The organism is Erwinia sp. TECH1 (genome assembly GCF_054057575.1).
This window is the reverse complement of the sequence record NZ_JBSRZK010000001.1, coordinates 2,846,139-2,961,481: the sequence shown is the minus strand read 5'-3', so window position 1 is coordinate 2,961,481 and position 115,343 is coordinate 2,846,139. Positions and strand designations below refer to the sequence as shown.

Annotated in this window: 100 protein-coding genes, 2 tRNA genes and 1 pseudogene (2 of these 103 cut by a window edge); 65 read left to right on the top strand and 38 right to left on the bottom strand. The window is 55.4% G+C overall.

The features are described from left to right. The 15 genes from ACVWZ0_RS13965 to fliF all read right to left on the bottom strand — a co-directional run. Positions 1-406: the start of a methyl-accepting chemotaxis protein gene (locus ACVWZ0_RS13965; protein WP_253460452.1), read on the bottom strand. It extends 1,280 nt beyond the left edge of the window; 406 of the gene's 1,686 nt are visible here — the first part of the coding sequence; the start codon lies at positions 404-406; the stop codon falls past the left edge of the window. A gap of 152 nt (positions 407-558) precedes the next feature. Next, positions 559-1,194, bottom strand: coding sequence for a transcriptional regulator RcsA (gene rcsA, locus ACVWZ0_RS13960; RefSeq protein ID WP_253460455.1), 636 nt, complete (start codon positions 1,192-1,194; stop codon positions 559-561). Positions 1,195-1,837: 643 nt separating this feature from the next. Next, complete coding sequence (gene fliR, locus ACVWZ0_RS13955; RefSeq protein ID WP_253460458.1) at positions 1,838-2,623, bottom strand: flagellar biosynthetic protein FliR; 786 nt, start codon at positions 2,621-2,623, stop codon at positions 1,838-1,840. Next, on the bottom strand, positions 2,624-2,893 hold the full coding sequence (fliQ, locus tag ACVWZ0_RS13950) for a flagellar biosynthesis protein FliQ (RefSeq protein ID WP_125288017.1): 270 nt from the start codon (positions 2,891-2,893) through the stop codon (positions 2,624-2,626). It abuts the gene before it with no gap. A gap of 83 nt (positions 2,894-2,976) precedes the next feature. After that, entirely contained in the window at positions 2,977-3,711 is a 735-nt protein-coding gene (gene fliP, locus ACVWZ0_RS13945; RefSeq protein ID WP_125288016.1) for a flagellar type III secretion system pore protein FliP, read from the bottom strand. After that, on the bottom strand, positions 3,708-4,139 hold the full coding sequence (gene fliO / locus ACVWZ0_RS13940; RefSeq protein WP_125288318.1) for a flagellar biosynthetic protein FliO: 432 nt from the start codon (positions 4,137-4,139) through the stop codon (positions 3,708-3,710). The genes fliP and fliO overlap by 4 nt, the downstream gene beginning before the upstream one ends. A gap of 38 nt (positions 4,140-4,177) precedes the next feature. Continuing rightward, positions 4,178-4,585 carry a flagellar motor switch protein FliN gene (fliN, locus tag ACVWZ0_RS13935; protein ID WP_125288015.1) on the bottom strand — a complete coding sequence of 136 codons (408 nt, stop codon included), beginning with the start codon at positions 4,583-4,585 and terminating at the stop codon, positions 4,178-4,180. Next, positions 4,578-5,585 carry a flagellar motor switch protein FliM gene (gene fliM, locus ACVWZ0_RS13930; RefSeq protein WP_253460461.1) on the bottom strand — a complete coding sequence of 336 codons (1,008 nt, stop codon included), beginning with the start codon at positions 5,583-5,585 and terminating at the stop codon, positions 4,578-4,580. Before fliM ends, fliN begins: the two co-directional genes overlap by 8 nt. Positions 5,586-5,591: 6 nt before the next feature. Beyond that, the gene (fliL, locus tag ACVWZ0_RS13925; RefSeq protein ID WP_125288013.1) at positions 5,592-6,071 is read right to left on the bottom strand and encodes a flagellar basal body-associated protein FliL; all 480 of its coding nucleotides are present in this window, start codon (positions 6,069-6,071) and stop codon (positions 5,592-5,594) included. A 144-nt stretch (positions 6,072-6,215) separates the two neighbouring features. Further along, entirely contained in the window at positions 6,216-7,526 is a 1,311-nt protein-coding gene (locus ACVWZ0_RS13920) for a flagellar hook-length control protein FliK (RefSeq protein ID WP_253460464.1), read from the bottom strand. After that, the gene (fliJ, locus tag ACVWZ0_RS13915) at positions 7,523-7,969 is read right to left on the bottom strand and encodes a flagellar export protein FliJ (RefSeq protein WP_125288011.1); all 447 of its coding nucleotides are present in this window, start codon (positions 7,967-7,969) and stop codon (positions 7,523-7,525) included. Before fliJ ends, ACVWZ0_RS13920 begins: the two co-directional genes overlap by 4 nt. Positions 7,970-7,979: 10 nt before the next feature. After that, on the bottom strand, positions 7,980-9,344 hold the full coding sequence (gene fliI, locus ACVWZ0_RS13910; RefSeq protein WP_125288010.1) for a flagellar protein export ATPase FliI: 1,365 nt from the start codon (positions 9,342-9,344) through the stop codon (positions 7,980-7,982). Continuing rightward, on the bottom strand, positions 9,344-10,048 hold the full coding sequence (gene fliH, locus ACVWZ0_RS13905) for a flagellar assembly protein FliH (RefSeq protein WP_253460466.1): 705 nt from the start codon (positions 10,046-10,048) through the stop codon (positions 9,344-9,346). Before fliH ends, fliI begins: the two co-directional genes overlap by 1 nt. Further along, positions 10,041-11,033, bottom strand: coding sequence for a flagellar motor switch protein FliG (gene fliG / locus ACVWZ0_RS13900; RefSeq protein WP_253460469.1), 993 nt, complete (start codon positions 11,031-11,033; stop codon positions 10,041-10,043). Before fliG ends, fliH begins: the two co-directional genes overlap by 8 nt. Then, complete coding sequence (fliF, locus tag ACVWZ0_RS13895; RefSeq protein ID WP_253460472.1) at positions 11,030-12,748, bottom strand: flagellar basal-body MS-ring/collar protein FliF; 1,719 nt, start codon at positions 12,746-12,748, stop codon at positions 11,030-11,032. Before fliF ends, fliG begins: the two co-directional genes overlap by 4 nt. 244 nt (positions 12,749-12,992) lie before the next feature. On the opposite strand from fliF, the gene fliE reads away from it, so the two are divergent. Continuing rightward, on the top strand, positions 12,993-13,304 hold the full coding sequence (gene fliE, locus ACVWZ0_RS13890) for a flagellar hook-basal body complex protein FliE (RefSeq protein WP_253460474.1): 312 nt from the start codon (positions 12,993-12,995) through the stop codon (positions 13,302-13,304). Positions 13,305-13,475: 171 nt separating this feature from the next. On the opposite strand, the gene ACVWZ0_RS13885 is transcribed toward fliE, so the two are convergent. Continuing rightward, positions 13,476-13,664 (bottom strand): hypothetical protein, encoded by a 189-nt coding sequence (locus tag ACVWZ0_RS13885; RefSeq protein WP_253460476.1) that lies wholly within the window; start codon positions 13,662-13,664, stop codon positions 13,476-13,478. Positions 13,665-14,622: 958 nt separating this feature from the next. Here ACVWZ0_RS13885 and ymcF point away from each other — a divergent pair. Then, positions 14,623-14,814, top strand: coding sequence for a cold shock small protein YmcF (gene ymcF, locus ACVWZ0_RS13880; RefSeq protein WP_367317858.1), 192 nt, complete (start codon positions 14,623-14,625; stop codon positions 14,812-14,814). Between the two features lie 254 nt (positions 14,815-15,068). Here the strand turns inward: ymcF and ACVWZ0_RS13875 are convergent, their stop codons facing one another. Both ACVWZ0_RS13875 and ACVWZ0_RS13870 read right to left on the bottom strand, forming a co-directional pair. Next, positions 15,069-15,242 (bottom strand): hypothetical protein, encoded by a 174-nt coding sequence (locus ACVWZ0_RS13875; RefSeq protein WP_253460480.1) that lies wholly within the window; start codon positions 15,240-15,242, stop codon positions 15,069-15,071. A 399-nt stretch (positions 15,243-15,641) separates the two neighbouring features. Next, a complete protein-coding gene (locus ACVWZ0_RS13870) occupies positions 15,642-16,280 on the bottom strand; it encodes a LexA family transcriptional regulator (RefSeq protein ID WP_253460483.1) in 639 nt (212 codons plus the stop codon). Positions 16,281-16,567: 287 nt separating this feature from the next. On the opposite strand from ACVWZ0_RS13870, the gene ACVWZ0_RS13865 reads away from it, so the two are divergent. The 5 genes from ACVWZ0_RS13865 to ACVWZ0_RS13845 all read left to right on the top strand — a co-directional run bounded on the left by ACVWZ0_RS13865 (position 16,568) and on the right by ACVWZ0_RS13845 (position 21,499). Next, positions 16,568-16,933 carry an antiterminator Q family protein gene (locus tag ACVWZ0_RS13865; protein WP_253460486.1) on the top strand — a complete coding sequence of 122 codons (366 nt, stop codon included), beginning with the start codon at positions 16,568-16,570 and terminating at the stop codon, positions 16,931-16,933. 237 nt (positions 16,934-17,170) lie between these two features. Then, positions 17,171-17,638 (top strand): glycoside hydrolase family protein, encoded by a 468-nt coding sequence (locus tag ACVWZ0_RS13860; protein ID WP_125288002.1) that lies wholly within the window; start codon positions 17,171-17,173, stop codon positions 17,636-17,638. Continuing rightward, positions 17,635-19,197, top strand: a complete 1,563-nt coding sequence (locus ACVWZ0_RS13855) for a DUF7940 domain-containing protein (protein ID WP_367399477.1) — start codon at positions 17,635-17,637, stop codon at positions 19,195-19,197. Before ACVWZ0_RS13860 ends, ACVWZ0_RS13855 begins: the two co-directional genes overlap by 4 nt. Then, positions 19,194-19,493, top strand: coding sequence for a hypothetical protein (locus ACVWZ0_RS13850; protein ID WP_253460489.1), 300 nt, complete (start codon positions 19,194-19,196; stop codon positions 19,491-19,493). The genes ACVWZ0_RS13855 and ACVWZ0_RS13850 overlap by 4 nt, the downstream gene beginning before the upstream one ends. Positions 19,494-19,750: 257 nt before the next feature. After that, positions 19,751-21,499 carry an amylovoran biosynthesis protein AmsF gene (locus ACVWZ0_RS13845; protein WP_253460491.1) on the top strand — a complete coding sequence of 583 codons (1,749 nt, stop codon included), beginning with the start codon at positions 19,751-19,753 and terminating at the stop codon, positions 21,497-21,499. A 40-nt stretch (positions 21,500-21,539) separates the two neighbouring features. Here the strand turns inward: ACVWZ0_RS13845 and ACVWZ0_RS13840 are convergent, their stop codons facing one another. Beyond that, complete coding sequence (locus tag ACVWZ0_RS13840) at positions 21,540-22,919, bottom strand: GGDEF domain-containing protein (RefSeq protein ID WP_253460495.1); 1,380 nt, start codon at positions 22,917-22,919, stop codon at positions 21,540-21,542. 425 nt (positions 22,920-23,344) lie between these two features. Further along, entirely contained in the window at positions 23,345-23,668 is a 324-nt protein-coding gene (locus tag ACVWZ0_RS13835; RefSeq protein WP_253460498.1) for a DUF6388 family protein, read from the bottom strand. A 155-nt stretch (positions 23,669-23,823) separates the two neighbouring features. Here ACVWZ0_RS13835 and yedD point away from each other — a divergent pair, with 155 nt between their 5' ends. Then, positions 23,824-24,303, top strand: a complete 480-nt coding sequence (gene yedD / locus ACVWZ0_RS13830) for a lipoprotein YedD (protein WP_253460501.1) — start codon at positions 23,824-23,826, stop codon at positions 24,301-24,303. Positions 24,304-24,344: 41 nt separating this feature from the next. On the opposite strand, the gene amyA is transcribed toward yedD, so the two are convergent. From amyA to fliD, 4 genes are all read right to left on the bottom strand, one after another. Beyond that, positions 24,345-25,826 (bottom strand): alpha-amylase, encoded by a 1,482-nt coding sequence (amyA, locus tag ACVWZ0_RS13825; RefSeq protein WP_253460503.1) that lies wholly within the window; start codon positions 25,824-25,826, stop codon positions 24,345-24,347. A 127-nt stretch (positions 25,827-25,953) separates the two neighbouring features. Further along, the gene (fliT, locus tag ACVWZ0_RS13820) at positions 25,954-26,322 is read right to left on the bottom strand and encodes a flagella biosynthesis regulatory protein FliT (RefSeq protein ID WP_125287995.1); all 369 of its coding nucleotides are present in this window, start codon (positions 26,320-26,322) and stop codon (positions 25,954-25,956) included. Continuing rightward, positions 26,322-26,729 carry a flagellar export chaperone FliS gene (gene fliS / locus ACVWZ0_RS13815; RefSeq protein ID WP_125287994.1) on the bottom strand — a complete coding sequence of 136 codons (408 nt, stop codon included), beginning with the start codon at positions 26,727-26,729 and terminating at the stop codon, positions 26,322-26,324. Before fliS ends, fliT begins: the two co-directional genes overlap by 1 nt. 16 nt (positions 26,730-26,745) lie before the next feature. Further along, a complete protein-coding gene (gene fliD / locus ACVWZ0_RS13810; RefSeq protein ID WP_253460506.1) occupies positions 26,746-28,191 on the bottom strand; it encodes a flagellar filament capping protein FliD in 1,446 nt (481 codons plus the stop codon). 361 nt (positions 28,192-28,552) lie between these two features. On the opposite strand from fliD, the gene ACVWZ0_RS13805 reads away from it, so the two are divergent. The 8 genes from ACVWZ0_RS13805 (at position 28,553) to ACVWZ0_RS13770 (ending at position 38,149) form a co-directional block, all read left to right on the top strand. Further along, on the top strand, positions 28,553-29,362 hold the full coding sequence (locus ACVWZ0_RS13805) for a flagellin N-terminal helical domain-containing protein (RefSeq protein WP_301289687.1): 810 nt from the start codon (positions 28,553-28,555) through the stop codon (positions 29,360-29,362). 81 nt (positions 29,363-29,443) lie between these two features. Next, positions 29,444-33,082 carry a glycosyltransferase gene (locus tag ACVWZ0_RS13800; protein WP_253460509.1) on the top strand — a complete coding sequence of 1,213 codons (3,639 nt, stop codon included), beginning with the start codon at positions 29,444-29,446 and terminating at the stop codon, positions 33,080-33,082. An 80-nt stretch (positions 33,083-33,162) separates the two neighbouring features. Further along, the gene (locus ACVWZ0_RS13795) at positions 33,163-33,978 is read left to right on the top strand and encodes a glycosyltransferase family 2 protein (protein ID WP_253460512.1); all 816 of its coding nucleotides are present in this window, start codon (positions 33,163-33,165) and stop codon (positions 33,976-33,978) included. Positions 33,979-34,213: 235 nt separating this feature from the next. Beyond that, the gene (locus tag ACVWZ0_RS13790; RefSeq protein WP_253460514.1) at positions 34,214-35,182 is read left to right on the top strand and encodes an HNH endonuclease signature motif containing protein; all 969 of its coding nucleotides are present in this window, start codon (positions 34,214-34,216) and stop codon (positions 35,180-35,182) included. Positions 35,183-35,325: 143 nt separating this feature from the next. Beyond that, positions 35,326-36,048 (top strand): RNA polymerase sigma factor FliA, encoded by a 723-nt coding sequence (locus ACVWZ0_RS13785; protein ID WP_253460517.1) that lies wholly within the window; start codon positions 35,326-35,328, stop codon positions 36,046-36,048. A 42-nt stretch (positions 36,049-36,090) separates the two neighbouring features. After that, positions 36,091-36,594, top strand: coding sequence for a flagella biosynthesis regulatory protein FliZ (gene fliZ / locus ACVWZ0_RS13780; protein WP_253460520.1), 504 nt, complete (start codon positions 36,091-36,093; stop codon positions 36,592-36,594). A gap of 989 nt (positions 36,595-37,583) precedes the next feature. Then, positions 37,584-37,862: a type II toxin-antitoxin system RelE/ParE family toxin gene (locus ACVWZ0_RS13775; protein ID WP_253460523.1), complete on the top strand. Its 279-nt coding sequence runs from the start codon at positions 37,584-37,586 to the stop codon at positions 37,860-37,862. Then, on the top strand, positions 37,862-38,149 hold the full coding sequence (locus ACVWZ0_RS13770) for a HigA family addiction module antitoxin (RefSeq protein ID WP_253460526.1): 288 nt from the start codon (positions 37,862-37,864) through the stop codon (positions 38,147-38,149). The genes ACVWZ0_RS13775 and ACVWZ0_RS13770 overlap by 1 nt, the downstream gene beginning before the upstream one ends. A gap of 34 nt (positions 38,150-38,183) precedes the next feature. On the opposite strand, the pseudogene ACVWZ0_RS13765 reads toward ACVWZ0_RS13770, so the two are convergent. Beyond that, positions 38,184-38,442, bottom strand: a pseudogene (locus ACVWZ0_RS13765) (ogr/Delta-like zinc finger family protein). A 532-nt stretch (positions 38,443-38,974) separates the two neighbouring features. Here ACVWZ0_RS13765 and ACVWZ0_RS13760 point away from each other — a divergent pair. From ACVWZ0_RS13760 to ACVWZ0_RS13735, 6 genes are all read left to right on the top strand, one after another. Beyond that, positions 38,975-39,196 carry a hypothetical protein gene (locus ACVWZ0_RS13760; RefSeq protein ID WP_253460529.1) on the top strand — a complete coding sequence of 74 codons (222 nt, stop codon included), beginning with the start codon at positions 38,975-38,977 and terminating at the stop codon, positions 39,194-39,196. A 207-nt stretch (positions 39,197-39,403) separates the two neighbouring features. Further along, positions 39,404-40,390, top strand: coding sequence for a D-cysteine desulfhydrase (locus ACVWZ0_RS13755; protein WP_253460532.1), 987 nt, complete (start codon positions 39,404-39,406; stop codon positions 40,388-40,390). A 65-nt stretch (positions 40,391-40,455) separates the two neighbouring features. After that, entirely contained in the window at positions 40,456-41,259 is an 804-nt protein-coding gene (gene tcyJ / locus ACVWZ0_RS13750) for a cystine ABC transporter substrate-binding protein (RefSeq protein ID WP_125290927.1), read from the top strand. Then, positions 41,259-41,927, top strand: a complete 669-nt coding sequence (tcyL, locus tag ACVWZ0_RS13745) for a cystine ABC transporter permease (protein ID WP_253460535.1) — start codon at positions 41,259-41,261, stop codon at positions 41,925-41,927. Before tcyJ ends, tcyL begins: the two co-directional genes overlap by 1 nt. Next, positions 41,924-42,676: an L-cystine ABC transporter ATP-binding protein TcyN gene (tcyN, locus tag ACVWZ0_RS13740; protein WP_253460538.1), complete on the top strand. Its 753-nt coding sequence runs from the start codon at positions 41,924-41,926 to the stop codon at positions 42,674-42,676. The genes tcyL and tcyN overlap by 4 nt, the downstream gene beginning before the upstream one ends. Positions 42,677-43,101: 425 nt before the next feature. Then, positions 43,102-44,175 carry an acyltransferase family protein gene (locus tag ACVWZ0_RS13735; RefSeq protein ID WP_253460541.1) on the top strand — a complete coding sequence of 358 codons (1,074 nt, stop codon included), beginning with the start codon at positions 43,102-43,104 and terminating at the stop codon, positions 44,173-44,175. Positions 44,176-44,353: 178 nt separating this feature from the next. On the opposite strand, the gene putA is transcribed toward ACVWZ0_RS13735, so the two are convergent. Beyond that, entirely contained in the window at positions 44,354-48,304 is a 3,951-nt protein-coding gene (putA, locus tag ACVWZ0_RS13730) for a trifunctional transcriptional regulator/proline dehydrogenase/L-glutamate gamma-semialdehyde dehydrogenase (protein WP_253460544.1), read from the bottom strand. 420 nt (positions 48,305-48,724) lie between these two features. Between putA and putP the strand changes: the two genes are divergently transcribed. The 9 genes from putP to phoH all read left to right on the top strand — a co-directional run bounded on the left by putP (position 48,725) and on the right by phoH (position 56,795). Beyond that, on the top strand, positions 48,725-50,209 hold the full coding sequence (gene putP, locus ACVWZ0_RS13725; protein WP_253460546.1) for a sodium/proline symporter PutP: 1,485 nt from the start codon (positions 48,725-48,727) through the stop codon (positions 50,207-50,209). Between the two features lie 148 nt (positions 50,210-50,357). Further along, positions 50,358-50,489: a hypothetical protein gene (locus tag ACVWZ0_RS13720; protein WP_255416553.1), complete on the top strand. Its 132-nt coding sequence runs from the start codon at positions 50,358-50,360 to the stop codon at positions 50,487-50,489. A 12-nt stretch (positions 50,490-50,501) separates the two neighbouring features. Beyond that, on the top strand, positions 50,502-50,882 hold the full coding sequence (locus ACVWZ0_RS13715) for an HVO_A0114 family putative DNA-binding protein (protein WP_253460550.1): 381 nt from the start codon (positions 50,502-50,504) through the stop codon (positions 50,880-50,882). 445 nt (positions 50,883-51,327) lie between these two features. Next, entirely contained in the window at positions 51,328-51,591 is a 264-nt protein-coding gene (locus ACVWZ0_RS13710) for a type II toxin-antitoxin system HicA family toxin (protein ID WP_125290934.1), read from the top strand. Continuing rightward, positions 51,588-51,944 carry a type II toxin-antitoxin system HicB family antitoxin gene (locus tag ACVWZ0_RS13705; RefSeq protein WP_253460553.1) on the top strand — a complete coding sequence of 119 codons (357 nt, stop codon included), beginning with the start codon at positions 51,588-51,590 and terminating at the stop codon, positions 51,942-51,944. Before ACVWZ0_RS13710 ends, ACVWZ0_RS13705 begins: the two co-directional genes overlap by 4 nt. Positions 51,945-52,199: 255 nt before the next feature. Then, positions 52,200-53,027 carry an iron uptake transporter permease EfeU gene (gene efeU / locus ACVWZ0_RS13700; RefSeq protein ID WP_253460556.1) on the top strand — a complete coding sequence of 276 codons (828 nt, stop codon included), beginning with the start codon at positions 52,200-52,202 and terminating at the stop codon, positions 53,025-53,027. A 33-nt stretch (positions 53,028-53,060) separates the two neighbouring features. Beyond that, on the top strand, positions 53,061-54,176 hold the full coding sequence (gene efeO, locus ACVWZ0_RS13695; RefSeq protein WP_370734244.1) for an iron uptake system protein EfeO: 1,116 nt from the start codon (positions 53,061-53,063) through the stop codon (positions 54,174-54,176). 3 nt (positions 54,177-54,179) lie between these two features. Then, complete coding sequence (gene efeB / locus ACVWZ0_RS13690; protein WP_253460559.1) at positions 54,180-55,457, top strand: iron uptake transporter deferrochelatase/peroxidase subunit; 1,278 nt, start codon at positions 54,180-54,182, stop codon at positions 55,455-55,457. Between the two features lie 549 nt (positions 55,458-56,006). After that, positions 56,007-56,795, top strand: coding sequence for a phosphate starvation-inducible protein PhoH (gene phoH, locus ACVWZ0_RS13685; RefSeq protein WP_125290939.1), 789 nt, complete (start codon positions 56,007-56,009; stop codon positions 56,793-56,795). Positions 56,796-56,936: 141 nt separating this feature from the next. Here the strand turns inward: phoH and ACVWZ0_RS13680 are convergent, their stop codons facing one another. Next, positions 56,937-60,506 (bottom strand): M12 family metallo-peptidase, encoded by a 3,570-nt coding sequence (locus ACVWZ0_RS13680; protein WP_253460562.1) that lies wholly within the window; start codon positions 60,504-60,506, stop codon positions 56,937-56,939. Between the two features lie 1,087 nt (positions 60,507-61,593). Between ACVWZ0_RS13680 and ACVWZ0_RS13675 the strand changes: the two genes are divergently transcribed. Continuing rightward, entirely contained in the window at positions 61,594-63,144 is a 1,551-nt protein-coding gene (locus ACVWZ0_RS13675) for a methyl-accepting chemotaxis protein (RefSeq protein WP_253460565.1), read from the top strand. Positions 63,145-63,584: 440 nt separating this feature from the next. Here the strand turns inward: ACVWZ0_RS13675 and ACVWZ0_RS13670 are convergent. Further along, a tRNA-Ser gene (locus tag ACVWZ0_RS13670) sits at positions 63,585-63,672 on the bottom strand. Between the two features lie 247 nt (positions 63,673-63,919). On the opposite strand from ACVWZ0_RS13670, the gene phoA reads away from it, so the two are divergent. Next, a complete protein-coding gene (gene phoA / locus ACVWZ0_RS13665) occupies positions 63,920-65,323 on the top strand; it encodes an alkaline phosphatase (RefSeq protein ID WP_253460568.1) in 1,404 nt (467 codons plus the stop codon). A 166-nt stretch (positions 65,324-65,489) separates the two neighbouring features. Then, on the top strand, positions 65,490-66,386 hold the full coding sequence (locus ACVWZ0_RS13660) for an ATP-grasp fold amidoligase family protein (RefSeq protein WP_253460570.1): 897 nt from the start codon (positions 65,490-65,492) through the stop codon (positions 66,384-66,386). 235 nt (positions 66,387-66,621) lie between these two features. Here ACVWZ0_RS13660 and ACVWZ0_RS13655 read toward each other — a convergent pair. Next, a tRNA-Ser gene (locus ACVWZ0_RS13655) sits at positions 66,622-66,709 on the bottom strand. 227 nt (positions 66,710-66,936) lie between these two features. Between ACVWZ0_RS13655 and ACVWZ0_RS13650 the strand changes: the two genes are divergently transcribed. From ACVWZ0_RS13650 to ACVWZ0_RS13635, 4 genes are all read left to right on the top strand, one after another. Next, complete coding sequence (locus tag ACVWZ0_RS13650) at positions 66,937-68,397, top strand: peptide MFS transporter (protein WP_301252253.1); 1,461 nt, start codon at positions 66,937-66,939, stop codon at positions 68,395-68,397. Positions 68,398-68,483: 86 nt separating this feature from the next. Further along, entirely contained in the window at positions 68,484-69,425 is a 942-nt protein-coding gene (gene ghrA / locus ACVWZ0_RS13645; protein WP_253460573.1) for a glyoxylate/hydroxypyruvate reductase GhrA, read from the top strand. Positions 69,426-69,462: 37 nt separating this feature from the next. After that, the gene (locus tag ACVWZ0_RS13640) at positions 69,463-70,200 is read left to right on the top strand and encodes a phosphatase (RefSeq protein WP_253460576.1); all 738 of its coding nucleotides are present in this window, start codon (positions 69,463-69,465) and stop codon (positions 70,198-70,200) included. Positions 70,201-70,233: 33 nt separating this feature from the next. Continuing rightward, the gene (locus tag ACVWZ0_RS13635) at positions 70,234-70,788 is read left to right on the top strand and encodes a TorD/DmsD family molecular chaperone (RefSeq protein ID WP_253460579.1); all 555 of its coding nucleotides are present in this window, start codon (positions 70,234-70,236) and stop codon (positions 70,786-70,788) included. A gap of 255 nt (positions 70,789-71,043) precedes the next feature. Here the strand turns inward: ACVWZ0_RS13635 and ACVWZ0_RS13630 are convergent, their stop codons facing one another. Together ACVWZ0_RS13630 and ACVWZ0_RS13625 are read right to left on the bottom strand one after the other, a co-directional pair. Continuing rightward, the gene (locus tag ACVWZ0_RS13630) at positions 71,044-72,411 is read right to left on the bottom strand and encodes a CoA transferase (protein WP_253460582.1); all 1,368 of its coding nucleotides are present in this window, start codon (positions 72,409-72,411) and stop codon (positions 71,044-71,046) included. A 45-nt stretch (positions 72,412-72,456) separates the two neighbouring features. Further along, entirely contained in the window at positions 72,457-73,344 is an 888-nt protein-coding gene (locus tag ACVWZ0_RS13625) for a DMT family transporter (RefSeq protein ID WP_253460585.1), read from the bottom strand. Positions 73,345-73,467: 123 nt separating this feature from the next. Here ACVWZ0_RS13625 and ACVWZ0_RS13620 point away from each other — a divergent pair, with 123 nt between their 5' ends. Both ACVWZ0_RS13620 and exaC read left to right on the top strand, forming a co-directional pair. After that, positions 73,468-74,178, top strand: a complete 711-nt coding sequence (locus tag ACVWZ0_RS13620) for a glutamine amidotransferase (protein ID WP_253460587.1) — start codon at positions 73,468-73,470, stop codon at positions 74,176-74,178. Positions 74,179-74,331: 153 nt separating this feature from the next. Further along, positions 74,332-75,852 carry an acetaldehyde dehydrogenase ExaC gene (exaC, locus tag ACVWZ0_RS13615; RefSeq protein WP_253460591.1) on the top strand — a complete coding sequence of 507 codons (1,521 nt, stop codon included), beginning with the start codon at positions 74,332-74,334 and terminating at the stop codon, positions 75,850-75,852. 68 nt (positions 75,853-75,920) lie between these two features. Here the strand turns inward: exaC and ACVWZ0_RS13610 are convergent, their stop codons facing one another. Then, positions 75,921-78,095, bottom strand: a complete 2,175-nt coding sequence (locus ACVWZ0_RS13610) for a putative bifunctional diguanylate cyclase/phosphodiesterase (RefSeq protein ID WP_253460594.1) — start codon at positions 78,093-78,095, stop codon at positions 75,921-75,923. A 1,209-nt stretch (positions 78,096-79,304) separates the two neighbouring features. On the opposite strand from ACVWZ0_RS13610, the gene ACVWZ0_RS13605 reads away from it, so the two are divergent. Both ACVWZ0_RS13605 and ACVWZ0_RS13600 read left to right on the top strand, forming a co-directional pair. After that, entirely contained in the window at positions 79,305-80,834 is a 1,530-nt protein-coding gene (locus tag ACVWZ0_RS13605) for a lipopolysaccharide biosynthesis protein (RefSeq protein ID WP_253460597.1), read from the top strand. Then, complete coding sequence (locus tag ACVWZ0_RS13600; RefSeq protein ID WP_253460600.1) at positions 80,831-81,829, top strand: glycosyltransferase; 999 nt, start codon at positions 80,831-80,833, stop codon at positions 81,827-81,829. The genes ACVWZ0_RS13605 and ACVWZ0_RS13600 overlap by 4 nt, the downstream gene beginning before the upstream one ends. 3 nt (positions 81,830-81,832) lie before the next feature. Here the strand turns inward: ACVWZ0_RS13600 and ACVWZ0_RS13595 are convergent, their stop codons facing one another. After that, entirely contained in the window at positions 81,833-83,182 is a 1,350-nt protein-coding gene (locus ACVWZ0_RS13595) for a cation:proton antiporter (protein WP_253460603.1), read from the bottom strand. A gap of 679 nt (positions 83,183-83,861) precedes the next feature. Between ACVWZ0_RS13595 and hemB the strand changes: the two genes are divergently transcribed. Continuing rightward, positions 83,862-84,839 carry a porphobilinogen synthase gene (hemB, locus tag ACVWZ0_RS13590; protein ID WP_253460606.1) on the top strand — a complete coding sequence of 326 codons (978 nt, stop codon included), beginning with the start codon at positions 83,862-83,864 and terminating at the stop codon, positions 84,837-84,839. 79 nt (positions 84,840-84,918) lie between these two features. Here hemB and ACVWZ0_RS13585 read toward each other — a convergent pair whose 3' ends face one another. Continuing rightward, positions 84,919-85,803, bottom strand: a complete 885-nt coding sequence (locus ACVWZ0_RS13585) for a LysR family transcriptional regulator (RefSeq protein WP_253461292.1) — start codon at positions 85,801-85,803, stop codon at positions 84,919-84,921. A gap of 276 nt (positions 85,804-86,079) precedes the next feature. On the opposite strand from ACVWZ0_RS13585, the gene ACVWZ0_RS13580 reads away from it, so the two are divergent. After that, positions 86,080-87,276, top strand: coding sequence for an MFS transporter (locus tag ACVWZ0_RS13580; RefSeq protein ID WP_253460609.1), 1,197 nt, complete (start codon positions 86,080-86,082; stop codon positions 87,274-87,276). Here the strand turns inward: ACVWZ0_RS13580 and umuC are convergent. Beyond that, complete coding sequence (gene umuC / locus ACVWZ0_RS13575) at positions 87,249-88,511, bottom strand: translesion error-prone DNA polymerase V subunit UmuC (RefSeq protein WP_253460613.1); 1,263 nt, start codon at positions 88,509-88,511, stop codon at positions 87,249-87,251. The two genes, ACVWZ0_RS13580 and umuC, sit on opposite strands and share 28 nt — an antisense overlap. Beyond that, positions 88,495-88,929 carry a translesion error-prone DNA polymerase V autoproteolytic subunit gene (gene umuD / locus ACVWZ0_RS13570; RefSeq protein WP_253460616.1) on the bottom strand — a complete coding sequence of 145 codons (435 nt, stop codon included), beginning with the start codon at positions 88,927-88,929 and terminating at the stop codon, positions 88,495-88,497. The genes umuC and umuD overlap by 17 nt, the downstream gene beginning before the upstream one ends. 364 nt (positions 88,930-89,293) lie before the next feature. Here umuD and ACVWZ0_RS13565 point away from each other — a divergent pair, with 364 nt between their 5' ends. Further along, entirely contained in the window at positions 89,294-89,986 is a 693-nt protein-coding gene (locus ACVWZ0_RS13565) for a DUF421 domain-containing protein (protein WP_253460619.1), read from the top strand. A gap of 241 nt (positions 89,987-90,227) precedes the next feature. Here the strand turns inward: ACVWZ0_RS13565 and ACVWZ0_RS13560 are convergent, their stop codons facing one another. Together ACVWZ0_RS13560 and ACVWZ0_RS13555 are read right to left on the bottom strand one after the other, a co-directional pair. Next, on the bottom strand, positions 90,228-91,112 hold the full coding sequence (locus ACVWZ0_RS13560) for an ROK family protein (RefSeq protein WP_253460622.1): 885 nt from the start codon (positions 91,110-91,112) through the stop codon (positions 90,228-90,230). A gap of 215 nt (positions 91,113-91,327) precedes the next feature. Beyond that, entirely contained in the window at positions 91,328-92,413 is a 1,086-nt protein-coding gene (locus ACVWZ0_RS13555) for an aldo/keto reductase (protein ID WP_253460625.1), read from the bottom strand. 504 nt (positions 92,414-92,917) lie between these two features. Between ACVWZ0_RS13555 and ACVWZ0_RS13550 the strand changes: the two genes are divergently transcribed. The 20 genes from ACVWZ0_RS13550 to flhA form a co-directional block, all read left to right on the top strand. Then, positions 92,918-93,832, top strand: coding sequence for a manganese catalase family protein (locus ACVWZ0_RS13550; protein WP_253460628.1), 915 nt, complete (start codon positions 92,918-92,920; stop codon positions 93,830-93,832). A 293-nt stretch (positions 93,833-94,125) separates the two neighbouring features. Then, positions 94,126-94,374, top strand: coding sequence for a regulatory protein YcgZ (gene ycgZ / locus ACVWZ0_RS13545; protein ID WP_253460631.1), 249 nt, complete (start codon positions 94,126-94,128; stop codon positions 94,372-94,374). Positions 94,375-94,489: 115 nt separating this feature from the next. Beyond that, complete coding sequence (locus tag ACVWZ0_RS13540; RefSeq protein WP_253460634.1) at positions 94,490-94,741, top strand: hypothetical protein; 252 nt, start codon at positions 94,490-94,492, stop codon at positions 94,739-94,741. Positions 94,742-94,954: 213 nt separating this feature from the next. Further along, complete coding sequence (locus ACVWZ0_RS13535; protein WP_253460637.1) at positions 94,955-96,127, top strand: HD-GYP domain-containing protein; 1,173 nt, start codon at positions 94,955-94,957, stop codon at positions 96,125-96,127. A gap of 427 nt (positions 96,128-96,554) precedes the next feature. Continuing rightward, on the top strand, positions 96,555-97,358 hold the full coding sequence (gene otsB / locus ACVWZ0_RS13530; RefSeq protein ID WP_253460640.1) for a trehalose-phosphatase: 804 nt from the start codon (positions 96,555-96,557) through the stop codon (positions 97,356-97,358). Continuing rightward, complete coding sequence (gene otsA / locus ACVWZ0_RS13525) at positions 97,333-98,757, top strand: alpha,alpha-trehalose-phosphate synthase (RefSeq protein WP_253460644.1); 1,425 nt, start codon at positions 97,333-97,335, stop codon at positions 98,755-98,757. The genes otsB and otsA overlap by 26 nt, the downstream gene beginning before the upstream one ends. A gap of 930 nt (positions 98,758-99,687) precedes the next feature. Then, entirely contained in the window at positions 99,688-100,041 is a 354-nt protein-coding gene (gene flhD / locus ACVWZ0_RS13520) for a flagellar transcriptional regulator FlhD (RefSeq protein WP_253460647.1), read from the top strand. Then, positions 100,041-100,619, top strand: coding sequence for a flagellar transcriptional regulator FlhC (gene flhC / locus ACVWZ0_RS13515; protein WP_125287944.1), 579 nt, complete (start codon positions 100,041-100,043; stop codon positions 100,617-100,619). Before flhD ends, flhC begins: the two co-directional genes overlap by 1 nt. A 129-nt stretch (positions 100,620-100,748) precedes the next feature. Next, on the top strand, positions 100,749-101,627 hold the full coding sequence (motA, locus tag ACVWZ0_RS13510) for a flagellar motor stator protein MotA (protein ID WP_125287943.1): 879 nt from the start codon (positions 100,749-100,751) through the stop codon (positions 101,625-101,627). Continuing rightward, positions 101,624-102,649, top strand: a complete 1,026-nt coding sequence (gene motB, locus ACVWZ0_RS13505; protein ID WP_253460650.1) for a flagellar motor protein MotB — start codon at positions 101,624-101,626, stop codon at positions 102,647-102,649. The genes motA and motB overlap by 4 nt, the downstream gene beginning before the upstream one ends. Positions 102,650-102,659: 10 nt before the next feature. Beyond that, the gene (gene cheA / locus ACVWZ0_RS13500; protein WP_253461294.1) at positions 102,660-104,645 is read left to right on the top strand and encodes a chemotaxis protein CheA; all 1,986 of its coding nucleotides are present in this window, start codon (positions 102,660-102,662) and stop codon (positions 104,643-104,645) included. Between the two features lie 24 nt (positions 104,646-104,669). Beyond that, a complete protein-coding gene (cheW, locus tag ACVWZ0_RS13495) occupies positions 104,670-105,167 on the top strand; it encodes a chemotaxis protein CheW (protein WP_125287941.1) in 498 nt (165 codons plus the stop codon). Between the two features lie 208 nt (positions 105,168-105,375). After that, positions 105,376-107,037, top strand: a complete 1,662-nt coding sequence (locus tag ACVWZ0_RS13490) for a methyl-accepting chemotaxis protein (RefSeq protein WP_253460652.1) — start codon at positions 105,376-105,378, stop codon at positions 107,035-107,037. Between the two features lie 315 nt (positions 107,038-107,352). Continuing rightward, complete coding sequence (locus ACVWZ0_RS13485) at positions 107,353-109,011, top strand: methyl-accepting chemotaxis protein (RefSeq protein WP_253460655.1); 1,659 nt, start codon at positions 107,353-107,355, stop codon at positions 109,009-109,011. A gap of 332 nt (positions 109,012-109,343) precedes the next feature. After that, entirely contained in the window at positions 109,344-110,210 is an 867-nt protein-coding gene (gene cheR, locus ACVWZ0_RS13480; RefSeq protein WP_253460659.1) for a protein-glutamate O-methyltransferase CheR, read from the top strand. Beyond that, positions 110,210-111,259 carry a protein-glutamate methylesterase/protein-glutamine glutaminase gene (locus ACVWZ0_RS13475; RefSeq protein WP_253460662.1) on the top strand — a complete coding sequence of 350 codons (1,050 nt, stop codon included), beginning with the start codon at positions 110,210-110,212 and terminating at the stop codon, positions 111,257-111,259. Before cheR ends, ACVWZ0_RS13475 begins: the two co-directional genes overlap by 1 nt. 41 nt (positions 111,260-111,300) lie before the next feature. Next, complete coding sequence (cheY, locus tag ACVWZ0_RS13470; RefSeq protein WP_034935773.1) at positions 111,301-111,690, top strand: chemotaxis response regulator CheY; 390 nt, start codon at positions 111,301-111,303, stop codon at positions 111,688-111,690. A 9-nt stretch (positions 111,691-111,699) separates the two neighbouring features. Further along, positions 111,700-112,344: a protein phosphatase CheZ gene (cheZ, locus tag ACVWZ0_RS13465; protein WP_125287937.1), complete on the top strand. Its 645-nt coding sequence runs from the start codon at positions 111,700-111,702 to the stop codon at positions 112,342-112,344. 157 nt (positions 112,345-112,501) lie between these two features. Then, on the top strand, positions 112,502-113,647 hold the full coding sequence (gene flhB, locus ACVWZ0_RS13460) for a flagellar biosynthesis protein FlhB (protein ID WP_253460665.1): 1,146 nt from the start codon (positions 112,502-112,504) through the stop codon (positions 113,645-113,647). Next, on the top strand, positions 113,647-115,343 hold the 5' portion of the coding sequence (flhA, locus tag ACVWZ0_RS13455) for a flagellar biosynthesis protein FlhA (protein ID WP_253460668.1). Its footprint extends 385 nt past the window's final position; 1,697 of the gene's 2,082 nt are visible here — the first part of the coding sequence; it begins with the start codon at positions 113,647-113,649; its stop codon lies off the right edge, out of view. The genes flhB and flhA overlap by 1 nt, the downstream gene beginning before the upstream one ends.

Genomic DNA, 115,343 nt, shown 5'->3' with positions numbered 1-115,343 from the left:
TGGTCAATTCACCATCCAGCGCTTCGTCCGCCGGGGTTTTAATGCGCCGTTGCGTGTAGGCTTTAAAATTCTCGCCAGCCAGCTGAATACGCTTTTCCGCCTGTTTAAGATTCGCGTTAAACAGATCCATATCGCCAATGCGCACCGCCGCGCCCGCGTGAATAATATTCAGCCGGGCCGTACGCAGGTGATTGGAGCTGTTAGAGATAGCCATACGTACCTGGATCTCTTCGGTAACGTCCTTGAGCGACTGATTACTCTGGATCAGATAATAGCTCGCCAGGCCGATGCACAGGGCGAACAGAAACAGGATGGCACCGAGAATAGTGGTGAACAGGGGAACGAGGCGCAGATGCTGCCAGAAACTTAAGTGAGAAGAACCTTCGGGTTGGGGGAGTGGTGTCATGTCCTTGTGCTCTCTGTCTGGGTAAACGAAGCGACAGGCTTCGCTTTGTTTACAACTCATCGGCAGAGAGAGGCGAAAGGTTAACGGAAAAGTGTGATCCTGTTAACATTAGTGGATAAAATAAAGCCGGCATAAGCCGGCTTCTTTAACGCTTAGCGTACGTTGACGTAGATACCGCTGGTGACGTTATCAGTCAGGCGCACAACATGATAGATGACCTGTTTATTATGAGTCTTAATCTTGCGTTTAATATTGCCTTTATGCGAAGAAACCGTTTTGGCTTTAATTTGCATTTTGTCCGAGATCTGAATGGTATCGTGACCGGACATCCACATTTTAAGCATGTTCGACTCGGTTTGGCTTAGCGTCAATGGATGAACATCGAAGCCAGCGGAATAGCGAGGCGACACGTTGAGTTTCTTCTGGAAATAGGACAGAAGTAAGTTATCGAGTGTAGCAGGCTTAATCGATTTTGACGTAATAATCAGGTTCTTACGAACGTAGAGGTATTCCTCAAAATGGATGTTAGAGATAGCCATAAAGATGAAAAACAGCGTGTCAGGATGCTGCGTAATAATGTCTCTTATACGCTGGCTGGCATCTGCTTCATAAATAAAACAATCTTCGTTAATAAATACAACGCCCGGTTGGAGCTGCTGGCATTTAATTTGAAGCTGATCGATGTCGGTAACGGAAGTTATGTTTTTCTTTTTAACTCCCTTGACGGACATATAATCAGTAAGACCTAAGCGTGTGTAGCTGCATGAATCCATTATAATTGTTGGCATAACTGCGACCCTCACCAAATTGTTATTCGTTTAAACTAACGATGAATTACGCGTTGTGTAAGTTACGAGAGTAATATGTTCTGTTTTCAATTTTATTATTTGTACTCAGCATTAAGTCTGTTAGCGGACGCTGAACAAACCTGTCCATGCTCGATGTAACCGTTTAGTTTAGGCAAACCACCCACTACCAACGCGGTAAAACATCCGTAGACAGATGGAGGATCTGACAGAAGTTTGCCGCACTGCTTTGTGAACTTCGCCACTATCGCGCAGAACGCAGAGAAATCTGATAGGACGAATCCTAAAAAACATTCATCACGCGAATGTGTGCCGCTGTATAGGGCACTAAACCTGCTGTGAAATACGATTTGCTACAAGAATAACGGCAAAAAATAAAATTTCCAGTAAAAACAGACGTTTTTATTCACTCCGATGCTTAACATTTAAGCAACATTGCATCCGTTTCGTTAAACAAAATACGCTAACTGGCATTTAATAAGAATAATTTTCATCGGGTGAAGCGATTAATCAGATTTTCCTTAAGAATTTTCTGGTATCGGCGGTTTGAAAAATGTGCAAAAACATTCTACACGCTTAACAATGCACCCTGGGCCTCTCTTGAGGTGGTTCTGAATACTTAAGTTTATTTGGCAGGAAGTTCGCTAAGGATCTGTGAGAGTAAATCAAATACTTCGCTGAATAAATGCTCACAAAACGGGGCCAGGAGCGGCATCATCAGGCTCAGGAAGATAAGACCGATTGATAAGGTGATAGGAAAGCCGATGGCAAAAACCGACAGCTGAGGTGAAACACGGTTTAACAAACCCAGTGCCAGGTTAATGATGAGCAGCAGCGTTATCAGGGGTAACGCTAATCGCATTCCATTAAGGAAAATCAGACTGGCTGCTTTCGTTAACGCCAGAAACGCGTTGCCGTTAATCAGCTCTCCGCCAACAGGCAGCGTATGAAAGCTGTCGGCGACCATAGAAATTAACCACAGGTGACCGTTAAAAGATAAAAACAGCAGCATGGCCAGCATATCCATAAAGCGGGCCAGCACCGGCATATTCAGTCGGCTTGAAGGATCGAAAAAGGTGGCAAAAGAGATACCCATCTGCAAACCAATGACTTCACCTGCGGTTCTGACTGCCGCAAAGGCAAATTGCATCGTAAAACCGATAGCCACGCCAATCAGAATCTGCTGAATCAGCAGCCAGAAGCCGCCAATTGAGAATAAGGTCACATTAACCGGCGGCAGCGTGGGGATCAAAACCCAGGTAATCATCAGGCCTAAGCCGAGCTTAACCTTTTTGCTAATCGATTTTTCACTGAGGATCGGGGCGGTCATGATTAACGCCAGCACGCGGGCGAGGGGCCAAAAAAGTTGCCCCATCCATAACATCAGCTGGCTGCTGTCGAAGTTAATCATTTAACCGATCATATTAGGCAGGTTGGTAAACAGGGTGCGCATATAGTCCAGCACCAGGCTCAGCATCCACGGGCCAGCCACGACGATGGTCGCAACGACGGCGAGGATTTTTGGAATAAAAGAGAGCGTTTGTTCGTTGATTTGCGTCGCCGCCTGCAGCAGGCTAATCAGCAGACCGCTGACCAGCGCCGCCAGCAGCAGAGGTGCGGCCAGGATCAGCCCAACGTGCAGCGCATCATGACCAATTGACATAACCGATTCTGGTGTCATCACGACTCCGGGAAAATTGAGGGCCTATATCGTCGCGACAGGCAGCGCCGCGATTTTTGCCGGGCGACGTCGTCGCCCGATTATTATGAATAGAAGCTTTGCGCCAGCGAGCTAATCAGCAGCTGCCAGCCGTCTACCAGCACGAACAGCATCAGCTTAAAGGGCAGCGCGATGGTCGCGGGCGGCACCATCATCATCCCCAGCGCCATCAGCACGCTGGCGACGACAAGGTCGATAATCAGAAACGGGATAAACACGGTAAAGCCAATCTGGAACGCCGTTTTCAGCTCGCTGGTCACGTAGGCCGGCAGCAGAATGCGCATCGGCACCGCTTCCGGGCCTTGCAAAGGCGGGGAGTTGGCCAGGCGAGCAAACAGGGCCAGATCCGCTTCGCGAGTCTGCCGCAGCATAAATTCACGCAGCGGCTGCGCGCCTTTATCCAGCGCGTCCTGCATACTGATCTTGTCTTCGCTGAACGGCAGATAGGCGTTCTGATAAATCTTGTCCAACACCGGACTCATAATAAAGAAGGTCAGAAACAGCGCCAGGCCGAGCAGCACCTGGTTTGGCGGCGCGGACGGCGTGCCCAGCGCGTTACGCAGCAGGCCGAAAACAATGATGATGCGCGTAAAGCTGGTCATCATCAGCAAAATAGCGGGCAGGAAAGTCAGCGAGGTGATAAACACCAGCGTCTGCACCGGCAGCGACCAGCTCTGACCGCCGTTAGCCGTCGGACGGCTGACCAGGCCCGGCAGCTGGGCGTGAACTTCAGGCGCCAGCAGCAGCAGCAGCGCTAAGAAAGGAAGAATGCGTTTCATTTTGGTTTTCCGGCGCGTTTAATAAGCTCTAACACCTGACGGAAATCGCCAGCGGGCTGCGGCTCTTCCGGATTTTCCTGCACCGGTGAGGGCGGCAGGGTATGCAGATGGGTGATCTGCTGTGCGGTCACGCCCAGCACCAGCCGGGCATCCTGCACGTCAACGATAACCACGCGCTCGCGCTGCCCAACCTGGCAGCTGGCGCTGATCGAGATATCCCGCTGGCCGCGCTTGCCCGTTTTGGGCGCGAAGCCAAATCGTTTCGCCAGCCAGGCGCAGGCCAGAATCAACAGAATAATCACGGCCAACACGCTGCTGACCTGCGTCAACACTGAACCGGTGGAAGCGGCCGGCTGGCCTGGCGGCTGTTGCGTTTGTCCGACGTTGACCGGCGAATGCGCCGCCGGTTGCTGCTGGCCCGTGCTCATTGGCGCTTGCTCCTGCTGCGTTTGGCTGGCGGTCGTCATTAACGGCTCAGTCGACGCATACGTTCAGATGGCGTAATGATGTCGGTGATGCGCACGCCGTATTTATCGGCAACCACCACGACTTCGCCCTGGGCAATCAGATAACCGTTGATCAGAATATCCAGCGGCTCGCCGGCCAGGCCTTCCAGCGCCACCACGGAACCCTGCGTCAGACGCAGCAGCTCTTTAATGGTCATCTTGGTGCGGCCCAGTTCCACGGTCAGCTTGACCGGGATATCCATAATCAGGTCGATATCTTGGAGCGAACCGGCGATATCATTACTTTCCAGAGATTTAAACACCCCTTCGGACGCGGTGCTGGTTGAGTTTGACTGCTCGTTCAGCGCGTCAGCCCAAAGGTCGTCCGCAGAGAGGTCGTCAACGGACGGCTTATTGGTGTCACTCATGGGGCTGTTCCTCATTCATCGAGTTCAAAATCGGGTTAATCAGATGTTCCACACGCAGCGCGTACTGCCCGTTCAGGGTGCCGTACTGGCTGGTTAAGACCGGCACGCCATCGACATGAGCGATAATGCGATCCGGTTTTTCTATCGGTAATACATCGCCGGGCTTCAGGGCCAGCAGGCGTGAAATCCGCATCGAGACGTCGGCAAAGTTCGCAATCAGCTCCAGTTCGGAGTGCTGAACCTGCTTCACCAGCGTCTCGCGCCAGTTGTGATCTTCCTGACGCGAGTTCTCCAGCGGCGGGTTGACCAGGGTTTCACGCAGCGGTTCAATCATGCTGAACGGAATGCAGATATTGAACTCGCCAATCAGGTTGCCAATCTCCACCTGGAACGGCGTGGTAATCACGATATCGTTAGGTGAAGTAGTAATATTAGTAAACTTTACCTGCATTTCGGAGCGAACATACTCCACGTCCAGCGGATAAATCGGTTTCCACGCTTCGCTGTAGCCTTCCAGCGCCAGTTTTAGCATCTTGCGAATGACGCGCTGTTCGGTTGCCGTAAACTCGCGCCCTTCTACTTTAGTAGGGAAGCGACCGTCTCCGCCAAACAGGTTATCCACGGCGATAAACACCAGGCTTGGCGAAAACACCACCAGCGCCGTACCGCGCAGCGGCTTCAGGTGGATCAGGTTCAGGTTCGTCGGCACCGGCAGGTTGCGAGCAAATTCATGATACGGCTGAATTTTAATCGCGCCTACCGTGATATCCGGGCTACGACGCAGCAGGTTAAACAGCGCCATCCTGTATGAACGCGCAAAGCGTTCGTTAATGATCTCCAGCGCCTGCAGACGTTCGCGAACCATGCGACGCTGGGTATTGGGATCGTAAGGACGAATATCACTGTCGCCCGCGCTGCTGACGTTTTCTTCCGCCGCGCTGTCGCTGTCGCCGTTAAGCAGCGCGTCAATTTCCGCTTGTGAGAGAATGCTGTCGGCCATTTTGCCCTACCTCAGGATAAAGGCGGTGAACAGAACGTCCGTCACCTTTTGCGGAGGTTGTCCCGGCACCAGCGGCGGCGCAAGCGTGGCTTTAATCTGTTTGACCAGCTCTTGCTTGCCCTGTTCGTTGCCCAGCGACGCGGCGTTCTGGTTAGAGAGCAGCAGCAGCAGGCGGCTGCGAACTTCCGGCAGATAATCATTTACGCGCTGCAGCGTTTCCTGATCGGGCAGACGCAGCGTGAAGCCAACGTAAAGCACGCGATCGGGATCGTTATCCGGGTTGATCAGGTTAACGGTAAACGTATCCAGCGCCAGGAATACCGGTGCAGGCGGCGGCGCAGGCTTTTCAGCTTTTGCCGTGTCGGCAGACCCGTGCATTTTATGCCAGACCAGATAGCCTCCTGCGCCACAAGCGGCCAGAACCACCAGCGCTATCAGGATAATCAAGAGTTTACGTTTGCCGCTTTTGGCTTTCTTCTCAGTCATACGGGCGATAATTCCTGTGAGTATGTTCAAGAGCCGGGAGTGCCTGCTCTCTGACGACGTTATGGGCAGATTATCCCGCATCGCTCGCTAAACAATAGGGCGAAAAGACGCGGGTTTTGCCGTTAGCTTTGGCGTTTGTGATCGTCAGGCGAAGATATCAACGGCATTACTGCCCGAAGCGCGCGCCTGGAGGGAGGCAGGAACGGCGATAGGGGTGATCTCGCTGTCGGCGTCGGCAGCAAGACTAAAGGTGTTGCCACGGCTGTTATTACGCTGCTCCTGCTGGCCGCTAAAGCTCTGGCTCTGCGCCTGGGCGTCGCTGCTGACGTTGGTCTGCCCAAGGTTGATGCCGCTCTGCGCCAGCGCTTCCTTCAGCTGCGGCATGGCGGCCTCCAGCGCGGCGCGCACCTGGCTGTGGTTCGACACCATGCTCAGCTGCGCCTGATCGCTGTCCAGCTTCAGGCTAATCTGGATGCTGCCCAGATCCAGCGGATGCAGATGCAGCTCGGCGGTCTGCTGACCGTTGCGGCTGAACATCACAATCTGCTGGCCCAGCGCCTGCTGCCATTCCGGGCTGCCCAGCTGAGAGCTCAGCTGCGGCGTAGCCGGTGCGCTAACCAGCGAGGTTGTAGCTGGCGTCACGGCGGCGGAAGCAGCGCTGATAACACCAGGTGTAATCGTTGTCTGGCTGGCAGCACTGTCTTTATCGCTGTCTTTAGTCACCTGGCCCAGCACCTGCTGGAAGGCGCTGTTCAGCGTAGCGATATCGCCTTTCTGCGTGCCGGCCGCTGCGCTCAGGGTGTTAGTGCTGCTCAGCGGCATGCTGCTGTCGCTGTCTTTTGCGGTTTCATCGCCGTCGACGGCTGTCGTCTTAGCTCCGCCCGCGCTGGCTAACAGCGAGGCAAGGGTAGCGTTAGCGTTGCTGCCTTTGATATTGCCTTCGGTCAGGCTATCGCCGCCTTTGGCAAGGGCTGCGGTCGGCTGCTGCTGCGCCTGCGGCAGCATGGCGAACAGCGCCTGAAGCGCCTGCATATCGCTGCTGCTCAGGGGCGTCGCGGCGGCGGCGGTTTCGCTGTCGTCCTGGGTTTTAGTCAGCGCGATCGCGTTGTCTTCCGACGGCGTTTTCGCGGACTGTAGCAGCGAGTTCAGCGTTTCCGGTTTATCCAGCGCGGCCAGCAGCGCGTTCAGTTTCGCCTTCGGCGAGGCGGCATTTTTATCGTCGGCAGCGGCAACGGCCGCCGTCGCCGAGGCGGGCAGGGCTGTTTGCCCCTGCTGCGCCAGCGTCAGCAGCTTATTGCCAAGCAGCGACAGAAAGCCCGCGTTGCCGGTTTGCGCGCCGTCGGCCGTAGCCGCACCGCCAATATCCGTGCCGATATCGGTAGCATCCGCCGCCGCGCCGTTAGTGGAAGCGGTCGCGGTTTTCGCCGCCGTGTTAACCAGTGGCAAAGTCATCATTCGCCTTTCCTCAATGATGCCCGTTGGGCAAATTCATCCATCCGTTTCTGATCGAGACGGTTTTCCTGTAATAGTGCGGTTGCTGCCGCGCGAGCCTGTAGGGTTTCATAAGCATGAAGCCGCTGCTGCTTGTCGCGCCACAGGCGCAATGCGTTTTCTACCCGGCCGTTCCAGTTCGCCAGCTGCTGGCGATGCTGTTCGATCGCTTTTTCCAGCGTCTCGATAAACTGGTGGTAGTTGTACCAGCGGGTGCTGTTAATCCCTTCCGCCATGGTGGTGTTCAGCGTTTTGCGATATTCGTCCTGATAGTTCAGCAGCATATGTAGCTGCTCATCAGCCTGTTTCTGACCGCGACGAACGTCGCCCAGCTGGATGGCGGCCTTTTCCAGATCTTTCTGTGCCAGGCCGCACAAGGTTTCAATTGGCGATGCGTGTTTTGCCATCAGTCAGCCCTTAACCAAAAATTGCCTGCAGATGCAGACAGGCGTCGTCAAACGTACTGCGCTCAAACATGCCCTGCTGTAAGAAGGTTTCCAGCTCCGGATAGAGCTTGATCGCTTTATCCAGCGTCGGATCGCTGCCGGCGGCATAGGCGCCCACGCTTACCAGATCGCGGTTGCGCTGATAGCTGGAAAGCAGCTGTTTGAACTGGCGAACCCGCGCATAGTGCGTATCGTCGATCAGATGCGACATCACGCGGCTGATCGACGCTTCAATATCAATGGCCGGATAGTGGCCCGACTCCGCCAGGCGACGCGACAGCACGATGTGACCGTCAAGAATGGCGCGCGCGGAGTCCGCAATGGGATCCTGCTGGTCATCGCCTTCGGTCAGCACCGTATAAAAAGCGGTGATGGAGCCGCCGCCATCAATGCCGTTACCGGCACGTTCCACCAGCGCGGGCAGCTTGGCGAAAACGGAAGGCGGATAGCCTTTGGTGGCAGGCGGCTCACCGATAGCCAGGGCGATTTCACGCTGGGCCATGGCGTAACGAGTCAGGGAATCCATAATCAACAGCACGTGCTGGCCGCGATCGCGAAAATCTTCCGCGATGCGCGTGGCGTAGGCCGCGCCCTGCATACGCAGCAGCGGAGAAACATCCGCTGGCGCCGCGATCACTACAGAGCGCGCGCGGCCCTCGGCGCCCAGAATATTTTCAATAAAGTCTTTTACTTCACGGCCACGCTCGCCAATCAGCCCAACCACAATTACGTCGGCTTTGGTGTAGCGCGCCATCATGCCCAGCAGCACGCTTTTACCCACGCCGGACCCGGCGAACAGGCCCATACGCTGGCCGCGACCCACGGTCAGCAGGGCGTTAATGGCCCGCACGCCGGTGTCCAGCACGTCGGTAATCGGCGTACGCTGCAGCGGGTTAAACGGCGGCGTAATCAAGGGCGCGCGATAGCCGGTTTCCGGCGAAGGCAGCCCGTCCAGCGGCCGACCGCTGCCGTCGAGCACGCGTCCCAGCAGCTCCGGGCCAAGCATCAGCTGTTTGCCGCTGTGCTGGCTGTCGCCGGCCACGCGGGCATACACGCGCGCGCCAGGCAAAATGCCTTCTACTTCTTCCAGCGGCATCAAAAACAGCCTCTGGCCGTTAAAACCGACGACTTCGCTCTCGACTTCGCTGACGCCGTTGCCGTCCATGCGCTCGATCACGCAGGTCGCGCCCAGCGGCAGCTGCAGGCCGGTCGCTTCCAGCACCAGGCCGGTGGCGCGGGTCAGGCGACCATAGCGGCGAACGTCCGGCACATTGGCCAGACGCTGTTCGAAAGAGTCAAGCGCGCCAAGCCAGCGCGACAGGCGAGAGGTGGTCATTACAGTTCTCCCGGCGCGGCAAGGCGGCAGAGTTCGTGCCAGCGGGTAGCGATGCTGGCGTCAAGGTCGCCATCTTCGGCGCTGACTTTACAGCCGCCGGGATGGATAGTGCTGTCCGCCATCAGGCGCCAGCCGTGCAGGCTGAGCGTGGCGCCCAGCGACTGCTCAATACGCTGTAAATCATCCGGATGCACGCGCAGCGTGGGTTTACCGCTGAACATCGGCTCCTGCTGGATCATGCCCTGGATTTGACGAAGCAGGGCGGTGCCGTCGACGTGCGGCGCCTGGCCAATCACCTGGCGAGCGGCCTCCAGCGCCAGCTGCATCAGACGGGCGGCGATCACGCTGTCCAACGCTTCCAGCGTGTGGGAAAACTCAGAGACCAGCTGCTGCATACGGGCCTGAAGCGGCGCCTGCTGCTGCTGCGCCTCGGCCAGCCCCTGCTGAAAGCCGGCTTCATAGCCTGCTTTCTGTCCTTCACTGAACCCCTGCTGATGCCCTTCGGCATAGCCCTGGCCCTGCGCTTCGCTGCGCGCCTGGTTTTGCATCTGCTCCAGCTCAGACTGCTGCTGGCTGAACGGATCGTCTGTCAGATCCGCCAGCGGCGCTTCCGGCTCGTCGAACGAGGCCATCAGCGGCTTATTCGGCTGCCCAAGATCGTTGGGCTGCCAGCGCTGCCAGGGAAGTGAAGATTTATCAGACATACTGTTCCTCGCCGCCGCCAATCACCATCTCGCCGCTTTCCGCCAGACGACGAACGATAAGCAGGATGGCTTTCTGTTCGCTTTCCACTGCCGACATACGCATCGGGCCACGGTTCGCCAGGTCGTCGCGCAGAATATCTGCCGCACGCTGCGACATGTTGCGCAGGAACTTCTCGCGCAGCGGCTGTTCGGAGCCTTTCAGCGCCACCAGCAGCGATTCCGATTCCACTTCCTGCAACAGACGCTGGATGCTGCGGTCGTCGACCTCCACCAGGTTTTCGAACAGGAACATTTCGTCGATAATTTTCTGCGCCAGTTCGCCGTCGAAGTCGCGTACCGCTTCGATAACCGCTTCTTCCTGCTGCGTCTTCATCAGGTTGATGATTTCCGCTGCGGTTCTCACGCCGCCCATCTTCGCACGCTTGAGGTTCTGACCATCGAGCAGGCCGTTCAGTACTTCGGTCAGCTCGGCCAGCGCCGCTGGCTGCACGCCGCCGAAGGTGGCGATACGCAGCATCACGTCGTGACGCAGACGCTCGTCGAACTGGGCCAGGATATCGGCCGCCTGCGAACGCTTCAGGTGTACCATAATGGTAGCAATGATCTGCGGATGCTCGTCGCGGATCAGGTCTGCCGCCGCCTGTGGCTCCATAAAGTTGAGCGTTTCCATGCCCGTAGTGGTTTCGCGGGTTTCCAGAATATCTTCCAGCAGGCTGGCTGCGCGCTCTTCACCCAGCGCTTTAGTCAGTACGGAGCGCAGGTAGTCGTTAGAGTTAACGCTCAGCGCCGCAAACTGTTCGGCATCGTTTTCAAACTCATGCAGTACTTCGGTCAGCTGCTTGTGAGAAACCTGACGCATATTTGAAATCGCGGCGCTCAGGTGCTGCACCTCGCGGGCACCAAGGTGTTTGAACACCTCGGCCGCGCGGTCTTCGCCAATCGTCATCATCAGAATGGCGCTTTTTTCGGTACCGGTGAGACTCATAGTTCGTCCTTCATCCACTGGCGAATGACCAGAGCCACCACGCGTGGGTCGTTTTCCGACATCTCACGAATACGCTGGCTCATTACCTCAGCACTCATGCGGTGCTGAGACTTACGTTCTTGATCAAGCTCGTCTTTCGACAGCTTCACGGAGACGGCATCGTCATCGCTGCCCGCTCTTGCCTGGGTCGCGGCATCCACCATCGCTTTCTCCTGAAGCGCTTTACGCTGCAGCTGTGGACGAACCAGCTTGCGGTAAAGGATCCAGGCCACAATCAGTACCAGCAACCAGCGTCCGGCTTCCATTATCTGGTCGATAAAGGACTGCTGCTGCCAGAATGGCAGGTCGCCACCGATTTCCTGCGTATCGTTGAACTGGGAGTTCACCACGTTCAGCGTATCGCCGCGCTGCTCTGAATAGCCCATCGCTTCACGCGTCAGGTTGTCAATCTGCTTCAGCTGCGCATCGGTCAGCGCTATCGGCTTGCCGGCCGCGTCGGTTTTGTAGTTCACCACTACGGCTACAGAAAGACGCTGTACTTCACCTACATTCATCTTGGTATGCAGGATGGTGCGGTCTACTTCGTAGTTCGTGGTGTCATCATTACGGCTACTTAACGGCCCGGTTTTTGTCGTGCTGCTGTTCTGGTTTGCCGTGGCGTTGTTCGCCGTGGTGCTGTTTGCACCGTTCGCACCGTTCGCACCGTTTGCGCCATTAGCTGGCGTCGTCACCGGCGCGCTGTTGGCAGGCGCAGGCTGGTTAGAGAGTGCGCCGGGCACGCCGCCGGACTGACCGCCGGACTGCTCGCTGTTGCTGCTCTGCCGTGAGCGGATCGCCTGTTTAGAAGGATCGGTGTTGGGCTGATACTTCTCGTCGGTCTGCTCACGAGCATTAAAATCAATCTGCGCCGTTACCTGAGCGTGTACGTTGCCGTTACCCAAAATCGGGTTCAGGATCGCTTCGATACGCTGCTGGTAGCGGGTTTCCACATCGCTGGCGTATTTCAGCTGCGCGTCATTCAGATCGCGGTCGGCATTATCGGACTGCGTCAGCAGATGACCGGCCTGGTCGACCACGGTCACGTTGCCCGGCGGCAGGCCGGCAACGCTGCTGGATACCATATGCACGATGGCGCTGATTTGACCCTGGTCCAGCGCACGGCCGGGCTGCAGCGTCAGGGTAACCGATGCGGTTGGCGCTTTCTGTTCACGCACAAACAGCGACGGTTTTGGCATGGCAAGATGTACGCGTACGTTCTTGACCGGGCCTAACGTTTCGATAGTACGGGACAGTTCGCCTTCCAGCGCGCGCTGGTAGTTAACCTGCTCGCTAAACTGGCTGATGCCGAACTTTTCCTGATCCAGCAGTTCGAAGCCGACCGCACCGCCTTTCGGCAGGCCCTGTTGGGCCAGGCGCAGACGCAGCTCGTGCACTTTCTCAGCGGGCACCATCAGCGCGCCGCCCTTATCATCGAACTGATAAGGAATGTTCATCTGGGTCAGCTGAGTGACGATGGCGCCGCCATCTTCATCGCTGAGGTTGTTGTAAAGCACACGGTACTCAGGCTGTTTGGCCCACAGCACCATGGCGATTACAATGGCAACGGCAGCCGCCGCAGCGATGATAATCGGGATGCGAGGATTTGCCTTTAAACGAGCAAAAAGGTCGTTCAAACCTTTCTTCTCTGGTTGATCCTGCGTGACAGTTGCATTCATGACTCTTTCCCGCCTGACAGTTGACCGGACTGTTTCGTGTAGTGTCGTAACAAATCTGACTCCCTGATGTGCTGGCTAAACAAATTAATCCACCTCTTATGGGGTGCCATTATTTTCTGAAATGAAAAATTCGATGGCTGGATAAGCTATGACTTTTGCTCTTATTTACGGGCTTTGTCTTATTGACATTGTGGTAAGTTTTCACACAGCAAAAATCTTCTCCCTTTTCTAACCGAGGTAAGTCATGGCAATTCAGGGTATTGAGAGCGTAATGCAGCAGCTGCAGACCGCAGCGATTCAGGCAAGCGGTAAGCAGACCGATGCGGTCAGCCACGCAGATTTCGCAGACGCGATGAAAGTTGCGCTGAACAAAATCAGCGATACGCAAACTGAAGCACGTACGCAGGCGCAGGATTTTGAGTTGGGTAAACCCGGCGTGAACCTGAATGACGTTATGATCGATATGCAGAAGGCATCGCTTTCTATGCAGATGGGCATTCAGGTGCGCAACAAGCTGGTCAATGCCTACTCCGAAGTGATGAATATGCAGGTATAGTCCGCCAGCCTTCTGGTTTAAAACCGCTTATTACCGCCGTATTTCGCGCCAGGGCCATACGCAGGCCTGGGCGCCAACGTTTCTGGGGTAGGGCCATCGCGCCATTGCGCATCTGGCTGGCTTACGGATGCCAGCAGCAGCTTTGCCGGGCGAATGCCGTGGCCTGCCGGCTTAAGGGCTGAAGTAGTGAATAAAAGCAGGTAAAAGCTGCACCAGAAAAATGGCACTTACCACCCATAAAATAATGCTTTGTTTCGCTTCGCTGACGTCTGCCCGTGTGGCATAGCTGGCCTTGATGACCGCCACGTCTGTCCGGACGATGTACATATCTTCTTCCAGTTTTTTGATTCGGTTAAGCATCCTTTCTTCTCCGCTGATCTGGCCGTCATGAGGCTGGTTTAACGCCGGGAACGGCAAGCTGACTGTTTTCTTTACTTGCCTTCGCATAAGTTACGCTCCCTTGCCATACTGCTTTTGGCATCCGTTGTAACGGTCTGTCCTGACTTTTCTCTGACTTCGTTTTGTATCCTAAGCCTGTTGCCGAAAGGCTGTCACCGACAACTTCTTTCAGATCTGACGTTTATTCCAAAAAATAAAATCTCTTACAGCCGACTTGCAGAAGAATGCATAACCCTTCGCAAAACGGGAGCAAAAAATCGTTATAGCGGCGTCAGATAGCGCTTACCAGAAGGGCAGAACAGGACATTTATGCAGCATGTTGGCAAAGCGTTTAGCGGCGTCGGGCAAAAATAGGGACTTCATCAAATCATTAAGGCAGGCTTTTAATGGAAACGTTGATTGGCTCAGCTCTGATTTTTTTTACCCTGCTTCTGGTTACGTACGGTAGCCGGAAACGGGTCGCAAAAAACACCACGGTAAAATCCCCCGCAAAGAATTGATAAACAAGATTTGACTGTTTCTGAGTGTGAAAGGCGTAAGGCTTGACAAGGGGGTGGTACGACTACGCTATCCGGATTATGTCTACCGGGGTAAATGCCTCTTGAGTTTAGTCTTAATGTCGGCAAAAGGCCTTAAAGGCCGTGAATATATCAAGGATCCGCAGGATCCGGGCTGCTATGACGGCAGCCCGCTTCAGAGCCGCTGTCGAGCGACTGACACCGTTACGGCACGCTACCAGGGTGACAGGACGTTAATGGATAAAAATGCTGTGACAGCGCTGTGATGGCGTTTTAGCAGGCGTATCCATATCAGAAGCGGCTTTAAGAACTTCACCAACGTCAACGAAGCAGTTTGACGGAATAAATAATCGCATTTATTGATGTGGAACGGGTGTTAGATTCGACAGAGACGGCAGGGAGTGTTAGGCTGGAGCTTCAATTTCGTAAAACTAAGGCTACTTATTCCTCCTATCAAATTCAGATGTCCGACATGCCACGGATGTCAGTACCGCTTCTCGCTCCACAGTATCACGCCTAAAAATCCTCACGGCGCTAACTGCATCTTCTGCAAAGCCACCATGACGGTTAGCTACAAAGCTTTCGCCAGCTAGTCTATCGCCCCAAAAAAGTTTTTTTCCGGCCTGTCACGCTGCTAACGCCGATCGGGCCTGATTTTCCGTCGGCCTGCGCGCATTTTACTGCGCAGACCTGCACTGTTGCGCCCTGCGACAGTACGGGGGAACGGTGGGAAGGGGAGAACGACCTTTAAAACCGTACCAGCCGCTATGAAAAAAACTTGCCTGCCCGGTAAAAGAAATAATACTGTATATAAAACCAGTATAAATTACAGGAGCAGGCCATTGTGTCACTTGTGTACCGCCTTCAGCACCCTCAAACTGCAGCCCGCCAACGTTCGCGTTATCCGCCGGGCAAGCTGTTCTTCCTGCGCCAACACCTTCTGCATCTCGGCACGTCTGGCCTTATAACGGCTCTTGCTGGTGCCGGCAGGACGGGACTTTTTCCAGATGATAATGGTCATAAACAACCCTCCGGTTACGGGCAAATTAGTCGATTTCCCAGCGACTTAAACAAGGCGATGAGGAATGTTAAGTGGGGGGAATTTGTCCACCTTAAAAAACAATAGCCATAGTTATTATTAATATCAATAGGTATTGCAAGTATAACTTTTGTTATTGGCTTAAGTTGTTGTTTTTGTTTGCTTAATTATTTTATTGACGCTTTTTTTACGTATTATTCTGGCGATGTTATTAAAAGCTTTACTAATCTATTCAGTTGAATCAATGCGCCAAAGCCTCTGCGCAGATTAACTGTTACAGAGGATGGGTTTTCGCGAGGATAAGCTGATGATATCTGTGCTGCACAGAGTGTCTGGGGGGCGTTACAAAGAAACCATTCTGCCAGGGCAGGATGTCAGTAACTATCGCCTTAAATCACGGATTAGAAAGATCGCTACGCCAATCAGTTCTGACTCATCGGAGAGTTCTACGGCGGGCAATCGGGGATCGTCCACGGTTAAAAAACCATTGGAGGGGCCTTCCAGATAGCGATAAACCGAGATGCGTGAACTCACCCTGGCCATGACCAAATCTCCAGATTCGGGTGGTACGTCGGTATCGACAATAACGATGCTGCCGGTAGTGGCTTCCGCGCAGCCACTGTTCCTGTCAAGAATGTAGGCGCGCCAGGTCTTCTTCGCCTTTACTCCATTGGGCGAAGAGACTATTTCCCCTGTTTTCCCTTCCGGTCCCCAGACCGGAATCGTCGATCCACTTTTTACTTTATCAATAGCGCTCAGCCCAGCGTTGCCGCGCATCTCTCCTTCGCCGCTGGCCAGCCATTGCACATTAACATCCAGCGCTCTGGCAATATCGACCAGTTTGCGCGACCCTTCGGCCTCTCCCTTGGTCAGACGCCAGATCGTAGGTTGTGATACGCCCGATGCTTTAGCTAAAGCACCCTGGGTGATCCCCATCATGGTCATAGCCATGTTCAGTCGGTAGGCGAGTGTATTCGGTTTCATATACCAGAATTTATAGCGACGCGTATTTTTCGTCAAACACGCTTTGCTATTGGCAGGTTTAATAACCTATGCTATTAATTAAGGTGTGTTGATACTTAAGCGGATAAAAGTTCTTCCTTCAGGCTATCAGTTTCAGCACGCCCGCTCTTTGACAATCAGGCCGTCCAGCCTAACCGCTGGCAACCCATTTGACCCAGGGAAAACAAGCGAAGCGGCAGCGCCGCACGCAAAAAAACAGTACCGTTTTGAAATTAGCAGGTGTTAAGAGAAAGTGTGGGAAACTTCATTTTTTCTTCTGCTTTACTCACTCTGAGGGGGTCAAGATGCGAGACATGAAACGCTTGCTGGAAAAATGGGGAGGCTGGGCGGCGACGGAACAGAGCGGCGTCAGCTATTCACACATCGCCGCCGGATTCCGCGGATTGATTACCGCCGCGCCTTCCGATCGTCCTACCTGTAGTGATAACGACGGCATGATCCTTGATAGCTGCATCAGCAGACTGAAAATTAATCATCCTGACGAACATGCGCTGCTGGTGGCGCACTATCACTATCGGATCTCACTGCGCTCTATTGCGCGCCGTCGTCGCTGTGCGGACGGCACCATTCGTAAACAGCTGCAAACCGCCGAGGGCTTTGTTGAAGGCGTGCTGAGCGCGCTGGAGGTAGAGCTGGAGTGCGAAAAATAATTTTCGCCTCGTTACGGGCCTAAATATTTTATTTCCTTTAAAAAATTCCTTTAACTTTAAATATCTTTTCCTATAGCTTGAAAATTTTTTTAAGAAAAATTGGTTGCGTACGCAATTTCGGTTCTAGTGTGTTAGAAAGGCAATTTAAACCGCCTGCATAAATATAAAATTCATTTTCACCGGGGAAAGGTCCTTATCCATTCCGCTACGGCGGCTTATTCGATGAAGGGGTGAAAAATGAGTAAGATAATTCAAATTTTGGCCTATGAAGAAGGCTATAAAGAGAAGCCATATATCGATACTGAAGGCTACCCAACGGTGGGGTGCGGTATTCTCATTGGCCCCAAAGAGGCGCCGCTGAAATATTATTCATTCACCGTTCCGCGTGAGGTCGGCGATGTATGGATGCAAAAAATAATTAACGACAAAATAAAGGAAATGAATAACAGACCGGTATTAGTAGCCGCGCTCAAAGAGTGCAACGAAGCTCGCGCTGATGTGCTTTACAGTATGGCTTATCAGCTTGGCATCGACGGGCTGGCCGCGTTTAAAAATACGCTGGTCATGATTTCCAATAAAAACTTTTCAGGCGCGGCGGAAGGAATGCTGAGCAGCCTCTGGGCAAAACAGACGCCTGCCCGAGCGAAGCGTCATGCAGAGGCTATGCGCAGCGGAACTTATGATGCGTGGCAGGGGGCGTTATGAAATTTATCCTCTTTATTCTTATTGTGATGGCGATCGGGTTTATTGTCTGGTGGAGCAGTAAACACGGCAACATCCAGCTGGTAGCCCACGCTAAGCTCCTGTTCAAAACCTGGTCTGTCTGGCTGGCCTCCGCCGGCTCGGCCATCGGCGCCTGGGTGCAGTCCTTCCCGGATTCCGCTTCCAGCGCGTGGAACGGCCTGCCTGAGGATGTAAAAACGGTTATTCCGCAGCATTTTCTGGGCTTCCTGGCCTCTTTTATGGTCGCGATGGCGGTAATCGCCCAGTTTATCCGACAGAAAAAATTAGCGGCGGAAAAAGGGCAGCTGGCCGCCGGGCCAACGGCGGAAATAAGGCCAATTCGGGTGCCGGTCGCTAACCCGCTAACCGCGGTTACGGCGCCGGCTATGGCTTCCGGCTCGGTGATGCCAGAGATATTAGCAATGCCAATGGCAGCAGCATCGGGGATGGGATCCTCCTCAGCCATGATGTCGGTCGTGACGTCAGAGCAAACCCCCGTGCCCGGCAGGCCGGTTACGCCGGAAACGACGACGCCGCCTGACGCAACGACGCCGTCTGACGCAGCACCTGCGGCATCTGATTCAACGCCTGCGGCACCGGTATCAACGCCCGTGGCACCTGAGGTGTCAGTCGTGACATCGGAGCAAACTCCGGTGCCCGGCAGGCCGGTTACGCCGGAAACGACGCAGCCTGACGCAATGACGCCGTCTGACGCAGCACCTGCGGAATCTGATTCAACGCCTGCGGCACCGGTATCAACGCCCGTGGCGCCTGAGGTTTCAGTCGTGACATCGGAGCAAACCCCGGTGCCCGGCAGGCCGGTTACGCCGGAAACGACGCAGCCTGACGCAACGACGCAGCCTGACGCAACGACGCCGCCTGACGCAGCGCCTGCGGACTCTGATTCAGCGCCCGCCGCGCCGATATCAACGCCCGTGGCACCTGAGGTTTCAGTCGTGACATCGGAGCAAACTCCGGTGCCCGGCAGACCGGTTACGCCGGAAACGACAACGACGCCTGACGCAGCACCTGCGGAATCTGACACAACGACGCCGCCTGACGCAGCGCCTGCGGAATCTGACTCAACGCCCGCAGCGCCGGTATCAACGCCCGTGGCGCCTGAGGTGTCGGTCGTGACGTCAGAGCAAACCGCGGTACCCGGCAGGCCGACCATGTCAGAAACGACAACGCCGCCCGATCCGACACCTGCGGAATCTGACTCAACGCCTGCGGCACCAGTATCAACGCCCGTGGCGCCTGAGGTGTCAGTCGTGACGTCGGAGCAAACCGCGGTACCCGGCAGGCCGGTCACGCCGGAAACGACGGCACCTGACGCAACGACGCCATCTGACCCGGCACCTGCGGACTCTGACGCAACGCCCGTAGCGCCGGTATCAACGCCCGTAGCGCCTGAAGTTTCGGTAGTAACGTCGGATCAAACTGCCGTAGCCGGCAGGCCAGGCGGTTCGCATACGGCGGCAGCACCTGCTTCAGCCCCTGTGGCACCGGAAACGCAGCCTAAACCGGGAGAGAAATCATGACAAGTTTCCTCGCCTTATTTAACGGGAGCTGGCATGTCCTTGCCGGGATCGGCGTAGTAATCGCGGCAGTCGTGGCCAGCTGGTTCGGCGGTAAAAAAACCGGCAAGGTGCAGGAGAAAGCGAAAGCGGACGTTCAGGCCGCAAAGGTTGAAAGCGCGCAAATTTCCGCCGTTGCTGAAAAGCAGGCAAAAAATAGCGAGGAAGCCAAAAATGTTCAGGCCGCTAATAATGCTCTTAATGACGACGACGCTCGTCGCAAGCTGCGCGAGTCGCAATACAACGACAAACAGCCCTAGGCTAATTGTGGATTCATCCTGTACGTTTTTCTCACCTATTAAAACATACGGGGAAGACTGGAAACTCATGGACATCAGGACAGTGAAGGAAATAAATGTGCACAATGATATGTGGAATAAACTCTGCACAAATAAAACGGACACTAATCGTCCTCCAGGGGAAGGAGCAGGCGGGAAATAATAAAGGCTAAATCTGTTTAACTATTCTTTTATTCACTACAGGCAATTTGCACCTGCTTATTGTCGCGGAGGTTATTATGATTGAAGTTAACTCTTTTGCTGAACTGAAAACAACTGCGCCATCCAAAACCGGCGAGCTGGCTATCCTGCGTCGTTATTATAATAACGACAACTACTATCGCGGCGGCGGTAATTTCGTGGGCTACGTTACCACCTCTTTGCCGGCAGATAATGGCGGTACCATTGCGGTCGGAAACGGCTTCTACTGGCGCCGCGTGGTGGACGATCCGGATGAGGTAAACCTGTTCCATTTCGGCGCACGCGGTGATGGCGCTAACGACGATACTACGCCGGTTAAAAACATGCTGAACTGGGCACAGACGTATAACACCAGTATGCGTGATATCGCCGTGCGCTTCCCGGCGGGTAAATTTCTGGTTAAGCCCATTGATATTTCAGCAAGTGAGACGGCGTTCTTCTATCTCTACGGGGATCATAACCCGCACGGCGCCATCCCCCGTACCACCATTATTTCCGATAAGTCATCATCGCCGGTATTCAAGGTTAAATCGCGGCGTGTCACCATTGAAGGTATCTGCTGGGATGGTCAGACGGCGGCTGATGTTAAAACCAATACGGGGGCGATTACGGCGGCGATGTGTTCCAACACGCAGCCGTTCTTTGAAAATACCATCGTGGCGGGCGAATCCGTACTGATTGACGGTTTCCGCGCGCAGTACTGCGGCGGTACGGTTATCAAGCTGCTGGATACGTTGGATACCAAGTTTAACCAGGTTTATACCACCACCACCTACGGCCGGATTTTTGACGTCAACTATTCCGGCACGGCGGCGGGTTCGTGGGATCACTCAACGGCAATTGAGCTGACGAATGCGAACTTCCAGTACGGCTATGGCGAAGCGACGCTGTGGATGCCGCGCGTGACCCAGGGGTTGATCAACAACGTCTGGATCGAACATACCCGCTTCCCCGGCAACTTAAGTGACGGGCAGTGGATTGTCGATGCGCTGAGCGTGGAGGATTGCGCCAACAAGCTGAATATGACCAACAGCCGCGTGCAGATGCGTCAGCTTAACCTGCAAAGCGGCAGCGCGCTGGACCTGACCTTTGATGATAAAAGCCGCTGGCTGTCCGCCTTTGAGTACGGCTGGCGCCGCGATGAAAACTACGGTATCTCGCTCAACGGTTCGATTCGTCCCGGCTGGTACTCCGGCTATCGGGTGACGAACAATACCAGCACCGATAAGTGGTTCAATCTGGGATTAATTAACTTCCCGAAAGATAACCTGCAATGGGTTTTTGAGATTATCGGCAAGCTAAGTACGGAAGCGTTGGATAAAACGCTGGGCAATCCGATCACCTCAACCAACTCCTGTATGACCTGGCTGAATATTTCGCGCTGCTGGAACGGTATTTATGGCGATATGCAGCACAAAGGCTTGCCGTCCGTGCTGGAGGCCAAAATTAACCGTGTTGGGATGACCGTTGCGGAAGTCTTTATCAAGGTGAAAGCCAACAGCGGCGATACCTCGTTCAGCCTGCGGGCGACGGGCCCAAGCCGCTTTGATTCCGGCGAGTGCTGTTACTACCGACCCAGCCTGGCAGAAGCCGATGCCAGCGTCGTAGGGACAACGGTGGTCAACGCCAGGATGAGCCTGCACAACGGACTGGCAGGGATTGGCGCCAATGAAAAAGGCGTGCTGACGATAGCTACCGCTACCGCTACAGCACCTTCGACCACGACAGTAGCAGGCTATGTCACGGTCAATATTAACGGTACAGACCGTAAAATTGCTTACTATTAGCCGTTAAGGCTTTGGCCGCCAGTGATGGCGGCCTTTTTTTTTACAGCACAACTTCCGGACAGACCCGATTGCGGCCGCTGCTTTTGGCCAGATAGAGCTGTTTATCCGCGCTCTTAATCGCTTCATCCAGCGTTTTAGCATCAACCCGCTCCAGCGAGCTGATACCGATGCTGATCGTCACGCTTAAATCGTCGTCGTTAAGAATGATCGTATGCTGCTCAATGCTCTGCCGCAGCCGGTTGGCGAGCAGAAAAGCGCGAGGCAGCGAAATATCCTCAATTAAAATTAAAAACTCCTCACCCCCCATCCGACTGATAATCGCCGTTTGCTGTAGCGTCTGACGAATACGCTCGACGGTTTGCGCCAGCACATAATCTCCCGCCGCATGTCCAAAAGTGTCGTTGATATTTTTAAAGCGATCGATATCCACCACAAAAGCCGCGCCGTTAAAGTTATGATCCCTGCGCGCCATCAAAGCGTCGAGCCTGGCGGCCAGACCGCTGCGGGTCAGCGCGCCGGTAAGCAGATCGTAATCGGCCCGTCGGGTAATGCGCGCCACCAGCTTTTTATTGGCGGTAGCGCTAAGGGCGACGATCAGCGGACTGACCGTCATCGCCGCTACGCCCAGCCGCGCCGAAGCAAGACTATCGATCAGAAAGAAATCGTCTCTGCCCTGAATCGTTAATACGTTGCTGGCGACCAGGATAATTTCAGTGATGCCCGTGATAAGCGTCAGCAGACAGGTGATAAAAAGCGGATAGCTGACCGCGCACCACATCAGCGCCGGGAGGGGAAAAATCAGGCTGCCGCCGCCGCCCACGCTAATGCCGGCGGCGATGGATACGCCCAGCGAAATCAGCGGCAGCGGCGAAACCTGACGGCACTCCCTCAGCAGCTCGTTGATTTCATCGCTGCGGGGCAAGGTAATCATGACCGGCAACAGCAGAATAGAAGTGGATACCTGCTCGCAAAACCAGGAAATCCAGCCCTGCACCAAATCGTCATGAAAATAGTGCTGGCTGGCGACCGAGCCGATAACCGCGCATACCGCTGCGCCCACGACAGAAGCCGGAAAAACGCGGTTCAGCGCCTGCAGGCGGCGTGACGTAGTGCTGCCGGTTAGCAGGACGCCAAGGCCGGTGACGATAAAAGAGAGGTTGGCCGCGTCCATGCCCATTGAGGCAGCGACATGCGTGCCAAAAGCGATATCCGCAGTCACCAGCCCAACGTAAATAGCCGGAAAAGTCAGGGCCGAGCTAAGCTGGGGAAAACGGACCAGCAGACCCAGCAGCATCGCGTTGCAGGGCCAGAAAAGAGAAAGCGCGGCGTTAGTGCGGCAGTAAAGCCCCAGCATTGCCATACAAAGAGTGATAAAAAATAGCAGAATAACCAGGTTAATTTTATATTTACTTAATGGCATTTCGGTGGCTCAAATTTTATTTAAGGCAATGCCGCAAACGTGGCCTGCGCTTATACTTCCAGCTATCACAGTTGGTTTTCTGACTTTAGTATTCTTAATAATTTCTTATGATTCAAACAGGTAAAGCAGATAATGCCCCTGGTCGCGACAAGGCAATAAAGTCAGGCTTATTTATCCAGGCGGAAAAGCGCGTAAAGAATATCCTTATAATTTGCTGTTTTCAATCTCCTGAAAAATTAATCATCCTGTCGCGATCTATCACGAGATACAGGCGTTAAGGCTATATATACCGTAAAAAAGTGCGCTTTACGCATTATTATTCACTGCGCTTTTCTGTTTGAGAGCATTCTCACCGGGGCCGGTCCTGAAGTTGCGTTTATCCGGCGCAACAGAGGGATTACGCCGGAAAAAAGCAGGATAAACGGCTACAGCTCGTTTTTAATGCAGAATTCTTCCCAGCTCATGCCGAGCGCTTCGGCGTGCTGGCGCAGGTAGGCTTCGATAGCCTGAGCCGCTACGGCTTTATCCGGCTCGGCCAGCTGGATGGCGAACAACATGCCATCCAGCTTTTTTTCACGCGTAAACGCAGCATAGGCGCGATCGGTTTGCATACGCTGTAAGGCCGGTAACGACATGCCGAGCGTCTCTGCGTCCTGCTGGCTCAGCGCGGCGATACCGGCTTTGATTTCCGGGTGCGCTTCCAGAAAAAGCGCGGTGGCGGCGGCGTAATACTCTTCAATGGTTTTCATAGCGGGGTCCGGCAAAAAAATGATGCGCCAGTTTACACGTCCGGCGTCTTTTCAGCATCTGCTGTTGAAAAGCGCGTAGGGCAGGGCGAGACAGCTTGAATTGTACGGGTAAAAAATTATAACGTAGCGCCTGGCTGAAGAATCAGGAACTGAACATGAAAAAGTGGATTTTAGCGGCCGCTGCCGTCGCGATGACTGGCTGTGCGCAAATACCTAATTACCAGAGCGCGATTAAAACGCCGCCGCCTGCAAACCTGGTTGGTAACTGGCAGACGATGGGGCCGCAGAAGGGGCTGGTCAGCAAAGAGGCAAAAGCCAGCCTGATCGTTACCGCCGAAGGCGATACGCTGGACTGTCGCCAGTGGCAGCGCGTTATCGCCAAGCCGGGCAAGATTACCCTGTTCTCCGGCGACTGGGTGAATGTAAATAATGAAGTGCGCGTCATGCCGCTGGTGCTGGAAGGACAGGCGCTGCACTACGACAAGCTGGTGATGCAGAAGGTGCAGCAGCCAACCGCCGAGTGTCAGGAAGCGTTAAAACAGGCTACAGAGCAGGCGCAGGCGCAAAAAGTCGCCAAAGCACATAGCAACGGCCGGTCGCATCATAAAGTGATGATGAAAAACGGTAAATCCTGATCCTGTACAAGCCGCGCGCGGCCCGCCGCGCGCGCATTTTTTTAAATATCCAGCACCCAAACGCTGACGCTGCCCGCATTGCAGAAGAAGGTCGCGTTGCCTTCTTCGTCCGAGGTCACCTGTTCTTCACGATGGCCCAGGTAGTCGTGCCATGTTTTACCGGCAAAATCCATGCCCAGCGGCAGCGTTTTCTCGCCCTGTTCGCCGTTTGACATAATCACCACGCAGCCCGCGTGTTCATCCGTGCCGCTGCGCGCGAAAGCCACACAGTTCGGATGATCGAACCATTCGGTCTGGATGCCGTGCGCATGTTCCTGGCGCGCGCGCAGCAATGCAGGCAGCTCCGGGATTGCCGGCATATCAATCTGATACTCTTCGCCATCGCCGCCCGTGTCTTTGTAGCTGGTACCAAACAGGTCGGGATAGAAGACGCAGGGTACGCCCTGTTCGCGCAGCAGGATCAGCGCATAGGCCAGCGGTTTAAACCAGGGCTCTACCGGCGCCTCCAGCGACTGGAGCGGCTGGGTATCATGGTTAGCGACAATAGTTACAGCATGCCAGTGATCGTGTTCGACCAGCGTCCCGCTGAAAATCTGGCTGAGGTCGAAGTTGGCGCCCTCGCGGGAGGCATTGTGGAATCTCATCTGGAGCGGCGCGTCGAACAGCATGGTTTTGCCTTCGACCTGATGAATATAGTTTTGCAGCTTCTCGACCTCGTGCGACCAGTATTCCGCCACGATAAACATCGGCTGCTCTGCCACTTCCTGAATATGATCGATCCACTGCTTATAGAACCAGGCGGGAATGTGCTTGACGGCATCCAGACGAAAGCCGGTGCAGGGCAGCTGCTGCATCATCCAGCGCGCCCAGAACTTCAGTTCTTCGGTAACCGCGCGATTGCGGAAATCGATATTGGCGCCCATAAGATAATCAAAATTGCCCAGCTCGTCGTCAACCTGTTCGTTCCAGCCGTCGCCGGTATAGGCATTGATGATCTTAAAGACGCCGTACTCCTCCGGGTTATCAATGCAGTCCACGCCGTTAAAGCATTTATAATCCCAGGTAAATTTTGAGTACTGGCCGCCACGGCCCGGAAACGTAAAACGGGTCCAGGCTTCCGCCTCAATCACCTCGTCATCGATCTCTTCCCGGTTTTCAGGGTTAACGCGATTGACCTGCACCTTCTCTTTTTCGTCCGCGCCCATTTTATGGTTGAAGACCACGTCCATAATGACGCCGACCTCATGCTCTCTCAGCGCGTTTGCCGCCGCGATCAGCTGCTCTTTATCGCCATATTTGGTGGCGCGGCTGCCTTTCTGTTCAAATTCCCCAAGGTCAAAAAGATCGTAAGTGGCGTAGCCTACGCCTGTTGCGCCTTCGGAGCTTTTATAGGCTGGTGGCAGCCAGACATCGGTGATCCCCGCCTGCGCCAGCCATTCGGCGCGTTCAGCCACTTCTGGCCACAGCCTGCTTCCTTCGGGGTAATACCAGTGAAAGAACTGTAATAATGTGGGGTTACGCATGCCATTGCTCCAATAGTCATCAGCGGGAAACTGAAGTATGGAAGAGGCGGCGGGAAAAGCGCGGTAAGCGCAGAAATATTTTCCGCTGCGCTTACTGGCTTCATTCGGGACGATTGCCCGAGTGGAATTAAACGCCCTGGGCGTTTTGCGGGAACAGGATCACGCCCGCCATGCCGCCATAGGCTTTATTGACGGTTTTCTGACGGCTGGTCTGGCTAATCAGCTGCGCCAGCTCTGCCTTGCGCGCCTGCAGCAGGTTTTTCACTTCCGCTTCGTTGGCAAGGATATGGCGCAGTACAGGACGTAACTGGTCCTGAGTCTGAGCCGAGACGGGTGTTTGCTGCGTACACTCCGCCAGTTTTCCCACCGCACTGACATAATCGACTTCCATTTCGATCAATTTATCCCACTCGCCTTCTGTTGCCAGACGCAACATTGACTGGCTGAGCACTAAAAGCTGTTGGTAAATCGAGAGCAGATGCGGTGCAATATTCATTAAACGGCGTCCTGAAGAACAGTATTAACAGTGACTTCTTTCCAGGCATCGGCAATGTTGCGCAGCAGATCTTCTACTTCCTGAACGGCAGCGACATCATTCTGCAAATTACCCTGGAGAAGGCGTCTTATCATGTAGTCATAGAGCGCGAGCAGATTGGCAGCCAGCTCGTCGCCGCTTTCATCCACCAGGCCCACTTTTAACCCATTTTCAATAATGTTGATGGCTTTGGAGATGGCGTTGCCTTTGCCTTCAATCTGGCCATCCAGCATAAACAACCGTGCGCGAACCAGGGCGCTAAGCGCCCCGTCGAACAACAGCGTGGTCAGCTGCTGCTGGCTGGCGCCCAGCACGCTGCTTTCCAAACCTACTTTGCGGTAGAGCTGTGCTCCTGAATCTTTATACATATCGTCCCCGGCTTAATTAGCTGGATGAAGTTGAAGTGAACTGCGACGTCAGGTAGGTCGACGTGTTGGTCAGGGAGTTTACGAGCGTACTCAGGTTCGTAAACTGCGTCTTGTACCGGGCCATCGTCGCGTCAATCGAATCGCTCATTTGATCATAGCGATTGCTCAGCGTTTTCAGCGTGGTATTGATGCCATCCTCTGCGTTCTTGATGATGCCTTCTTTACCGACCGTGGTGCTCAGCATCGCGGTTAAGGTGCTGTTCAGCTTGGTCGCGAAACCAGTGGTGCTGCCGTCGCCGATAAAGAACTGGCTGACAGCCTGCGGGTTATTGGTCAGCGCGGCGGTCAGCTTGGTGTCGTCTACGGTCAGTGCGCCGGTAGAACCGTCGCTCTGCACGGCCGGATCGATAGTGATGCCCAGCTGCGCCAGAATCGAGTAGGAACCGCCCTGCACGGTGGTCAGGATCGAGTTCATGCTGTTTTCTACCGCACGAACCGTACTGTCGCCCAGCAGCGCGCCGTTGCTGCTTGCCTGCGTTTCGCCAGCTGAAACGGCGGTATACTTGGTAACCGAAGCAATAGTCGACTTCAGCGAGTTATAGGCCGTAACAAAAGCATTGATGGTTTTTTTGCTGTCATCAATAGAGCGTGAAACCGTCAGCTTCTCGCCGGAGGCGTCGGTGCTGGCAGCGTTCAGGTTCAGCGTAACGCCGGTTAACGCATCGGTAATATTGTTGCTGCTGCGCTCAATCGCCACGCCGTTAATGTTGAGTTTGGCGTTTTGAGAGGCGGTCTGCACCGACATATTTTGCGTGCCGGTCGCGCTGGCGCTATAGCCAATCGCGCTTTGCAGCGTATCGTCGCCGGTCACGCTGACGGTCATATCACTGTCGGTGCCGGTAGTCTTCGAGCTGAGCATCAGACGGTAATCGCCGCTGCTGGCTTTAATAATGCTGGCGCTGACGTTGCCGGCGCTTTTGTTAATGGCGTCGGCAATGCCGGACAGCGACGTCTGGCTGTCGGTCAGCGTAATCGTCAGCGGCGTAGTGCTGCCGCCCTGGGCGATGGTCAGCGTACGGCTGTTGCCGCTGGTGGTGCCGCCCAGCGCCGTGCTGTTGCTGCTAAACGAGCCGGACATCAGCGTCTGCGCTTTCGCTATTTGATCAACGTCAACGCTGTAATCGCCGGTTGAGGCCGTTGCGTCGGTAGTAGCGGTAAAGGAAGTATTGGTGCTGGTTACGGCCGTCGCGCTGAAAGCAGACGTCTTGGTCAGCGCCGCCGCCGCCGTTTGCAGCGCGGCCATAGAACTCTGCAGCTTGCTATAAGAGCTGAGCTGGGAATTATAGGTCGTCTGTTGTTTAGTAATCGCGGTCAGTTTTGTCTTCTCAGCGGTTTCTAAACTGGTGTAAAGGGTATCCAGATCAAGGCTGGTACCGACTCCGAGCGAGCTTACACTTGCCATGAGAGATCCTTAAGAATGAGATAGGTGCAAAACACATATCGGCCGCAGAGATAAAAAGTTTACGCCGCAGAAAAAAATTTAATGGGCAGAATAAGAGGGGTATCCGCAGGTAATTAGCCAGATCGTTTCTTCAGGCCGGGGTTACTATAATGAGAGTTGCAGAGTACGTATCGGCCGCGAAACGGCGGTTGGGAAGGGTAGAATAGTCACGATTTTTAATGTTGATTCAACGGGCTAATGGGTTTTTCACTTTTTTTCTAAAGTTCAGATTAACCCAACCGATAACTTCAGTAACGGTGGCAGACGCCGTGAGCGTGAAAAGCTCAGCCTAACAAACTAACTGATTTTGAAGGAAACTATTATGTCCGTTATTAACACTAACATCATGTCACTGACTACTCAGAACAACCTGAACAAATCACAGGCTTCTCTGAGCACCGCTATCGAGCGTCTTTCTTCCGGTCTGCGTATCAACAGCGCAAAAGACGACGCCGCGGGTGAAGCTATTGCTAACCGCATGAACTCTCAGATCAAAGGTCTGACTCAGGCGGCACGTAACGCCAACGACGGTATCTCTCTGACTCAGACGGCTGAAGGCTCTCTGAACGAGATGAACACCAACTTACAGCGTATCCGTGAACTGACTGTTCAGGCGAAAAACGGCACCAACAGCGCCGACGACATCGACTCAATCCAGAAAGAAGTTGACGCGCGTCTGTCTGAAATCAACCGTATCGGTAAAGCTTCTACCTTCAACGGCACGGCGATTTTTGATACGACCGGCAGCGTAAAAATCCAGGTTGGCGCCAACGACGCAACCGACGCTAACGTCATCAACATCGACCTGTCAGGCGCTGGCTTCCAGACTTCTGGCCTGGGCGCAACGTTCAACGTGACCACCGACAACCTGTCTGACCTGGACGCGCGTATCAAGAGCGTCGATACCGCACGTAGCGGCCTGGGTGCGATTCAGAACCGTTTTGAATCCACCATCAACAACCTGAACACCTCTGTGACCAACCTGACCGCGTCACAGTCACGTATCCAGGATGCTGACTACGCAACTGAAGTTTCTAACATGTCGAAGGCGCAGATCCTTCAGCAGGCTGGTACCTCCGTGCTGTCAAAAGCCAACCAGGTTCCACAGGGCGTTCTGTCTCTGCTGCAGTAATCTCGCACGACACGTTTCGTCGACCCGGCTACGGCCGGGTTTTTTCTGTCTTGCCCACATAAGATGGCGCGGAGAAAAAGTATGAATCGTCTTTTAATTACTATTGATCAACTTAACCGGTTAACTGATACAGAAACGACCCTGATGGATGTGGTCGAGCATTTTCACGCGCAGGGCTGGCAGATTGACCTGGTCACGCGGCTGGTGGAAGGCACCTATTTACGGCGGCTGAAGGCGTTGCAGCAAAGCGGCAACGTACAGTGCTTTATGGAAGATGAGCATCCGCTGGCGGCCCACTACGATTTGATCTGGATTTGCCAGGGCTACATGAGTCTGAAAATGATCTCGGCTCTGCAGAAAGGCGAAATATCTGGCGTTTGCGTTTTTCAGCACTACTACGCCTATGCGGACCAGGACCTGCCCTATGGCGCGGCGCTGGAAAACAAACTGGCGGCCTACAGCCTCGCCGTTTCCGCCATCTCCTATGCGAAACTCGCGCTGAAAGGCATCGATCAACGCAAACTCCATATATTTCCTCTTTCCGTTAGCGACAGCTTCGCTCAGGTACAGCCGCAGGCTATGCCGCCGCTGTCGCGCATTTTGCTGATCTCTGAAGAACAAAATGACGCCATTGGCGAGCTGCGGACGCTGCTGGCCGCGAAGGGCATCAGCCTTGACCATATCAACGCCCGACGTCGCGAGGTTGAGCTGACGCCTGAGTTCCTTTCCACCTATCAGCTGGTGATGGCACAGACTCGTCCGGTGGTCCAGGCGCTGGCTGCCGGTGTCCCTGTTTATCTTACCGATACGGTTTCCGGCGCGGGCTATGTAAACGGCGAAACGCTGGAAGCGGGGCTGGATGCGCATTTCCTTGCCGATTACGGCAGTGCGCCGCATCAAAGCCCTGAAGAGTGGGTACAGGATATCGTTGAGCCTTATGCCGATGCCTGGCAGTGGACGCAGGACTTCCGCGAAGAAGCTTTCCGGCAGTGGTCGCTCAGCGCGCAGGTCGAGGCCGTGCTGGCCCGCTTGCCGAAAGCGGACAGGCTGCAGGTTACCGAAGCCGAAGCCGCCAGCCTGACGCTGCACCGCAAGGTGATTGCCGACGACGCCGAAAAATCCCGCGTGCTGGAAAGCTGGCTGAAAACGCGCCAGCCTTCCGAAGCGCGCATCAGCGTGCTGCTCTCCTTTATTAACCAGATGCCGGAAACCGGCAATATCGGCCTGGCGATCCTCGATCCGCACGGCGACAGTGCCGCCGTTGAGAAGACGCTTGCCTCGCTGGAGGCTCAGTATCTACAGCCGGCCCTCGTGGAAAAAGTGCGCGACAGCCAGCAGCTGGCCGGGCTGTTCAGCCAGACGCAGGCCGATTCCTTGCTGCTGGTCACCGCCGGCAGCGAGCTGATGCCGTGGGCGCTGCTGGTCTTTGCCGAGCACCGTCTGCGCCAGCCTGACGCCGCGCTCTGGTACTGCGACAGCGTCACGGGCGAAACCCTGCTGGCCGCCGAAAGCCTGTTTAAACCCGATCTGAATATCGATCTACTGCGCAGCCAGCCCTATATTGGCGAACAGATGCTGATTAACGTCGCGGCCGCGCGTGAGGCGGGCGGTTTCGACGCTGGTTTTACGCGCCTGGGCGGCATCGATCTGGCGTGGAAATTTATCGAAACCCGCGGCGCGCAGTCCATCGGCCATATCGCCGACGCGCTGATGCTGGTGCCGGAAACGGCGGAAAGCTGGCTACAGCTGCCGGAAATCGTGGCGGAAAGCGCGGCCGTGACCGCTGCGCATCTGGCGCGCTGCAATCTGCCCGCCGTGGTCGAGCCGGGCCTGCTACCGGGGCTGCATCGCGTACGCTTTACTCATCAGCAGCAGCCGCTGGTCTCCATCGTCATCCCGACGCGCGATCGCCTGCCGCTGCTGCGCCGCTGCATCGAAAGCCTGATGGAAAAAACGCAGTGGCCACATTATGAACTGCTGATCGTGGACAACAATTCTCAGGACGAGGCGACCTGTGACTATCTGGCGCAGCTTGAGGCGCTGAATATCGCTCAGCTGCGCGTGCTGCGCTGGCCGCAGGCGTTCAGCTTCTCCGCGATCAATAATTTTGCCGCCGAGCAGGCGCGCGGCGATCTGCTGCTGTTTTTAAATAACGATACCGAAATCGTCGAGGGCGAGTGGCTGTCGGCGATGGTCGAACACGCCACGCGTCCCGAAGTGGGCATTGTGGGCGCGCGGCTGGAATACCACGACGGCCGCATCCAGCATGCCGGCATCGTCGCGGGCGTGGGACTCGGCGTCTCGCCGGTTTACGACGGCGTCAGCGTGGATAACACCGGCTATATGCAGCGCCTGCAATCGATCCTGAACGTGACCGCCGTCAGCGCGGCCTGCATGATGGTGCCGAAAGAGGTCTTTGTCGAGCTGGGCGGCTTCAGCGTCGATGAGTTCCCGGTCTACCTGGGCGACGTGGATTTTGCGCTGAAGGCGCGTGCCAGCGGCTATCTCACCGTATGGACGCCTTATGCGCGTCTGCTGCATATGGGCGGCGCAACCCGCGTGCTGGGCGAAGAAGTCGGCATTGCGTCCCATGTCGGGCCGGAGATGTTTGATACGCTGCGTGAAAAATGGCGCGGGCAGCTCAGCGTGGATGTCAGCTATAACCGTCAGCTCACCAAGGTTGGCGGCAACTTCCAGCTGGGCACGCGTCAGTCGCGCTATCAGCAGCCGCTGCCGGGCCGACCGCTGCCGGTAATGATGGCCTGTCATAAAAACCTGACCGGCTGCGGCAACTATCGCGTGATCAAGCCGTTCAAGGCGCTGGAAGGCAATTTGATACTGGAAGGCGGCCTGACGCACGGCCTGCCTGCGGTGATGGAGGTGGCGGAAATACAGCCCGACACGCTGCTGCTGGAGCTGGTGACCGACGTCTCCATCCCCGAGCGCGTGAAGCAGTATCGTCAGGTCAGCAATACCAAAATCATTATGGAATACGATGACTACATTCCAAACCTGCCGCTGAAAAGCGTCTTCCGCAAGCAGCTGCCGAAGGATATCGTGCGCCAGCTGCGCCGTTCGGTAGAGCAGGCGGACTGGCTGGTGGTCTCCACCGTGCCGCTGGCCGAAGCCTATGCGCCGTTCCATCACGATATTCGCGTGGCTCAGAACCGCCTGGACGATCAGTGGGCCGCGCTTAACAGCCTGCGTCGTCAGGGGAAAAAGCCGCGCGTCGGCTGGGCGGGCGGCAGCAGCCATACCGGCGACCTGGAAATCCTTCTGCCCTTTATGAAAGAGCTGGAGAACGAGGTCGAGTGGGTCTTTATGGGCATGAAGCCGCAGAACGTGAAGTGCGAATTCCACTACGGCGTGCCGTTCGAGTTTTATCCCGAAAAGCTGGCGACGCTGAACCTGGATTTGGCGCTGGTGCCGCTGGAGATGAACTTCTTTAACGAGTGTAAAAGTAACCTGCGTCTGCTGGAGCTTGGCGCCTGCGGTGTGCCGGTGATCTGTACCGATATTGAGCCTTACCGCTGCGATCTGCCGGTCACCCGCGTAACCAACCGCTACAAAGACTGGATGAACGCCATTCGCGAACATCTGGCCGATATGGACGCGCTGGCGGCCAGGGGCGACGCGCTGCGCGCCGGCGTATTCCGCGACTGGATGCTGCGTGACGAAGGCCTGACGGACTGGCAGAACGCCTGGCTGCCGCGAGGCTAGTTTCAGGTGATTTTTATGGCTGACCGGGAGCGCCTGGTCAGCCCGCTCTAATTAAAAAGTACGGCTCGCAAGGGGGCAGGATGATTGGCGGAAAAAAAATTGGCGTAGGCATCGTGACCTATAATCGCAAAGCCGGACTGATAAAACTTTATCAGTCGCTGCCTCGCGATATTATCGACGCGTTAGTCGTGGTTAACGACGGCGCTTATTATCCCGAACTCGGCGAGCTGGATTGCCATCTTCACCATAACGAAGTGAATCAGGGCGTTGGCCGCAGCAAAAATATTGCGCTGCGCTATCTTCAGGCTCAGGAAGTCGACCATTTCTTTCTGATCGAAGATGATATTTTCGTTAAGGATCCGTCCGTTTTTGCCCGTTATATCGAATTATCTGCCCGCACCGGCATTCAACATTTTAATTTTAGCCAGCATGGCGATAAAAATGTGCAGCCGGACGGTACGCCGCGTCCTTGCTATATTATGGATTACGGCGATTTTGTTATGCCGCTGTATCCGGCCTGCGTGGGCGCATTCTGCTATTACTCCAGAGCCTGCCTGGAAAAAGTCGGGCTGATGGATGAAATTTACTATAACGCCGTGGAGCATCTCGACCACACCTATGCCGTTATTAAAGCGGGACTGCATCCGTCCTATCACTATTTCCCGGATTTGGATAATTCAGGCCAGTATCTGGGCGATGAAGGCTGGAGCCCGCAGCAGTCAACGATTTCCGGCAAGCTCTCTTCCCGGGCCATAAGCCTGGTCGCCGCGACGTACTTCCAGGAAAAGCATGGCTGCCTGCCGCCGAAAATTCCTGTGGTATCGACCGAGGCATTGAAAAAAGAGCTGGCTACGCTGAAAAAGCGTTATGCCATTAGCGCCAGCCTGGTTAGCTAACCGTTTTCTGCGTTATTCACTTCTGCTTCTCTGGCACGCTTCGCTTTTCTGGCGAAGCGGGTCTTTTTATCTCGCCTGTTTTTTTTGCCTGAAACTTGCCGTCTGGCCCGTATCCAAAAGCCGCTTATTTTGTTATCACACTCAGGTTTTGCCCTTGCGGCACTGGAGAAAAAATGCGCCAGGCCGATAACTCTTTTTTATAACAATTCATTTTGATCCTCTTGCGGAGTGTGACATGCGCTTCAATTACGACCTGCTGCCTGGCGAACTGTTGCCGTTCGATGAAATTGCCGAACGCTATGGCCAGAAATACCCTGAGGATAAATCGCTAACCCCTCATGGATTACTCAGTCCTTCTACCTCCAGCAAGAACTGGATTATCCGGGCGATTTTCGCCAGCAGGGATATCCACGGCGCGCTGGAGGATGTGCTTTTTATCTCTAACGACAACGAACGTAAAAACTATTTGCAGCGCTTTGAGCACTACCTGCAAAAACAGGAGAGCTTTCTCTATTTTCGTCGCCCGCCCGCACCCGCGCCGTGGAACGTCTGGAAGGTGATGGGCGAGAGCAAGGTGGTGGCGATGCTGGATCCTGCCTCGATTATGGCGCAAAGCCTGATGGCACAGCGTGGTTTTACGCTCAGCCTGCTGCGCACCGATGAGGAAGACGAGTACTGGCAGCTGTACGACAGCCAGACGCGGCCCTGTTTTGAATATGCGAGACAGCTCCAGTTCCTGGTGGTGCTCAGCTCGCCGCTGCTGCCGCCTACGGCAGGTGTAATGCCCGGAACGCAGGTAGGGCGCCGCGTCAAAGCGCGTCTCTGGCAGCGCATCAGCCAGCAGTCCTTCAGCACGGCGGTGCGTGAACGCTACGGCGCCTGTGTGATCACCGGCACCAAAGTGCATGAAAATGCCAGCTACCCGTGGGTAGAGGCCTGCCATATTGTGACGGAAGAGAACGAAAGCGGTTTTCTGAAAGACAATAACGTGGATAACGGGCTTTTTCTGCGCAGCGACCTGCAACGGCTGTTCGCCAGCCATCTGCTGTTGATTGATGGCGAGACGGGCAGGATCTCTTTTCGACACAGCCTGCCAGCCGATGAAGAGTTAAGCACTGCTTATCAGGATCTTGCCGGTAAAACCTGTGCATTATGGGAGCAGGTGCCCACAGCGACACGGCAGAGACTGCTAAGGTTGCGTTAGCTTTCCGTAAAAAGCGGTGCCCGACGCCGCTTTTTTCCACAAAAATGAAATAACCCGCCTTTTTTACCGCTATTCCTCCAATCAATCCGCACTACAGAAACAGATAATCATGCCGATAACTTAACTAACGCAGGATAGTCATAGTGAACGATCTATATACCGTCGGTGGCGTGATGGATAAAAACTCGCTGTGGCAGCGCTATGTGCCGCTGGTGCGTCATGAGGCGCTGCGCTTACAGGTCAGGTTGCCAGCCAGTGTTGAACTGGACGACCTCCTGCAGGCGGGTGGCATTGGGCTGCTGAATGCCGTCGAACGTTACGATGCGCTGCAGGGCACGGCATTTACTACCTATGCCGTACAGCGCATACGTGGCGCGATGCTGGATGAATTACGTAGCCGTGACTGGGCGCCTCGCAGCGTGCGTCGTAACGCGCGCGAAGTTGCCACCGCCATGCATCGCGTCGAACAAAGTCTTGGAAGGCCGGCCAGCGAGCAGGAAGTCGCGGCACAGCTTGACGTGTCATTAGAAGAGTACCGGCAGATCCTGCTGGATACCAATAATAGCCAGCTGTTCTCTTACGACGAATATCGTGAGGAACATGGCGACAGCGCGGAGCTGGTGACGGAAGGCCACGAAGAGGCTAACCCGCTACACCAGTTAATGGAAGGGAATCTGCGCGAACGCGTCATTGAAGCGATCGAGGCGCTGCCCGAACGCGAAAAAATGGTGCTGACGCTTTATTACCAGGAAGAGCTGAATCTGAAAGAGATTGGCGCAGTGCTGGAGGTCGGGGAATCCCGTGTCAGCCAGCTGCACAGTCAGGCGATAAAACGCCTGCGCGCCCGGTTAACGGGAGCGCGCTGACGGAGTCAGTTTTGCACTCTCAACACCAACCGGGGACTCCAAATGGGATCCAAAATTAAAATGAGGCCGCTGAGCCGCTATTTGAAAGATTTTAAGCACAGCCAGACTAACTGTTCACACTGTAGTAAAGTTCTCGACCGTATGGCGTTGGTTTTCCGCGGGCAGATCATCAATAAAGAGGCGATCGCCCGCATGGACCAGCCGATTGACGACCAGGTCTGGTCAAAGCTCCAGCTTGAGCTGACCGCGCTGTGTCGTTTTTGCAGTGATATTTACTGCAATACGAATCCTACCTATTTTGACATCATGGCGTTTAAACAGTATCTGTTTGAGCAGACCGAGATGAGCCACAGCACGATCCGCGAATATGTTGTTCGCCTGCGTCGCCTTGACGGGATGCTGTCGGCCCGTAATTTTCCGGCGGAAAGACTGGCCGGCAACAGCTGGCACGAATGTCTGGAAAACGATCTTCCCGATGCGGGCAACAATAATTACCGCATCGCCCTGCGCAAATACGATCAGTTTTTAGGCTGGCAGCGCAATTAGATTGGGACGACAGCCTCTTTTACGTTACCTTTTAGCTATGTTTTGTAAAACCGTAATAACTTTTCCTGCGTTGTTAAGGGATTGGTTAAGTAAAGGCTTACAAAATAAACTTATAAAAAATATACCTCTGAAAAAGTTACAGCGGTTTGTAACGGTTTCTGACATGTCTGAATGTGGGCATGACGTGGACATCAGGGCAGCGCAATATCGCTGCCCTGAATTTACAGTATCAGCAGTCCTGAACTGTTAACCTGCCAGCCAACGGCCCCAGCGCGATGGTATTTTCCCGATCTCAAAGCTATATGCGCATAACTCATCGTCAGCGCTATGCTTGCGAGCCCACACATTTGCTGTAAAACATGATATTTCCCTCGTTCATCATGACGTGACCAGTAAATATATGCCGCAATATGTGGAGTGATTGGCCTGGCGGGATATCGGGTTTAATTTGTTTGCGCACCCCACAGAATTTTCTGCAATCGACATTAAACAAGCTGGTGCTGGCTGTCGACATCATGTTGTGTTCTGGCTCTGCCGAAATCGGAACCGCACGCCGTTTACCGTTTTGGTTTTCAAATACATGACGCGACAGTTAACAATCTGCGACCGTTTTAACGTGACAACTTCTGTCCGGCGTCCGACTGCACTGAGTGTTACCAGAGCCCCAGGAGCGCATCACCGGGCAGCGTATTGAGTAGGGCGGCGATTTCATCTTTGCTAAATGACATCTCCTGGATCAGTACAGGCAGTGAGCCAGATCCTCTAATCGGATCCTCACCCGAGCATTCGCTAATCTCCGCCAGCCGTGTGAACATGCCTGGCAGTGGGTAGATCTCACGATTATTCGCGCCGGGCTAAACAACTGTGAACCAATGCCTGATGCAACATCAGTTGAACATCTGAAAATTGCTCCCTAAAAGCAATGCGTGTTGCGCACCGCGCATCGGCGGTGTTATTATGCGCATAACGCAACACAGGGAGTGATTAACGTGATCAGGAGTTTTAAGCATAAGGGGCTGAAGAAATTTTTTGAAACTGGCTCAACGGCTGGGATTGATTCACGCAACGCTGACAAAATCGCGTTTCGCTTGTCTGCACTGGATAACGCTAAAATCATTGATGACGTTGATATTGCCGGTTTTAACCTGCATCCCCTGCGAGGGGATCGGGCGGGGATCTGGTCTGTGACGGTAACAGGCAACTGGCGAATAACCTTTGAATTTACAGACGGTGATGTATTTATCATTAATATGGAGGACTACCACTGATGGGCAGAATGTTTAATCCCCCTCATCCTGGGGGGCTAATCCGCGAGTCTATGGAATCGCTCGGGCTGAGCGCACGTCAGCTTGCATCGGCGCTGCACGTTGCACCCTCAACGGTTCAGCGGTTAATTGTGAGTAAGTCTGACATATCTCCTGAGATGGCGCTAAGACTTGCAGCCGTCCTGGGTGGTTCTGCTGACGTGTGGTTGGCAATGCAGCGCGATCACGATTTATGGCGTGCACGGCAGCGTATCGATCTGTCAGTGCTGCACAGATTGCAGCCTGCATAAGCGCATAAAAAACCCCGCGTTTGCGGGGTGTCCGCTATCTGGCTTGTAACAAATCTAACGCCATCTGCCGTTCTTCCGGCGTAATCAGCCCAATCAGTTTTTTTCAGCAGGTCGTTACCGGCGCGCGCTGGGCTGAGCGTATGCGAAAACGACTGATTCGTCACGAAAGTGTGGTCGCATTCCACGTCAGAGCACTGGCAATAAATATCTGACGGTTCGGGATGCTTGCGGTTAGTCTTCCGTATGATTGCTTTGGCATTGCATTGCGGGAAAATAATTTTTAGTACGCGCATAGCCATACTCATTCATCAACCAACGCACTGACAACTCGCGCCCAAGGGCTACTGTACCGATCGCAAAGTGAAAAGTTGAAGCCAGTTTCACTTTTTTCCAGAAAATATTGGGGAAGTATCGTATAAAATGCAACATACGGAAAGAATACAGTTATTGCTGTTTTTCGCAATTTGAATGAAATTTCAAGAGGGAGAATATGCAGGGGCGATTAGTTTTTTAAATTAAAACTATACGTTAAAAAAATTATTATTCTTTAAGGAGCTGAAATACCTTACGGATAGAAATAGCTATCCCTGTTAGTTATTCTTGACACGGTTTATTGGACGAAAGGGAAAATGTATGGATGCAAAATCTATTGCCCGTGGGGTAGTTGAGGGTATCTCGTCAGTACCTTCTGGGATGTATGACGGCGTAATCAGAACCTGGAATCTGATGAAAATCTTGATATGGTTTATTTTTTGGTCGAGCCTGCGCTTGAACCTTATCTGAAATATATCAACAGTAGCCCAATGATTTGTAAGGCGGTTCAGCATGAACTCTGCAAAATCCTCGCTAAGTAAATTGGGCAAAATTGCCAGCTGGGGCACTTCTCATTTTCTCGAGGCCATGATTACCGGACTTTGCTCAATAGCTGCTTTTTTGTCGTTGTTTCTGCTGGAGGGCGGTGTAATGAAAACAGTTGGCTTTGTCGGCTTCTTTGTTTTGGGATACCTGCTTTCACTTGGACTCGGACTGCTGAGAGGAGAGCGTTAGCGCTTTGCTTTCACCTGGACCTGGACTATTGAGAGGAGAGCGTTAGCGCTTTGCGATCCCTGATAGCTTATAATATGCAAGCCCGCCTGGAAGCGGGTTTTTTTTATATAGTCAATGTGTGGTATTGGTTTAAAACCATTTTTTTTCAATATGTTATCCTTGCCTTCGCAACAGTAAGGATGACTTTTTGCTGCTGTGGAGGCTACGTTGTCCTTACATCTTTTACACTCATTTCCCCGGCTGGAACTGCTTGGCGCGCCGACGCCGCTTGAGCATCTGCCTCGTCTTTCCGACTATCTGGGGCGCGATATTTTTATCAAACGCGACGACTTCACGCCCGTAGCCCTGGGCGGCAACAAACTGCGCAAGCTTGAGTTCCTGGCGGCGGATGCGCTGCGCCAGGGCGCGGACGTGCTGCTGACCGCCGGCGCTATCCAGTCTAACCATGTCCGTCAAACCGCCGCCGTGGCCGCAAAGCTGGGCCTGAAGTGCGTGGCGCTGCTGGAAAATCCGGGCATTACCCATCTTGAAAATTACGCCACTAACGGCAATCGCCTGCTGCTGGACCTGATGGATGTGGAAGTAGTCATGGTTGATGCGCTGCACGATCCCGCCGCGCAGCTGGCTGAACAGTGTACGCGGCTGGAAGCGCAGGGCTTTCGGCCTTATGTAGTGCCGGTTGGCGGCTCCAACGCGCTGGGCGCGCTGGGATACGTAGAATGTGCTCAGGAAATTGCTCATCAGAGCGAAGGCGTGGTAGATTTTGCCGCTGTCGTTGTTGCCTCCGGCAGTGCCGGAACCCATGCCGGTCTCGCCGTAGGACTGGAGCAGCTGCTGCCGGACACCGAGCTGGTTGGCGTAACCGTTTCGCGCAGCGTTGCTGAACAGCAGCCTAAAGTGGTCGCTATTCAACAGGCGCTCGCCGCGCAGCTTGAGCTAACAGCGCAGGCGCCCGTGACGCTCTGGGACGACTATTTCGCGCCGGGCTACGGGATGCCGAGCGAAGAGGGCACGGAGGCGATCAAACTGTTGGCCAGGCTTGAAGGGATATTTCTGGACCCGGTCTATACTGGCAAGGTAATGGCCGGATTGATTGACGGCATCGCACAAAAGCGTTTTCGCCGCGAAGGCCCGCTACTGTTCGTTCACACGGGTGGTTCGCCGGCGCTGTTTGCTTATCATCCTCTGCGGTGATCCGCAGGCCTTCGGAAAGAAAGCTGACTACACACTATTAATCTGCATCTCAACATGGAGCGCTTATGAATTTTTCTCTGGTTCGTCGCCAACTGGTAACGGGAATGATGTCGCTGGCGCTGGTGGCTGGCGTTGCCACCAAGGCTACTGCTGCCCCGGAAAACCTGCTGAATAAAGTAAAAGAACGCGGCACGCTGCTGGTGGGCCTGGAAGGAACCTATCCGCCATTCAGCTTCCAGGACGAAAACGGCAAACTGGCCGGTTTTGAGGTCGATTTCGCCAACGCCCTGGCACAGCATCTGGGCGTCAAGGCCAGCCTGAAACCGACCAAGTGGGACGGCATGTTGGCCTCGCTGGACTCAAAGCGCATCGATGTGGTGATCAACCAGGTCACCATCTCCGACGAGCGCAAAAAGAAGTATGACTTCTCTACGCCTTATACCGTTTCCGGTATCCAGGCGCTGACCAAAGCCGATAAGGCCGACAGCATCACTAAGCCTGCCGATCTCAGCGGCAAAAAAGTGGGGCTGGGACTGGGCACCAACTACGAGCAGTGGCTGCGTGAAAACGTGAAGAACGTCGATATCCGTACTTATGACGACGATCCAACTAAATATCAGGATCTGCGCGTTGGCCGAATTGATGCGATCCTGGTTGACCGTCTGGCCGCGCTGGATCTGGTGAAGAAAACCGGTAAAACGCTGGCGGTAGCCGGCCCGGCCTTCTCTCGTCAGGAAGCGGGCGTGGCGCTGCGCAAAGACAACCCGGAAATGCTGGCGGCGGTCGATAAAGCCATTGCGGACATGCAGAAAGACGGTTCGCTGGCTAAGATTTCCGACAAATGGTTTGGCGTGGACGTAACTAAATAATGCAGGAAAGTTTACAACTGGTGCTGGATTCAGCACCATTTTTACTGAAAGGCGCGCTTTTCACCCTCCAGCTCAGCATCGGCGGCATGTTCTTCGGGCTGCTGCTGGGCTTCGTGCTGGCGATGATGCGTCTTTCCCACTTCTGGCCCATAGCCTGGCTGTCGCGTTTCTACGTGTCGATATTTCGCGGCACGCCGCTGATCGCCCAGCTGTTTATGATCTACTACGGCCTGCCGCAGTTCGGCATTGAGCTGGATCCAATCCCTTCCGCCATGATTGGCCTGTCGCTGAATACGGCGGCCTACGCTTCCGAATCGCTGCGCGGTGCTATCGCCGCCATCGAGCGCGGCCAGTGGGAAGCGGCGGCCAGTATCGGCATGACGCGCTGGCAGACGCTGCGCCGGGTTATTCTGCCGCAGGCCGCCCGTACCGCGCTGCCGCCGTTAGGCAACAGCTTTATCAGCCTCGTGAAAGATACCTCGCTGGCCGCCACCATTCAGGTGCCGGAGCTGTTCCGCCAGGCGCAGCTGATCACCTCGCGCACGCTGGAAGTTTTTACCATGTATCTGGCGGCTTCGCTGATTTACTGGGTGATGGCGACTTTACTCTCCATGCTGCAAAGCAGGCTGGAAAACCACGTTAACCGCCAGGATCGGGAGGCAAAATGAGCGCCATTGAAGTCAGCGGGCTGGTGAAGAAATTTAACGGCCACACGGTGCTGCACGATATCGATCTGGAGGTCGCTTCGGGCGAAGTGGTGGCGATAATCGGCCCAAGCGGCTCGGGCAAAACCACGCTGCTGCGCAGCATCAATCTGCTGGAAACCCCGGACAGCGGCACCATTAAAGTGGGCAATATCCGTATTGATGCCGCCGCCGGCATGAACCGTCAGAAAGAGCAGGTACGCCGTCTGCGCCAGCAGGTAGGCTTTGTTTTCCAGAACTTTAATCTGTTTCCCCATCGTTCGGTGCTGGAAAACATCATTGAAGGGCCAACCATCGTGAAAGGCGAACCAAAAGCCGAAGCGGTGGCGCGTGCGCGTCAGCTGCTGGAGAAGGTTGGGCTGGCGGGCAGGGAAGAGAGCTATCCGCGTCGGCTTTCCGGCGGCCAGCAGCAGCGCGTGGCTATCGCCCGTGCGCTGGCGATGCGCCCGGAGGTGATCCTGTTCGATGAGCCGACCTCCGCGCTGGATCCCGAGCTGGTAGGCGAAGTGCTCAATACCATCAGGGCGCTGGCGCAGGAGAAGCGCACTATGGTTATCGTCACGCATGAGATGAGCTTTGCGCGTGACGTTGCCGATCGCGCCATCTTTATGGATCAGGGTCGCATCGTGGAGCAGGGCAGCGCAAAAGCACTGTTCAGCCATCCCGAACACCCGCGCACCCGTCAGTTCCTGGAAAAGTTTCTTTCGCAATAACCCTGTAAAATTGCCGGTTAATTCCGGCAATTTTCAGCGCGCCAGCTGAATAAGCTTTTTCTTAAATATCTTTCATGCCGCTTCGTTATAAAATAGCCGTTCTTCCTGCGTAAACAGCTCTCCCGCCTGTGCTTTCCCTTACCCGCCTTCGTTTTGGAGAAGTTCCTTAAGACGTCAGTCTCTTAAAAGAGGAATAATTTATTAACTTATTGCAAATTTCCAGGGTAAGGTAAATTCGCTTCGCGAGAAGAGGAATGTTCTGAATATGCATGATGCCGGGCATGACTAAGTATTCAGGGCCAGCAGCAGCCACATTGTATATATTTGTCAGCGTACGGTCAGGGCCAGATAATATTAAATATCTCGGCTACGGGGAGGTATCGCTACCTCATGTTATCCCAGTTTATGACGGTCGGAGTAATATAATGAATACGACTCAAAAGCAGGATATTGCCTGGATAAACAGTTTAAAAGGCCTCTGCATTTTACTCGTGGTTTTATATCATGTTGTCCTGCCAGGCTATGTCGAAATGATTGGCCATCTGGTTGCTGGCTTTATGCCTGCTAAATTGTGGCTGGCCTTTAATAATTATCTTTCGCCGCTGAGGATGCCCGCCTTTTTCTTTGTCTCTGGCCTGCTGGCGACCAACGGCATTATTAACCGTCCATGGAAGCAGGTTTTTACCAGTCGCGTTACCAATCTTTTCTATCTCTATTTCCTTTGGGGCGTGATCCAATGGCTGATGATCCGGGGCGTCTCCAATGAGGTGATGGGCGAACAGCTCTCCAAAAACACCAACGCGGCCTGGGCGGCCACGCCGGTGGAGTCGGTTAAATTAATGCTGCTGGCGATGAGCTCCTCCTGGTATCTTTATGCGCTTGGCCTGTTTTTTGTGTTCGCCAAACTGTTCCGCGAGCAGCGGCTTGCGATGATGACCATTGCGGTTTTGCTGAATTACGCCGCCGTCATGAAAATCATCCCAGGCTGGGGACCGGAAAGCGTCGCGCAGTATCTGATCTTCTTCCTGCTGGGTACCTTTTACAGCAGCACTTTGCTGCGCTGGAGCGAATGGCGTCGCAGCAATCTGGTGCCCTGGGCCGCGCTGATAGCGCTGTCGCTGATCCACGCTAAGCTCGGTATTCCCCATAGCCTGTTCCTGTGTGCGCTCGCTGTTTTAATCTCCGTCGCCGCCTGCCGGACGCTGAATCGCTACTTTACGCTGGGCTGGCTAAACTGGCTGGGCAGAAACACGCTGCAAATTTACGTGCTGCACCGCATCTTTATCGAATTCTTTGGCATGTCCGCCATTTTGTTCGCGGAACATCATCAGCTGTTCGCTAACAAAGCGTTCTCCATGCTGTGGGCGACAGCTTTCCCGGTGGTAATGGTGGCGCTGTGCGCGGGCTGTTCGGTAGGCGTGTGGACGTTGCTTAATCGGGGCATCGGCAAAAATCTGTTTATCTATCCACGGCTGCTGCGCGTCAAAGTTGATGCCTGACAGAAAACACCAGGCGTAAGAAGGCCGCTTATTAGCGGCCTTTTTCTTATGACTTTAAACGCATCAGGTGGCTACTTTTTCCGGTCAGCCGCGCGGCTAAACCAAAAAAGGGGCGAACTGCTTCGCCCCTTGTACGGAATCCGCTGCTTTAAGCCTGTCGGGCAGGCCGACGGGCGCGTTAGCCGATGGTCATCAGGCTGGCGTTGCCGCCTGCCGCTGCGGTATTGACGCTCAGCGAGCGCTCAATCAGCAGGCGTTCCAGCAGCAGATTGGTTTCGCCGCGGGCAAAGCCCTGGACGGAAACAATCGCGCCTTCACGAGCGGCCACCGTTTCGCAAACTGTTCTGAGCTGATCGGCATCGCCGTGGTAAATCACCGCCTCAAACTCGTTATGCTGCGCCAGCGGTTCGACCGCAAAGTCGATACGGCTCTGCACGGCTGTGGGCAGTTTCTTCGCCAGCGCGCGATGCAGTTCATCATCCTGCCACAGCGCGCGGCTGCCCACGGCGGTGACCGCCGCCAGCTGCACCAGCGCATCCTGCTCGTTATCCGCCAGGCAGACCACGCGCTCGCGCGGCAGCAGGGTAAAGGTGTTGCGTTCGCCCGTCGGGCCGGGCAGCAGGCGAACGGTGCCGCTCTGGCCCAGCTCGGCAAACTGTTTGCAGACCGCAGCCAGCTCCGGCTTGTCTTTCGCCCACTCCGTCAGCGCCTGATGAGTGGTCAGCAGCACCGGACGCAGCGCCGCATCAACCGGACGCTCGACGTCCTGGCGATCCAGCGTAACCTTCAGCGCGCCTTCCGGGCGATGCGAGAGCAGACGATAGAGATAGAGCGGGCCGCCCGCTTTCGGACCGGTGCCGGACAGGCCTTCGCCACCGAACGGCTGGACGCCTACGACGGCCCCTACCATATTGCGGTTGACGTACAGGTTGCCGACTTTGGCGCGGCTGGTGACCTGATTGATGGTTTCATCAATACGGGTATGCACGCCCAGCGTCAGGCCGTAGCCGGAAGCGTTGATCTGCTCAATAATTTTCGGCAGCGTGCTGCGGTTGTAGCGCACCACGTGCAGCACCGGCCCGAAAATTTCCTTATCCAGATCGGCGACGTTTTCCAGCTCAATCAGCGTTGGCGGAATAAAGGTGCCGGTCTGCCACTCTTTGCTGTCGTGCTTATCGTTAAACGCCGCCTGATACACTTTCATGCCTTTGCTGCGCATCGCCTGAATATGGCGTTCGATATTTTCTTTCGCTTCGCTGTCGATCACCGGCCCGATATCTGTAGACAGGCGCTCCGGGTTGCCCATACGGCATTCGGCCATCGCGCCGCGCAGCATTTGCAGCGTGTGGTCGGCAACATCATCCTGAATACAGAGCAGACGCAGGGCAGAGCAGCGTTGACCGGCGCTGTCAAAGGCAGAAGCCACGATATCGACCACGACCTGTTCCGTCAGCGCGGAGGAGTCCACGATCATGGTGTTCATGCCGCCGGTTTCCGCAATCAGCGGCGTCGGTCTGCCTTGCGGATCCAGACGACCGGCCAGATTACGTTGCAGTAGCGTTGCTACGGCAGTCGACCCGGTAAACATCACGCCGCGTACGCGGTCGTCGCCGGTCAGCTGAGCGCCGACGGTTTCACCCAGGCCCGGCAGCAGCTGTAGGGCACCAACCGGCACGCCCGCTTCATGCAGAATAGCGACGGCGGCAGCGGCCACCAGCGGCGTCTGCTCGGCAGGCTTGGCCAGCACGCTGTTGCCTGCTGCCAGCGCTGCGGCAATTTGACCGGTGAAGATTGCCAGCGGGAAGTTCCACGGGCTGATGCAAACCACCGGGCCAAGCGGACGGTGCGTTTCGTTATCGAAATCGTCGCGAACCTGGCCTGCATAGTAGTGCAGGAAGTCGACCGCTTCGCGTACCTCGGCGATAGCGTTGTTAAAGGTCTTTCCGGCCTCACGCACCAGGATCCCCAACAGGCGCTGTAGCTGAGCTTCCATCAGCTCGGCGGCACGGGTCAGGATCTCCGCACGGGCGGCAGGCGGCGTGGCGAACCAAATCGGGCCGGCATTGACGGCGGCGTCCAGCGCGGTCGAAACATCTTTCCCGGTAGCGTGGCGCACATAGCCCACGATATCGGCAGGCTCCGCCGGATTGAGCACCGGCAGCTGTTCGCTGGCTTCCGTTTCGCCATCGATAACCGGCGCGGCGTACCACGGCTGGATAGCGCTGTTCAGCAGGGCGCTGGAGAGCGAAGCCAGGCGGTGTTCGTTAGCCAGATCCAGACCGGCGGAGTTCTGACGCGTTGCGCCATAGAGATCGCGCGGCAGCGGGATCTTCGGATGCGGCAGACCAATCGCCCCTTCGGTGCGGGCCAGTTTTTCCACTTCATCGACCGGATCGGCGACCAGATCTTCAATCTGGAGCGTGTTATCGGCAATGCGGTTCACAAACGACGTGTTGGCACCGTTTTCCAGCAGGCGGCGCACCAGGTAGGCCAGCAGCGTTTCGTGCGTGCCGACCGGTGCATAGATCCGGCACGGGCGGTTAAGCTTGCCATCCGCCACTTTGCCGACCACCTGCTCGTACAGCGGTTCGCCCATGCCGTGCAGGCACTGGAACTCGTACTGACCAGGGTAGTAGTTATTGCCCGCCATCTGATAGATAACCGCCAGCGTATGCGCGTTGTGCGTCGCGAACTGCGGATAGATCAGGTTCGGTACGGCCAGCAGTTTACGGGCGCAGGCCAGATAAGAGATGTCGGTGTAAACCTTACGGGTGAACACCGGATAGCCTTCCAGGCCGTCCATCTGGGCGCGCTTGATCTCGCTGTCCCAGTAGGCACCTTTCACCAGGCGGATCATCAGGCGGCGACGGCTGCGCTGGGCCATGTCGATCAGCGCGTCGATCACAAACGGGCAGCGCTTCTGATAGGCCTGGATAACAAAGCCGATGCCGTTCCAGCCTTCCAGCTCCGGCTCAAAGCAGAGTTTTTCCAGCAGATCCAGCGACAGCTCCAGGCGATCCGCTTCTTCCGCATCGATGTTGATGCCAATGTCGTAAGAGCGTGCCAGCAGCGTCAGCGATTTCAAAATGGGGTAAAGTTCGTTCATCACGCGCTCGTACTGCGCGCGGCTGTAGCGCGGATGCAGCGCGGAAAGCTTGATGGAAATGCCCGGCCCTTCATAGATGCCGCGACCGTTGGAGGCTTTACCGATAGCGTGGATCGCCTGCTGATAGGAAACCAGATAGGCTTCAGCGTCTTTTGCCGTCAGCGCGGCCTCGCCCAGCATATCGTAAGAGTAGCGGAAGCCTTTCTCTTCCAGCTTGCGGGCGTTCGCCAGCGCTTCCGCGATGGTTTCGCCAGTGACAAACTGCTCGCCCATCAGGCGCATCGCCATATCCACGCCTTTGCGGATCAGCGGCTCGCCGCTTTTACCGATGATGCGGTTCAGCGAGCGCGACAAATTCGCCTCGTTGTGCGTGGCGACCAGGCGGCCGGTAAACAGCAGGCCCCAGGTGGCGGCGTTAACAAACATCGAAGGGCTGCGGCCCAGATGCGACTGCCAGTTGCCGTTGCTGATTTTATCGCGGATCAGCGCGTCACGGGTTGGCTTATCTGGAATACGCAGCAGCGCTTCCGCCAGGCACATCAGCGCAACGCCTTCCTGTGAAGAAAGTGAAAACTCCTGAAGCAGCGATTGCACCATACCGGCGCGGCCGCCTGCCCCTTTTTGGTGCCTGAGCGCCGAAGCCAGCTTGTGGGCAAGACGTTGGGTTTGCTGCGCCAGCGGCTGCGGCAGACGTGCCTGTTCAAGGAGCATCGGCACTGCTTCCGTCTCCGGGCGACGCCACGCGGCGGTAATGGCGGAGCGGGTTACCGATTGCGGCAGAATATGTTCGGCAAACTCCAGAAAAGGCTGATGCAGCTCCTCGACCGGCGCGTCTTCGCTCTCCTGAGCCGTAGCCTGCAAGGGGAATTCCGGCAGGGCGTCGCCTCTCTCCAGCTGTTCCAGATAGTTAAAAATAGCCTGTTTGATCAGCCAGTGAGGTGTGCGATCGATCTGGCCCGCAGCCTGACGAATGCGGTCACGCGTGGCCTCGTCCAGCTTAACGCCCATAGTGGTTGTGCCCATGCCTTAAAACTCCTTGCAAATAGTCAAAACAGATCTGGCAAGCAATATCACTTAAGTTGCAACTTTGTGCAACCTTGTTAAATGTGAGGCTGATTGCAGAGTGTAAAAACGCTTTTTTAAAAAGCGGCATGGATATTGCTGCAAAAATCCGGCCAGCTTTACAGATTGCAGTAAAACTGGGTTCTGAAAAGGTTTTTTGAGAGGTGTAACCGGTGACACTGTGATCCAGTGCAACCTGTCGAATCTTCTTTCCAGATGCAAGGTGAAATTAATGTAACGATTGTGTTAAACCATTGGCGAGTATTGTGCCCGTCAGTGCTTTGCGGCAGGATACCCCGCCCTGGGTGGTTAAAAGTGGCGCCGCAACGTTCCGGCGGCGGGGCAGGGTTGCGCATTAACAATAATAAGTGGAGAACCTGAATGACAGTAAGCACACCTATGATGGTGACCTTTTGCGTTTACATTCTTGGCATGGTGTTTATCGGCTTTTTGGCCTGGCGCTCAACCAAAAATTTTGATGACTATATCCTGGGAGGACGCAGTCTGGGCAGCGTGGTCACCGCGCTTTCCGCCGGTGCATCTGATATGAGCGGCTGGCTGCTGATGGGCCTGCCGGGCGCCATTTTCATCTCCGGCATCTCCGAAAGCTGGATTGCTATCGGCCTGACGCTGGGCGCTTACCTTAACTGGAAAATCGTCGCCGGACGCCTGCGCGTGCAGACTGAACACCATGATAATGCGCTGACGCTGCCCGATTTTTTCGCCAGCCGTTTTGAAGACAGAAGCAAAATCCTGCGCGTTATCTCTGCGGTCGTCATCCTGGTTTTCTTCACTATCTATTGCGCTTCCGGCATCGTAGCCGGCGCCCGCCTGTTTGAAAGCACCTTCGGCATGAGCTACGAAACGGCGCTGTGGGCTGGCGCAGCCGCCACTATTATCTATACCTTTGTCGGCGGTTTTCTGGCCGTAAGCTGGACCGATACCGTGCAGGCGAGCCTGATGATCTTCGCTCTGATCCTGACGCCGGTGATGGTTATTATTGCAGTAGGCGGCCTGAGCGATTCCCTGGCGGTTATCCAGGCGAAGAGCATTGAAAATATGGATATGCTGAAAAACCTGAACTTTGTCGCGGTGATCTCGCTGCTCGGCTGGGGACTGGGCTACTTTGGTCAGCCGCATATCCTGGCGCGTTTTATGGCGGCGGATTCGCACCATTCTATCCGCAGCGCGCGCCGTATCGGCATGACGTGGATGATCCTGTGCCTGGGCGGTGCGGTAGCGGTCGGCTTCTTTGGTATCGCCTACTTCCAGAACCATCCCGAGCAGGCAACAGGCGTCACCGACAACAGCGAACGTATTTTTATCGAGCTGGCTCGTATTCTGTTTAATCCGTGGATCGCCGGTATCCTGCTTTCTGCTATCCTGGCGGCGGTGATGTCGACGCTGAGCTGCCAGCTGCTGGTTTGCTCCAGCGCGCTGACGGAAGATCTCTATAAAAACTTCCTGCGTAAAGGTGCCAGCCAACGTGAGCTGGTATGGGTAGGGCGTCTGATGGTGTTGCTGGTGGCGGTCGTAGCTATCGCGCTGGCTTCCGATCCGAACAACCGCGTACTGGGGCTGGTAAGCTACGCCTGGGCCGGCTTTGGTGCGGCGTTCGGGCCTGTAGTGATCTTCTCGCTGGTGTGGAAGCGTATGACCCGTAACGGCGCGCTGGCCGGGATTATCGTAGGCGCGGCTACCGTGCTGATCTGGAAACAGTACGCCTGGCTGGATCTGTATGAAATTATTCCGGGCTTCCTGTTTGCCAGCATCGCCATCGTGCTGTTCAGCCTGGTGGGCAGCAAGCCTTCCACTGCGGCCGTAAAACGATTTGAGGCAGCCGAAGCCGAGTTCCATTCGCGTTAATCACGCTGATAACTACGACAGGCTCGCTTCGGCGGGCCTTTTTTTTAAGAACGGAAAACCTGGTCAGGGAGGACGGCATAAAGCCATCATGGCTTGTCATCCTCTTGCGATAAGGTTATGAACCGCTCATAAATCAAGGATGAGTTAAATGGATTATGGATTAGCGACCCTGCTGAGCCTGCACGGCACCCGCTATATTTATGCCTGCGGCTACTGGTATGAAATTATGGATCATTTTTTCACCGCGGTAGATAAAATCGTGGCTGAAGCAACCAGATAAAAAGGGATGATGATGAAAGCACTGATCGGCGTAATGCCAGAAAATGAGTTTCGCCAGCGGGTCATGGCGATTGTCAGCAATGAGTACTTTCCTGAAGAAAACGAACCCAAAATCTGGTTCTCCTCGCTAAACGCGGTAGCGCAGATTTTAAGCCCTGAAAATCTGGCGCTGCTGGATATGATGGATCGGGAGAAACCGGAAAGCATCTCTCAGCTGGCCCGGCTGGCCGGGCGGGCGGTGAGCAATCTTTCCGCCACGCTGTCGACGCTGGAAAAACACGGCTTCGTGAAAAAAGTAAAAGGGAAAAACTGTATGAAACCGGTGGCGCTTTACACCGAGTTCGTTATCCACACCGCACATTTCCCGGCCAAAAAAGCCAGCGACGCTGCCTGAGTTGGCCCCGGTACAACGGCGCGCATATTTGGTTATCTTAAATTTTCTGCTGTTCGATTCGTGGCAATTACTGTCCCCACGGCAAACAAACCGCAACAGGAATAAAAACGGGACGTGAGTTGCTACCAGTGGCGATAAGGCGGATCTGAGCGCACCGCCTGGGCCCTGGGACGATACGCTGGCTGAGCCGTTGCAATAAACGTGTTACGCATCAATGGGAGGCGAACGTCCTGACATGCGGCACGCATCAGTTTCGGGGCCGGACGAACGTCCAGACAGGCGATCGGACAATTGGTTTTAGTTGGTGATTGAGCCCCAAACTGTCTGTCGTCATCGGCCAATAACGTGATTACAAATAATCTTCTCGATGACTTCATAAATTGACTTCGAAAACCAGGGTTAATAAAATGACTTCATAGAGTGAAGCTATGGCAGGGATAAAGCTATGGTTGCATTAAGGAAGAAGCATAAACTCATACTGACTAAAATTTTTGCGCTGCCTGTTCCTGCCAACATTAAGTGGGCAGAAATCGAGTCGCTTATCCGGGCTTTAGGTGGTGAAGTTACCGAAGGTAGCGGATCCCGGTGCCGATTCAAACTCAATGGCAGTATCGCAAGATTCCACCGCCCACATCCTGCCCCTGATACCGACAAAGGCGCAGTTAACAGCGTTAAAGAATGGTTAGAAAGTATAGGGATTGAACCATGAGCAAAGCAAAACCCAACAAATATGAGATAGCCGGGCAGCCGGTTGTTGTCAGCTTCGTACCTGAACTGAACGCGTTTCGCGGCAAATTCCTGGGGCTCAGTGGTTATTGTGATTTTGTTGCTGACAGCGTAGAAGGGCTGCGGAGAGAAGGCGAAATTTCCTTAAAGGAATATCTGAAAGATTGTCGGGAAGAGGGGATAGATCCTTATGCCCGACAGGAAAAAACGAAGACATTTACTTTACGCTATAACGAGACGCTTGCTGAAAAATTAAGTCATGTGGCAGCTGAAAACGATATGTCAGTAAATACTTTCATCATTGAAACGCTGGAAGAGCGAATCAGACACGCATAATAAAAGCCCCGTCCAGGCGGGGCTTTCTGCCAAAACCAGCTCCTTTCCTTTCGGATAGTCTTCGGGTACAGAAATAAACAGGTAGGGAAGTTTCCGACGCCCTTTGATAGCGCATTTTCCTTTAATCCCTTGCCACGCCCGATGAAAATAACCGTCCAGCCTCTTGTATTTCTTCCGGCGATAATGATAATCGGTATCGTTTAGATTTACACTTCTTTACCCGCGTGAAAACGCCTTATATGTCTGAAGGTGCCTATGTTTGTGCCGTTCCTGATTATGTTACGCGAAGGACTGGAAGCCGCGCTGATCGTCAGCCTGATTGCCAGCTATTTACAGCGCACGCAGCGCAGCGAGTGGTTCGGCGCAATGTGGCTTGGCGTCTTCATCGCCGCCGCGCTCTGCCTGGTGCTGGGCTATGTGATTAATGAAACCACCGGCGAATTCCCGCAAAGAGAGCAGGAGCTGTTCGAGGGCATGGTGGCGGTGGTGGCCGTCTGCATTCTGACCTGGATGGTGTTCTGGATGCGCAAAGTCTCGCGCAATATTAAAGCGCAGCTGGAAGGCGCGGTGGATAACGCGCTGCAGCGCGGCAAAGGCGGCGGCTGGGCGCTGATTTTTATGGTCTTCCTGGCCGTCGCGCGGGAAGGGCTGGAGTCCGTGTTCTTCCTGCTGGCGGCTTTCCAGCAGGACGTGGGCATTGCGCCGCCGGTCGGCGCCATCCTGGGCCTCGCTACCGCTATCGTGCTGGGTATGCTGATCTACTGGGGCGGCGTGCGGCTGAATATGGCGCTCTTCTTCCGTTGGACCAGCCTGTTTATTCTGCTGGTCGCGGCGGGCCTGGCGGCTGGCGCCATCCGTGCTTTCCATGAGGCCGGACTATGGAATGCCTTCCAGAGCCAGGCGTTCGATTTCAGCGAGGTGCTCTCCACCAGCACGCTGATGGGCACGCTGCTGGAAGGCCTTTTCGGCTATCAGGAAGCGCCCAGCGTCAGTGAAGTGGTGGTCTGGTTCTGCTATCTCATTCCTGCGCTGATCCTGTTTTTCCTGCCCGGACGCCCGCCAACGACGGCAGTCCGTCTTTAACGCTTTTCCGCTTTCTTATTTAAGGGATTTATCATGATTCGTGGTTTTTCAATGTTACCGCTGGCGGCGGCGTTACTGGCCAGCTTTTCTGCCGTGCAGGCTGCCGACGTGCCGCAGGTAAAAATTGTCGTTAACGACAAACAGTGCGAGCCGATGAGCGTTACCGTTAAAGCCGGTAAAACGCAGTTTGTGATCCAGAACCACAGCCAGAAAGGGCTGGAGTGGGAGATCCTGAAAGGGGTGATGGTAGTGGAGGAGCGCGAAAATATCGCGCCGGGCTTCACGCAAAAGCTGACGGCCAGTCTGCAACCGGGCGAGTATGAGATGACCTGCGGCCTGTTGAGCAATCCCAAAGGTAAGCTGATTGTGCAGGGCGCAGAGGATGCAGCAGGCGCGCAGCCAACGCTGATGCAGCTGACCGGCCCTGTTACCGACTACAAAGCTTACGTGATGCAGGAAGTCGCCGCGCTGGTTACCAGCACGCAAGCCTTTACCGGGGCGGTAAAAGCGGGCGATATCGATAAGGCGAAAGCCCTCTATGCGCCGACGCGCGCTCACTATGAGCGTATCGAACCGATAGCGGAACTGTTCTCCGATCTGGACGGCAGCATTGACGCTCGCGAAGATGATTATGAGCAGAAAGCCGCCGATCCTAAGTTCACCGGCTTCCATCGTCTGGAAAAAGCGCTGTGGGGCGACGGCTCGACCAAAGGTGTGGAAACCTATGCCGACAGGCTTTATGCAGACGTGCAGGCGCTGCAAAAGCGGGTCAGCGAACTGGCATTTCCACCGGGTAAAGTGGTCGGCGGCGCGGCCGGTCTGATTGAAGAAGTGGCTTCCAGCAAAATCTCCGGCGAAGAAGACCGCTACAGCCGCACCGATTTGTGGGATTTTCAGGCCAACGTTGATGGCGCGCAGAAGATCGTGAATTTGCTGCGTCCGATGCTGCAACAGGCCGATCCGGCGCTGCTGGCAAAAATCGACCGTAATTTCAGAAAGGTAGACGCTATCCTGAAGAAATACCGCAGCGGCGACGGCTTTGCCTCCTATGACAAGCTTACCGATGCCGATCGCACTGCGATGAAAGGCCCGATCACGGCGCTGGCGGAAGATCTCGCTCTGCTGCGCGGAACGCTGGGGCTGGATTAAGTTATGAAGCAAGCTGATGACGAGGCGGCTCAGCCTTCACGCCGCCGTCTGCTGAAGGGGATGGGCCTCCTTGGCGGCGCGCTGGCGTTAGCAGGAGGCTGTCCGGCGCATGGCGCGCCGGCGGCCTTTTCGCCCGGCGCGCTGTCGCCCAATGCCCGCCAGCAGAGACAGCCTTTTTACGGGCCGCACCAGGCGGGGATCGTCACGCCACAGCAGGCGTCGATGATGCTGGTGGCTTTTGACGTACTGGCAACGGACAAGGCCGATCTGGAGCGGTTATTTCGTTTGCTGACCGACCGTATCGCTTTTCTGACCAGGGGAGGAGAAGCGCCGCAAACGGTTAATCCGCGTCTGCCGCCGATGGATTCCGGCATTCTGGGCGGTCATATCTACCCGGATAATCTGACCATTACGGTATCGGTCGGCCGCGCCTTGTTTGACGATCGCTACGGATTGCAGGCGCAAAAGCCGCGCAGGCTGCAAACCATGACGCGCTTTCCCAATGATGCGCTGGATGCCGGGCTGTGCCACGGCGATCTGCTGCTGCAAATCTGCGCCAATACCAACGATACGGTGATCCACGCGCTGCGCGATATCATCAAGCATTCGCCGGATTTGCTGAGCGTGCGCTGGCGGCGGGAAGGCTTTATCTCCGATCATGCAGCGCGCAGTCAGGGCAGGGAGACGCCAGTCAATCTGTTGGGCTTTAAGGACGGCACGGCCAATCCCGATACGGCCGACGCGGCGATGATGGATAAAATCCTGTGGGTCACGGCGGAACAGGATGAACCTGCCTGGGCGATCGGCGGCAGCTATCAGGCTGCGCGCATCATTCAGTTCCACGTAGAGTTTTGGGACAGAACGCCGCTGCGCGAGCAGGAAACGATCTTTGGCCGGGTGAAGCAGAGCGGCGCGCCGCTGGGAATGACGCACGAACATGATGTACCGGACTATGCCAGCGATCCCGATGGCCTCGTTACGCCGTTAGACGCGCATATTCGCCTGGCTAACCCGCGCACGTCACAAACGCAGGACAGCCTGATGCTCCGCCGTGGCTACAGCTACTCGCTGGGCGTATCCAATGCCGGTCAGCTGGAGATGGGCCTGTTATTTGTCTGCTATCAGCACGACCTGGAAAAGGGTTTTCTTACCGTACAAAAAAGACTCAACGGCGAGGCGCTGGAGGAATATATCAAACCCGTCGGCGGCGGATATTTCTTTGTGCTGCCTGGCGTCATTGACGAAAAACATTATCTCGGGCAGGCTTTACTTCAGGCCTGAGCCTTTCTTCAGCCTCCCGCCCGCGCCTCGTGCGGGAGGTTGTTTTTTAACCAGAGGTGTTCAGCCGGCTGTTAAACATTTCAGATTACCGCACTCAGCATAAAATAAATTGTTATCTCTTTGATCCTGTTAGGATCCTAATTAACCTGCCGCGTACGCGTTCGCTTATTTGGTACTTTTCGCTTGCCGCCAGGTAAAATTAATGTTGCATTATTCCAGGAATCTGTTGAAATTTAATTATCAGGCGTCAGTTGTTTCCAGTGTGCAACACGGAGATCGCGAATGGACAAGTCCTTTTACGGACATAAGCGTCAGACAAATAGCGTGACAGCTTCCCGGCGCGAGGGCTTTATCGCCCCAATGACTTCCTCTTCCCTTTGCCATTTCAGCCAGTTTATTAACACCCTCCGGTGCCCGGCATCGTCACTCCGCGTACCATTTCTACGGCCAGACAAGGCTTACAAGGAAGCCAGCAAAACCTCTAAAGCGTTCACGTAATCGCACTGCCGTTCCAGGTGCGGGAAATGAAACCAACTGTAAGGTGCCACTATGGGAAGACAGAAAGCAGTGATCAAAGCTCGTCGTGAAGCCAAGCGCGTGCTTCGTAGCGATTCACGCAGTCATCGTCAGCGTGAAGAAGAATCGGTCACCTCGCTGGTGCAGATGGGTGGGCTGGACGCAATCGGCATGGCGCGCGATACCCGCGACCATTCGCCCATTGAGGCCCGTAATGAAGCTCAGGCGCACTATCTTAAAGCCATAGAGAGTAAACAGCTGATTTTCGCTACCGGCGAAGCGGGCTGCGGAAAAACCTGGATTAGCGCCGCCAAAGCGGCCGAAGCCCTGATCAATAAGGATGTCGACAGGATCATCGTCACCAGGCCGGTACTACAGGCAGATGAAGATCTGGGCTTTTTACCCGGTAATATCGCAGAAAAGTTCGCTCCTTATTTTCGACCCGTCTATGACGTTCTGGTTAAACGTCTTGGTTCTTCCTTTATGCAGTACTGCCTGCGTCCCGAAATCGGCAAGGTGGAGATTGCGCCTTTCGCCTATATGCGCGGACGTACCTTTGAAAACGCCGTGGTGATCCTTGATGAGGCGCAAAACGTCACCGCCGCCCAGATGAAAATGTTTCTGACCCGCCTCGGGGAAAACGTCACCGTCATCGTCAATGGCGATATCACGCAATGTGATTTGCCATCGCATGTTCAGTCCGGCCTTAGCGACGCGCTGGCCCGCTTTAAAGAGGACGAGATGATTGGGGTGGTGCGTTTTGGTAAACAAGACTGCGTGCGCTCGGAGCTGTGCCAGCATACGCTGATGGCCTACGGCTAAAACGGGTGCATGTAAATATCGTCTGAAGACAACGCAGTTAATTAACCGCTCATTTTGATAATAAAAAACCGGCCTCCTGCGAGGCCGGTTTTTCCCTTTTCAGAGGAATTTCCCGGGCGAAAAACGCCTGAGTATCATGCCTTACTCCACCTTATCCCAGGCTTGCTGCCAGTGCAGGCCCGTGCCCGGCGCATAGGCCCAGGCCGCGCCCGCACACCAGCCGGTGTAAGGTGCCGATTTACAGGCATAGATGCCGCCCGCTGCGCTTACCCGTTCGCCTGCTTTATAGGCTGTGCCTTCCACATAGGCCGGATAGACTGGCGGTGCCGGCGGCGGCGTAACGGAAATAATTTCCAGAGCATGAGTGCTGATGGCTGTACGCGTTCCGTCCGCGCTGGCTGCTTCCAGGTCGACCAGGTAATGACCGCCTGCATAATTTTGCGCCGCGATTGTAAACTCGCGCGCCGTGCTCTGCGCCAGCGTTTTGCCGTTCTGCTTCAGGCTCCACTGCCAGTGGCTGGCGGTAAAGTTGCTCTGGCTCGTTAACGTGATGCTTTCACCTTGTTTAACGCTGGCCGCGCCTTGGATCTGCGCGTGCGGGGCGCTCACGGTTACGGTGACGGTTTTTCTGTCCACAACGCCGCCTGTACCGGTAGCCAGAAGCTCATAGGTCACTTTTCCTGAGGCATTACGAGGGAAAGCGGCCCTGACTATCTTCTGCTGGTGCACTTCTCTCACGATCGGGCCTGACGCCACTTCCTGCAGGCCGGAAGGGCCGTCGCTGGTTACCCGCCAGATAAAGCCTTTACCGGTGCTGCTGCTGCCGTCAAGCTGGTGAATAGTGGCGGTTGTGGAGCGGGACACGAGGCTGAAGTCTTCAGGCACCACGGCTACCGGCACAACGACAGGCTCGGGAGCGATAATCTCTAAAGCATGGGTGCTGGTTGCCGTACGCAGGCCGTCTGCACTGGTGGCTTCAAGCACCACCTGGTAGTGACCGGCGGCATGGTTATTTGTTGCCAGCACAAACTCGCGCGCATTGCTCTGCGCCACGGTTTCTTCACCCTGCTTCAGGCTCCACTGCCAGTGCGTGGCGGTAAAGTTGTCCTGGCCTGTCAGCGTTACGCTGTCGCCATGCTTAACGCTGGCCGGGCCCTGGATCTGCGCGTGCGGCGCAGTCACGGTGACGGTCACGGTTTTTTTATCCACCGAGCCGTCTGAACCGGTTGCCGTCAGCTCATAGGTGACGATGCCTGAGGTGTTGCGGGGAAAAGCGGCGCGGGCCACGGCACCCTGTACTTCTTTTACGATCGGCCCTGACGCCACTTCCTGCAAACCGGCAGCGCCGTCGCTGGTCACCCGCCAGACAAAACTTTTCCCGGTACTTCCGCTGCCGTCCAGTATATGGATGGTGGCGGTAGTAGAACGAGATACGAAGCTGAAGTCTTCAGGCACCACGGCTACCGGCACAACGGCAGGCTCGGGAGCGATAATCTCTAAAGCATGGGTGCTGGTTGCCGTACGCAGGCCGTCTGCGCTGGTGGCTTCAAGCACCACCTGATAGTGACCGGCGGCATGGTTATTTGTCGCAAGGACAAACTCGCGCGCATTGCTTTGCGCCACGGTTTTTTCACCCTGCTTCAGGCTCCACTGCCAGTGTGTGGCGGTAAAGTTGTCCTGGCCTGTCAGCGTTACGCTGTCGCCCTGCTTAACGCTGGCCGGGCCCTGGATCTGCGCGTGCGGCGCAGTTACGGTGACGGTCACGGTTTTTTTATCCACCGAGCCGTCTGAACCGGTTGCCGTCAGCTCATAGGTGACGATGCCTGAGGTATTGCGAGGAAAAGCGGCGCGGGCCACGGCACCCTGTACTTCTCTTACGATCGGGCCTGACGCCACTTCCTGCAGGCCGGAAGGGCCGTCGCTGGTCACCCGCCAGACAAAACTTTTACCTGTGCTCCTGCTGCCGTCCAGCTGGTGGATGGCGGCGGTGGTGGAACGGGAGATAAGGCTGAAATCGTCAGGTACTACGGCAACCGGCTTCACGACTGGTGTGGTAGAGGTGATCTCTAACACATGGGTGCTTCTGCCGGTATGCATACCGTCTGCGCTGGTCGCTTCCAGCTCGACCGCATATTTCCCAGGCGCATAGCCCCGTGTATTCAGAGTAAACTGGCGCGATGTACTTTGAGCAATCGTCTGGCTGCCGTTTATCAGGCGCCACTGCCAGCGGGTAGCGGTAAAGTTTACCTGACCGTTCAGGGTAACGGTATCGCCCTGTTTAACGCTGGCCGCACCCTGAATTTGCGCACGTGGAGCGGTAACGGTAACGGTAACAATTTTTTTATCCACCCGGCCGTTGGAGCCATGCACCGTCAGTTCATAAACAGCCTGGCCGGAAGAGTTGGCAGGGAAGGCGGCTCTGACGTTCGCGACGTTGTGGATTTCTCTGACGACAGGACCAGAAGGGACTTCCTGCAAGCCCATGGGGCCGTCGCTTAATACTTTCCAGACGTGGCCGTAACCGTCACTGGATCTGCCGTCCAGCTCGCGGATTAACGTAGTATTGCTACGCGAAAGGATGCTGAAATTACCCGGCACCACGGCTTTCGGCGTTACGTTGCTGTAAAACCTTGAGATCATTCCACGCCGTTCATTGAGCCGACGAGCGTTGTCCTCATACTGTGCAGTTCCGGTAGGCGTATTGCGGAAGAGAACGCGCGGGTTGGAAAACATATTGACCTGGCTACAGTTAGGGGAGCAGTTGTAGGCCATGATGGTGCGCCATCTGTCCATCCCTGTGCCCAGACGCCGGTAGCCATGTTGATAGCAAGGGGAACCATAAGGGTTACCGCCATTCTGGGCTCTGTCGTGTTGCAGCCCGATATTGTGACCCATTTCATGGGCAAACGTATTGGTTTCGGTGAAGGCAAGATAGTTGACTACGGCATGAGCGCTTTCTCTGGTCGCATTGACCCAGGCTATGCCGTTGAGATCTCTACGAACTGCCAACAGAACTACCAGATCGGCCTCGTGCTGTTGTCTGAAGGCAAGGATAGCGTTGCGCAATTCGCCATTCATATCTCGCAGCATTTGGCTCTGGGTACTTTTCTCGTTGTAATCAGGATTCAGTACGCCAGCGTTAACAAAAGTGATGCGAACGTTACTGTTTAAGGCACCCTGATTTACTTTTTCAAAAGCAAGTTTGGCCAGCGCATCAAAATCTAATGAAGAGAAAGCCGCACGGGACTGATTGGTGGTCACCAGACCCACCCGGATAACCACCTGTTGCGAAGGGGCCGGATCCTCATAATTTCCCGGTGCCGGGCAGTTAACCCTGTTTTCCGGGGCGCTGAAGACCTCGTCATGCTTTTCTTTTTCAGCGACTTTATTTGCATCCACTTTAATAATAACCAGTGAATTTTTTTCCTGAGCCAGCGGCAGGATCTGAAAGGTGTCACCTTTGAACGTTAGCGAACCATAGATTTTGCCCTGTTTGATAATCAGGATCGCCGTATTTTCCGGATCGGGATTGCCGTTGGATAACCGGTTGGTAATAGGGGCGGCAATTTCACCTGTCCAGGTGAGGCTGCCGTCTTCGTCTTTCTTTTCAGACCAGCGTTGAAAAGTGACATGCCCGCCATCCGGCAGCGTCAGGCTGACGCTGTCAATATCCTGCGGGGGGATATTGTCCGTACTCTTAAGCAGCGCCATTTTTTCCGTAATGGGGGAGGCGGATAAATTACGTAAATAACGGTTGTGCGATACAATCGATTTTTCGTTGGTGTTATGTAAGACAGCAAGCTTAAGCACTGCTGCATGCGAGGCGCTGCCGCACATAAATAATATAAGAGTGATGCACCTGACAAGGTGCGATAAAATTCGCTTCATGTTTTCCTGCTATTAGTCAAAGGGGTTATTATTGGCTTTATATACGGATGGTCTTATTTATTAGTCGGTTAGAACCTTTATAAGGTGGTCGTTATTTATTGTCAGCTGAAAATTACCATGATAGTACGTCAGAATATTTCCGGGTTATCTTATGGTCAGCGGAATTTAAATTTAAACTATTAAGATGACTGTTTTATAGTGTTACAGGTGGCGTATTTCTTCAAGGTTAAAAATTGACATGCGGATGGCAGAATTTGCCGGGTAAAAATCGAGTTAATATTTTGTATCAGGTCTGCTGTTTTTAAAATAAAGATACCGGGCGGAAAACTCCGCCGCGACTTTTATTATATAGCCTGTTGGATTTGGCTTATCGCCAACTGTAAAATTTTATTAACGTACAGGCAGGCTGCTGCTTTGCTGATGACGGCATCGGGTTTTATCCCTGGAAGCAGTCGATCGCAGGCAGCACCACGCTGGCGGAGTGGTGTTGCCTGCGATCGACTGCATGACCATGGCTAAGCGACAGGCTTACTGAAGGGTAAAAGCTAAGGTCGGGATACAGCCTTATCAGCCGGCTCCTTTTTGTTTTATATCCTTATGCTTGATGTTTTTTTCAAAATTCCTGCAAATACCTTAGCGTGGCTCAAGCTTTTCACCTTGCACCGGAAACGGTTTTTTTATGGATTAACTCGCTATCATCATAATTAAAAAGGAGTTTTTATTTTCTTTTTTTCTGTTTTTAACGGCCTTCTTGTTTTTTAACTATTTTATTAATCACTTATATGAATATCTGCGTGTTCAACAGCAAAAAATAAGCAGATTTACTAAAGCTTACGAAAGGCAGGCCGATAAAGCACGGGTATAACAGAAACGATGTTTGCACCTTTAATCTTCTGAGAGCGTGGAAAAGATGTTTAAAAACTTTTCGGTCAGTACGAAATTTATAGCGGCTTTTGGCGTCGTGGCAGCCTTATTACTGCTGCTGTGCGGCACTTTTTACGTTAACTTTTCGCGCATTGTAAACTCCAATAACTGGAACGTGCATACCTGGCGTGTCATCGATGAAAGCCGATCGCTGACCCAAAGCCTGGTGAATATGGAAACCGGGCTGCGCGGCTATGCAGTAAACGGTAAAGAAGAGATGCTGGCGCCGTGGCAGGAAGGTCAGAAAGCCTTTTCTCAGCACGTGCAGAAGGCGCGCTCTTTGACGTCGGATAATGCAAGACAGCAGGATAGGCTGAGCAAACTGACCGCGCAGGAACAGGCGTGGGAAGCCTCTTTTGTTACGCCGCTGATGAAAAATCGCCAGGCGCTGAACACCGGCGCGCTCTCTTATGAAACGTTTCTGGCGGCTTTTAATGCCAACACGGGCAAAGCGCAGATGGACGGAATGCGGAAGATCATCGATGAACTTGCTGCCGAAGAGAAGGGCTTACTGGCGGAAAGGCAACTCACCGTTGATGCTACCGAAGCGCAAACCAAGCTGACCCTGATCGTTGGCGCGCTTGCCGGGCTGGCTATCGCCTCTCTGCTGGGCTATCTGCTGTCGCGTGCGATTACCGTCCCTCTGCGCCAGGCTGTTAAAGCGGCGCGCTCTATCGCGGATGGCGATTTAACATCGGTACTGATCCCGCAGTCAAAAGATGAAACCGGCGTGCTGATTGCTACTTTTGCAGAGATGCAGGAGCAGCTAAGAAAAGTCGTTTCGGAGATCCAGAACGCCGCCGCTTCTATCGATAGCGCCGCAAAAGAGGTTTCTATGGGCAATACCGATCTGTCCAGCCGAACTGAACAGCAGGCCGCGTCGCTTGAAGAAACGTCAGCCAGTATGGAACAGCTGACCGCCACAGTGCGCCAGAACTCTTCTAACGCACAACATGCCAGCAGCCTCGCTTCTGACGCGTCACGCGTGGCGGAGCATGGTGGCGCAGTGGTAGGAAAAGTCGTGTCCACCATGTCCGCTATTCATGACAGCTCGAACAGCGTGGCTGAAATCATCAGCACGATAGAAAGCATCGCGTTCCAGACGAACATTCTGGCGCTTAATGCCGCGGTGGAAGCTGCTCGCGCTGGTGAACAGGGCCGGGGCTTTGCCGTCGTGGCTTCGGAAGTCAGGGCGCTGGCCCAGCGAAGCGCGGTAGCCGCTAAAGAAATTAAAACGCTGATCGAAACATCAAGCCTGCGTATTACAGAAGGTAGCCAGCTGGTGGCCAATGCCGGAAAAACTATGGATGACATCGTTGCTTCCATCGGCAATGTTTCCGGCATTATGTCGGAGATTTTTTCAGCGTCGGGCGAGCAGGTCAACGGTATTGAGCACGTAAGCATTGCGGTCAGCCAGATGGACGAAGTGACCCAGCAGAACGCCGCGCTGGTGCAGGAAGCCGCCGCTGCGGCCGCTTCGCTGGAAGATCAGGCTGCGCAGCTGACTCGTGCTATTGCCGTATTTAAAGTTGCCTGATGCCATATGGCCAGGCGGTAAAAAAGAGATTGGCCATAAAAAAAGCCTGAACGTGAGTTCAGGCTTTTTCTTTGAATATGGCGATGAGGAAGGGATTGAGTCGCTTTGCTCGCCCTGCGGGCAGTTCGGCCGCGGGACGTCCGAACTGTCCAACCGGCTGAAGCCGGTTGTCGAACCCGGTCAAGGGTTCTCACCCTTCCTCGTGGGGAACATGCATAAAAAAAAGCCTGAACGTGAGTTCAGGCTTTTTCTTTGAATATGGCGGTGAGGAAGGGATTGACTCGCTTTGCTCGCCCTGCGGGCAGTTCGGCCGCGGGACGTCCGAACTGTCCAACCGGCTGAAGCCGGTTGTCGAACCCGGTCAAGGGTTCTCACCCTTCCTCGTGGGGAATATGCATAAAAAAGAGCCTGAACGTGAGTTCAGGCTCTTTCTTTAAATATGGCGGTGAGGAAGGGATTCGAACCCTTGATACGTTGCCGTATACACACTTTCCAGGCGTGCTCCTTCAGCCACTCGGACACCTCACCATATTGTAAACTTCATCCCCCTCTCGGGCGACGGGGCGCTACTATAGGGAGTCCGGGCCGAACGGTCAAGGGAATTTTCTCTTTTTATTCTGGCAGGTTAAGCGGTAAGCAGGCCGCGCTCGCTGTCGATTGAGAAACGCACAGGTGTAGTCATCAAGTTGCCACGCGGCCGACACAAAAGCGTCACGATTGTGTCGCAAACTAAACGCCTGAAATTTTTAGAAACGTTTTCTCATGGAGCCGTCTGATGAAAAAAAGCCTGTTTACGCTTTCCTTTACCGCCACGCTGTTATCCATCACGCTTTGCGCCCAGGCCGCCGATTATCAGCGTGCCGCACAGGGAGATATTACACAGCCCGGCGGCGCTCGCCGTTTAAGCGAGGATCAGACCGAAGCGCTGAAAGCTTCACTGAGCAGTAAAACAGCTAAAAACGTTATCCTGCTGATCGGTGACGGTATGGGCGACTCCGAAATTACCGCCGCGCGTAACTATGCTGAAGGCGCAGGTGGCTTTTTCAAAGGCATCGATGCGCTGCCGCTGACCGGTCAGTATACGCATTACTCGCTGGACAAAAAAACGCATAAGCCCGATTACGTTACGGATTCCGCCGCTTCGGCAACGGCGTGGAGCACCGGCGTAAAATCTTATAACGGGGCGATCGGCGTGGATGTGAACGGTAAAGATCATCAGACGATTATGGAAAGGGCAAAGGCAGCAGGTAAAGCGACCGGCAACGTCTCTACCGCAGAGCTGGAAGACGCTACGCCCGCCGCGCAGATGGCGCATGTGACCTCCCGTAAATGCTATGGCCCGGAGAAAACCAGCGAGCTGTGCGCAGGCAACGCGCTGGAAAAGGGCGGCAAAGGATCTATTGCCGAACAATTGTTGAACGCCCGTGTTGACGTCACTTTCGGCGGCGGCGGCAAAACCTTTGCCGAAAGCGCTAAGGCAGGCGAGTGGCAGGGCAAGACGCTGAGCGAGCAGGCGAAGCTGCGCGGCTACCAGCTGATTGATAACCTTGACGGCATGAACGCTATTACCGAAGCCACGCAGGATAAACCCGTGCTGGGCCTGTTCGCGGATGGCAATATGCCGGTGCGCTGGAAAGGGCCGAAAGCGACCCTGCACGGTAATCTGGAAGGCAACCCCATCAGCTGCGAGGTAAACAGCGATCGTCCTGCTTCCACGCCAACGCTGGCGCAGATGACCGATAAGGCTATCCAGCTGCTGAGCAAAAATCAGAACGGTTTCTTCTTACAGGTGGAAAGCGCGTCGATCGATAAGCAGGATCATGCAGCAAACCCCTGCGGCCAGATTGGCGAAACGGTAGATTTGGATGAGGCAGTACAGAAAGCGCTGGAGTTTGCCCGTAAAGACGGCAACACGCTGGTTATTGTCACGGCGGACCATGCGCATTCCAGCCAGATTATCCCTAATGACAGTAAGGCTCCCGGCCTGACGCAAAAGCTGGCAACTAAAGAGGGCGGCCTGATGACTATCAGCTACGGTAACTCGGAAGAGGACTCGCAGGAGCATACCGGCACGCAGCTGCGCATCGCCGCTTATGGGCCACACGCCGCTAACGTGGTCGGGCTGACCGATCAGACCGATCTGTTTTATACCATGAAGGCCGCGATGGAAATTAAGTAGTCTTTATAAAAACTGATTGATTATATAAAAGCACTGTTGCTGAAAGGTAACGGTGCTTTTTTATTTGCCTTGTTTACTTAGGGTTTATTTCTTCCTGGCGTAATAATGACCAGGCTGGCTCCATTATTCCTGTATCAGGACAGGTTGTTAATAAGGGGCCGGGGAAGTGTATTTATTTAAGAAGATTGAGCATCAGGGTAAAATTTTTCGTCACCTTTTACAGAAAGAAGAAAAATATTTGCTAACGACCTACCGCAAAAGACACTGTGGAGCAGATGTTTTCCGCAATCCTGAGTCGTTGAATGAAAAAATTATCCACCGTATGCTCTACACAAGCAACGATCTTTATACCCAACTGGCTGATAAATACCTGGCCCGTGACTACGTTGCAAAGAAAATCGGCGAAAACTATTTGATCCCATTGCTGGGCGTGTGGCGGCGCACGGCGGATATTGACTATGCTGCATTACCCGATAAATTTGTACTCAAATGCAACCATGATAGCGGCAGCTGCCAGATGGTGTTTGCCAAAGATGCGGCAGCAATAGCGCGCTATAATAAAAAGCTCGATTTTTTTCTTAATCGTAACTTTTACTATGTCTCGCTGGAATGGCAATACAAAAACATCCCACCCTTTATCCTGGCCGAGCAGTATATAGATATTTTTGCGAACGCCAATCCGGATATTACACCGGAACTTTACCGCGTTCACTGCTTTCATCAAAAAGCGAAATTTACAGAGGCGGATTTTACGGATGCCGCCGGAAATAAGCTCACCAATATTTATGATGAAGGCTGGCGCCTGCAGCCTTTTACTATGGGGCAGAGCAATAATCCGCGCGACATTCCCCGGCCCGCTGGCTATGCTCGCTTACTTGAACTGGCGGAAACGCTCGCAGAAGGTATTGATTACTGCCGGGTGGATTTCTTTATGCATAAAGAAAATATCTGGTTTAGTGAAATAACCTTTACGCCAGAGAGAGGCAAGATAAAGTTTTCGCCAAGAATATGGGATTACAGGCTTGGCGAGCTGTGGCAACTGCCGTCAGACATCAATAAATAAGTTGGGCATAAAAAAAAGCCTGAACGTGAGTTCAGGCTCTTTCTTTAAATATGGCGGTGAGGAAGGGATAACATGAGGCCCGTCGGGCCTCACCCTGACGGGCGGCAGTTTGCCGTACAAAACCGTTCGCTGACGGAACGGTTTTGTCGAACCCGGTCAAGGGTTCTCACCCTTCCTCGTGGGGAACATGCATAAAAAAAAGCCTGAACGTGAGTTCAGGCTCTTTCTTTAAATATGGCGGTGAGGAAGGGATTCGAACCCTTGATACGTTGCCGTATACACACTTTCCAGGCGTGCTCCTTCAGCCACTCGGACACCTCACCATATTGTTACGCAAGCTTGCTGCGTGGCCGGTAATGTAGGGAAAAGTCGTGCGCGGGTCAACACCCTTTCTGCACTTTTCCGCTCGTTTACTCATTTTTGCAGCAGGCTGCTGCTAAATTCGGCAAAAGGACCGTTTACTAAAGTAAAACGCAACGGTATCAGCGCAATTGGCCGAACAATGTGCATAATGATTCGCTTTATCAGGCTAAAAAATCACGAGGCCACAGTGACTATCCAGACTAAAAACGGTGGAGCGACAGGGCAGGAAGGTACGCGCGCGCTTTTCTTTATCCAGATTTTCGCCACCCTTGGCTTTGCCGTGCTCTATTCCACCCTGGTGCTTTATGCCACCAAACGACTCGGCTTCAGCGAGGCGCAGGCCAACGCCATGATGGGCGTGTTCGGCGCTTTCAACTACGGGCTGCATCTGTTTGGCGGCTACCTCGGCGGACGCTACCTCAGCAACCGTAACCTGTTTGTGCTGGGCATGGTGTTGCAGGTCATTGGTTGTTGGATCCTCTCCGGGCAAAGCGCGGACGGGCTGTACTGGGGGCTGGCGATGTTTCTGACCGGCAGCGGCCTGAACGTAACCTGTATCAATATGATGCTGACCCAGCGTTTTACGCCGGAAGACAGCCGTCGCGAAAGCGCCTTCCTGTGGAACTATGCCGGGATGAACCTGGGCTTCTTTATCGGCTTCACCGGCGCGGGCTATTTCCAGCTACAGGAGCATTACCAGGCGCTGTTCCTGTTCGCCACGCTGGGCAACGCCGTCGCCATCGTTATTTCTCTGCTGCGCTGGAAAACGCTGGCGGATATCGATACGCCGCTGCTGCACGTCAACAAATCGCAGCTGCGGCTGCGGATGCTGGCGGGCCTGCTGATCCTGGTGGTGCTGGTGCCGATTATCCGCCTGATGCTGACCCATGCTGATTTTACCGGCACTTTTGTCCTGATCCTTGGCGCGGTTGTTTTCCTGTTGCTTGCCGCCACTACGCTGCGACATCGCCCACGGGAAGAACAGCGCCGAATGGCCGCCTACTTGATCCTGGCATTGGGCGCGCTGGTGTTCTGGACGCTTTACCAGCTGGCGCCGATGGGGCTGATGCTGTTTACCGAACACAATATTATGCTGAACGTTTGGGGCATCCGGGTTGCGCCGCAGTGGGTGCAAAACATCAATACGCTGGTGATTGTTTTCGGCGGGCCGCTGTTGGCAATGGGCTTTCGTAACATGCGCGAGCGTGGCTGGCGCATCGATATTCCTTTGCAGTTCGCTTCTTCGCTGTTCTGTATCGGGCTGGGGATGCTGGTCTTACCCGTGGGTATTATGCTGGCCGGCGGCGACGGCATGGTGGCGTTCAAATGGATCGCGATCAGCTACATTCTGCAAAGCCTGGCCGAGCTGCTGATTTCGCCGGTTGGCTACGCGATGATCGGCAGACTGGCGCCGCTACGTTATCAGGGCGTGATGATGGGCTGCTGGATGATGGTAACAGGCGTCGCGTCGGTGCTGGCCGGTCACGTTTCCGGCATGATGCCGGAGAACAGCGGCAGTTCGCCTGCGCTGACCAACCCTGGCTACAGCCATATCTTTATGCTGCTGGGCTGCGGCAGCGTCGCCACAGGTCTGATCCTGCTGCTGTTGATGCCGCTGCTGCGCAGGCTTATCCAGACGACACGCTAGCCAGGGGGGCCATAACGGCCCCCTTATTTTTTGCTTGCCACGGGCTGCATTTTCCCTGAGCCTGAAGGAAAAACAGGAGAAGCCGCGTGGATATCATTTTTTATCATCCTTCCTTTAATGCAAAAAAATGGCAGGCCGGATTAGAGCAGCGTTTGCCGCAGGCCCGCGTGCGTGAATGGACACCGGGCGATCGGGCTCCTGCAGATTACGCGCTGGTGCGCCAGCCGCCGGTAGCGATGCTGCAGGGCCGTACGGATTTAAAAGGCGTTTTTGCGCTGGGCGCGGGCGTGGATGATATTCTCAACCAGCTGCGCGAACATCCGCAGATGCTGGCGGCTGGCGTGCCGCTGTTTCGTCTGGAGGATACCGGCATGGGTCGCCAGATGCAGGAATATGCGGTCTGGCACGTGCTGGGCTGGTTCCGCCGCTTTAACGACTATCAGCAGCAGAAAAGCCAGGCGCTGTGGCAGCCGCTGCGCAACCCTGGCCGGGACGCCTTTACCATCGGCATTCTGGGCGCGGGCGTGTTGGGGCGCAGCGTGGCGGAAAGCCTGCGCTACTGGGGTTTTCCGGTGCGCTGCTGGAGCCGCACGCCGAAAACGCTGCCGGGCGTCACCAGTTTCCACGGCGAAGCGCAGCTGAGCGAGTTTCTTTCCGGCACCCGCGTGCTGATTAACCTGTTGCCGAACACGCCGCAAACCGTCGGCATTCTGAACCGTGGTTTACTGAGTCAGCTTCAGCCGGAAGCTTATCTGATTAATCTGGCGCGCGGCGCGCATCTGGTGGAAGAAGATCTGCTGGCGGCGCTGGCGGCGGGCGAAATCAAGGCGGCGGCGCTGGACGTTTTTGCGCAGGAGCCGCTGGCGCAGGATCATCCTTTCTGGACGCATCCGGCTATCGCCATCACGCCGCATAATGCGGCTGTCACCTTGCCGGAGGAAGCTATGGACTACATTGCTGACGCCATCCGCCAGCGTGAAGCGGGTGATATGCCCGCCGGTCAGGTCGATCTGGCGCGAGGCTACTAACTCGTCCGGGCCGAGTGCCCGTCAACAAGGAGAAATTATGTACCCTGTCGATCTTCATATGCACACCGTTGCCAGCACCCATGCCTATAGCACGCTGCGTGACTACGTCCAGCAGGCGCAAACCTGCGGCGTCAAACTGCTGGCGATCACCGATCACGGCCCCGATATGGCCGATGCGCCGCACCACTGGCATTTTATCAATATGCGAGTCTGGCCGCGCGTGGTGGACGGCATTGGCATCCTGCGCGGTATTGAAGCCAATATTAAAAACCTGGCGGGCGATATCGACTGCACCGGGCCGATGATGGAGGCCATGGATATCGTGGTGGCAGGCTTTCACGAGCCGGTTTTCGCACCGCGCGACAAGGCGACCAATACCGAAGCGATGATCGCCGCCATGGCCAGCGGCAACGTGCATATCATCAGCCATCCGGGCAACCCGAAGTACCCTGTTGATATTCCTGCTATTGCCGAGGCCGCCGCAAAATATGAGGTGGCGCTGGAGCTGAACAACTCCTCTTTTACCCACTCGCGCAAGGGTAGCGAGCCTAACTGTCGTGCTATTGCAGCCGCAGTACGCGATGCCGGCGGCTGGATCGCCTGCGGCTCGGATTCCCATACTGCCTTTACGCTGGGCAATTTTGAGCATTGTCTGCGGATCATGAAGGAAGTGGATTTTCCCGAAGAACGCGTATTAAATGTCACGCCGCGCCGCCTGCTGGATTTTTTACAGCGCAGAACCGGCACGACCATTACAGAATTTGCTGACCTGTGACGTTGTCACGCTTAACGCTATGGACCCATCCCGATGAATGAATTTTCGATTATCTGCCGCATCCTTGGCTCGCTCTATAACCGCCAGCCGCAGGATCCGCTGCTGGTGCCGCTGTTTACGCTGTTGCGCGAGGGTAAGCTGCAGCAGCAGTGGCCGCTGGAGCAGGACGAGTTGCTGACGCGTTTGCAGCAGAACAGCGATCCGCAGGCGCTGGCCGCTGACTATAACGCGCTGTTTGTTGGCAGCGACTGCAAGGTGTCGCCGGAGGGTTCAAAGTGGGAAAACGGCCCGCAGGAGAGCGAAGTGCGGGCGTTTTTGCAGAGCCGTGGCATGCCGCTTGGCGAAGGCCCGGCCGATCGGTTTGGCTCGCTGCTGCTGGCCGCTTCCTGGCTGGAGGATCAGTCGCAGGAGGATGAGGTACAGGCGCAAATTACGCTGTTCGACGACTATCTGCTGCCGTGGTGCGGTCAGTTCCTGGGCAAGGTGGAAGCCTGGGCCGATACGCCGTTTTACCGTACGCTGGCCGCGCTAAGTCGCGAAGCGATTCAGGCGATGCGCGACGAGCTGGCGGAAGAAGACGAAGCGTAAAGCTGCGGACAATCCGGCTGGCCTGGTTTCTGCCGGTAGTCACTGAGTAAAGCCAGTACCGCGCCCGGCGATACTGGCTTTACTTTATCAGTTAACAGGTGCGCAAAGCGGGCCGATCGTCTTGCTGTACTTTGTCACTTAACAGGTGCGCGAAACGGCCCGGTCATCTGGCTTTACTTTATCAGTTAACAGGTGCGCGAAACGGCCCGGTCATCTGGCTTTACTTTATTAGCTAACAGGCGCGTAGCCAGCGGGTTAATCCCGCCACGCTGCGCGCGCAGAACCCAACGGCGAGGCGGAAGCAGACCAAACCAGCGGCGTGCCGGGCAACTCCACCGGCGGTTTAAGGCGCAGGCCGATCCCCCAGGCGTTTATCTCCGTTTCGACATTGTTATCATGCGGTTGTGCGCTAACCAGCCTTTTGGGCTGCATCGCCTCGGGATAAGGATTATCGGTCAGCAGGCAGGCAGTGCGGGCCAGCGACAGCCTGGCGCTGAAGCCCGTGCCGTTTTGCAGCCTGAGCCGCATACCTTCCAGTGCGGCGGCGGCCATCAGATAGCCGGTAGCATGGTCGAGCGCCTGTACCGGCAGAGGCACCGGTTTCTCGCTGTGCTGCCACTGACGGCCGGTTTCCGCTATGCCGCAGCCCATCTGCACCAGGCTGTCAAAACCGCGCCGGTTGCGCCACGGCCCCGTCCAGCCCCAGGCGTTCAGGCTGACGTCGATCAGGCCAGGAGAAAGCTTTTGTCGTGCCTCCGTATCATACCCCAGCGCGCTCAGCACATCGGCACGATAGCCGTGGATCAGAATATCCGCCTGGCCCAGCAGCTGTGCAAAAATCTGCCTGCCTGCCGCCGACTTTAAATCGAGGCGCGCGCAGCGTTTGCCCAGCGTGACTTCCTCCTCCAGCGTCGGCTCCTGCCAGCCCGGCGGATCGAGCCGCAGCACGTCGGCGCCCAGCCCGGCCAGAAAGCGCGTGGCGACCGGCCCGGCGATAATTCGGGTCAGATCCAGCACCCTGACGCCTTGCAGCGGCCGCAGCCCTGGCAGCGCCCAGCCCGGCGCGGCGGCCTGCGGCTGTACGCTTTGCGCTATCAGCGGCTCGTGCCGTACGCTTTGCCCCTGTGGGTGCTGCCGCCAGGCTTCCACGCTGCGCATCTCTGCCGCACAGCCGCCCGCGTCAATCACCGCCTGTTCAAGCGCGGTTTTGTCCCAGCGGCTGACGGCCTGCGCCAAATCGGCGCGGCTGGCGTGCGTGCCCAGCACGTTTTCCATCGCCGCCCGGTGATGCGGCGCGTTGGTGTGCAGGCGGATCCAGCCGTTTGCGGCGGCGTAGTCTCCGGCAAAGGCATCCCACAGCGAGGGCGCAGAGCGGTTTACGGGCTGAAAGCTGTGTTGAAACCAGCGGGACGCCAGGCGCATATCGACGCGCTGACGGGCGGGATTGCCGGTCAGGGCTGCGGCCGCCTGCATCGCCAGCGCCATGCTGGTGGCCGCCAGCTCGGTGACCGGAAAGGCGGAAGGGAGACGCTGCTCGCCGATAAAATGGACATCGGGCGCGTCGTCATTGCGTAATGCCTGCCAGAGCTGTTGCCAGCATTGTGCGGTTAACCGGGTCGTCATTGCTTCCTCCTTTAATTTAACCATAGCAATGAAGATCGGCGGTCGCTAGCGCAGCCGCTTCAGCTTTGGCAGGCGGGCGTGCATCCTCAGGTTGCGCAGGTTGATCACCGCAATCGCCGTGCCGGCCACCACCAGCAGCGAGCCGAAAACCTTAAAGATATTCATGCTGTCGCCCAGCACCAGCACGCCCATAATCACCGACAGCACCGGTGTCAGCAGGGAATAGGGCATAATCAGATTGACGTTATAGGTGCGCAGCAGGCCATACCACAGCGAATAGGCGACGATGGAAGAGCAGATTGCGCTGTACAAAATCGCGAACCAGCCTCGCCATGAAGCGTTAACCAGGCTGGTCAGCTGACCGCTTTCCATAAAGAAGGACGAGAGGCCCACGATGGGGATCGCCAGAAAAGAGAGCCAGCCGGTCATGGTAAGCGGCTTGATCGACGGGGATTTCTTCACGATAAGGTTGCTGACGGCCCAGCCCACCGCGCTGCAAAGCAGCAGGCACAGCACCCACCATGTTGGAATGGTCGGGCTGCCCGCCAGCACCACCACGCCGCTCAGCGAAATGGCGATGCCCAACATCTGTACCAGCGACAGTTTTTCCTGCAAAAAAATCATTGCCAGGATCATCGCGAAAGGCGTACCCAGCTGCACCACGATGGCGCCCGTGCCCGCGTCGGTATATTTCAGGCCGAGAAACAGCAGCGAGAAGTGCATAAAGCCAAAGGTAAAGGCCAGCGGCACCAGATAGCGCAGCTGTTCACGCGTAACGCGGGTAAAAGGCACCAGGATCAGCGCCACCACCACAAAGCGCATCAGCGTCAGAAACAGCGGCGGCACCTCGCCAAGCCCCCATTTTACCGCAACGTTATTGAAAGCCCAGGTGGTGACCACCAGCAAAATCAGGAAAAAATGACGTACAGCCACAACGCAATCCTTTAGTGTGTTTAATCATTAGCCTATGATGGCACGAATCGCCATGATGTTAAGCGTGAAGGCCCTTTTTTCTTGTAAGATTCCGAATCAGCCGCATAAGGAGATTGCCAGACAATGAACGCGCTTCCTTTCGCTATTATCCAGTTTGAAACGCCGCCTGCGGGCGTCATGGCGCAGGTGGGCGAGCAGCAGCACTGGTTTATCGCCGCTGCGGGTTTACAGCCGGATGCCTGGCTGATCGTGCGTCCCGATCTGGGCGAAGCGCTGCCCGATCCCGCTTTGCTGTCGGGGGCCATTCTCTCCGGCTCCTGGGCGATGGTAACCGACCATGCGGAGTGGAGCGAGCGCACGGCGGCGTGGATACGCAGCGCTATGGATCATCAGCTACCGCTGCTGGGCGTCTGCTATGGTCACCAGCTCATGGCTTATGCGCTGGGTGGCAAGGTCGGCGATAATCCGCGTGGCTGGGAAGGGGGCGTGCAGCAGATCACCCGTCACGAAGAGGGCGCTGAAGATGTATTGCTGGGCGCGCTGCCGGGGCAGTTTTCCGCGTGGCTTTCCCATCGTCAGTCGGTGCTGCGACCGCCGACCGGTGCGCGGGTGCTGGCCTCTTCCGTGATGGATCCGTGTCAGATCGTTCGCTACAGCCCACAGGCGCTCTCGGTGCAGTTCCATCCCGAGTTTACGTCGGCGATTATGGCGGCCTGTCAGCAAAACAGCTCAAGGCCCGAAGCCGCTGGCGAAGCGCTCCCCGAACCCAGCTGGCCGCTGCGGCTTTTGCAGAATTTTTGTCAGCAGCCGCGCGCGATAGCGCGCCTCGCCTGACGCAACGGGGCGGCTTTGCCGTCCTCTTTCCTCGCTTTAGCGCTTTCCTTTCGGCGCGGTCACACTTTCCGCCCGGCCCGGCTGTCAATTTCTCCTGTTCTGTTAATGTTAATTTCAAGTTGTTTAATTGTTAATTATCGCGGAGAGACGATCATGCGCTACGCATATCCGGGCAGTCAGGATTCCTTAATCGTGCTGAAATCGCACTACGGCAATTTTATCAACGGCGAGTTTGTTGCGCCGGTAAACGGTAATTACTTTACCAATACGTCACCGGTTAACGGCTCGACCATCGGCGAGTTCCCACGTTCAGATAAGGTGGATGTTGAAAACGCCATCGATGCGGCGCACGCGGCGGCGGAAGCCTGGGGCAAAACTTCCGTCCAGTCGCGTTCGCTGACGCTGCTGAAAATCGCCGATCGGCTGGAAGAGAAGCTGGAATATCTGGCCGTCAACGAAAGCTGGGACAATGGCAAACCGGTACGCGAGACGCTGGCGGCGGATCTGCCGTTGGCGGTCGATCATTTTCGCTATTTCGCGGGCTGCCTGCGCGCGCAGGAAGGCACGGCGGCGGAAATCGACGAGTTTACCGCCGCCTACCATTTTCACGAACCGCTGGGCGTGGTCGGCCAGATTATCCCGTGGAACTTTCCACTGCTGATGGCGGCCTGGAAGCTGGCACCGGCGCTTGGCGCGGGCAACTGTGTGGTGCTGAAACCGGCGGAGCAGACGCCGCTGTCAATCACGCTGTTTGTCGAGCTGATCGCCGACCTGCTGCCGAAAGGCGTGCTGAACGTAGTGCATGGCTTTGGTCGTGAAGCGGGCGAGGCGCTGGCGGGCAATCCGCGCATCGCCAAAATCGCCTTTACCGGCTCTACCGCTACCGGCGGCCATATCCTGGAGCTGGCGGCGAAAAACCTTATTCCTTCAACGGTTGAGCTGGGCGGCAAGTCACCGAACATCTTCTTTGAGGACATCATGCAGGCCGAGCCTTCTTTTATAGAGAAAGCGGCGGAAGGCGTGGTGCTGGGCTTTCTGAATCAGGGCGAGGTATGCACCTGTCCTTCGCGCGCGCTGGTGCAGGAATCCATTTATGCGCCCTTTATGGAAGCGGTATTAAAAAGAATTAAAACCATCAGGCGCGGCGATCCTATGGATACCGACACCATGATCGGCGCGCAGGCTTCGCAGCAGCAGTTTGATAAAATTCTCTCTTATCTGGACATTGCGCGGCAGGAAGGCGCAGAGGTGCTGACCGGCGGCGGCGTGGAGAAGCTGGACGACGATCTGGCCGGCGGCTATTACATTCAGCCCACGCTGCTCAAGGGCAACAACAGTATGCGCGTGTTCCAGGAGGAGATTTTCGGGCCTGTTGTAGGCATCACGACCTTTAAAGATGAGGCGGAAGCTATCGCCATTGCCAACGACTCGATCTATGGGCTGGGCGCGGGCGTCTGGACGCGCGATATCAACCGCGCTTATCGGGTTGGCAGGGCGATTAGGGCAGGGCGCGTCTGGACCAACTGCTATCATCTGTATCCGGCACACGCGGCGTTTGGCGGCTACAAAAAGTCCGGCATCGGGCGGGAAACGCATAAAATGATGCTCGATCACTATCAGCAAACCAAAAACCTGCTGGTCAGCTACAGCACCGAACCGCTGGGTTTCTTTTAACATCCTGCGCCGCGCGTCGTTAATGAACGGGCGCGGCGTCAATAAGAAGGTGACGTTGTCACGCTGCGTTAGCTGGCTTTATCGGGAGCCAGCAGCGCAGCAATTTCCTGTTCCGATACGGCCTGCGAAAAAAGGTAGCCCTGTAGCTCATTACAACCCGCCTCCGCCAGCGCCGCCATCTGGCTGTTGGTTTCCACGCCTTCTGCGGTTACGGTCAGCCCCATTGCCTGGCCCAGTCTTACCACCGATTCGATGATGGCGGTTGAGTTCTCCGTCACGCCCAGCGACTGGGTAAAGGAGCGGTCGATTTTGATTTTATCCACCGAGAAATGACTCAGGTAATTCAGGCTGGAGTAGCCCGTGCCGAAATCATCCAGCGCGATACGGAAACCCGCTTCACGCAGCGCGCGCATAATCTCCTGCGCGCCTTTCTCATCTTCAATCAGCACGCCTTCGGTAATTTCCAGCTCAATACGGGAAGGCAGCGTTTTTTCCTGCTGGACGATGGCTTTAAACCGCTCCACAAAGCCCGCTGAACGAAACTGTAAAGGGGAGACATTAATAGCCATGGAGATATCGGGCCACGCCAGCGACACGCGGCAGGCTTCACGCAGCACCCATTCGCCAATCTGGATAATCAGGCCCATTTCCTCCGCCAGCGGAATAAATTCGCCGGGCGAAATCACGCCGCGCTGCGGATGATGCCAGCGCATCAGCGCTTCCAGACCCACGACTTGCTGCCCGGAAATATCCATCAGCGGCTGATAGTAAACGGCCAGATCGCGCTTGTTTTGCAGCGCGGCGCGTAAATCAGCCGCAATCAGCTGGCGCGTTTTGACCTGTTCATCCATCGAGTTATCAAACACGCGATACTGACCGCGCCCCTGGCTTTTGGCCTCGTACAGCGCGATATCCGCTTTACGCATCATTTCCAGCCGATCGCTCGCATCCTGAGGCGCCATCGCCACGCCAATACTGACGCCTATCCAGGTTTCACTGCCCAGCAGCGTAAAAGGCCGCGCCAGCGAGGCAATGATCCGCTCGCACAGCTTCTGAATATCGCTGAACGCGGTGATCCCTTCCACGATAACCACAAATTCGTCGCCGCCAAGCCGGCCTACGGTATCGGCTTCTCTGACCTCCTGACTAAGGCGATGCCCCACGTCGATAATCAGCGCGTCTCCCGCATGGTGCCCATAGGTGTCATTAACCTGTTTAAAACGGTCGAGATCCAGCAGCAGCAGCGCGACATGTTCAGGACTGCGGTTCAGCTTGCCCAGCGCCTGCGTCAGCCGTTCCTCAACCAGCGCGCGATTAGGCAGGCCGGTCAGCACGTCGTGGAAAGCCAGATGCTGCGCCTGCGCCTCGCTGGCGCTCAGCTGAAGCAGCGACTGTGAGAGCTTGAGCGAGGACAGCCACAGGCGGCGGATCATCACTCCGCAGATCAGCGTGATAATCAGCACCATTGCCAGCCCGACCGGGCCGATAACCTGAAACATTTGCGTGCCGGGCGCGGCCGGGCGCCAGCTGATATAGCCCAGCGCGTCGCCGAGGTGATTTTTTAATAAATAGTTAGCGCCCGTTTTCATCGGCTTGCCGTCGGCGTAGTGCAGATCGTGCAGCAGGCTGCGTTGAGAGAGGGAATTGAGATAGCTGGCGTCCAGATATTTTACGCTCACCAGCCGAAAACGCCCGCTGCCGCCGTAGCCGTCGTCAATAATGCTGATGGCGAGCGCAGCGGGCCGTTTATCGATCAGGGTAAAGTCGATCGCTTCGGCGTGTCCGCCGCTGGCAAAAGGGGTTTTAAGCCGGGCCGATAGCTCATTGATCGGCTGACGCAGATGTTCGAACTGCGCCACAGGGACGTTTTTATCCCACTCCCAGCGATACACCGGCCGATCTTCCTCATCAAGAATATAGATAAGCTGGTGGCCGAACATGGTCGACAGCCAGGTGCCGACGTTCTGGTTCAGCCAGGGCGTATCCTGTAGCGCGCGATCCAGACGACGGCCAAGCGGCTGCCACAGCGCCAGGCTGCGATTCTGTTTGATCATTTCCGTCAGGCTTTGCGTCAGCGAAGTCTCGATAATCTGCTGCTGCTGGTGAGCGGCGTCGCGATTGGTTTTCGCGGTGGCCCACCAGACCGTAAACGTTGCCGCAGTAAAAATAATTAATAACACCAGCACCAAAGGTATAAGCACTTCGCGGATAAAATGGCTGCGAAAACTCTCTGATATTTTCATGTTTTTTATCAACCCACTCTCAGGACGGCAACACTCCCTCTACTTTGAGGCTAGCATAAATCCCGGCCGCGGTTGGCTGAGGTGGCAGAGGCGGAATTATGCGTCAGAAGATTGAATGTGATCTCTGTCACGTTAGTCGTGGCAGCCTGCCTCTTTGTGGCAGAAACAGCGGAAAAAGAGACGGCCGGCCGCGCGCTTTATGCGCCCCATCATGGTTGCGCCAGGCCAGCTCCTGGCAGGGATAAAACCGTTATTTTGATAAAATCACAGTAAAAACAGCAGGTTGAAAATTTCCGCATGGCGGGCAAACACCCTCGGGAACGGCAGGGAAAAGCACGGATACGGCGCTTAAACTAAAAGAGTAGTGATTTTTATTATCGCTATCCTACAACAAGCTGATTCACATTTTTATTTTCTTATTCAGGTCATTTTTATTTTATGCGGGTAAAATAGTAAAGAAGATGATATTTATTTTTATCTTTAATCGTATTGGTGTGTTTTTTTATCACGGTCGTCCAGGTTTTTTTAAACTAATTAATAAAACGAGGCATAAAAAATAACGATTGAGTTAGCATCGGTTTTTCTGTGCCTTAAAGCGCTCAGCATTCATTGGTCCGAATAGAAAATAAGCCGGTGGAATAGTGAGCTGAAAACGGGTTAACTGTCCGCGCTTATGACAGGGCAGGATCCTCATCAGGGCCGATTGGGGGAATTTTTCGCCAGAGGCTGAATTTGCGCGCGCTGCCGGTTGGCTTCAGGCTTCACTCCGCGCAGCTTTTCGCTATCCATAAGCCGCCTTTTTCTGTTGGCGGACGAGGCTGCCGCGTCGGGCAGCCGGCAAGGGCCAGAAGAAACTAAAAGCCTGTCTCAGAATCAGGGCCACCCGCTAAACCTTGTCGGCCATGATTTTCGCCATGCTCACGACATCGCTCCAGATAAAAATGGCCCGGCAGAATGTAAAAAGCGGATAATGATTGTTCAGCCTTTTTTATCTCAGACTTACTATTTTTTTAATAGCCTGTATTGGACGTTAAAGATACAAACTTGCCGCATTCTTTTATAACAACCTGTTGCCGGGCGGTACTATTCAGGCGTGGCTTCGGGCACCGCGCATCGCGCTTTTAAGACTATTTCCCGGATGTAGTTCGGGCAGCGATTTGTTAGTCTGCGTTATTGATAAATGATAAACCGAGCACGATAGAAGAGATTATGTCGATTAAGCGTAATGCGGTTGCGAATTATGTCGGTCAGATTTATATCACGCTTGCCGGGATACTGGTCGTACCCTTATATATTCATCAACTGGGCATGGAGATTTACGGCCTTATCGGCTTTTTCTCGATCCTGTTGACCTGGCTACAGCTGCTGGACGTGGGGATTTCCACCACGCTGCTGCGTGAGGCGGCCCGCTATCGCGCCGATCGGGAGCAAAACCCGTGGTTTCCCTCGCTGTTCGCTACGCTGGGTAAGTTCTTTCTGATCTCTTCCGCCGTGCTGGTGGTGATGGGCTGGTTCGCCTCGCCTTATGTCGCCTCGCACTGGCTGCATGCGAAAACTATCCCGCATCAGGATTTGGTGATTGCCGTCGGCATCATGGTGCTGACCGCCGCTATCCGCTGGCGTATCGGGCCTTATCGCAGCGTAATTGTCGGCTATGAACATCAGGTCTGGCTGAACGCGCTGAACCTGGTGGTGATTACGCTGCGCACCTTTGGCGCGGTGTTCGTTATTCGTTTCGCGTCGAACCCGGTCATCTTCTTCTTCTGCTGGCAGCTGTTGATTTCACTGGGCGAGGCCTTCTTCTGCATTCGCAAATCCTACCAGCTGGTGCCTAAAAGCGATCGCAACACCAGGGTGGATAACCTGAAAGGCGTGCTGAAGCCTTTCCTGCGCTTTGCCGTCGGCGCGGCTTTTTCCAGCGCCATCTGGACGTTTATTTCGCAGATTGACCGTCTGGTGCTGTCCAAAACGCTGCCGCTGGCGACCTACGGTTCCTTTACCGTGGTGGCGACGGCGGCAACCGGCATCGTGATGCTCAGCAGCCCGATTATGCAGGCGATTGTGCCGCGCATGACGGGGATGCGTACCAAAAGCGAGAACGGCGAGCAGGAAACGCTGAAGCTGTATCGCTGGACAACCCAGGCGGTAAGCATCTTTATGGCGCCGCTCAGCCTCACCATCGCTTTCTATCCAACCCAGCTGATTTGGGCCTGGACGCAGAACGCGCAGATTGGCGAGCAGATGTCGCTGGTAATGACGCTGTATGCGCTGGGCAGCGGCGTGCAGGCGATTGTCGGCCTGCTTTATAATTTGCAGTATGTGAACGGCAACCTGTCGCTGCATATGAAAGGCTTTACGCTGTTTGCCATTATCCTGATCCCGCTGAATATCTTTGCGGCCATCCACTATGGCGCGCTGGGTACCGGCATCGTGTGGGTTGCGCAAAACATTTTCTACCTGCTGGTCTGGTCATGGATTGTGCACAGGAAGTTTGCGCCGACGATCCATATGCAGTGGCTGACCCGCGACGTGCTGCTGATCTGGGCCGTTTCCGCCTGCGTGACCTTCCTTACGCTGTCGATCCCTTTCGAGTGGAACGATAACCGCTGGCTGAACCTGCTCTACCTGGGGCTGATCGGTTTTGTGAACCTGGTTATCTGCTGCCTGCTGCACAGTAAAGTAGGCGACTACCTTAAAAATGTAACTTTCCGTCGGCTGAACCTGCGAGGTGAAAGATGAGTAACCAGGACGATCTGGCGCAGCCTACGCTGTCCGTGATTATGCCCGTCTATAATGGCCGGGCCGATCTGAGCGAGGCTGTTGATTCGCTGCTGCAACAAACGGTAGTACCGCAGCAGATTATTATTATCGACGATGGCTCGACCGACGGTACCGATCGGCTGATTGAAGAGTATTGCCAGCGCGATCCGCGTATTCAGCTGGTGCGTAACGCGCACGGCGGCGTCAGCGCCGCCAGGAATAAAGGGCTGGAGCTGGCCACCGGCGACTTCATCTACTTTATGGATGCCGACGATCTCACCGGCCCGACGCTGTTTGCCGACTTCCTGCGTGAAAAGCGCGCCTGTCCGGAGCTGGAGATGTTCTGCTTCGCCGCCAAAATGTTTATGGACGTGCCGGTGGCAGAGCGCAAGCCTGAGATCACGCACGCCCGTAACCTGAAAGGGGTGTACAGCGGCGGCACGGCCTTTATTGAGCAGCTGAACGGCAGCGGCTCCGCGCATCGCGTGCTCTGGTCCAGCATTATCTCTCGCGAGCTGATTGTCCGGACCAAAAGCCGCTTTCTGCCGATCCAGAATCACGAAGACGCGCCTTTTATGTTTACCCTCTATTTGCAGGCAAAACAGGTTTTCGTGACGCCAGAAGCCTACTACTTTAAGCGCTATACCACGACGTCGCTTTCCGTCCGTACGCGCGATTTTTCCTGGGTGAAGAACTACTTTATCGCTCGTGAAGGTACCGAAGAGGCTATCCGCGCCGCCAACGTGCCGGTGGAACGTTCGCTGGTGGATGATTACTATTTTCCGGTGATGAGCGGCTGCCTGAAAATGTTGCGCGAGCATGATATGACCGTGCCGAAGGAGTACCAGCCCAGGGTAAACGCGCTGGTACGCCAACTGACGCGAAACAATATCAAACTGATGGTTATCTGGTATCTGAACCCGCTTTACAGCAGCCTGGTCTACTGTAAGAAAAAACTCTCCAGCGCGTTATAACGCTTATTCGTCCTGCTCTTTGGCGGCGGCTATTTTGGCCTGCCGCCAGTTGAGCAGCGGCGTGACCGAAATCCCATGCACGATGACGCTGGCAACGATTAACGTAAAGGCGATATTCGCCATGCGCGTCATCTCTTCGCCCGCCACGCCGTGCGTATAGGCCCAGGCAATATAGTTGATACTGCCAATCCCCCTGATCCCCAGCCAGCCGATAATCATCTTCTGCTGCCACGGCACTTTAATGCCTGTCGTGCCGAGCCATACTGCCGCAGGGCGGATAAATACAAACAGCACCAGCGCCATCAGCAGCCCGTCCGGATCCCAGTGATGCGCCAGCGTCACGCCCAGCACGATAATAATGCCGGCCGCAAACAGGCGTTCCACGGTATCACCGAACGACAGCGCATCGCCGACGACCAGGCCTACCGAGCGCGCCGGATCCGGATCAAGAGATTCATGACGGATATGCGGATTGACCAGCACCTCCGCCGGTGGGCGATGGTCGCTGTCGTCAAACGCATCGGCAGGCTGGCGGCGGATAACGTTGACTTCCGCCCGACGCAGACCCACGCCAGCGGCAAAAGCGGCCAGGAAGCCGGAGGCGTCCAGCGCCTGAGCCGCCGCATAGCTCAGCGCAATCAGCGCCAGCGCCAGGAAATCATTCGGGGCGACATCTTTATGCGCGTAGCGCAGGTGCGTGACGTACTGGCCGACAAAGCGGCCAAACACAAAGCCGATGCCCAGCCCGCCGGTGATCCCCCAGAGCACGTCCTTTAACGCCCAGTGGCGGAAAAGATCCAGCGTCATTTCCTGCTGCGTGGTCAGCAGCGTCACCGCCAGCATCAGCAGCGGCAGGGCGGTGCCGTCGTTCATCCCGGCCTCGCTGGAGAGCGACACGCGCAGGTTGTCGTCATCGCGGGCATCGTTAACGGAAATCAGGCTGGCCAGTACGGGATCGGTCGGCGCGACGATGGCGCTAAAGGCGATGGCAAACGGCCAGGAAAGGCCGACCAGATAGTGTGCCGCCAGCGACATACCCAGCACGGTCAGCAGCATGCCGGGGAAAGCCAGCCGCATCCCTAGCCGCCAGCCCTGATGCCGGAACGGCAGCCTGAGTTTCAGCCCGGTGATAAACAGCGAGGCCGCCATTGCGATCTCGGTAAGGTGAGCGGTCAGTTCGGCATGAGCGGCAATATCGATATGCAGCAGATCCAGCACCCAAGGGCCACAAATTACGCCGGCAATCAGGTAGAGAGAAAACGTGGTGATCGGGCCGCGATTGATCCAGCCTGATGCCAGCGACATCAGTAATAAAAGCCCGCCCGTTGCGGCTGTCCAGCCAAGAAAATCCATCGATACGCCTCCATAGTCGTCAGGGGTGATATGGACGCTGACTTAACATGCAAAGCGCCACAGAAAAAAATACAACAAAAACAAGCATATATATTATAAATTTAAGGTTTCCCTTTTCCCGGTGACAGCAAATTGTCTACTTAAATCATATACCTGGCTCACTGAGTATAGACCTAAAAAAAGGGGCGCTTGCGCAAATGGGCCGTCAGGCGGAAACCCGTCCGTGGCGAAACGTCTTTAGCGCCAGTTCTGCGCAACGTCCGTCTGGAACTGCAATTTCCGGGATGAGCGTTATGGCTCAGGGCTGGGGCTGCTTTTTGTCCGCCTTCATTTGCCGTGCCTGAACTGATAAGCCCACAAAATGACTGAGTGCTGAACCACACCCGAAAAACGATTAGCGTTAGCGGCCAGAGGCTTTACAAGGCCGGGCAAAATTTCAGGATGTCATGGCGTCCGATCATGAAAATTCTCACCAGGATTACCGCCTGTCTGTTACTTATTTCAGCGCGGCCAACAGAGGCGGCGTCGCGGATTACAACCCAGGCATTCTGTGCCGTTCGCCAGTGAAGAAAAGCGACAGACATTGTCAGAAAGCGCCTGTGGGTATACTGTTAACGGACTTTCTTTTTATCCCTGCGGCGCCTCTCTGCCGCTGACTATCTGCTAAACCGAGGTTGTTTTGTCGACTCTATCCCCAATTCTTCGTCCACGACGCCTGCGTCAAACGCCTTCCTTCCGCTCGCTGTTTCAGGAAACATCGCTCAGCATTAACGATCTGGCGCTGCCGATCTTTGTTGAAGAGGGTCTGGACGACTATAAAGCGATTCAGGCCATGCCTGGCGTGATGCGTATTCCGGAAAAACGTCTGGCCTATGAGATCGAGCGCATCGCGAAAGCGGGCATCCGTTCGGTAATGACCTTCGGCATCTCTCATCATACCGACGCCGACGGCAGCGATACCTGGCAGGAAAACGGGCTGGTTTCGCGCATGTCCCGTATCTGTAAAGAGACCGTCCCGGAAATGATCGTTATGTCCGATACCTGTTTTTGCGAATACACCTCGCACGGGCACTGCGGCGTGCTGCACGATCATGGCGTGGACAACGACGCCACGCTGATTAACCTGGGCAAGCAGGCGGTTGCCGCCGCGCGCGCGGGTGCCGACTTTATCGCGCCTTCCGCCGCGATGGATGGTCAGGTCGCGGCTATCCGCCACGCGCTGGATGAAGCGGGCTTTACCGATACGGCTATCATGTCCTACTCCACTAAGTTCGCCTCTTCCTTCTATGGCCCGTTCCGTGAAGCGGCAGGCACCTCGCTGAAGGGCGATCGCAAAACCTATCAGATGAACCCGATGAACCGCCGCGAAGCGATCCGCGAGTCGTTAATCGACCAGGCCGAAGGCGCGGACGCGCTGATGGTAAAACCAGCGGGTGCCTATCTGGATATCATCCGTGACGTGCGCGAACGTACCGAGCTGCCGCTGGCGGCCTACCAGGTCAGCGGCGAGTACGCGATGCTGAAGTTCGCCGCGCAGGCGGGGGCGATCAACGAGCGCGAAGTGGTGCTGGAAAGCCTGGGCGCCATCAAGCGTGCGGGCGCCGATCTGATCTTCAGCTACTTTGCGCTGGATCTGGCCGAGAAAAACCTGCTGTAACCGTAGCGCTTCATTTTAGCCACCAGGGTTAATCACCGGGCAGGGCGGGTTTTACCTGTTCTGCCCGGATAACCGCATCTCAGCGCGGCCCGCGATACCTGACCGCTTCCACAAAGGCGGAAAACGCCGAAGAAGTGTTGCGACGGTTGGGATAATAAAGATGAAATCCTTCAAACGTCGGGCACCAGTCCGCCAGTACCTCTACCAGCCGACCCGCCTCAATATGGGGTTTCGCCATAAAATCCGGGATGCAGGCCAGGCCGATACCGTCCAGCGCGCCGTTCAGGATATGAATATTGCTGTTGCACAACAGCGGGCCGTTGGCCTTGATATTCAGTTTTTTCCCGTCTTTTTCAAATTCCCAGGCGTAAATACTGCCGCCGACCGAATGCCGGATATTAATACAGCGATGGGCGGTCAGATCCTGCGGAACGACAGGGTGTGGATTGCGGCGGAAATAGTCCGGCGCGCCGACCACGGACAGACGCCAGTCCGGCCCGAGGCGCACGGCGATCATATCCCGGCTGATCGATTCGCCTAAACGAATACCGGCATCAAAACGCTCGCTGACAATATTGGTAAAGCCGTAATCAATGCAGATCTCTACGCTGATATCAGGATAGGTGTTGAAAAACGCGGGCAGTATCGGCCGCAGCAAATTTTCCGCCGCGTCGTCTGAGCAGGTGATGCGAATATTACCGGCAGGCGTATGGCGCAGCTCGCCAATGCTGTCAATTTCGCTGTTAATCTGATCGAAAAGCGGCCCAACCGACTGCAACAGACGCTCGCCGGCTTCGGTAGGCGCAACGTTGCGCGTGGTGCGCGCCAGCAGGCGCACGCCCAGCCGTTCTTCCAGATTGCGAATGGTATGGCTCAGCGCCGAAGGGCTGACGCCAAGACCGGCGGCGGCTTTGGTAAAGCTTTGCGCCCGGGCAACGGCCAGAAAGGCCACGATATCGTTCATAGTATCCACGCAGAATTGCTGATTAAATTTCACAAGCGCGTAAAAATTACCCCATCCGATCGCATTACTCTATCTCTTTTACCGCTTCGCCTGCCTGCGGCGCACAAAACTCCAAAGCCCTGCAGTGCCGCTCTTTATGCGTGCTCACGGGTCTTTGAGGCTTTGCGTTCGTTGATTGATGCAAAAAATTCACAATTACATGCGATTACGCCCGTCTAATCATTAACCCGGCCAGCGTGCAAAATAGCGCAAGTGTTAATAATATCGGAATCGTTCATGAATAGTGCTGTAGCGGAACAATCTCGTCATCACCCTGCCTGGGGCGCCGTCTTTTCGATGGCGCTTGGCGTAGTGGTGCTGATCGCCTCAGAATTTATGCCGGTCAGCCTGCTGACGCCCATCGCGCAGGGGTTAGGGATCAGTCAGGGCCATGCCGGACAGGCAATTTCCGTCAGCGGTTTTTTTGCCGTGCTCACCAGCCTGCTTAACACGCCGCTGACCGGGCGTTTCGATCGTAAAAAAGTGCTGATCGCCTTTACGCTGCTGCTGGCGCTTTCCGGGCTGACGGTAACCTTTTCGACCAATGGCCTGATGTTTATGGTCGGCAGGGCGCTGTTGGGGATCGCCATTGGCGGCTTCTGGTCGATGTCGACGGCGACGGTGATGCGCCTTGTGCCTGCTCACGCGGTAGCGAAGGGCCTGGCGCTGATCAACGGCGGTAACGCGCTGGCCGCTACCGTCGCCGCGCCGTTGGGCAGTTTTCTTGGGCAGTATATTGGCTGGCGCGGGGCGTTCTTTATGGTGGTGCCGCTGGCCGTTATCGCCTTTATCTGGCAATGGCGCAGCATTCCATCATTGCCCGGCAACGGCCGCAACAAAGCCGCCAACCCGCTGCGCCTGCTTGTTCGGCCGCCCGTGGCGCTGGGCATGGCGGGCATTATGTTTCTGTTTATGGGGCAGTTTGGCATTTTTACCTATCTGCGCCCGTTTATGGAAACCGTTACCGGCGCCAACGTCAACCAGCTCTCTTTGCTGCTGCTGTTGCTGGGCGGGGCGGGACTCATCGGCACCTGGCTTATCGGTACGCTGCTTGAGCGCCGCCTCTACGCTTATCTGATCGCCATTCCGCTCGGCATGGCGCTGCTGGCCGCCTTGCTGATCGCGCTGGGGCATTCTCTGCTGCTGACCGGCGTGCTGCTGGCGCTTTGGGGGCTGGTAGCGACGCCTGCGCCGGTGGCGTGGGGGCTGTGGCTAAGCCGCGCGCTGCCCGACGATGCCGAAGCGGGCGGCGGCCTGATGGTGGCGGTGATCCAGATGGCGATCACGCTTGGCGCGGGGCTGGGCGGCCTGCTGTTTGACGCGGCCGGCTGGTGGAGTCCGTTCGCCTTCGGCCTGGCGCTGCTGGTGCTGTCGGCGCTGTTTGCCGGGCTGGCCCGTCGCTGGTTTTACTTCGCCGTCGGCAAATCGCTGTAGCGCGTGGTCCAGGCGGGAGAGAGCATCTCCCGCTTCATCGACCAGCTTTTCTCAATGCCCTGGCCGGCAAACCAGACTTTCCCTTTGCCGGAGCGGTTCAGCGTATCAATGGCGGTCATTAACGCCGCGCTGTTGGCCTTCGGCTGCGTTTCGGCAAACAGATCCAGCTGCGCCACGCCTTCGCTGTAAAAATCGCTCAGCATCACGCCCGCTTTGATATAGCGTTCGCCTTCGCGCCAGATACGGTCCAGCGCCTCGGTCGCCACCCGAATAATATCGCGCGTATCGTTCGAGGGCAGCAGCAGCCTGCCGGAGGCCTGGTTGTTATAGCCGGTGCCGTTGTCGTCGTGCGGGCTGGTGCGGATAAAAACGCTGATAAAGCGGCAATACTGTTTCTCGCCGCGCAGCTTTTCCGCCGCGCGTTCGGCCCAGGCGCAGATCGCCTGATGCATATCCTGATAGTCGGTGACGCGGTGCCCGAAAGAGCGGCTACAGACGATCTGCTGTTTAGCGGGTGCCATTTCCTCTAACGCCAGGCAGGATTCGCCGCGCAGCTCGCGCACCGTTCTCTCCATCACCACGCTGAAGTGCTTGCGGAGGGTGGGGACGGGACTGTCGGCCAGATCCAGCGCGTTTTTAATGCCCATCAGCTGCAAACGCTTGCCGACGCGACGGCCAATGCCCCAGACTTCTTCAACCGGCACCAGCGGCAGCAGCCTGCGCTGGCGCGCCGGATCGGAGAGATCGACCACGCCGCCGGTTTTGCTCCACTTCTTCGCCGCATAGTTAGCAAGCTTGGCCAGCGTTTTGGTTGGCGCGATGCCGACGCCGACCGTCAGGCCGGTAGCTTTCAGCACCTGCTGCCGGATGTCGCGGCCAAAATCCTCCAGCGAGAGACAGTTGCTGACGCCGGTCAGATCCAGAAAAGCCTCGTCAATAGAGTAAATTTCGCTCGCAGGCGCCAGCTCGCCAAGCAGGGTCATCACCCGATGGCTGAGATCGGCATACAGCGCATAGTTTGAGCTGAAAACCTGCACCTGCTGACGCTGGAGATCCTGTTTAATTTTAAAATAAGGTTCGCCCATTTTAATGCCCAGCGCTTTTGCCTCGGCCGATCGGGAAATAATACAGCCGTCGTTGTTGGAAACGACCACCACCGGCCTGCCGCGCAAATCGGGACGGAACACCGTTTCGCAGGAGGTATAAAAGCTGTTGACGTCAACCAGCGCGAACATTTTTGGTGGATTTCAGAATAAAAGTGACCACGCCAAAAATTTCCAGCTCTTCCGCATCGTGAAACGTAATCGGAGAATAGTGACGATTGCGCGGCATCAGCTGTAAAAAAGGGCGGAGGCGTAGCTCTTTAACGGTAAATTCACCGGCCACGGCCGCCACCACGATATCGCCATGCTCTGCGGTCAGCGAACGATCCACCACCAGCAGATCGTCATGGCCGATCCCGGCCTCAATCATCGAGTCGCCGCTTACTTTGATAAAATAGGTGGCGCTGGGATGACGCAGCACCAGCTTATTCAAATCCAGACGGTCCTCAATATAATCCTGGGCCGGACTGGGAAAGCCGCAGGGTACGCGCTCAATAAACAGCGGTAAAAAAAGATCTTCCATAATTTCAGCAGGGGAAATCGGCTGCATAATGCTTATTCCGGTTTAACTGTGTTTATATACAGTATCGCTGAATGCGGGCGGCAGGCAAGGCATTGATCGGAACTTTCCGGCAACAGATTGTAATAACAGGAATTTATTCGCTTTTTCTTAAAGGTGCGTCCCCGGTTAATAAAGCAGCTTATACTGCAGCGGAAATAATAGTTGTGCCGGGGCAGAAGGATAAGAGCCGCTTATTTCTTTTTTGCGCTAAGTAAAATTCAGCGTGGATGCACGGCCACCAGCCTCGTTTTATGCATCTTAATAATGGCTTTCTGCGCAGGAAAATGTCATAAAATATCAACTTTTCCACTGACGCCTTATCATTTTTTCTTTGGGATAATCACGCACGCTTATGTTTTCTTTCGACTGGCACCGCTTTTTCTTGAACGATCTTTCCATTACTTTTTTAGGCGAGGTCGCGGTTCGGGTACTCTTCGCCTACATCGTTGTTTTTCTCTTTCTGAAAGTTTCCGGCAGGCGCGGCATTCGCCAGCTGTCGCTGTTTGAGCTGGTGATTATCCTGACGTTGGGATCGGCCTCAGGAGACGTCACTTTTTATGATGATGTGCCTGTGCTGCCGGTCGCGATGGTTTTCCTGGTGCTGCTGGTACTTTATCGTTTTACGACTTTTCTGACCGCACGCAGCTCACGGGTCGCCCGATGGGTGGAGGGCGAAGTGATCACACTGATTCAGGACGGTCTGTATGTGCTGGACAGCCTGGACGGGCTGAACATTTCTGAGGACGAATTCTTTATGGAGCTGCGGCAGGAGGGCGTGGAGCATCTGGGTCAGATCCGGCTGGCGCTGATCGAGCTGGACGGCGATATCAGCGCCTATTACTACGATCGCGAAGAAGTGCGGCCGGGCCTTTCCGTGCTGCCGCCTCAACATCGGCAGGATTATACCTGCGTGCCCGCAGATGGCCTCTACGCCTGCAACCATTGCGGAGAAACGCAGCGGCTACAGGCGCAGCAGCAGCTGAGTTGCCCCCGCTGCCAGCGCAATCTCTGGTCGCTGGCGCTGACCACCCAACGGGCGCGCTAGCGAGGCTGACGTAGCCAGCATAACGGCAGGCTGCCCAACGAGCGCTGACAGAATTATTGGTATAGCCTTGCCAATGGCGCCAGCGATGTTGCTGGGCTTAGCCTTGCCGACGGCGCCCGTGAGCTGCTTGACGAGCGTTGGCGAGCCTTGCCGTTGGCGCCTGTGGATTGCCTGACAAGCGCGCCAGCGATGTTGCTGGGCTTAGCCTTGCCAATGGCGCCCGTGCGCGTTGATACGCCTGTCAGCCGTGTGTATCGCGCTGGTTACTTTGCAGGAAGTGCCAGGCCGCGCCTAACATCCCGGAATCGTTGCCGAAGGTGGCCGTATCCACCGGGATGGTTTTGCCGAACCAGGCCAGATGAAACTTCACCTCCTCCAGAAAATCCTCGCGCTCGGTGATGCCGCCGCCCAGAAAAATGCATTCGGGATCGAATACGTTCGCCAGGTTATAAATGCCGGCGCACAGATCCTGATAAAAGGTGGTGACCAGCCTGGTGGCGACCGGCTCTTTATTATCCCAGCCGGAAAAAACGTCTTTGCCGCTGACCTCGTCCACATCACGCCCGCTGTGCAGCGCATAGCTTTTGCGCAGCGCGGTCATCGTACAGTTGTCGCCCATCGTATAGTGGCTGACGCTGCCGCCAGCGGGACGCGCCACCAGCAGGCAGCCGAACTCGCCGGCGCGATCCTGCTTGCCGCGTACCAGCGCGTCGTTGCAGAAGGCCGCGCCGCCCAGCCCGGTGCCGATGGTGATCATCAAAAAATCGGACATATTGCGTGCTTTACCCAGCCAGCGTTCGGCCAGCAGGGCGCAGTGCGCGTCGTTTTCCACGGTGGCGGGCAGGGAGGTTTTTTCCGTCAGCCATTTACTCAGGTGGAAATCATCAAATGCCCTGACCGTGCCGCCCATCGACACAAACCCGTTGTGCGGATCGACATAGCCCGGCACGCTAACGGCAATGCCTTCGCAGCCGGGTTTTTTTTCCAGCCAGTCCAGGATAGCGCCCAGAATAGCCTCGCGCGATCCTTCGTTATCCGCTTTATCACTGGCCAGAATGTCGCCTTTATCCGTTACAACGCCCATTTTTAACGAGGTACCGCCAATATCAAATACGGCAAGTTTCATATCCTTCTCCTTTTGTTTTTTTATCAGTATAGCCGCAGACCAATTGCGCCGTTGCGTTGTGCGGACAGCGATAACAAAAGTGCGGCGGCCTGTTTTTTATTACGGGCGAGGCTACGGATTAAGGCGGAATATAAAGGCAGGTGAACAAGATATAAAAGGGCCAACGATAAACGCGAAAACGAACCCGTCAGCCGGGTTCGTTAGCCGCAAAAAGATTATTTACGGTCGAGATCTTTCCGTTCTTCCAGCGTTTGCTGATACTCATCCAGAAAAACTTTTTCCGCAGGATCCAGTCTGTCCATGCCGCTGGTGAAACGGTGCCAGTACGGATAGCGCGGCGCAGGACGCGTCGCCTGCTCAATACGTTTGATCTGCGCTTCGCTCAGCGTCAGCTCCGCTGCGGCCAGGTTGTCCTGTAAATGCTGTTCGGTGCGGTTGCCAACAATCAGCGACGTGATGCCCGGACGCGTCAGCAGCCAGGCCAGGCAGACCCGCGCGGTTGATACATTATGCTCTTTGCCCACTTCGGTCAGCACGTCGATAACCCGGTAAGCGTGCTCCATATCGTGCACGTAGGGTTCCGGCCAGCCGTTGCCCTGACGGGAGGTCGCTGGCGTTTTCACGTTGCGCTGTACGGTGCCGGTCAGCAGACCTTCGCCCATTGGCCCCCAAATTAGCGTGCCGATATTCTGATCCAGCGCCATCGGCAGCAGCTCGAACTCCGCCTCGCGCGACTCCGGCGTGTAGTAAATCTGCTGGCTTACCGGCTTCAGCAGATGATTCACCTCGGCGCAGCCCAGCGTTTTCATCATCTGCCAGCCGGTATAGTTCGAGGTGCCGAAATAGCGGATTTTGCCGCTTTTCACCAGATCTTCCAGCGCGCGCAGCGTCTCTTCCACCGGCGTCACGCCGTCCCAGTTATGGATCTGATAGAGATCGATATGATCCGTTTTCAGACGCTTTAAGCTGTTCTCGCAGGACTTAATCAGATGAAAGCGTGTGGCGCCGCTGTCGTTAGGATCGTCGCTCATCGGGCTGCGGGCTTTCGTGGCCAGGATAACGCGCTGACGATTGCCACCCAGCGCCTCGCCCAGCGTTTCTTCCGCCCCGCCTTTGGAATAAAGGTCGGCCGTGTCCACGGTATTGACGCCTCGTTCCAGCGCTATCTCAATAAAACGGCGGGCCTGGCGAACATCGACGTTGCCGGTTTTTTCAAAGCCGGCCTGGCCGTTAAAGGTTAACGTCCCGAGCGTCAGCTCAGAAACCATCAGGCCGGAATGGCCCAGTTTTCTGTACTTCATTGCTTTCTCCTCACTATGAAAACCCGAGGGCAAGCATAGACCACAAAAAACCAGACCAGGCCGCGCGGAAACTATTTCGTACAAATGCAGATTATTCAGGTGTTTTATTCCGGCAAACACGAAATAAGAAATCCCATACGGCAGCAATCATCGCTGCGTAATTCGCATGGCAATCTTAATGATAATTATTTCGCTAAGACGGCGGGTTAAAACAGCTATTTAGCCTGGCAGGACGCAATTCTGTTTTTCCCTGGTCGTAATTAACGCCCCAGGACTAATCTTATTCGTTTTACTTTCCGCTCAGATACCTTGCAGGGGAAAAAAGTAAACTATGCTTTAAACGAGGTTTTTAAACCTGAATAGTGACGTTGAATATCCTCAAGCAGAAATACCCCATGTAATCTATTTCTGCCGCCATAACTCAGGTATGAAAACCAGCAATAAAGAGCGGAGAGATCTGCCGCAGAGCAGATTGCCGGAAGCCTTTTCTGACTGGAGTGAGCTATGTTCAGACACGTAAAAAAATTGCAGTATACCGTTCGCGTTGCCGAGCCAAATCCCGGACTGGCTAACCTGCTGCTGGAACAGTTCGGCGGGCCACAGGGCGAGCTGGCCGCGGCCTGCCGCTACTTTACCCAGGGCCTGTCGGACGAAGACGAAGGCCGTCGCGATATGCTGATGGATATTGCCACCGAAGAGCTGAGCCACCTGGAAATTATCGGTTCGCTGGTCGGGATGCTGAACAAAGGCGCCAAAGGCAAGCTGGCCGAAGGCACGGAAGAAGAGGGCGAGCTGTACCGCTCCATCACCGGCAATGGTAACGACAGCCACCTGACGTCGATTCTTTACGGCGGCGGCCCGGCGCTGACCAACTCCGGCGGCGTGCCGTGGACGGCAGCCTATATTGATACCATCGGCGAACCTACAGCCGATCTGCGCTCTAATATCGCCGCCGAAGCGCGCGCTAAAATCCTCTATGAGCGCCTGATTAACGTAACGGACGATCCGGGCGTTAAGGATGCGTTAGGCTTTCTGATGACCCGCGAAGTTGCGCATCAGATCTCTTTTGAAAAGGCGCTTTATTCCATTCGTAATAACTTCCCGGTCGGCAAGCTGCCGCCTATCGAGCAGTACTCAAACGTTTATTACAATATGTCAGAAGGCGGCGAGGTGCGTGGAAGCTGGAACTCGGACGAAAACTTCACCTACGTAGCCGATCCGGCACCGGCGGTAGATGGCGGCGACGGTTATGCCAGCATCACGCTGCCGTCCGATCAGAAAACCGAGCTGGATAATCTGGCGTTGCGTACCGCTTCCGATACCACGGTGAATCCGGTCACCGGCACCGATCTTGGCGCATCAGGGCCAATCGAAAACGAAACCGTAGGCAAATCTGCAGTAAACGTACCGAAAAAATAAGGCGTCATCGCGGGGAGACAGCCGTTCTCCCCCGTTTTTACTCTTGGTTGTACAAGTTTGCGCTTAAGCCTGTCATTTCCTGTTTTTGTTATAACCGGCTAAATATTTTGAGAAAAGGTTGTTAGTTATTAACTAAAATGTGACCAAATAACGCCTTTTATGTCTCAAAAAAGCATTTTTTGCAAAAAAATCCGCCCCAGACTTTTAAGATACTGTACATTAATTGAAAAGCTGTACAGGGTAGAAACGTTACCCCCTTCGGGCATTCTTTCACCTGCTTAAGAGGATCCATTATGCGTCAGGATAATTTCAACACACAAACTGCGGACATGAGCCTCTACTTCGGCGCCCATGACGCTGCTGTACCTTCTCATCAGGAAACGCTGGGTGAGGTAGTGATGGAGATTTTAAAATCCGGCATGACGGTTAATCGCCAGTCAATCTGTGCAAAGCTGCTGAGCCGCCTGGCCGATGTCAGTGAGCCCGACCTCGAAAAACATCATCACGAACTGATTGCTATGCTGTTCGGTCGCGAAAGCTAAACGCCCGCGTAGCCCACCGCTCGTTCGACCTGCTTTTTCTTTCCGCGTGGGTTCAGGCGTTCCGTCCTGCCACGCGGAAAGCGATCCACGCGGCAGACAAGCCAGAGAAGTTTCCATGGACCATCGCCATTCTGAAAAATTACGGGATCTGATGCTGGGAGAAGCCACGCTGGCGCTTCTTGAGCAGCAGCGCCCGCTTAATCTTGCCTCGCTTATTAATGAACTGCGCGCGCTGGCGGCCCGACAAACGGATGAAGAGCACCGCAAAGCCTGCCTTGCCGCTATCAGAGAGCTTCGCCATGCTCAGGTCAGCGCCGGTGAAGCCCTGAATCGCCGTTCCGCCAGCGACGACAACGTTATTCACTAATCTTCCCGAAGCCGACCTCCGTACGGCGTAATGCCTTCTTCGCCTTCCAGCCTGAAAACGACTTACCTTTTCAGGCTGGCGAACAGCCTGCCCCGGGCAATGTAAATAAATCGAAAAAAGCAAAATAAGCGGCGACAATGGCTGAAGGTTTTTTTCGTGCCGCCGATACCTGTGCAGATTGGAGGAAAAGGCAGGAGGGGCAGGAGGGGGGAAATGATAATAAGAATTCAGATACACGAGTTGCGCACCGGCATGTACGTGCACAAGCTGGAAGTTTTCTGGCTGAAGCATCCCCTCGTGCGTAACCATATGCTGCTTACCACGCAGCAGCAGATTGACGTCATCGTGGAAAGCGGCATAAAAGAAGTCTGGATCGATCTGGAGAAAGGGCGTGGCCCGGACAGTCAGGATCCGCTTCACGAACAGCTTGCCCTGCCCAGGGTATCGGGTATCCATGAAGAGATCGCGCAGGCGCAGGCGATCTGCTTGCATGCCAAAGGCGAAGTGATGAGCATGTTTAACGATGCGCGCCTCGGTAAAACGATTGATACCCGCAGCACGCTGCCGCTGGTGGACGAAATCGGCGGTTCCCTCAGCCGCCATCCGGCCGCGCTGCTGAGCGTAGTACGGCTGAAAACGCACGATGATTATACCTACCTGCACTCCGTGGCGGTCTGCGCGCTGATGGTATCGCTCGCCCGCCAGCTTAACCTCAATGATGAACAGACGCGCCTGGCAGGCACGGCCGGCCTGCTGCACGATGTCGGCAAGGCGGGCGTATCGCTGGAGATCCTCAACAAGCCCGGCAAGCTCACGGACGATGAGTTCGACGTGATGAAACAGCATCCGGTCATGGGCGAGGATCTGCTGCGCCGCAGCGGTGAAAACGAAGCGGTGCTGGACGTGGCGCTGCATCATCATGAAAAAATCAACGGCAGCGGCTACCCGCACGGCCTGAAAGGCAAAGATATCTCCCAGCTGGCGCGCATGGCGGCGATTTGCGACGTCTATGACGCCGTCACCTCCAATCGTCCTTATAAAGCGGGCTGGAATCCGGCCAGCGCGATGCACCAGATGGCCAGCTGGGAAGGGCATTTCGATCGCAAAATCTTTTACGCCTTTGTGAAAGCCGTCGGCATCTATCCGGTCGGCTCAATCGTGCGTCTGGCTTCCGGTCGCGTGGCCGTGGTGATTGAACCGGGCGAAAGCTCGCTGCTGCTGCCCAGGGTTTGCGTGTTCTATTCGCTTTCCGCCAATCATATGCTGCGGCCGGAAGTAATCGATCTGGCCGATCGCTACTGTTGGGACAGTATTGCCGGGCCGGAAGAGGCGGAGACCTGGAGCCATTACAACCTGAATACGCTGTGGATGTCGCCCGTCGCCTGACGGGCAGGAACAACAGCGCGCTAACATTTCAACACCAACTTTCCTGTTTCTACCAAAAATTTCACAATTTCGTATTACTCCTGGGGTTTTTGTCGCGATTATTTGCCATGTTAGAGGCGTAACAAGCGGCCCCGGAGCCAGCACGTCTGGCAGAGCCGCTATCAGTGACTATACTGATAGCTGATGTTGTTACGTATGTGGCAACGAGATGAGACAGACTGCACGAGGCGTGCAGAGATTATGCAGAAGGAATCAGCGCCGAATACCCTCTCTAACGCATCCTCTTTCTCGCTCCGCCACATCCGCTGACAAAAATTTTTTCCTCGTGCGTTGTGGGCAAAGCAGACCTGACGTCTGTTTCCGCCAACGTCAGTCCAGACATTGGGCCGACGTAGCGCCGTGGCACACATAATCAGGAGGAATATTTGTGAATACGCTGGAATCCGTACCCCCTTTAGTGCCTGAAGGACGTTACGCTTTTTTCTTTGATGTGGACGGCACGCTGGCCGCTATCCAGTCACGCCCGGAAGAGGTTTTTATCCCTGCTGCGGCCAAAGCCGCGCTTTCCCGCCTGGCCGAACTGAGCGACGGCGCGCTGGCGCTGGTTTCCGGCCGTCCGACGCGCGAGCTGGATGCGCTGGTGGCGCCTTTGCGCTTTCCGCTGGCCGGCGTGCACGGCGCGGAGCGTCGCGATGCAGCCGGGCATACCGAGCGGCTTTCCCTGCCGGACGACGTCTCTGCCTCATTGACGTCGCTGCTGAGCGAAGCCGTGGCGAAGATGCCGGATACGCAGCTGGAAACGAAGGGCATGGCATTTGCGCTGCACTACCGCCGCGCACCGCACTATCAGCAGGCTATCCTGACGCTGGCGGAAACGATGACCCAACGCTTTCCCGAGCTGGCGCTACAGCCAGGCAAATGCGTGGTGGAGCTAAAGCCGAAAGGCGTCAGTAAAGGTGCCGCCATTGCCGATTTTATGCAGCAGGCCCCTTTTGCCGGCAGAACGCCGGTATTTTTAGGTGATGATTTGACCGATGAGGCAGGTTTTGAAGCGGTCAATGCCCTGGACGGCATCGCAATCAAGGTAGGTGAAGGTGAGACAAAAGCGGGCTATCGCCTGGCTGACGTCGAGGCCGTTTATCACTGGCTTGAGCAAACATTATTAAAACTAGATCAAGACGATAAGTCATTAAGGAGTCAAGGTTATGAGTCGCTTAGTAGTCGTATCTAACCGCATCGCCGTACCGGATGGGTCAAAAACCAGCGCGGGCGGACTGACCGTTGGCATTATGGATGCGCTGAAAACCACCGGCGGCCTGTGGTTTGGTTGGAATGGGGAAATCAACGAGATCGGCGAAGAAGACAAGGAGATGGATCTGTTTGAAAAAGATAACGTCACCTACGCTTCTTTTGGCCTTAATCAAAACGATTACGACCTTTATTACCTGCAATTTTCCAATGCGGTCGTCTGGCCAGCCTTCCACTACCGCCTTGACCTGGTAAACTTCCAGCGCGAGGCCTGGGATGGCTACTGTCACGTCAACACCATGCTGGCGAAACGCCTGCTGCCGCTGATTGAGCCGGACGACGTGCTGTGGATCCACGATTATCATCTGCTGCCGTTCGCCGCCGCATTGCGCAAGCTGGGCGTGAAAAACCGCATCGGCTTCTTCCTGCATATTCCTTTCCCGACGCCGGAAATCTTCAACGCGCTGCCGCCGCATAATGAGCTGCTGGAGATGATGTGCGATTACGATCTGCTGGGCTTCCAGACCGAGAGCGACCGTATGGCGTTCCTGGAGTCACTGGCGCTGCTGACCAACGTGCAGACCAACGGCAAAACGCACGTGGCGTTCGGCAATCAGTTCTCTACCGAGGTGTATCCGATAGGCATCGAGCCGGACAGCATTAAAGAGATGGCTGAAGGGCCGCTGCCGCCGAAGATGGCCGCGATGAAACGCGACCTCGGCGACGCCAAAAACATTATTGCCTGTGAGCGCCTGGACTACTCGAAAGGGCTGCCGGAGCGTTTCCTTGCCTATGAAGCGCTGCTGGAAAACTTCCCCGAGCATCGTGGGAAAATCCGCTATTCGCAAATTGCGCCAACCTCGCGCGGCGACGTGCAGGCCTATCAGGATATTCGTCATCAGCTGGAAACGGAAGCAGGCCGCATTAACGGTAAATATGGCACGCTGGGCTGGACGCCGCTTTACTACCTGAACCAGCATTTCGATCGCCGCCTGCTGATGAAAATCTTCCGCCTGACCGATATTGGTCTGGTGACGCCGCTGCGTGACGGGATGAACCTGGTGGCAAAAGAGTATGTGGCCGCGCAGAATCCGGAAGATCCTGGCGTACTGGTGCTGTCACGCTTTGCCGGGGCGGCCAACGAGCTGACCTCCGCGCTTATCGTTAACCCTTACGATCGTGATGAAGTGGCTGCCGCGCTGAACCAGGCGTTAACCATGCCGCTGGACGAGCGTATCTCACGCTACAACGACATGATGGACGTGCTGCGTAAGAACGATATTACGCACTGGCGCAAATCCTATCTGAAAGATCTCCAGGCATTGCCGGTACGTAGCCAGGCACAGGGCGGGGCGGATAAAGCGGCGACGCTCTCCGTCTAGCATAAGTCATGCCAGTTAATTTAGGGGCGACCGTGGGTCGCCCTTTTTTTTAATTTTTTAAGTCCGTATTGCTCAAAAAAGTGCCTTAAAAGGACCACCGGAAAGAAAAAAAAGGAAAAAAATCACTTTTTACTAAAGAAAACAAGGCGCGTGCCGATACCTACTGCCTGAGGTTAAATTTTTGGCACAAACATTCGCGTTGCTAATGTTACCCCTGGTTACATCCGCTGGCACCCGCTAAACACAGGGCTGACGCGGCTTACACTCCCTAAACACTTCCTGCCGTAAACCTGCAATATCTTACTCTGCACGCATCATTGCCCCTGTCGATAGTTACCTTTGGTGATTACGATTTACACATGCTTAACATACAAAAATCAGCATATTCCTCTGCATATTTGTCTTTTATGCGTTTTTACATCCAGTTGTGCGCGTAAACACATCATTCCTCCATTCAATCGACGTAAAAGGAACCATTTTCATCGGTAAATGATCGCGTAGAGTTAAAATTTAACAAAAAAGTCCAAATTTGCTTAGTTAGTGAACTAATCAACAGCGTTTCTGAAGGATAATTTTGTCAAATTACCCCCAAAAGTGTGATCTGGATCACACTTTATCTAAAATTTTAGCTGGCCTCCGTTGTATCCGGAAATTAGAGCAGATAAAGTTGCGTTGTTTTCGGAATAGTCCTAAACCAGAGCAACTTTCAGTCAGGGAGAACGTCAGGGAAGCGGACGAAAACAAGGGAGCAGTAACCGGCAAAATGAGTTAATGACTACTTTCTGCAGGCCGCTTTCAGGGCCGCCTGGAGCTTCGCGAACGTTTGGCTTTTGCCACTTAATTTTTTGCCACAATAAGATTTACCAGCAGCAACAAAGGTAGCGGCGCAATCCGCCAACGTTTAAGTCGTGTCAGTCAGGACGGATAAAAATGGGTACATCAGAATTACTAAAAAATATTTACGATATCAACTTGTCTTATTTATTACTTGCTCAACGCCTTATTAATCAGGAAAAAGCCTCAGCAATGTTTCGTCTGGGCATTGATGAGCAGATGGCCGATGCGCTCGCTCACTTAACGCTGCCAGAAATGGTGAAGCTGGCCGAGACAAATCAGCTGATATGCCAGTTTCGCTTTACCGATCACGTAACGATTAATCGCTTAACTCAGGAATCTCGCGTGGATGATTTGCAGCAAATCCACACCGGCATTTTGTTATCCAGCCGTTTATTGCGTAATGCATCAGCTAAAAATGACGAACTGCCGAAAAAGAGGGCGAGTTAATGAGTGAAAAAAGTATTGTTCAGGAAGCGCGTGATATTCAGCTGGCGATTGAATTAATTACTTTAGGCGCTCGCCTGCAAATGTTAGAAAGCGAAACGCAGCTAAGCCGCGGCCGCTTAATTAAACTTTATAAAGAACTGCGCGGCAGCCCGCCGCCAAAAGGCATGCTGCCTTTTTCTACCGACTGGTTTATGACCTGGGAACAGAACATTCACTCTTCTATGTTCTGTAACGCCTGGCAGTTTTTACTCAAAAGCGGTTTGAGCACCGGTGTGGACGCGGTGATTAAAGCCTACCGTCTCTACCTGGAGCAATGCCCGCAACAGGACGAAGGCCCGCTGTTGGCGCTCACCCGCGCCTGGACCTTAGTCCGGTTTGTTGAGAGCGGCATGCTGGAGCTTTCCGACTGCAAATGCTGCGGCGGAAGCTTTATTAACCACGCGCACCAGCCGGTCGGCAGCTTTGTTTGCAGCCTGTGCCAGCCGCCTTCTCGTGCGGTAAAAAGACGTAAACTTATCGCAGAACCTGCCGATAACATTTCACAACTGCTGGATGAACAGGTAAAACTTGCCGTTTAATGTTCGCCACGTGGAGTGAATCCAGCAGCGGTTAAATACCGCTGCTTTTTTTTTGCCCACGCGACGGAATAAACCTGACCTAATCCGGTTCATCTTTAACCCACACGTCGCCAGACGTAAGGATTTATTGTGTTAGTTATTTTGGGGTATATCCTGGTTCTCGGGTCGGTGTTGGGCGGCTACGCAATGGTAGGCGGACATCTGGGCGCGCTTTATCAACCTTCCGAGCTGTTAATTATCGGCGGAGCGGGCATTGGCGCATTTTTAGCGGGCAATAACGGCAAGGCAATTAAAGCAACGTTAAAAGCGATGCCGCTGCTGATGAAAGGCTCGAAATACAATAAAGCGGTTTATATGGATCTGATGGCGTTACTTTATCGCCTGATGGCCAAATCGCGCCAGCAGGGGATGCTCTCGCTGGAAGCCGATATTGAAAGTCCGCAGGAAAGTGAAATTTTTGCTAATTACCCGCGCATCCTTGCCGATAAAAGACTGGTGGACTTTATCACCGATTATCTGCGACTGATGGTGAGCGGCAATATGAACGCATTTGAAATCGAAGCCCTGATGGATGAAGAGATTGAAACCTACGAACACGAATGTGACGTACCGGCTACGGCTATCGGTACGGTAGGCGACTCTTTACCCGCGTTTGGTATCGTGGCGGCGGTGATGGGCGTGGTGCACACCCTGGCGTCGGCAGATCGTCCGCCAGCCGAGTTGGGCGAGCTGATCGCTCACGCGATGGTCGGTACCTTCCTGGGTATTTTGCTGGCGTACGGGTTTATTTCCCCGCTGGCCGGACTGCTGCGTCAGAAATGTGCTGAAACCACCAAGATGATGCAGTGTATCAAGGTCACGCTGCTTTCCAGCCTGAATGGCTATGCGCCGCAGATCGCCGTTGAGTTTGGCCGTAAAACGCTGTACTCCACCGAGCGGCCATCCTTCTCTGAGCTGGAAGAGCACGTTCGTAACGCGAAATCGCCGGCGAAAGGTCAGGACGCATGAAGAACGACAATCACCCGATTATCCTGGTTAAGAAGAAAAAGCATTCCGCGCACGCGGGCGGCCACGGCTCCTGGAAGATTGCCTATGCCGACTTTATGACCGCGATGATGGCCTTTTTCATGGTGATGTGGCTGATTGCGATCGCCAAGCCTCAGGAATTAGCGGGGATTGCCGATTACTTTAAGACGCCGCTGCGGGTGGCTATCACCGGCGGCACCAAAACCAGCGAAAGCACCAGCGTTATTCCTGGCGGCGGTATGGATCCCAGCCAGCAGAAAGGCGAAGTGCACAAGGTTATCGATATGGACGCGGAGAAACGCAAGCTGGACGATATCCGCTTAAACCGTCTGCGCGAAAAGCTGGATCAGCTGATTGAAGCCGATCCGCGTCTGAAGGCGCTGCGCCCGCACCTGATTATCAACATGGTGGAAGAGGGCCTGCGTATTCAGATTATCGACAGCCAGAATCGACCGATGTTTAAAACCGGCAGCGCGGACGTCGAGCCTTATATGCGCGATATCCTGCGGGCCATTGCGCCGATCCTGAACGATATTCCGAACAGGATCAGCCTGGCAGGCCATACGGACGATATTCAGTACGCTAACGGCCTGCGCGGCTACAGCAACTGGGAACTGTCGGCCGACCGGGCCAACGCCTCGCGGCGGGAGCTGATTATCGGCGGGCTGGCCAGCGACAAAATGCTGCGCGTGGTGGGCATGGCCGACACCATGAAGCTGAAGAACCGTGGCGGCGACGCCGCCGTCAACCGCCGTATCAGCCTGCTGGTGCTGAACCATGACACCGAAGCGCAGATTGAGAAAGAGAACTCGGAAAGCGACGCGGTACAGATCAGCGACAGCGAGCCGGCAGCATTACAGCAAATCGTGGCACCGTCCGTTCCGGGCGATGCCGCAAAAAAACCAAACCCGGCCGAGCCGCCAGGCGAACAGGCAGCACCAACTTTAACACCAGCATCGCCTGTGCCAGCGGCCCAGACCGATCGCGACTCACAGCAGAGGTGATACCGTGAGCATGGATATCAGCGATTTTTATCAGACGTTTTTCGATGAGGCTGACGAATTGTTAGCCGACATGGAACAACACCTGTTGGGGTTAGACCCGCAGGAACCGGATGCGGAGCAGCTTAACGCTATTTTCCGTGCGGCCCACTCCATCAAAGGCGGCGCGGGCACCTTTGGTTTTACTGTATTACAGGAAACCACGCACATCCTGGAGAACATTCTTGACGGTGCGCGACGCGGCGAAATGCAGCTAAGCACGCCTATCATCAACCTGTTTTTGGAAACCAAAGATATTATGCAGGAACAGCTGGATGCCTATAAAACCGCGACCGAGCCGGACGCTGCAACCTTTGAATATATCTGTCAGGCGCTGCGTCAGCTGGCGCTGGAAGCCAAAGGCGAAAGCGCGCCCGTAGCCGTAGCGGCACCGGCCGCGTCTGCCGCTGCTCCGGCTTCGGCCGGCCTGCGGATGGCGCTGGTGAACCTGAAACCCACTGAAATCCCGCTGATGCTGGAAGAGCTGGGCAATCTGGGCACCGTCTCCGACGTGATCAAAGGCGAAACCTCGGTAGAGGTCACGCTGGATTCCTCGGTCGGTCAGGACGATATCGTTGCCGTGCTTTGCTTTGTGATTGAAGAATCGCAGATCAAATTCCTGGATGCGTCGTCGGCTCCTGCCGTGACAGAAGCCGCGCCGGCTGCCGTGGAAGAAGCGCCTGCGCCAGCTCCTCAGCCCGTTGCGGTAGCGGAAGCGGCGGCTCCGGCCAAACGTGAAGCGGCCAAAAAACCGGCGGCGGCCAAGGCCAGCGAATCCACCAGCATCCGCGTAGCGGTTGAAAAGGTCGATCAGCTGATTAACCTGGTCGGCGAACTGGTGATCACGCAGTCCATGCTGGCCCAGCGTTCCAACGAGCTGGATCCGGTAGCGCATGGCGACCTGCTGAACAGCATGGGCCAGCTGGAGCGTAACGCCCGTGACCTGCAGGAATCGGTGATGTCCATCCGTATGATGCCGATGGAATATGTCTTCAGCCGCTTCCCACGCCTGGTGCGCGATCTGGCCAGCAAGCTGGGTAAAGAAGTTGAACTGACGCTGTTGGGCAGCTCCACCGAGCTGGACAAGAGCCTGATCGAACGCATTATCGACCCGTTAACGCACCTGGTGCGTAACAGTCTGGATCACGGCATCGAATCGCCGGAAAAACGCGTGGCGGCCGGGAAATCGGGCGTCGGCAACCTGACGCTCTCTGCAGAGCACCAGGGCGGCAATATCTGTATCGAAGTGATCGATGACGGCGCCGGTCTGAACCGCGAACGTATCCTGGCGAAAGCGCTTTCTTCCGGCCTGCCGGTGAGCGACGCGATGAGCGATGAAGAAGTAGGCATGTTGATTTTCGCGCCGGGCTTCTCCACCGCCGAGCAGGTTACCGACGTCTCCGGGCGTGGCGTGGGCATGGACGTGGTGAAACGTAACATCCAGGAGATGGGCGGCCACGTAGAAATTGCCTCTAAGCAGGGCAAGGGCACGACCATTCGTATCCTGCTGCCGCTGACGCTGGCGATCCTGGACGGCATGTCCGTTCGCGTCGCTGACGAAGTCTTTATTCTGCCGCTGAACGCGGTAATGGAATCTCTGCAGCCGCTGGCTGACGATCTGCACCCGCTGGCCGGTGGCGAGCGCGTGCTGGAAGTCCGTGGCGAATACCTGCCGCTGGTTGAGCTGTGGAACGTCTTTGATGTGCAGGGCGCGAAAACCGAGGCGACTCAGGGCATCGTGGTGATCCTGCAAAGCGCGGGCAAGCGCTATGCGCTGCTGGTGGACCAGCTGATTGGCCAGCACCAGGTGGTGGTCAAAAACCTTGAAAGCAACTATCGCAAAGTACCGGGCATTTCGGCAGCGACCATCCTGGGTGATGGCAGCGTGGCGCTGATTGTCGACGTGTCGGCTCTGCAGTCTCTCAACCGTGAAAAGCGTGTGGCGGGAGCCGCAGCCTGACTTTAACCGATTAAGGGTAGAACTATGACTGGAATGGCAACTGTCACTAAACTCGCTGGCGAAACCGTAGGCCAGGAGTTCCTGGTATTTACGCTGGGTGACGAAGAATACGGCATTGATATTTTAAAAGTGCAGGAGATCCGCGGTTACGATCAGGTAACCCGCATCGCCAACACGCCTGCTTTTATTAAAGGCGTCACTAATTTGCGCGGCGTTATCGTGCCTATTATTGACCTGCGTATTAAATTCGCGCAGCCGGATGTGGTTTATAACGATAATACCGTGGTGATCGTACTGAATCTTGAGCAGCGCGTGGTGGGTATCGTGGTTGACGGCGTGTCCGACGTGCTGTCGCTGACCACCGATCAGATCCGTCCTTCGCCAGAGTTTGCGGTCACCATGTCCACCGAATACCTGACCGGCCTGGGCGCGCTGGGCGAACGCATGCTGATTTTGGTCGACATCGAGAAGCTGTTGAACAGCGAAGAGATGGCGCTGATGGATACGCTGCGCAGCGCGTAATTGCCGCCTTAAATAAAGTATCAGGCACCCTGTTGGTATTATGCCGGCAGGGTGTTTTTTATGGTTTGAATAAAGTCTTGCGGCCGGATAATTAATTTAGTTATTAAAGTATCACTTCTGTAAATCTGTTCCGGGCGCACATAAAGTTCCATTAATTTACGCCGATATATTCGGTGTTGATTCATTTTACTTCTACCAAGGGTACCCTATGTTTAAACGCATTAAGGTCGTCACCAGCCTGCTGTTAGTGCTGCTGGTATTCGGCTCACTCCAGTTGTTGGCGGGCGGATTATTTATTAACGCGCTGACCAGCGATAAAACTAACTTTTCTATTGCTCAGAACTCCAGTGAGAACGTCGCCGCTTTTACTGACGCCTGGGTTGCGCTAAACCAGACCCGTATTAGCATTAACCGCGGCATGTTGCGCCTGCAAAGCGAAACGGCCAACAGCATTAACAGCGCCTCGCTGACCGATATCAGCAACCAGAGCAAATCGCTGCTGGCTGATGCTGATAAATCTTATGCGCGCTACCAGGGCATTCCCAATACCAAAGGGATGGATCCGCTGATCACCGAAGCGTTAGAAAAAAATTACGAAACCTATTCCAAAGCGCTGGGCCAGATGGTGACGCTGATGGAAAACAGGCAGCTGGCCGAGATGTTCAAGATGAATATCGAGCAGAAGCAGAACGATATGCAGGATGCCTACCAGGCCTGGCGTAACGCGCAGAACGTGCTGACCACGAAAGGCGTGGCGGATAACGAAAGCGCCTATACCAAAATGCTGTGGGTGATTGGCACGGTCATGGCGCTGGTTGTCGCGCTGATCGCGCTGTGCTGGGTCGGTCTGCGTTCCGTGCTGATCAAGCCGCTGCAGGAAAATATCGCGCACATCAGCCATATCGCCGGCGGCGACCTGACCCACACGATTGAAGTGGAAGGCCGTAACGAAATGGCGCAGCTGGCCAACAGCCTGAAAGAGATGCAGCAGGCGCTGGTGCGTACCGTCAGCGACGTGCGCGACGGCTCCGACGCTATCTATACCGGCGCAAGCGAAATCGCGGCGGGCAACAACGATCTTTCTGCCCGTACCGAGCAGCAGGCCGCCTCGCTGGAAGAAACCGCCGCGAGCATGGAGCAGCTGACCGCTACCGTGAAGCAGAACGCCGAAAACGCCCGTCAGGCTTCGCAGCTGGCGCTGAGCGCGTCGGAAACGGCGCAGAAGGGCGGCAAAGTGGTGGACGGCGTGGTGAAAACCATGAGCGACATCGCGGGCAGTTCGAAGAAGATCGCCGATATTACCAGCGTGATCGACGGCATCGCCTTCCAGACCAATATTCTGGCGCTGAACGCCGCGGTAGAGGCAGCGCGTGCCGGCGAACAGGGCCGTGGCTTTGCGGTCGTGGCCGGTGAAGTCCGTAATCTGGCGCAGCGCAGCGCGCAGGCCGCCAAAGAAATCAAAGGCCTGATTGAAGATTCCGTGGCGCGCGTGGACAGCGGTTCCGTCCTGGTGGGCACCGCCGGTGAAACCATGAACGATATCGTCAACGCCGTTACCCGCGTGACCGACATCATGGGCGAAATCGCCTCTGCTTCCGACGAGCAGAGCCGCGGTATCGACCAGGTTGGCACCGCCGTAACCGAGATGGATCGCGTGACGCAGCAGAACGCCTCGCTGGTGGAAGAGTCCGCCACGGCCGCCGCAGCGCTGGAAGATCAGGCCAGCCGTCTGACTCAGGCCGTTGCCGTGTTCCGCGTACGCAAAGAACAGGCCGCTCGTGCCGCTGCACCTGCGCCGCGTACGCTGAAGCCCGCGCTGCGTAAAGCCGCCGCGCCAGGCGCTGAAGAAGGCAACTGGGAAACGTTTTAAGTAAAGAGCACAAGCGCTTAATCCTTAACAGCATGTTAATCAGCCCGCTCCGGCACCGTGCCCGAGCGGGCTTCTTTTTAGCCGTCGCGAGGCGGGTAGAAGGAAGCCGTCGCCACAAGCCACCTTTCTGGCTGCCGATACCGGCAGGAAATCGTGCCTGGCAGAGGTTTTCCAAAACAATTAACCAGCCGTTCTGCATGAACCAGACACATCGGCACAGCCCTGTAGTGCTTTCCGGAAAGCGCCCTACAGCTCAATAAAGATCCCCCCGCGTCTGCCGATAACTAAAACAAATAGCCCCCAACTGAGGTAGTTATGTTCAAGAGTATAAAAGTAGTGACCGGCCTGGTGAGCGTGCTGGTGTTGTTTGCTGTATTGCAGCTGGGGACCGGCGGTTTGTTCTTCAAAGCCGTGCACAGCGACAAACAGAATTTTGAATTAAGTCAGCAGATGCGCATCCTGCAACAGTCCATGGGCAACTCATGGGTGTCGCTGGTGCAGGCACGCAACACGCTGAACCGCGCCGGTATTCGTTACCTGCAGGATGTCAGCAAATCGGGCGCGGGCACCTCTGCCACCGATCTGATGACGCAGGCAAAGGCCGACCTGGCCGCTGCCGATAAATCCCTGGCGGTGTTCAACGCCACGCTGACCGAAGACGGGAAAAAAGCGGAGGACGTGCAGACGCTGCTGGCTAACTACAAGCAGTTCCACACCGCGCTTTCCGAGCTGATTGTGATGATGGAAACCGGCCGTTTTGACGACTTCGTCGCGCAGCCGACCCAAAGCTATCAGGAACAGTTCCAGCAGGCTTATAACCACTGGCTGGAAGTGGTTAATCAGCTGACGGCGCAGGGTATTAAAACCAATGAAGACGCTTACCACCAGACTATCTGGCTGCTGCTGGGCGTGCTGCTGGTTTCCGCTGCGGTCATCGCGCTGGCGTGGAGCGGCATCCGTAAACTGCTGCTGCTGCCGCTGAACAGCAATATCGAGCACATTCGTCACATCGCCAGCGGCGACCTGACGCAGACCATTGAAGTGGAAGGCCGTAGCGAAATGACGCTGTTGGCGGAAAGCCTGCGCGATATGCAGCAGTCGCTGGTGCGTACCGTCAGCGACGTGCGCGACGGCTCTGACGCTATCTATACCGGCGCGAGCGAAATTTCTGCGGGCAACAACGATCTCTCTTCGCGTACCGAGCAGCAGGCCGCCTCGCTGGAAGAAACCGCCGCGAGCATGGAGCAGCTGACCGCTACCGTGAAGCAGAACGCCGAGAACGCCCGTCAGGCTTCGCAGCTGGCGCTGAGCGCGTCGGAAACGGCGCAGAAGGGCGGCAAGGTGGTGGACGGCGTGGTGAAAACTATGAGCGATATAGCGGGCAGCTCGAAGAAAATCGCCGATATTACCAGCGTAATCGACGGCATCGCCTTCCAGACCAACATTCTCGCGTTGAACGCTGCGGTAGAGGCAGCGCGCGCGGGCGAACAGGGCCGTGGCTTTGCGGTCGTGGCTGGTGAAGTCCGTAACCTGGCGCAGCGCAGCGCGCAGGCCGCCAAAGAAATCAAAGGTCTGATTGAAGATTCCGTGGCGCGTGTCGATACCGGATCGCAGCTGGTGGAAAGCGCGGGTGAAACGATGGCGGATATTGTGAACGCCGTTACCCGCGTAACCGACATCATGGGCGAAATCGCTTCCGCATCGGGCGAGCAGAGTCGCGGTATCGATCAGGTCGGCATCGCCGTAACCGAGATGGATCGCGTGACGCAGCAGAACGCCTCGCTGGTTGAGGAATCTGCCGCCGCCGCCGCCGCGCTGGAAGTGCAGGCCAGCCGTCTGACCCAGGCCGTCGCCGTGTTCCGCATTCGTAAGGACAGCGTCGTGCAGGCTACCAGCAAGCCGATGGCCGTTGCCGCCGCGCCGAAGAAAGCGCAGGCCGCCCCGGTTTCCAACGATAACTGGGAAACGTTCTAATCCCTGAACCCCGCGCCGCCGTCTGTGGAGGGCGGCGCGAGGCTGGTTATTAAGACGGCAGGCAGTAAAAAATAAGGCTTTAACGCAATTTGGCCTCAGGAAGATCGAATTGCTGCCGATAAACAGTTAAGCAATCTGAATTTGTAGTTAGCCAGTGTCATAGCCACCGGACGATGCAAAGCAGAGCAACAGAACGCCGCGCTGGTAGTGGAAGCGGCAGCAGCCCAGGCACGCTCGGGTTGGTTCAGGAGAAGGCAAACCGCCTCGGATACTGACCCACAGGGAACACACTGTTTTAACCCCTTAATCTGTACTTTGCAGGGTGGATCTGGATGAAAAAATCGACGTTGGTAGCACCGCCGGAGAACGCAACGCTGTTGTCACAGATGGTACAGCGCCTGCCGTTATCCGATGCGCACTTTAAGCGCATCAGCCAGCTTATTTATCAGCGGGCCGGCATTGTTCTCGCCGACCATAAGCGCGAGATGGTTTATAACCGCCTGGTGCGCCGGTTACGGACGTTAGGCATCGACGATTTTGGTCGTTACCTGGCGCTGCTGGAGAGTGATTCCGGCAGTGCAGAGTGGCAGGCCTTTATCAACTCGCTGACCACTAACCTGACGGCGTTCTTTCGCGAGGCGCATCACTTTCCGATTCTGGCCGATCACGCCAGGCGGCGCGGCGGCAGTTTCAACGTCTGGTGCGCGGCGGCGTCGACGGGCGAGGAGCCTTACTCCATCGCCATGACGCTGGCGGAAACGTTAGGCGCAGGCAAGTTCCAGGTTCACGCCAGCGATATCGATACCCAGGTGCTGGAAAAAGCGCTGTCGGGCGTCTATCGCCAGGAAGAGCTGCGCACGCTGTCGCCTCAGCAGCTGCAACGCTTCTTCTTTCGCGGTACCGGCCCGCACGCTGGCATGGTGCGCGTTCGGCCTGAACTGGCTAACACCATTACATTTTCCCAGCTCAACCTGCTGGGCAACGAGTGGGCCGTTCCCGGCCCGTTCGACGCGATTTTTTGCCGCAACGTAATGATCTATTTCGACAAAGAGACGCAGGAAAAGATCCTGCGGCGTTTTGTCCCGATGCTGAAACCTGGCGGCATTCTTTTTGCCGGACACTCTGAAAACTTCAGCCAGATCAGCAAAGAGTTTTACCTGCGAGGCCAGACGGTTTACGGGCTGACTAAGGAAAGATAATGGGCAAAATCAAAGTGTTATGTGTTGATGACTCTTCGCTGATGCGTCAGTTGATGACGGAGATTATTAACAGTCATTCGGACATGGAGATGGTGGCGACGGCGCCCGATCCGTTGGTGGCTCGCGATTTAATTAAAGAATTCAATCCCGACGTGCTGACGCTGGACGTGGAAATGCCGCGCATGGACGGACTGGATTTTCTGGAAAAGCTGATGCGCCTGCGGCCGATGCCGGTGGTGATGGTCTCTTCGCTGACCGGCCAGGGTTCCGAAGTGACGCTGCGCGCGCTGGAGCTGGGCGCGGTGGATTTTGTCACCAAGCCGTCGTTGGGTATCCGCGAAGGCATGCTGGCCTACAGCCAGATGATTGCCGATAAGGTGCGCGCCGCTTCAAGGGCGAAGCTGCACGTGCGTCGGTCGCAGCCAGCGCCGGTGATGCTGAAAGCCGGGCCAATGCTGAGCAGTGAAAAGCTGATCGCAATCGGCGCCTCTACGGGCGGTACGGAAGCGATCAGGCATGTGTTGCAGCCGCTGCCGGCCACCAGTCCGGCGCTGATGATTACGCAGCATATGCCGCCAGGCTTCACCCGCTCTTTTGCCGAACGGCTGAACAAGCTGTGTCAGATCACGGTAAAAGAGGCAGAAGACGGCGAGCGCGTGCTGCCGGGCCATGCCTATATCGCGCCGGGCGCGATGCACATGGAGCTGGCACGCAGCGGCGCAAACTATCAGGTAAAACTGCACGACGGCCCGCCGGTCAATCGGCATAAGCCTTCGGTAGACGTGTTATTTAAATCAGTCGCGCAGTATGCCGGTCGCAACGCCGTTGGCGTGATCCTGACCGGTATGGGCAACGACGGCGCCGCAGGCCTGCTGACCATGAACAAAGCAGGCGCGTGGACCATCGCCCAGAACGAAGCGAGCTGTGTCGTATTTGGTATGCCCCGCGAAGCAATTGCGCTCGGGGGCGCCAGTGAAGTGGTGGATCTCCACCAAATCAGCCAGCACATGCTGGCAAAAATTAGCGCCGGACAGGCATTACGTATCTAACGCAGCGCCCGTCCCGCGGGGCTACACAAACAGGAGTAATTATGGCTGACAAAAATATGCGGTTTCTGGTGGTCGACGATTTCAACACGATGCGTCGTATCGTCCGTAACCTGCTGAAAGAGCTCGGCTTCAATAACGTTGAAGAAGCAGAAGACGGCGTTGACGCGCTGGCTAAGCTGCGTGCCGGCGGCTTTGACTTCGTGATTTCTGACTGGAACATGCCAAACATGGACGGTCTGCAGCTGCTGCAAACCATTCGTGCAGACGGCACGCTCGGCAAGCTGCCGGTGCTGATGGTCACGGCCGAAGCCAAAAAAGAGAACATTATTGCGGCTGCTCAGGCGGGTGCCAGCGGCTATGTCGTTAAACCTTTTACCGCAGCGACCCTTGAAGAGAAGTTAGGCAAGATCTTCGAAAAGCTGGGTATGTAAGGAGCCGAGATGAGCGAACTTCCGAAACCAAGTGTCGACGCGGCTTCCGCGAACGACATTATCTCCCGAATTGGTTCGTTGACGCGGATGCTGCGCGACAGCCTGCGTGAGCTGGGACTGGATCAGGCCATTGCTGAAGCGGCGGAAGCCATTCCCGACGCCCGCGATCGCCTGGACTACGTAGTGCAAATGACCGCTCAGGCGGCTGAACGCGCGCTGAACTGTGTGGAAGCCGCGCAGCCACGTCAGACAGAGATGGAGAATGGAGCTAAAGCGCTGAAAGGCCGTTGGGATGAGTGGTTTGAGAATCCTATCGAACTGGCAGATGCCCGCTCGCTGGTTTCGGATACCCGTGGTTATCTGGAATCGGTGCCGCAGCATACGAGCTTCACCAATGCGCAGCTGATGGAAATCATGATGGCGCAGGATTTCCAGGATCTGACCGGTCAGGTCATCAAGCGCATGATGGATGTGATCCAGGAAATCGAGCGTCAGCTGTTGATGGTGCTGTTGGAAAACATGCCGGAACAGCCTGCCCGTCCGAAGAAAGATGCGGACAGCCTGAAAAACGGCCCGCAGATTAACGGTGAAGCGCCCGGCGTGGTGGCTAACCAGGATCAGGTCGACGACCTGCTCGACAGCCTCGGGTTTTAAGCTTGTCCTTCCGCTCAGGGCCGATCCTTATCGGCCCTTTTTTGCTATTACCTGAATAACCCCCTTTTTACGCGTTTACTCGCGGCATCATCCCTGCGCCTTTTTGGCATCCTAACCGCATTCATTCCGTACTCCAGAAATTCCCTGAGGATAGCCTGTGTCTGGTGACAGCGAAGAGGAAAAGACCGAATCCGCAACCCCCCACCGACTTGAAAAAGCACGAGAAGAAGGGCAGGTTCCGCGCTCGCGCGAGCTGACCTCGGTGCTGATGCTGGTGGCGGGGTTGGGTATTTTGTGGATGGGCGGCGAAAGCATGGCCCGCAAAATCGGTCAGCTGCTGGCTCAGGGATTAGTGTTCAACCACTCGGTGGTCAGCGATACCAGCCAGATGCTGCACCTGATCGGCAGACTTTTTGTGCAGGCGGTGTATACGCTGCTGCCGATGATGGCGGGGCTGGTGCTGGTAGCGATTGCCGCGCCGATGCTGCTGGGCGGCGTGCTGATCAGCGGCAAAGCGATTAAGTTCGACGTTGGCAAGATGAATCCAATTAAAGGCTTAGCCAAGCTGGTCTCCGCGCAGACCGCGACGGAACTGGTGAAATCGATTCTGAAAGCGGTGCTGGTCGGCTGCGTGACCTGGCTGTATGTCAGCCATAACTGGCCGGAAATGATGCGCCTGATCAGCGAATCGCCCTATACCGCGCTGGCCAGCTCGCTGAACATGATTGCCATGTGCTGCGTGCTGGTGGTGCTGGGCCTGTCGCCGATGGTGGGATTTGACGTTTTCTGGCAGTTGTACAGCTACTACAAAGGGCTGCGCATGACTCGCCAGGAAATCCGTGACGAATATAAACAGCAGGAAGGCGATCCGCACGTTAAGGGGCGTATTCGTCAGCAGATGCGCGCGGCGGCCCGCCGACGCATGATGGCGGATGTACCGAAAGCGGACGTTATCGTGACCAACCCGACGCACTATTCCGTCGCCTTGCAGTATGACGAACGGAAAATGAGCGCGCCCAAAGTGGTGGCGAAAGGCGCAGGCGAAGTGGCGCTGCGTATTCGCGAATTAGGTAAAGAACACCGTATTCCTGTCCTGGAGGCGCCGCCGCTGGCGCGCGCGCTCTATCGACATAGTGAAATTGGTCAGCATATTCCCGGTACGTTATATGCGGCTGTTGCAGAAGTGTTGGCCTGGGTCTGGCAGCTCCGTCGCTGGAAGCTGGAAGGCGGCCTGGCCCCGAAAAAACCTGCTAATTTACCGGTGCCGGAAGCGCTGGACTTTGGCTCTGGAGAGAAAGACTGATGGCGAATCTGGCCACATTGTTGCGCTTACCGAATATGAAAGATACCCAATGGCAGATTATGGCCGGGCCGGTATTGATTATGATGATCCTGGCGATGATGGTGCTGCCGTTGCCGCCGTTCATCCTCGATCTGCTGTTCACCTTTAATATCGCGCTGTCGATAATGGTGCTGCTGGTAGCGATGTTTACCCAGAAAACGCTGGAGTTCGCTGCGTTTCCGACCATTCTGCTTTTCTCCACCCTGTTGCGCCTGGCGCTGAACGTCGCCTCAACCCGTATCATCCTGATGGAAGGGCATACGGGCGCGGCGGCGGCCGGACAGGTGGTTGAGGCCTTCGGGCACTTTCTGGTGGGCGGCAACTTCGCCATCGGTATCGTGGTCTTTATCATCCTCGTTATCATCAACTTTATGGTTATCACCAAGGGTGCTGGCCGTATCGCCGAAGTGGGCGCGCGCTTTGTGCTGGACGGGATGCCCGGTAAGCAGATGGCGATCGACGCCGACCTGAACGCCGGCCTGATTGGTGAAGACGAAGCGAAAAAACGCCGTGCGGAAGTCACCCAGGAAGCGGACTTCTACGGGTCAATGGACGGTGCGAGTAAGTTCGTTCGCGGCGACGCCGTTGCAGGCATTATGATCATGGTCATCAACGTTATCGGCGGTCTGCTGGTGGGCGTGGTGCAGCATGGTATGGATATGGGGCACGCAGGCGAAACCTATACGCTGCTGACCATCGGTGACGGTCTGGTTGCTCAGATCCCGGCGCTGGTTATCTCAACCGCAGCCGGCGTTATCGTGACCCGCGTGGCGACCGATCAGGACGTTGGCGAACAGATGGTTACCCAGCTGTTCAAAAATCCACGCGTGATGATGCTGAGCGCCGGCGTGCTGGGTTTACTGGGTCTGATCCCGGGAATGCCGAACCTGGTGTTCCTGCTGTTTACCGCCGCGCTGCTGGGCCTTGCGTGGTATATGCGCGGTCAGGAGACCAAACCGAAAGCCATGCCGCAGAGCAGCATGGTGAAAAGCGCGGAAACGCCGGTGAATGTAGAAGCGTCCTGGACCGATGTGCAGCTGGAAGACACGCTGGGCATGGAAGTCGGCTATCGACTGATCCCCATGGTGGACAATACGCAGGATGGCGAGTTGCTGGGTCGTATCCGCAGCATTCGTAAGAAATTCGCGCAGGAGATGGGCTTTCTGCCGCCGGTGGTGCATATCCGCGACAATATGGAGCTGCCGCCAGCGCGCTACCGTATTCTGATGAAGGGCGTAGAAATCGGCAGCGGCGACGCCTATCCGGGCCGCTGGATGGCGATCAACCCCGGCACCGCCGCAGGCACGCTGCCGGGCGAAGTGACGGTGGATCCAGCCTTTGGTCTGGCCGCTATCTGGATCGACAGCGCGCTGAAAGAGCAGGCGCAGATCCAGGGTTATACCGTAGTGGAAGCGAGTACCGTAGTCGCTACGCACCTGAACCATTTGATTGGCCAGTACGCCAGCGAGCTGTTTGGCCGTCAGGAAGCGCAGCAGCTGCTGGATCGCGTTACCCAGGATATGCCGAAGCTGACGGAAGATTTAATCCCTGGCGTGATTACGCTGACCACGCTGCATAAGGTGTTGCAGAATTTGCTGTCGGAGCGCGTTTCCATCCGCGATATGCGCACCATTATTGAAACGCTGGCGGAGCACGC

What these genes read in the sequence shown, in the direction of transcription:
- rcsA (WP_253460455.1), bottom strand. Translation starts at nt 1,194, where the DNA reads ATGCCAACAATTATAATGGATTCATGCAGCTACACACGCTTAGGTCTT.
- fliR (WP_253460458.1), bottom strand. Translation starts at nt 2,623, where the DNA reads ATGATTAACTTCGACAGCAGCCAGCTGATGTTATGGATGGGGCAACTT.
- fliQ (WP_125288017.1), bottom strand. Translation starts at nt 2,893, where the DNA reads ATGACACCAGAATCGGTTATGTCAATTGGTCATGATGCGCTGCACGTT.
- fliP (WP_125288016.1), bottom strand. Translation starts at nt 3,711, where the DNA reads ATGAAACGCATTCTTCCTTTCTTAGCGCTGCTGCTGCTGCTGGCGCCT.
- fliO (WP_125288318.1), bottom strand. Translation starts at nt 4,139, where the DNA reads ATGAGCACGGGCCAGCAGCAACCGGCGGCGCATTCGCCGGTCAACGTC.
- fliN (WP_125288015.1), bottom strand. Translation starts at nt 4,585, where the DNA reads ATGAGTGACACCAATAAGCCGTCCGTTGACGACCTCTCTGCGGACGAC.
- fliM (WP_253460461.1), bottom strand. Translation starts at nt 5,585, where the DNA reads ATGGCCGACAGCATTCTCTCACAAGCGGAAATTGACGCGCTGCTTAAC.
- fliL (WP_125288013.1), bottom strand. Translation starts at nt 6,071, where the DNA reads ATGACTGAGAAGAAAGCCAAAAGCGGCAAACGTAAACTCTTGATTATC.
- ACVWZ0_RS13920 (WP_253460464.1), bottom strand. Translation starts at nt 7,526, where the DNA reads ATGATGACTTTGCCACTGGTTAACACGGCGGCGAAAACCGCGACCGCT.
- fliJ (WP_125288011.1), bottom strand. Translation starts at nt 7,969, where the DNA reads ATGGCAAAACACGCATCGCCAATTGAAACCTTGTGCGGCCTGGCACAG.
- fliI (WP_125288010.1), bottom strand. Translation starts at nt 9,344, where the DNA reads ATGACCACCTCTCGCCTGTCGCGCTGGCTTGGCGCGCTTGACTCTTTC.
- fliH (WP_253460466.1), bottom strand. Translation starts at nt 10,048, where the DNA reads ATGTCTGATAAATCTTCACTTCCCTGGCAGCGCTGGCAGCCCAACGAT.
- fliG (WP_253460469.1), bottom strand. Translation starts at nt 11,033, where the DNA reads ATGAGTCTCACCGGTACCGAAAAAAGCGCCATTCTGATGATGACGATT.
- fliF (WP_253460472.1), bottom strand. Translation starts at nt 12,748, where the DNA reads ATGAATGCAACTGTCACGCAGGATCAACCAGAGAAGAAAGGTTTGAAC.
- fliE (WP_253460474.1), top strand. Translation starts at nt 12,993, where the DNA reads ATGGCAATTCAGGGTATTGAGAGCGTAATGCAGCAGCTGCAGACCGCA.
- ACVWZ0_RS13885 (WP_253460476.1), bottom strand. Translation starts at nt 13,664, where the DNA reads ATGCTTAACCGAATCAAAAAACTGGAAGAAGATATGTACATCGTCCGG.
- ACVWZ0_RS13875 (WP_253460480.1), bottom strand. Translation starts at nt 15,242, where the DNA reads ATGACCATTATCATCTGGAAAAAGTCCCGTCCTGCCGGCACCAGCAAG.
- ACVWZ0_RS13865 (WP_253460486.1), top strand. Translation starts at nt 16,568, where the DNA reads ATGCGAGACATGAAACGCTTGCTGGAAAAATGGGGAGGCTGGGCGGCG.
- ACVWZ0_RS13860 (WP_125288002.1), top strand. Translation starts at nt 17,171, where the DNA reads ATGAGTAAGATAATTCAAATTTTGGCCTATGAAGAAGGCTATAAAGAG.
- ACVWZ0_RS13855 (WP_367399477.1), top strand. Translation starts at nt 17,635, where the DNA reads ATGAAATTTATCCTCTTTATTCTTATTGTGATGGCGATCGGGTTTATT.
- ACVWZ0_RS13850 (WP_253460489.1), top strand. Translation starts at nt 19,194, where the DNA reads ATGACAAGTTTCCTCGCCTTATTTAACGGGAGCTGGCATGTCCTTGCC.
- ACVWZ0_RS13845 (WP_253460491.1), top strand. Translation starts at nt 19,751, where the DNA reads ATGATTGAAGTTAACTCTTTTGCTGAACTGAAAACAACTGCGCCATCC.
- ACVWZ0_RS13840 (WP_253460495.1), bottom strand. Translation starts at nt 22,919, where the DNA reads ATGCCATTAAGTAAATATAAAATTAACCTGGTTATTCTGCTATTTTTT.
- ACVWZ0_RS13835 (WP_253460498.1), bottom strand. Translation starts at nt 23,668, where the DNA reads ATGAAAACCATTGAAGAGTATTACGCCGCCGCCACCGCGCTTTTTCTG.
- yedD (WP_253460501.1), top strand. Translation starts at nt 23,824, where the DNA reads ATGAAAAAGTGGATTTTAGCGGCCGCTGCCGTCGCGATGACTGGCTGT.
- amyA (WP_253460503.1), bottom strand. Translation starts at nt 25,826, where the DNA reads ATGCGTAACCCCACATTATTACAGTTCTTTCACTGGTATTACCCCGAA.
- fliT (WP_125287995.1), bottom strand. Translation starts at nt 26,322, where the DNA reads ATGAATATTGCACCGCATCTGCTCTCGATTTACCAACAGCTTTTAGTG.
- fliS (WP_125287994.1), bottom strand. Translation starts at nt 26,729, where the DNA reads ATGTATAAAGATTCAGGAGCACAGCTCTACCGCAAAGTAGGTTTGGAA.
- fliD (WP_253460506.1), bottom strand. Translation starts at nt 28,191, where the DNA reads ATGGCAAGTGTAAGCTCGCTCGGAGTCGGTACCAGCCTTGATCTGGAT.
- ACVWZ0_RS13805 (WP_301289687.1), top strand. Translation starts at nt 28,553, where the DNA reads ATGTCCGTTATTAACACTAACATCATGTCACTGACTACTCAGAACAAC.
- ACVWZ0_RS13800 (WP_253460509.1), top strand. Translation starts at nt 29,444, where the DNA reads ATGAATCGTCTTTTAATTACTATTGATCAACTTAACCGGTTAACTGAT.
- ACVWZ0_RS13795 (WP_253460512.1), top strand. Translation starts at nt 33,163, where the DNA reads ATGATTGGCGGAAAAAAAATTGGCGTAGGCATCGTGACCTATAATCGC.
- ACVWZ0_RS13790 (WP_253460514.1), top strand. Translation starts at nt 34,214, where the DNA reads ATGCGCTTCAATTACGACCTGCTGCCTGGCGAACTGTTGCCGTTCGAT.
- fliZ (WP_253460520.1), top strand. Translation starts at nt 36,091, where the DNA reads ATGGGATCCAAAATTAAAATGAGGCCGCTGAGCCGCTATTTGAAAGAT.
- ACVWZ0_RS13770 (WP_253460526.1), top strand. Translation starts at nt 37,862, where the DNA reads ATGGGCAGAATGTTTAATCCCCCTCATCCTGGGGGGCTAATCCGCGAG.
- ACVWZ0_RS13760 (WP_253460529.1), top strand. Translation starts at nt 38,975, where the DNA reads ATGAACTCTGCAAAATCCTCGCTAAGTAAATTGGGCAAAATTGCCAGC.
- tcyJ (WP_125290927.1), top strand. Translation starts at nt 40,456, where the DNA reads ATGAATTTTTCTCTGGTTCGTCGCCAACTGGTAACGGGAATGATGTCG.
- tcyL (WP_253460535.1), top strand. Translation starts at nt 41,259, where the DNA reads ATGCAGGAAAGTTTACAACTGGTGCTGGATTCAGCACCATTTTTACTG.
- tcyN (WP_253460538.1), top strand. Translation starts at nt 41,924, where the DNA reads ATGAGCGCCATTGAAGTCAGCGGGCTGGTGAAGAAATTTAACGGCCAC.
- ACVWZ0_RS13735 (WP_253460541.1), top strand. Translation starts at nt 43,102, where the DNA reads ATGAATACGACTCAAAAGCAGGATATTGCCTGGATAAACAGTTTAAAA.
- putA (WP_253460544.1), bottom strand. Translation starts at nt 48,304, where the DNA reads ATGGGCACAACCACTATGGGCGTTAAGCTGGACGAGGCCACGCGTGAC.
- putP (WP_253460546.1), top strand. Translation starts at nt 48,725, where the DNA reads ATGACAGTAAGCACACCTATGATGGTGACCTTTTGCGTTTACATTCTT.
- ACVWZ0_RS13720 (WP_255416553.1), top strand. Translation starts at nt 50,358, where the DNA reads ATGGATTATGGATTAGCGACCCTGCTGAGCCTGCACGGCACCCGCTAT.
- ACVWZ0_RS13715 (WP_253460550.1), top strand. Translation starts at nt 50,502, where the DNA reads ATGAAAGCACTGATCGGCGTAATGCCAGAAAATGAGTTTCGCCAGCGG.
- ACVWZ0_RS13710 (WP_125290934.1), top strand. Translation starts at nt 51,328, where the DNA reads ATGGTTGCATTAAGGAAGAAGCATAAACTCATACTGACTAAAATTTTT.
- ACVWZ0_RS13705 (WP_253460553.1), top strand. Translation starts at nt 51,588, where the DNA reads ATGAGCAAAGCAAAACCCAACAAATATGAGATAGCCGGGCAGCCGGTT.
- efeU (WP_253460556.1), top strand. Translation starts at nt 52,200, where the DNA reads ATGTTTGTGCCGTTCCTGATTATGTTACGCGAAGGACTGGAAGCCGCG.
- efeO (WP_370734244.1), top strand. Translation starts at nt 53,061, where the DNA reads ATGATTCGTGGTTTTTCAATGTTACCGCTGGCGGCGGCGTTACTGGCC.
- efeB (WP_253460559.1), top strand. Translation starts at nt 54,180, where the DNA reads ATGAAGCAAGCTGATGACGAGGCGGCTCAGCCTTCACGCCGCCGTCTG.
- phoH (WP_125290939.1), top strand. Translation starts at nt 56,007, where the DNA reads ATGGGAAGACAGAAAGCAGTGATCAAAGCTCGTCGTGAAGCCAAGCGC.
- ACVWZ0_RS13680 (WP_253460562.1), bottom strand. Translation starts at nt 60,506, where the DNA reads ATGGCGCTGCTTAAGAGTACGGACAATATCCCCCCGCAGGATATTGAC.
- ACVWZ0_RS13675 (WP_253460565.1), top strand. Translation starts at nt 61,594, where the DNA reads ATGTTTAAAAACTTTTCGGTCAGTACGAAATTTATAGCGGCTTTTGGC.
- phoA (WP_253460568.1), top strand. Translation starts at nt 63,920, where the DNA reads ATGAAAAAAAGCCTGTTTACGCTTTCCTTTACCGCCACGCTGTTATCC.
- ACVWZ0_RS13640 (WP_253460576.1), top strand. Translation starts at nt 69,463, where the DNA reads ATGTACCCTGTCGATCTTCATATGCACACCGTTGCCAGCACCCATGCC.
- ACVWZ0_RS13635 (WP_253460579.1), top strand. Translation starts at nt 70,234, where the DNA reads ATGAATGAATTTTCGATTATCTGCCGCATCCTTGGCTCGCTCTATAAC.
- ACVWZ0_RS13630 (WP_253460582.1), bottom strand. Translation starts at nt 72,411, where the DNA reads ATGACGACCCGGTTAACCGCACAATGCTGGCAACAGCTCTGGCAGGCA.
- ACVWZ0_RS13620 (WP_253460587.1), top strand. Translation starts at nt 73,468, where the DNA reads ATGAACGCGCTTCCTTTCGCTATTATCCAGTTTGAAACGCCGCCTGCG.
- exaC (WP_253460591.1), top strand. Translation starts at nt 74,332, where the DNA reads ATGCGCTACGCATATCCGGGCAGTCAGGATTCCTTAATCGTGCTGAAA.
- ACVWZ0_RS13610 (WP_253460594.1), bottom strand. Translation starts at nt 78,095, where the DNA reads ATGAAAATATCAGAGAGTTTTCGCAGCCATTTTATCCGCGAAGTGCTT.
- ACVWZ0_RS13605 (WP_253460597.1), top strand. Translation starts at nt 79,305, where the DNA reads ATGTCGATTAAGCGTAATGCGGTTGCGAATTATGTCGGTCAGATTTAT.
- ACVWZ0_RS13600 (WP_253460600.1), top strand. Translation starts at nt 80,831, where the DNA reads ATGAGTAACCAGGACGATCTGGCGCAGCCTACGCTGTCCGTGATTATG.
- ACVWZ0_RS13595 (WP_253460603.1), bottom strand. Translation starts at nt 83,182, where the DNA reads ATGGATTTTCTTGGCTGGACAGCCGCAACGGGCGGGCTTTTATTACTG.
- ACVWZ0_RS13585 (WP_253461292.1), bottom strand. Translation starts at nt 85,803, where the DNA reads ATGAACGATATCGTGGCCTTTCTGGCCGTTGCCCGGGCGCAAAGCTTT.
- ACVWZ0_RS13580 (WP_253460609.1), top strand. Translation starts at nt 86,080, where the DNA reads ATGAATAGTGCTGTAGCGGAACAATCTCGTCATCACCCTGCCTGGGGC.
- umuC (WP_253460613.1), bottom strand. Translation starts at nt 88,511, where the DNA reads ATGTTCGCGCTGGTTGACGTCAACAGCTTTTATACCTCCTGCGAAACG.
- umuD (WP_253460616.1), bottom strand. Translation starts at nt 88,929, where the DNA reads ATGCAGCCGATTTCCCCTGCTGAAATTATGGAAGATCTTTTTTTACCG.
- ACVWZ0_RS13565 (WP_253460619.1), top strand. Translation starts at nt 89,294, where the DNA reads ATGTTTTCTTTCGACTGGCACCGCTTTTTCTTGAACGATCTTTCCATT.
- ACVWZ0_RS13560 (WP_253460622.1), bottom strand. Translation starts at nt 91,112, where the DNA reads ATGAAACTTGCCGTATTTGATATTGGCGGTACCTCGTTAAAAATGGGC.
- ACVWZ0_RS13555 (WP_253460625.1), bottom strand. Translation starts at nt 92,413, where the DNA reads ATGAAGTACAGAAAACTGGGCCATTCCGGCCTGATGGTTTCTGAGCTG.
- ACVWZ0_RS13550 (WP_253460628.1), top strand. Translation starts at nt 92,918, where the DNA reads ATGTTCAGACACGTAAAAAAATTGCAGTATACCGTTCGCGTTGCCGAG.
- ycgZ (WP_253460631.1), top strand. Translation starts at nt 94,126, where the DNA reads ATGCGTCAGGATAATTTCAACACACAAACTGCGGACATGAGCCTCTAC.
- ACVWZ0_RS13540 (WP_253460634.1), top strand. Translation starts at nt 94,490, where the DNA reads ATGGACCATCGCCATTCTGAAAAATTACGGGATCTGATGCTGGGAGAA.
- ACVWZ0_RS13535 (WP_253460637.1), top strand. Translation starts at nt 94,955, where the DNA reads ATGATAATAAGAATTCAGATACACGAGTTGCGCACCGGCATGTACGTG.
- otsA (WP_253460644.1), top strand. Translation starts at nt 97,333, where the DNA reads ATGAGTCGCTTAGTAGTCGTATCTAACCGCATCGCCGTACCGGATGGG.
- flhD (WP_253460647.1), top strand. Translation starts at nt 99,688, where the DNA reads ATGGGTACATCAGAATTACTAAAAAATATTTACGATATCAACTTGTCT.
- flhC (WP_125287944.1), top strand. Translation starts at nt 100,041, where the DNA reads ATGAGTGAAAAAAGTATTGTTCAGGAAGCGCGTGATATTCAGCTGGCG.
- motB (WP_253460650.1), top strand. Translation starts at nt 101,624, where the DNA reads ATGAAGAACGACAATCACCCGATTATCCTGGTTAAGAAGAAAAAGCAT.
- cheA (WP_253461294.1), top strand. Translation starts at nt 102,660, where the DNA reads ATGGATATCAGCGATTTTTATCAGACGTTTTTCGATGAGGCTGACGAA.
- cheW (WP_125287941.1), top strand. Translation starts at nt 104,670, where the DNA reads ATGACTGGAATGGCAACTGTCACTAAACTCGCTGGCGAAACCGTAGGC.
- ACVWZ0_RS13490 (WP_253460652.1), top strand. Translation starts at nt 105,376, where the DNA reads ATGTTTAAACGCATTAAGGTCGTCACCAGCCTGCTGTTAGTGCTGCTG.
- ACVWZ0_RS13485 (WP_253460655.1), top strand. Translation starts at nt 107,353, where the DNA reads ATGTTCAAGAGTATAAAAGTAGTGACCGGCCTGGTGAGCGTGCTGGTG.
- cheR (WP_253460659.1), top strand. Translation starts at nt 109,344, where the DNA reads ATGAAAAAATCGACGTTGGTAGCACCGCCGGAGAACGCAACGCTGTTG.
- ACVWZ0_RS13475 (WP_253460662.1), top strand. Translation starts at nt 110,210, where the DNA reads ATGGGCAAAATCAAAGTGTTATGTGTTGATGACTCTTCGCTGATGCGT.
- cheY (WP_034935773.1), top strand. Translation starts at nt 111,301, where the DNA reads ATGGCTGACAAAAATATGCGGTTTCTGGTGGTCGACGATTTCAACACG.
- cheZ (WP_125287937.1), top strand. Translation starts at nt 111,700, where the DNA reads ATGAGCGAACTTCCGAAACCAAGTGTCGACGCGGCTTCCGCGAACGAC.